The sequence below is a fragment of the Neorhizobium sp. USDA 3394 genome, from assembly GCF_056280385.1.
In genome coordinates this window covers 4139488-4250485 of record NZ_JBWCDU010000001.1, presented here as the reverse complement: position 1 = coordinate 4250485, position 110998 = coordinate 4139488, and the positions used below count along the sequence as shown (strand labels likewise).

At 62.4% G+C, this 110998-nt stretch carries 114 protein-coding genes and 2 pseudogenes (2 of these 116 running past the window's edge); 39 read left to right on the top strand and 77 right to left on the bottom strand.

All coding sequences use genetic code 11. The features are described from left to right. From ACZ9EJ_RS20820 to ACZ9EJ_RS20770, 11 genes are all read right to left on the bottom strand, one after another. Positions 1-94, bottom strand: partial view of a LysR family transcriptional regulator gene (locus ACZ9EJ_RS20820; RefSeq protein WP_046640110.1) — the 5' end (the start) only. The gene continues 800 nt to the left of window position 1, outside the view; 94 of the gene's 894 nt are visible here — the first part of the coding sequence; its start codon is at positions 92-94; its stop codon lies beyond the left edge, outside the window. Between the two features lie 153 nt (positions 95-247). After that, positions 248-655, bottom strand: coding sequence for a F0F1 ATP synthase subunit epsilon (locus tag ACZ9EJ_RS20815; RefSeq protein WP_046633730.1), 408 nt, complete (start codon positions 653-655; stop codon positions 248-250). A gap of 75 nt (positions 656-730) precedes the next feature. Continuing rightward, on the bottom strand, positions 731-2161 hold the full coding sequence (atpD, locus tag ACZ9EJ_RS20810; protein WP_046633728.1) for a F0F1 ATP synthase subunit beta: 1431 nt from the start codon (positions 2159-2161) through the stop codon (positions 731-733). Positions 2162-2184: 23 nt separating this feature from the next. Continuing rightward, positions 2185-3063: a F0F1 ATP synthase subunit gamma gene (locus ACZ9EJ_RS20805; RefSeq protein ID WP_046640111.1), complete on the bottom strand. Its 879-nt coding sequence runs from the start codon at positions 3061-3063 to the stop codon at positions 2185-2187. A 30-nt stretch (positions 3064-3093) separates the two neighbouring features. Further along, a complete protein-coding gene (gene atpA, locus ACZ9EJ_RS20800) occupies positions 3094-4623 on the bottom strand; it encodes a F0F1 ATP synthase subunit alpha (protein ID WP_046633725.1) in 1530 nt (509 codons plus the stop codon). Beyond that, the gene (locus ACZ9EJ_RS20795; RefSeq protein ID WP_080955719.1) at positions 4623-5189 is read right to left on the bottom strand and encodes a F0F1 ATP synthase subunit delta; all 567 of its coding nucleotides are present in this window, start codon (positions 5187-5189) and stop codon (positions 4623-4625) included. The genes atpA and ACZ9EJ_RS20795 overlap by 1 nt, the downstream gene beginning before the upstream one ends. A gap of 261 nt (positions 5190-5450) precedes the next feature. After that, the gene (locus ACZ9EJ_RS20790) at positions 5451-5834 is read right to left on the bottom strand and encodes an AGROH133_08824 family phage infection protein (protein WP_046640113.1); all 384 of its coding nucleotides are present in this window, start codon (positions 5832-5834) and stop codon (positions 5451-5453) included. A gap of 67 nt (positions 5835-5901) precedes the next feature. After that, on the bottom strand, positions 5902-8124 hold the full coding sequence (locus ACZ9EJ_RS20785) for a primosomal protein N' (protein WP_046640114.1): 2223 nt from the start codon (positions 8122-8124) through the stop codon (positions 5902-5904). A 49-nt stretch (positions 8125-8173) separates the two neighbouring features. Further along, a complete protein-coding gene (locus ACZ9EJ_RS20780; protein ID WP_046640115.1) occupies positions 8174-9316 on the bottom strand; it encodes an AAA family ATPase in 1143 nt (380 codons plus the stop codon). A 41-nt stretch (positions 9317-9357) separates the two neighbouring features. After that, on the bottom strand, positions 9358-9795 hold the full coding sequence (locus tag ACZ9EJ_RS20775) for a GNAT family N-acetyltransferase (protein WP_046640116.1): 438 nt from the start codon (positions 9793-9795) through the stop codon (positions 9358-9360). A gap of 4 nt (positions 9796-9799) precedes the next feature. Then, entirely contained in the window at positions 9800-10729 is a 930-nt protein-coding gene (locus ACZ9EJ_RS20770; RefSeq protein WP_046640117.1) for a GNAT family N-acetyltransferase, read from the bottom strand. Between the two features lie 152 nt (positions 10730-10881). Here ACZ9EJ_RS20770 and ACZ9EJ_RS20765 point away from each other — a divergent pair, with 152 nt between their 5' ends. Together ACZ9EJ_RS20765 and ACZ9EJ_RS20760 are read left to right on the top strand one after the other, a co-directional pair. Continuing rightward, positions 10882-11817, top strand: a complete 936-nt coding sequence (locus ACZ9EJ_RS20765) for a tyrosine recombinase XerC (protein ID WP_046640118.1) — start codon at positions 10882-10884, stop codon at positions 11815-11817. A gap of 82 nt (positions 11818-11899) precedes the next feature. Continuing rightward, positions 11900-12979: a TraB/GumN family protein gene (locus ACZ9EJ_RS20760; protein ID WP_046640205.1), complete on the top strand. Its 1080-nt coding sequence runs from the start codon at positions 11900-11902 to the stop codon at positions 12977-12979. Positions 12980-12992: 13 nt separating this feature from the next. Here the strand turns inward: ACZ9EJ_RS20760 and ACZ9EJ_RS20755 are convergent, their stop codons facing one another. From ACZ9EJ_RS20755 to sdhC, 18 genes and pseudogenes are all read right to left on the bottom strand, one after another. Next, positions 12993-13484, bottom strand: a complete 492-nt coding sequence (locus ACZ9EJ_RS20755) for a cytochrome b (protein ID WP_046633711.1) — start codon at positions 13482-13484, stop codon at positions 12993-12995. A 132-nt stretch (positions 13485-13616) separates the two neighbouring features. Next, positions 13617-14110: pseudogene (locus ACZ9EJ_RS20750) on the bottom strand (DUF2867 domain-containing protein). A gap of 184 nt (positions 14111-14294) precedes the next feature. Then, positions 14295-15701 carry a dihydrolipoyl dehydrogenase gene (gene lpdA / locus ACZ9EJ_RS20745; protein WP_046633706.1) on the bottom strand — a complete coding sequence of 469 codons (1407 nt, stop codon included), beginning with the start codon at positions 15699-15701 and terminating at the stop codon, positions 14295-14297. Positions 15702-15740: 39 nt separating this feature from the next. After that, positions 15741-16232, bottom strand: a complete 492-nt coding sequence (locus tag ACZ9EJ_RS20740; RefSeq protein WP_255743271.1) for a hypothetical protein — start codon at positions 16230-16232, stop codon at positions 15741-15743. Between the two features lie 16 nt (positions 16233-16248). Then, positions 16249-16665 (bottom strand): MAPEG family protein, encoded by a 417-nt coding sequence (locus tag ACZ9EJ_RS20735; protein WP_037081610.1) that lies wholly within the window; start codon positions 16663-16665, stop codon positions 16249-16251. Between the two features lie 15 nt (positions 16666-16680). Then, positions 16681-17919 (bottom strand): 2-oxoglutarate dehydrogenase complex dihydrolipoyllysine-residue succinyltransferase, encoded by a 1239-nt coding sequence (odhB, locus tag ACZ9EJ_RS20730; RefSeq protein ID WP_046640120.1) that lies wholly within the window; start codon positions 17917-17919, stop codon positions 16681-16683. A 29-nt stretch (positions 17920-17948) separates the two neighbouring features. Then, the gene (locus tag ACZ9EJ_RS20725) at positions 17949-18275 is read right to left on the bottom strand and encodes a YciI family protein (protein ID WP_046640121.1); all 327 of its coding nucleotides are present in this window, start codon (positions 18273-18275) and stop codon (positions 17949-17951) included. Positions 18276-18287: 12 nt separating this feature from the next. After that, the gene (locus tag ACZ9EJ_RS20720; protein ID WP_046631921.1) at positions 18288-21284 is read right to left on the bottom strand and encodes a 2-oxoglutarate dehydrogenase E1 component; all 2997 of its coding nucleotides are present in this window, start codon (positions 21282-21284) and stop codon (positions 18288-18290) included. A gap of 233 nt (positions 21285-21517) precedes the next feature. Further along, positions 21518-22423, bottom strand: a complete 906-nt coding sequence (sucD, locus tag ACZ9EJ_RS20715) for a succinate--CoA ligase subunit alpha (RefSeq protein WP_046640122.1) — start codon at positions 22421-22423, stop codon at positions 21518-21520. Between the two features lie 19 nt (positions 22424-22442). Further along, positions 22443-23636: an ADP-forming succinate--CoA ligase subunit beta gene (gene sucC / locus ACZ9EJ_RS20710; RefSeq protein ID WP_024163886.1), complete on the bottom strand. Its 1194-nt coding sequence runs from the start codon at positions 23634-23636 to the stop codon at positions 22443-22445. 36 nt (positions 23637-23672) lie between these two features. Then, positions 23673-24635 (bottom strand): malate dehydrogenase, encoded by a 963-nt coding sequence (mdh, locus tag ACZ9EJ_RS20705; RefSeq protein WP_007757753.1) that lies wholly within the window; start codon positions 24633-24635, stop codon positions 23673-23675. 176 nt (positions 24636-24811) lie between these two features. Then, on the bottom strand, positions 24812-25975 hold the full coding sequence (gene zapE / locus ACZ9EJ_RS20700) for a cell division protein ZapE (protein ID WP_046640123.1): 1164 nt from the start codon (positions 25973-25975) through the stop codon (positions 24812-24814). Between the two features lie 31 nt (positions 25976-26006). Beyond that, positions 26007-26549 carry a protease inhibitor Inh/omp19 family protein gene (locus tag ACZ9EJ_RS20695; RefSeq protein WP_046605394.1) on the bottom strand — a complete coding sequence of 181 codons (543 nt, stop codon included), beginning with the start codon at positions 26547-26549 and terminating at the stop codon, positions 26007-26009. A gap of 188 nt (positions 26550-26737) precedes the next feature. Beyond that, the gene (locus ACZ9EJ_RS20690; RefSeq protein ID WP_037081594.1) at positions 26738-27517 is read right to left on the bottom strand and encodes a succinate dehydrogenase iron-sulfur subunit; all 780 of its coding nucleotides are present in this window, start codon (positions 27515-27517) and stop codon (positions 26738-26740) included. An 11-nt stretch (positions 27518-27528) separates the two neighbouring features. Then, on the bottom strand, positions 27529-28065 hold the full coding sequence (locus ACZ9EJ_RS20685) for a hypothetical protein (RefSeq protein WP_251089811.1): 537 nt from the start codon (positions 28063-28065) through the stop codon (positions 27529-27531). Positions 28066-28073: 8 nt separating this feature from the next. Continuing rightward, on the bottom strand, positions 28074-29918 hold the full coding sequence (gene sdhA / locus ACZ9EJ_RS20680) for a succinate dehydrogenase flavoprotein subunit (protein WP_046640124.1): 1845 nt from the start codon (positions 29916-29918) through the stop codon (positions 28074-28076). Between the two features lie 6 nt (positions 29919-29924). Then, positions 29925-30305: a succinate dehydrogenase, hydrophobic membrane anchor protein gene (gene sdhD / locus ACZ9EJ_RS20675; protein ID WP_046631914.1), complete on the bottom strand. Its 381-nt coding sequence runs from the start codon at positions 30303-30305 to the stop codon at positions 29925-29927. 11 nt (positions 30306-30316) lie between these two features. Beyond that, on the bottom strand, positions 30317-30709 hold the full coding sequence (sdhC, locus tag ACZ9EJ_RS20670; protein WP_038590827.1) for a succinate dehydrogenase, cytochrome b556 subunit: 393 nt from the start codon (positions 30707-30709) through the stop codon (positions 30317-30319). Between the two features lie 285 nt (positions 30710-30994). On the opposite strand from sdhC, the gene ACZ9EJ_RS20665 reads away from it, so the two are divergent. Then, entirely contained in the window at positions 30995-31420 is a 426-nt protein-coding gene (locus ACZ9EJ_RS20665) for a hypothetical protein (protein ID WP_046631910.1), read from the top strand. Between the two features lie 39 nt (positions 31421-31459). Here ACZ9EJ_RS20665 and ACZ9EJ_RS20660 read toward each other — a convergent pair whose 3' ends face one another. Further along, entirely contained in the window at positions 31460-32452 is a 993-nt protein-coding gene (locus tag ACZ9EJ_RS20660; protein WP_046640207.1) for an AraC family transcriptional regulator, read from the bottom strand. 68 nt (positions 32453-32520) lie between these two features. Here ACZ9EJ_RS20660 and ACZ9EJ_RS20655 point away from each other — a divergent pair, with 68 nt between their 5' ends. Next, a complete protein-coding gene (locus ACZ9EJ_RS20655) occupies positions 32521-32889 on the top strand; it encodes a DsrE family protein (RefSeq protein ID WP_046631908.1) in 369 nt (122 codons plus the stop codon). 86 nt (positions 32890-32975) lie between these two features. Here ACZ9EJ_RS20655 and ACZ9EJ_RS20650 read toward each other — a convergent pair whose 3' ends face one another. Genes ACZ9EJ_RS20650 through tsaD form a run of 5 tightly spaced genes read right to left on the bottom strand, consistent with a single transcriptional unit; the run spans position 32976 to position 36506 of the window. Continuing rightward, a complete protein-coding gene (locus ACZ9EJ_RS20650; RefSeq protein ID WP_046640125.1) occupies positions 32976-33623 on the bottom strand; it encodes a class I SAM-dependent methyltransferase in 648 nt (215 codons plus the stop codon). Between the two features lie 7 nt (positions 33624-33630). Then, a complete protein-coding gene (locus ACZ9EJ_RS20645) occupies positions 33631-34071 on the bottom strand; it encodes an EVE domain-containing protein (RefSeq protein WP_046640126.1) in 441 nt (146 codons plus the stop codon). 8 nt (positions 34072-34079) lie between these two features. Further along, a complete protein-coding gene (locus tag ACZ9EJ_RS20640) occupies positions 34080-34370 on the bottom strand; it encodes a YciI-like protein (protein ID WP_007757780.1) in 291 nt (96 codons plus the stop codon). A 37-nt stretch (positions 34371-34407) separates the two neighbouring features. Further along, positions 34408-35412, bottom strand: a complete 1005-nt coding sequence (locus tag ACZ9EJ_RS20635; protein WP_046640127.1) for an NAD(P)H-dependent glycerol-3-phosphate dehydrogenase — start codon at positions 35410-35412, stop codon at positions 34408-34410. Next, positions 35409-36506, bottom strand: coding sequence for a tRNA (adenosine(37)-N6)-threonylcarbamoyltransferase complex transferase subunit TsaD (gene tsaD / locus ACZ9EJ_RS20630; RefSeq protein WP_046640128.1), 1098 nt, complete (start codon positions 36504-36506; stop codon positions 35409-35411). Before tsaD ends, ACZ9EJ_RS20635 begins: the two co-directional genes overlap by 4 nt. Before the next feature lie 71 nt (positions 36507-36577). Here tsaD and hemC point away from each other — a divergent pair, with 71 nt between their 5' ends. The 6 genes from hemC (at position 36578) to ACZ9EJ_RS20600 (ending at position 42496) form a co-directional block, all read left to right on the top strand. Continuing rightward, positions 36578-37507, top strand: coding sequence for a hydroxymethylbilane synthase (gene hemC / locus ACZ9EJ_RS20625; RefSeq protein ID WP_046640208.1), 930 nt, complete (start codon positions 36578-36580; stop codon positions 37505-37507). Positions 37508-37511: 4 nt separating this feature from the next. Beyond that, positions 37512-38222 carry a uroporphyrinogen-III synthase gene (locus ACZ9EJ_RS20620; RefSeq protein ID WP_046640129.1) on the top strand — a complete coding sequence of 237 codons (711 nt, stop codon included), beginning with the start codon at positions 37512-37514 and terminating at the stop codon, positions 38220-38222. 90 nt (positions 38223-38312) lie between these two features. Continuing rightward, positions 38313-39563, top strand: coding sequence for a COG4223 family protein (locus ACZ9EJ_RS20615; RefSeq protein WP_046640130.1), 1251 nt, complete (start codon positions 38313-38315; stop codon positions 39561-39563). A 15-nt stretch (positions 39564-39578) separates the two neighbouring features. Further along, a complete protein-coding gene (locus tag ACZ9EJ_RS20610; protein ID WP_046640131.1) occupies positions 39579-41198 on the top strand; it encodes a heme biosynthesis protein HemY in 1620 nt (539 codons plus the stop codon). Positions 41199-41219: 21 nt separating this feature from the next. Continuing rightward, positions 41220-41699, top strand: a complete 480-nt coding sequence (locus tag ACZ9EJ_RS20605; RefSeq protein WP_046631894.1) for a tellurite resistance TerB family protein — start codon at positions 41220-41222, stop codon at positions 41697-41699. A 14-nt stretch (positions 41700-41713) separates the two neighbouring features. Continuing rightward, the gene (locus tag ACZ9EJ_RS20600; protein WP_046640132.1) at positions 41714-42496 is read left to right on the top strand and encodes a glutamine amidotransferase; all 783 of its coding nucleotides are present in this window, start codon (positions 41714-41716) and stop codon (positions 42494-42496) included. On the opposite strand, the gene ACZ9EJ_RS20595 is transcribed toward ACZ9EJ_RS20600, so the two are convergent. Beyond that, positions 42484-43743: an MFS transporter gene (locus ACZ9EJ_RS20595; protein WP_046640133.1), complete on the bottom strand. Its 1260-nt coding sequence runs from the start codon at positions 43741-43743 to the stop codon at positions 42484-42486. The genes ACZ9EJ_RS20600 and ACZ9EJ_RS20595 overlap by 13 nt on opposite strands. Before the next feature lie 141 nt (positions 43744-43884). Between ACZ9EJ_RS20595 and ACZ9EJ_RS20590 the strand changes: the two genes are divergently transcribed. Further along, positions 43885-44175: a YggT family protein gene (locus ACZ9EJ_RS20590; RefSeq protein ID WP_037081547.1), complete on the top strand. Its 291-nt coding sequence runs from the start codon at positions 43885-43887 to the stop codon at positions 44173-44175. Further along, on the top strand, positions 44172-44486 hold the full coding sequence (locus tag ACZ9EJ_RS20585; protein WP_046640134.1) for a DUF167 domain-containing protein: 315 nt from the start codon (positions 44172-44174) through the stop codon (positions 44484-44486). Before ACZ9EJ_RS20590 ends, ACZ9EJ_RS20585 begins: the two co-directional genes overlap by 4 nt. 4 nt (positions 44487-44490) lie before the next feature. Here the strand turns inward: ACZ9EJ_RS20585 and ppa are convergent, their stop codons facing one another. The 4 genes from ppa to ACZ9EJ_RS20565 form a co-directional block, all read right to left on the bottom strand. Next, positions 44491-45024, bottom strand: coding sequence for an inorganic diphosphatase (gene ppa, locus ACZ9EJ_RS20580; RefSeq protein ID WP_046605240.1), 534 nt, complete (start codon positions 45022-45024; stop codon positions 44491-44493). Between the two features lie 147 nt (positions 45025-45171). Then, entirely contained in the window at positions 45172-45678 is a 507-nt protein-coding gene (locus ACZ9EJ_RS20575; protein WP_037081530.1) for a GNAT family N-acetyltransferase, read from the bottom strand. Between the two features lie 203 nt (positions 45679-45881). Next, on the bottom strand, positions 45882-47705 hold the full coding sequence (gene typA, locus ACZ9EJ_RS20570; protein ID WP_046631976.1) for a translational GTPase TypA: 1824 nt from the start codon (positions 47703-47705) through the stop codon (positions 45882-45884). 351 nt (positions 47706-48056) lie between these two features. Beyond that, complete coding sequence (locus tag ACZ9EJ_RS20565) at positions 48057-50147, bottom strand: M3 family metallopeptidase (protein ID WP_046640209.1); 2091 nt, start codon at positions 50145-50147, stop codon at positions 48057-48059. A gap of 191 nt (positions 50148-50338) precedes the next feature. Between ACZ9EJ_RS20565 and ACZ9EJ_RS20560 the strand changes: the two genes are divergently transcribed. Then, positions 50339-50761, top strand: coding sequence for a hypothetical protein (locus tag ACZ9EJ_RS20560; RefSeq protein WP_046640135.1), 423 nt, complete (start codon positions 50339-50341; stop codon positions 50759-50761). A gap of 27 nt (positions 50762-50788) precedes the next feature. Here ACZ9EJ_RS20560 and ACZ9EJ_RS20555 read toward each other — a convergent pair whose 3' ends face one another. Beyond that, on the bottom strand, positions 50789-51430 hold the full coding sequence (locus ACZ9EJ_RS20555; RefSeq protein WP_046640136.1) for a LysE family translocator: 642 nt from the start codon (positions 51428-51430) through the stop codon (positions 50789-50791). Between the two features lie 154 nt (positions 51431-51584). On the opposite strand from ACZ9EJ_RS20555, the gene ACZ9EJ_RS20550 reads away from it, so the two are divergent. Together ACZ9EJ_RS20550 and ACZ9EJ_RS20545 are read left to right on the top strand one after the other, a co-directional pair. Continuing rightward, on the top strand, positions 51585-52049 hold the full coding sequence (locus ACZ9EJ_RS20550; protein ID WP_046631974.1) for a MarR family winged helix-turn-helix transcriptional regulator: 465 nt from the start codon (positions 51585-51587) through the stop codon (positions 52047-52049). A 22-nt stretch (positions 52050-52071) separates the two neighbouring features. Then, entirely contained in the window at positions 52072-53247 is a 1176-nt protein-coding gene (locus ACZ9EJ_RS20545) for a multidrug effflux MFS transporter (RefSeq protein WP_046640137.1), read from the top strand. Positions 53248-53305: 58 nt separating this feature from the next. Here the strand turns inward: ACZ9EJ_RS20545 and ACZ9EJ_RS20540 are convergent, their stop codons facing one another. From ACZ9EJ_RS20540 to ACZ9EJ_RS20530, 3 genes are all read right to left on the bottom strand, one after another. Further along, positions 53306-54529, bottom strand: coding sequence for an argininosuccinate synthase (locus ACZ9EJ_RS20540; RefSeq protein ID WP_046640138.1), 1224 nt, complete (start codon positions 54527-54529; stop codon positions 53306-53308). Between the two features lie 112 nt (positions 54530-54641). Next, positions 54642-54932 (bottom strand): type II toxin-antitoxin system RelE/ParE family toxin, encoded by a 291-nt coding sequence (locus ACZ9EJ_RS20535; RefSeq protein WP_046640139.1) that lies wholly within the window; start codon positions 54930-54932, stop codon positions 54642-54644. Continuing rightward, positions 54929-55177: a type II toxin-antitoxin system ParD family antitoxin gene (locus tag ACZ9EJ_RS20530; protein WP_046640140.1), complete on the bottom strand. Its 249-nt coding sequence runs from the start codon at positions 55175-55177 to the stop codon at positions 54929-54931. Before ACZ9EJ_RS20530 ends, ACZ9EJ_RS20535 begins: the two co-directional genes overlap by 4 nt. A gap of 101 nt (positions 55178-55278) precedes the next feature. On the opposite strand from ACZ9EJ_RS20530, the gene ACZ9EJ_RS20525 reads away from it, so the two are divergent. Together ACZ9EJ_RS20525 and ACZ9EJ_RS20520 are read left to right on the top strand one after the other, a co-directional pair. Then, positions 55279-56136, top strand: a complete 858-nt coding sequence (locus tag ACZ9EJ_RS20525) for an SDR family NAD(P)-dependent oxidoreductase (protein WP_046640141.1) — start codon at positions 55279-55281, stop codon at positions 56134-56136. Between the two features lie 72 nt (positions 56137-56208). After that, on the top strand, positions 56209-56850 hold the full coding sequence (locus tag ACZ9EJ_RS20520) for a LysE family translocator (protein ID WP_007765809.1): 642 nt from the start codon (positions 56209-56211) through the stop codon (positions 56848-56850). A gap of 31 nt (positions 56851-56881) precedes the next feature. Here ACZ9EJ_RS20520 and rlmN read toward each other — a convergent pair whose 3' ends face one another. Together rlmN and ACZ9EJ_RS20510 are read right to left on the bottom strand one after the other, a co-directional pair. Beyond that, positions 56882-58120 (bottom strand): dual-specificity RNA methyltransferase RlmN, encoded by a 1239-nt coding sequence (gene rlmN / locus ACZ9EJ_RS20515; protein WP_037081505.1) that lies wholly within the window; start codon positions 58118-58120, stop codon positions 56882-56884. A gap of 222 nt (positions 58121-58342) precedes the next feature. Continuing rightward, complete coding sequence (locus tag ACZ9EJ_RS20510; RefSeq protein ID WP_037081837.1) at positions 58343-58909, bottom strand: invasion associated locus B family protein; 567 nt, start codon at positions 58907-58909, stop codon at positions 58343-58345. 329 nt (positions 58910-59238) lie between these two features. Here ACZ9EJ_RS20510 and ACZ9EJ_RS20505 point away from each other — a divergent pair, with 329 nt between their 5' ends. Continuing rightward, entirely contained in the window at positions 59239-59802 is a 564-nt protein-coding gene (locus ACZ9EJ_RS20505) for a sigma-70 family RNA polymerase sigma factor (protein ID WP_046631868.1), read from the top strand. Between the two features lie 12 nt (positions 59803-59814). On the opposite strand, the gene ACZ9EJ_RS20500 is transcribed toward ACZ9EJ_RS20505, so the two are convergent. The 4 genes from ACZ9EJ_RS20500 to ACZ9EJ_RS20485 form a co-directional block, all read right to left on the bottom strand. After that, positions 59815-60213, bottom strand: a complete 399-nt coding sequence (locus ACZ9EJ_RS20500) for a YkvA family protein (RefSeq protein ID WP_046631866.1) — start codon at positions 60211-60213, stop codon at positions 59815-59817. Positions 60214-60269: 56 nt separating this feature from the next. Beyond that, positions 60270-60572: a 4a-hydroxytetrahydrobiopterin dehydratase gene (locus ACZ9EJ_RS20495; protein WP_046631864.1), complete on the bottom strand. Its 303-nt coding sequence runs from the start codon at positions 60570-60572 to the stop codon at positions 60270-60272. A gap of 37 nt (positions 60573-60609) precedes the next feature. Next, the gene (gene thpR / locus ACZ9EJ_RS20490; protein WP_046631862.1) at positions 60610-61200 is read right to left on the bottom strand and encodes an RNA 2',3'-cyclic phosphodiesterase; all 591 of its coding nucleotides are present in this window, start codon (positions 61198-61200) and stop codon (positions 60610-60612) included. A 66-nt stretch (positions 61201-61266) separates the two neighbouring features. Continuing rightward, positions 61267-61917, bottom strand: coding sequence for an arylesterase (locus ACZ9EJ_RS20485; protein ID WP_046640142.1), 651 nt, complete (start codon positions 61915-61917; stop codon positions 61267-61269). Between the two features lie 76 nt (positions 61918-61993). Between ACZ9EJ_RS20485 and ACZ9EJ_RS20480 the strand changes: the two genes are divergently transcribed. From ACZ9EJ_RS20480 to ACZ9EJ_RS20465, 4 genes are all read left to right on the top strand, one after another. Beyond that, the gene (locus ACZ9EJ_RS20480; protein ID WP_046631858.1) at positions 61994-62707 is read left to right on the top strand and encodes an ABC transporter ATP-binding protein; all 714 of its coding nucleotides are present in this window, start codon (positions 61994-61996) and stop codon (positions 62705-62707) included. Next, positions 62704-65247, top strand: coding sequence for an ABC transporter permease (locus tag ACZ9EJ_RS20475; protein ID WP_046640143.1), 2544 nt, complete (start codon positions 62704-62706; stop codon positions 65245-65247). The genes ACZ9EJ_RS20480 and ACZ9EJ_RS20475 overlap by 4 nt, the downstream gene beginning before the upstream one ends. 233 nt (positions 65248-65480) lie before the next feature. Beyond that, positions 65481-66263 (top strand): Bax inhibitor-1/YccA family protein, encoded by a 783-nt coding sequence (locus ACZ9EJ_RS20470; RefSeq protein WP_046631854.1) that lies wholly within the window; start codon positions 65481-65483, stop codon positions 66261-66263. 109 nt (positions 66264-66372) lie between these two features. Beyond that, positions 66373-66930: a GNAT family N-acetyltransferase gene (locus ACZ9EJ_RS20465; RefSeq protein ID WP_046640144.1), complete on the top strand. Its 558-nt coding sequence runs from the start codon at positions 66373-66375 to the stop codon at positions 66928-66930. A 9-nt stretch (positions 66931-66939) separates the two neighbouring features. Here ACZ9EJ_RS20465 and ACZ9EJ_RS20460 read toward each other — a convergent pair whose 3' ends face one another. The 4 genes and pseudogenes from ACZ9EJ_RS20460 to acnA all read right to left on the bottom strand — a co-directional run bounded on the left by ACZ9EJ_RS20460 (position 66940) and on the right by acnA (position 72264). Next, a complete protein-coding gene (locus ACZ9EJ_RS20460) occupies positions 66940-67329 on the bottom strand; it encodes a DUF2794 domain-containing protein (RefSeq protein WP_046631850.1) in 390 nt (129 codons plus the stop codon). Between the two features lie 292 nt (positions 67330-67621). Beyond that, on the bottom strand, positions 67622-68371 hold the full coding sequence (locus ACZ9EJ_RS20455) for a DUF1223 domain-containing protein (RefSeq protein WP_046631848.1): 750 nt from the start codon (positions 68369-68371) through the stop codon (positions 67622-67624). A 195-nt stretch (positions 68372-68566) separates the two neighbouring features. Then, a complete protein-coding gene (locus tag ACZ9EJ_RS20450) occupies positions 68567-69304 on the bottom strand; it encodes a sulfite exporter TauE/SafE family protein (protein ID WP_251089817.1) in 738 nt (245 codons plus the stop codon). A 265-nt stretch (positions 69305-69569) separates the two neighbouring features. Then, positions 69570-72264 (bottom strand): annotated as a pseudogene (gene acnA / locus ACZ9EJ_RS20445) (aconitate hydratase AcnA). 270 nt (positions 72265-72534) lie between these two features. On the opposite strand from acnA, the gene ccmA reads away from it, so the two are divergent. The 5 genes from ccmA to ACZ9EJ_RS20420 all read left to right on the top strand — a co-directional run bounded on the left by ccmA (position 72535) and on the right by ACZ9EJ_RS20420 (position 75725). Beyond that, complete coding sequence (gene ccmA / locus ACZ9EJ_RS20440; RefSeq protein ID WP_046640210.1) at positions 72535-73179, top strand: heme ABC exporter ATP-binding protein CcmA; 645 nt, start codon at positions 72535-72537, stop codon at positions 73177-73179. Between the two features lie 265 nt (positions 73180-73444). Continuing rightward, entirely contained in the window at positions 73445-74104 is a 660-nt protein-coding gene (ccmB, locus tag ACZ9EJ_RS20435; protein WP_046631843.1) for a heme exporter protein CcmB, read from the top strand. Positions 74105-74192: 88 nt separating this feature from the next. Continuing rightward, positions 74193-74951 (top strand): heme ABC transporter permease, encoded by a 759-nt coding sequence (locus tag ACZ9EJ_RS20430; protein ID WP_046640145.1) that lies wholly within the window; start codon positions 74193-74195, stop codon positions 74949-74951. Positions 74952-74955: 4 nt separating this feature from the next. Beyond that, entirely contained in the window at positions 74956-75126 is a 171-nt protein-coding gene (gene ccmD / locus ACZ9EJ_RS20425) for a heme exporter protein CcmD (protein WP_046640146.1), read from the top strand. Further along, positions 75123-75725: a DsbE family thiol:disulfide interchange protein gene (locus ACZ9EJ_RS20420; RefSeq protein WP_046640147.1), complete on the top strand. Its 603-nt coding sequence runs from the start codon at positions 75123-75125 to the stop codon at positions 75723-75725. The genes ccmD and ACZ9EJ_RS20420 overlap by 4 nt, the downstream gene beginning before the upstream one ends. A 612-nt stretch (positions 75726-76337) precedes the next feature. On the opposite strand, the gene ACZ9EJ_RS20415 is transcribed toward ACZ9EJ_RS20420, so the two are convergent. The 12 genes from ACZ9EJ_RS20415 to ACZ9EJ_RS20360 form a co-directional block, all read right to left on the bottom strand. Further along, the gene (locus tag ACZ9EJ_RS20415; protein WP_046640148.1) at positions 76338-76925 is read right to left on the bottom strand and encodes a DUF2585 domain-containing protein; all 588 of its coding nucleotides are present in this window, start codon (positions 76923-76925) and stop codon (positions 76338-76340) included. Next, on the bottom strand, positions 76922-77605 hold the full coding sequence (locus ACZ9EJ_RS20410) for a septation protein A (RefSeq protein ID WP_046640149.1): 684 nt from the start codon (positions 77603-77605) through the stop codon (positions 76922-76924). Before ACZ9EJ_RS20410 ends, ACZ9EJ_RS20415 begins: the two co-directional genes overlap by 4 nt. 64 nt (positions 77606-77669) lie before the next feature. Further along, positions 77670-79301 carry a signal recognition particle-docking protein FtsY gene (gene ftsY / locus ACZ9EJ_RS20405; RefSeq protein ID WP_046640150.1) on the bottom strand — a complete coding sequence of 544 codons (1632 nt, stop codon included), beginning with the start codon at positions 79299-79301 and terminating at the stop codon, positions 77670-77672. A gap of 15 nt (positions 79302-79316) precedes the next feature. Further along, positions 79317-80603: a tRNA (N(6)-L-threonylcarbamoyladenosine(37)-C(2))-methylthiotransferase MtaB gene (mtaB, locus tag ACZ9EJ_RS20400; RefSeq protein ID WP_046640151.1), complete on the bottom strand. Its 1287-nt coding sequence runs from the start codon at positions 80601-80603 to the stop codon at positions 79317-79319. Beyond that, a complete protein-coding gene (gene dapF / locus ACZ9EJ_RS20395; RefSeq protein ID WP_046640152.1) occupies positions 80600-81517 on the bottom strand; it encodes a diaminopimelate epimerase in 918 nt (305 codons plus the stop codon). Before dapF ends, mtaB begins: the two co-directional genes overlap by 4 nt. A 468-nt stretch (positions 81518-81985) precedes the next feature. Beyond that, on the bottom strand, positions 81986-82576 hold the full coding sequence (locus tag ACZ9EJ_RS20390; protein WP_046640153.1) for a biliverdin-producing heme oxygenase: 591 nt from the start codon (positions 82574-82576) through the stop codon (positions 81986-81988). Positions 82577-82598: 22 nt separating this feature from the next. Beyond that, positions 82599-85175, bottom strand: coding sequence for a TonB-dependent receptor (locus ACZ9EJ_RS20385; protein ID WP_080955720.1), 2577 nt, complete (start codon positions 85173-85175; stop codon positions 82599-82601). Positions 85176-85311: 136 nt separating this feature from the next. Further along, positions 85312-86241 carry a FecR family protein gene (locus ACZ9EJ_RS20380; RefSeq protein WP_046640155.1) on the bottom strand — a complete coding sequence of 310 codons (930 nt, stop codon included), beginning with the start codon at positions 86239-86241 and terminating at the stop codon, positions 85312-85314. Further along, a complete protein-coding gene (locus tag ACZ9EJ_RS20375) occupies positions 86234-86764 on the bottom strand; it encodes an RNA polymerase sigma factor (RefSeq protein WP_046640156.1) in 531 nt (176 codons plus the stop codon). Before ACZ9EJ_RS20375 ends, ACZ9EJ_RS20380 begins: the two co-directional genes overlap by 8 nt. Positions 86765-87004: 240 nt before the next feature. Then, complete coding sequence (locus ACZ9EJ_RS20370) at positions 87005-88087, bottom strand: MBL fold metallo-hydrolase (protein ID WP_046640157.1); 1083 nt, start codon at positions 88085-88087, stop codon at positions 87005-87007. Between the two features lie 63 nt (positions 88088-88150). After that, complete coding sequence (locus ACZ9EJ_RS20365; protein WP_046640158.1) at positions 88151-88588, bottom strand: type II toxin-antitoxin system VapC family toxin; 438 nt, start codon at positions 88586-88588, stop codon at positions 88151-88153. After that, positions 88588-88833 (bottom strand): type II toxin-antitoxin system VapB family antitoxin, encoded by a 246-nt coding sequence (locus ACZ9EJ_RS20360; protein WP_046640159.1) that lies wholly within the window; start codon positions 88831-88833, stop codon positions 88588-88590. The genes ACZ9EJ_RS20365 and ACZ9EJ_RS20360 overlap by 1 nt, the downstream gene beginning before the upstream one ends. Before the next feature lie 298 nt (positions 88834-89131). Between ACZ9EJ_RS20360 and ffh the strand changes: the two genes are divergently transcribed. The 5 genes from ffh to trmD all read left to right on the top strand — a co-directional run bounded on the left by ffh (position 89132) and on the right by trmD (position 92851). Next, on the top strand, positions 89132-90712 hold the full coding sequence (gene ffh / locus ACZ9EJ_RS20355) for a signal recognition particle protein (protein ID WP_046631812.1): 1581 nt from the start codon (positions 89132-89134) through the stop codon (positions 90710-90712). Positions 90713-90726: 14 nt separating this feature from the next. Then, a complete protein-coding gene (locus ACZ9EJ_RS20350; protein WP_038546681.1) occupies positions 90727-91041 on the top strand; it encodes a chorismate mutase in 315 nt (104 codons plus the stop codon). Positions 91042-91119: 78 nt separating this feature from the next. Beyond that, positions 91120-91485, top strand: a complete 366-nt coding sequence (gene rpsP, locus ACZ9EJ_RS20345) for a 30S ribosomal protein S16 (protein ID WP_046631809.1) — start codon at positions 91120-91122, stop codon at positions 91483-91485. Positions 91486-91604: 119 nt separating this feature from the next. Further along, positions 91605-92171, top strand: a complete 567-nt coding sequence (gene rimM, locus ACZ9EJ_RS20340; protein WP_046631968.1) for a ribosome maturation factor RimM — start codon at positions 91605-91607, stop codon at positions 92169-92171. A 5-nt stretch (positions 92172-92176) separates the two neighbouring features. After that, the gene (trmD, locus tag ACZ9EJ_RS20335; RefSeq protein ID WP_046640160.1) at positions 92177-92851 is read left to right on the top strand and encodes a tRNA (guanosine(37)-N1)-methyltransferase TrmD; all 675 of its coding nucleotides are present in this window, start codon (positions 92177-92179) and stop codon (positions 92849-92851) included. A gap of 142 nt (positions 92852-92993) precedes the next feature. Here the strand turns inward: trmD and ACZ9EJ_RS20330 are convergent, their stop codons facing one another. Further along, positions 92994-93740, bottom strand: a complete 747-nt coding sequence (locus ACZ9EJ_RS20330) for a sulfite exporter TauE/SafE family protein (RefSeq protein WP_046640161.1) — start codon at positions 93738-93740, stop codon at positions 92994-92996. Positions 93741-94004: 264 nt separating this feature from the next. Here ACZ9EJ_RS20330 and rplS point away from each other — a divergent pair, with 264 nt between their 5' ends. Beyond that, positions 94005-94559: a 50S ribosomal protein L19 gene (gene rplS, locus ACZ9EJ_RS20325; protein WP_046631802.1), complete on the top strand. Its 555-nt coding sequence runs from the start codon at positions 94005-94007 to the stop codon at positions 94557-94559. Positions 94560-94622: 63 nt separating this feature from the next. Here the strand turns inward: rplS and ACZ9EJ_RS20320 are convergent, their stop codons facing one another. Together ACZ9EJ_RS20320 and ACZ9EJ_RS20315 are read right to left on the bottom strand one after the other, a co-directional pair. Then, complete coding sequence (locus ACZ9EJ_RS20320; RefSeq protein ID WP_046640211.1) at positions 94623-95081, bottom strand: nuclear transport factor 2 family protein; 459 nt, start codon at positions 95079-95081, stop codon at positions 94623-94625. Between the two features lie 176 nt (positions 95082-95257). Next, a complete protein-coding gene (locus tag ACZ9EJ_RS20315; RefSeq protein WP_046640162.1) occupies positions 95258-96538 on the bottom strand; it encodes an MFS transporter in 1281 nt (426 codons plus the stop codon). A gap of 167 nt (positions 96539-96705) precedes the next feature. Here ACZ9EJ_RS20315 and ACZ9EJ_RS20310 point away from each other — a divergent pair, with 167 nt between their 5' ends. Next, a complete protein-coding gene (locus ACZ9EJ_RS20310) occupies positions 96706-97500 on the top strand; it encodes a transporter substrate-binding domain-containing protein (RefSeq protein ID WP_046640163.1) in 795 nt (264 codons plus the stop codon). Between the two features lie 4 nt (positions 97501-97504). Next, complete coding sequence (locus ACZ9EJ_RS20305) at positions 97505-98323, top strand: amino acid ABC transporter permease (protein ID WP_046640164.1); 819 nt, start codon at positions 97505-97507, stop codon at positions 98321-98323. 79 nt (positions 98324-98402) lie between these two features. Here the strand turns inward: ACZ9EJ_RS20305 and ppk2 are convergent, their stop codons facing one another. Continuing rightward, the gene (gene ppk2, locus ACZ9EJ_RS20300; RefSeq protein WP_046640165.1) at positions 98403-99317 is read right to left on the bottom strand and encodes a polyphosphate kinase 2; all 915 of its coding nucleotides are present in this window, start codon (positions 99315-99317) and stop codon (positions 98403-98405) included. Between the two features lie 320 nt (positions 99318-99637). Here ppk2 and leuC point away from each other — a divergent pair, with 320 nt between their 5' ends. Beyond that, positions 99638-101047: a 3-isopropylmalate dehydratase large subunit gene (gene leuC, locus ACZ9EJ_RS20295; protein ID WP_046640166.1), complete on the top strand. Its 1410-nt coding sequence runs from the start codon at positions 99638-99640 to the stop codon at positions 101045-101047. Between the two features lie 63 nt (positions 101048-101110). On the opposite strand, the gene ACZ9EJ_RS20290 is transcribed toward leuC, so the two are convergent. Then, the gene (locus tag ACZ9EJ_RS20290) at positions 101111-101662 is read right to left on the bottom strand and encodes a L,D-transpeptidase family protein (RefSeq protein ID WP_046640167.1); all 552 of its coding nucleotides are present in this window, start codon (positions 101660-101662) and stop codon (positions 101111-101113) included. Between the two features lie 141 nt (positions 101663-101803). On the opposite strand from ACZ9EJ_RS20290, the gene ACZ9EJ_RS20285 reads away from it, so the two are divergent. Both ACZ9EJ_RS20285 and ACZ9EJ_RS20280 read left to right on the top strand, forming a co-directional pair. After that, the gene (locus tag ACZ9EJ_RS20285) at positions 101804-102487 is read left to right on the top strand and encodes a response regulator transcription factor (protein WP_007754919.1); all 684 of its coding nucleotides are present in this window, start codon (positions 101804-101806) and stop codon (positions 102485-102487) included. Between the two features lie 9 nt (positions 102488-102496). Then, positions 102497-102952 (top strand): cyclic nucleotide-binding domain-containing protein, encoded by a 456-nt coding sequence (locus ACZ9EJ_RS20280; RefSeq protein ID WP_046640168.1) that lies wholly within the window; start codon positions 102497-102499, stop codon positions 102950-102952. Positions 102953-103148: 196 nt separating this feature from the next. Here the strand turns inward: ACZ9EJ_RS20280 and ACZ9EJ_RS20275 are convergent, their stop codons facing one another. The 6 genes from ACZ9EJ_RS20275 to tesB form a co-directional block, all read right to left on the bottom strand. Further along, positions 103149-103952, bottom strand: coding sequence for an exodeoxyribonuclease III (locus ACZ9EJ_RS20275; RefSeq protein WP_046640169.1), 804 nt, complete (start codon positions 103950-103952; stop codon positions 103149-103151). Between the two features lie 110 nt (positions 103953-104062). Beyond that, complete coding sequence (locus tag ACZ9EJ_RS20270) at positions 104063-104719, bottom strand: outer membrane lipoprotein carrier protein LolA (RefSeq protein WP_046640170.1); 657 nt, start codon at positions 104717-104719, stop codon at positions 104063-104065. A gap of 74 nt (positions 104720-104793) precedes the next feature. After that, the gene (locus ACZ9EJ_RS20265) at positions 104794-107493 is read right to left on the bottom strand and encodes an FtsK/SpoIIIE family DNA translocase (RefSeq protein ID WP_046640171.1); all 2700 of its coding nucleotides are present in this window, start codon (positions 107491-107493) and stop codon (positions 104794-104796) included. 242 nt (positions 107494-107735) lie between these two features. After that, complete coding sequence (locus ACZ9EJ_RS20260; protein WP_046631780.1) at positions 107736-109163, bottom strand: ammonium transporter; 1428 nt, start codon at positions 109161-109163, stop codon at positions 107736-107738. A gap of 29 nt (positions 109164-109192) precedes the next feature. After that, positions 109193-109531: a P-II family nitrogen regulator gene (locus ACZ9EJ_RS20255; protein WP_007773854.1), complete on the bottom strand. Its 339-nt coding sequence runs from the start codon at positions 109529-109531 to the stop codon at positions 109193-109195. Between the two features lie 224 nt (positions 109532-109755). After that, positions 109756-110640, bottom strand: a complete 885-nt coding sequence (gene tesB, locus ACZ9EJ_RS20250; protein WP_046631776.1) for an acyl-CoA thioesterase II — start codon at positions 110638-110640, stop codon at positions 109756-109758. A gap of 87 nt (positions 110641-110727) precedes the next feature. On the opposite strand from tesB, the gene ACZ9EJ_RS20245 reads away from it, so the two are divergent. After that, positions 110728-110998, top strand: partial view of a ubiquinone biosynthesis hydroxylase gene (locus ACZ9EJ_RS20245; RefSeq protein WP_046640172.1) — the 5' end (the start) only. 944 nt of this gene lie beyond the right edge of the window; 271 of the gene's 1215 nt are visible here — the first part of the coding sequence; its start codon is at positions 110728-110730; its stop codon lies off the right edge, out of view.

Here is a 110998-nt window from a genome sequence, read left to right as displayed (position 1 = left end):
AAAGCGAAGGCTGCGAGATGCCGCATTCCTCTGCCGCCCGGCCGAAATGGCTCTCGCGCGCCAGGGCAATGAAAAATTCCAGCTTGTCGATCATCGCGTTCCTCCGCCGACAAGGGCTAACAAGATGGCGCGGCACATACAAGCCGCATCCGATCCCCCCGACAGCTGCCAAGAGGCGGCGACCACCGCCCAAAGAAAAAGGCGGCCTTTCGGACCGCCTCGATCTTTCGCAGAGAATTTTGAAATATCAGGCCGGATTGACGACGCCGTTGAGGTGGGTCAGTTCCGCCAGAAACTGCTCGAGCTTCGTCTTATGCTCGTCGTTCTGCGCGTGGTTGATTTCGGCCTGCGTCGTCTCGATCCGCTTCTGCAGCGTTGCGTGGGTCAGCTCGCTGACGGGAACAGCAGATTCGGCAAGCAGCGTGCAGCCGGTCGGCAGGATGTCGGCAAAGCCACCGAAAACCACGTATTTGTTGACCTGGCCGGAGGCAAGCTTCACCGAAACCACACCCGGCTTGATGGTCGTCATCGTCGGCGCATGATTGGCAAGCACCGTCATTTCGCCAAGCGTCGCCGGGATCACCACTTCGGTGACCTTTTCCGAGACGAGCAGCCGCTCGGGCGAAACCAGTTCAAAGTTGAAAGCCTCGGCCATGAAGGTCTACTTCCTCAGCGTGTTTTATGCGGGAAAGGCGCGCCGGAGATAGTCCCGCGCGCCATCTCGTTAATATTAAGCGGCTTCAGCCAGCTTCTTGGCCTTTTCCACGGCTTCTTCGATCGAGCCGACCATGTAGAAGGCGGCTTCCGGAAGATGGTCGTAATCGCCGTTGACGAGGCCCTTGAAGCCCTTGATCGTGTCTTCGAGCGCGACGAGCTTGCCCGGCGAACCGGTGAAGACTTCGGCGACGAAGAACGGCTGGGACAGGAAGCGCTCGATCTTGCGGGCGCGCTGGACGGTCATCTTGTCGTCTTCGGACAGTTCGTCCATGCCGAGGATGGCGATGATGTCCTGGAGAGCCTTGTAGCGCTGCAGGGTCGACTGGACCTTACGAGCGATTTCATAGTGCTCTTCGCCGACGACCAGCGGGTCGAGCATGCGCGAGGTGGAGTCGAGCGGATCGACGGCCGGGTAGATGCCCTTTTCGGCGATCGAACGCGACAGAACCGTCGTTGCGTCCAGGTGGGCGAACGAGGTTGCCGGCGCCGGGTCGGTCAAGTCGTCGGCGGGAACGTAGATGGCCTGAACCGAGGTGATCGAGCCCTTGGTCGTGGTGGTGATGCGTTCCTGCATCTGGCCCATGTCGGTGGCGAGCGTCGGCTGATAACCCACGGCCGAAGGAATACGGCCGAGCAGAGCGGACACTTCCGAACCTGCCTGGGTGAAGCGGAAGATGTTGTCGACGAAGAACAGAACGTCCTGGCCCTTGTCGCGGAAGTCTTCAGCGATGGTCAGACCCGTCAGGGCGACGCGAGCGCGGGCGCCCGGCGGTTCGTTCATCTGGCCGTAGACGAGGGCCGCCTTGGAGCCTTCGCCGCCGCCATGCTTGTTGACGCCCGATTCGATCATTTCGTGGTAGAGGTCGTTGCCTTCGCGGGTACGCTCACCGACGCCTGCGAACACGGAGTAACCGCCGTGGGCCTTCGCGACGTTGTTGATGAGTTCCATGATCAGAACCGTCTTGCCAACGCCTGCACCGCCGAAGAGGCCGATCTTGCCGCCCTTTGCGTAAGGCGCGAGAAGGTCGACGACCTTGATGCCGGTAACCAGGATCTGGCCTTCGGTCGACTGCTCGACATAGGAAGGCGCTTCCTGGTGGATGGCGCGCTTGCCGGAGGTGACGAGCGGACCGGCTTCGTCGACCGGTTCGCCGATGACGTTCATGATGCGGCCGAGCGTTTCCGGACCGACCGGAACGGTGATCGGAGCGCCGGTATCCGTGACGTGCTGGCCACGAACCAGACCTTCGGTCGAGTCCATCGCGATCGTGCGGACGGCGCGTTCGCCGAGGTGCTGCGCGACTTCGAGAACGAGGCGGTTGCCGTTGTTGTCGGTTTCAAGCGCGTTCAAAATCGCCGGCAGTTCGCCGTCGAAAGCGACGTCGACGACAGCGCCGATAACCTGGGTCACCTTGCCGAGGGACGTGCCCGTTGCGGTAGCCATGATTCTTACCCTCTTTCTTTACCTCAGAGCGCTTCCGCGCCCGAAATGATTTCGATGAGTTCCTTGGTGATCTGTGCCTGGCGCTGACGGTTGTAGGAGAGCGTCAGCTTGTTGATCATGTCACCGGCATTGCGCGTCGCGTTGTCCATTGCGGACATCTGCGCGCCATAGAAGGAAGCGTTGTTTTCGAGCAGGGCCCGGAAGATCTGGATCGCGACGTTCTTCGGCAGCAGGTCTTCGAGGATTTCCTCCTCGCTCGGCTCGTATTCGTAGAGCGCCGAGGAGGCGGTTGCCGGCTCGGTGGTCTCGAACTTGGCCGGGATGATCTGCGAAGCGGTCGCAACCTGCGAAATCACCGACTGGAAGCGCGCGTAGAACAGCGTCGCGATGTCGAATTCGCCGGCGTTGTAGAGCGCGAGCACCTTGTGGGCCACTTCGTCGGCCTGGGCGAAACCGAGCTGCTTGACTTCGCGGAACGTCACGTAATCGACGATGTTTTCGCGGAACGTGCGGCGCAGGATGTCGTTGCCCTTGCGGCCGACGGTGAGGATCTTCACCGTCTTGCCCTGGGCAAGCAGCTTCAGCGCGTGATCGCGGGCGAGACGGATGATCGAGGAATTGAAGCCCCCGGCCAGACCGCGTTCGCCGGTCGCGACGATCAGGAGATGAACCTGATCCTTGCCCGTGCCCGAAAGCAGGAGCGGCGCTTCGGCGTTCCCGGCATTGGCGGCCGAAAGGCCGGCCAGCACCTTGGTCATACGTTCCGCGTAAGGACGGGCAGCCTCGGCCGCCTCCTGAGCACGGCGCAGCTTCGCCGCGGCGACCATTTTCATCGCCTTGGTGATCTTCTGCGTCGCCTTGACGGAGGCGATCCGGTTTTTCAGATCCTTAAGTGAAGGCATCCGTTATCGGTCCTCGAGATTGATCCGTTCTCAGGCGAAAGACTTGGCGTAGCTGTCGAGAGCGGCCTTGAGCTTCGCGCGGGTGTCGTCGGAAAGCTGCTTCTCGGTACGGATCGTATCGAGGAGAGCTTTGCCTTCGGAGCGGAGGTAGGAGAGGAAGCCCTGCTCGAACTTGCCGACCTGGGCAACCGCGATCTTGTCGAGGTAGCCGTTGACGCCGGCGAAGATCACCGCAACCTGCTCTTCCGTCTTCAGCGGCGAGAACTGCGGCTGCTTCAGGAGTTCGGTCAGGCGTGCACCGCGGTTCAGCAGGCGCTGCGTCGAGGCGTCGAGGTCGGAGCCGAACTGGGCGAAGGCGGCCATTTCGCGATACTGGGCGAGTTCGCCCTTGATCGAGCCGGCAACCTGCTTCATCGCCTTGATCTGCGCGGCCGAGCCGACGCGGGAAACCGACAGACCGACGTTAACGGCCGGACGGATGCCCTGGTAGAACAGGTCGGTTTCAAGGAAGATCTGGCCGTCGGTGATCGAGATCACGTTGGTCGGAATGAAGGCCGAAACGTCGTTACCCTGGGTTTCGATGACCGGCAGAGCCGTCAGCGAACCATTGCCGCGCTCGTCGGAGAGCTTTGCAGCGCGCTCCAGGAGGCGAGAATGCAGGTAGAAGACGTCGCCCGGATAAGCTTCACGGCCCGGCGGGCGGCGCAGCAGCAGCGACATCTGACGATAGGCGACAGCCTGCTTGGAAAGGTCGTCGTAACCGATCAGGGCGTGCTGGCCGTTGTCACGGAAGTATTCGCCCATCGCGCAGCCGGCGAACGGCGCCAGATACTGCATCGGAGCTGGATCGGAAGCGGTCGCAGCAACGATGATCGAGTACTGCAGAGCGCCACGCTCTTCGAGAACCTTCACGAACTGGGCAACCGTCGAGCGCTTCTGGCCGATAGCGACGTAGACGCAGAACAGCTTTTCCGAGTCCGGGCCGTTGTCGTGAATGGCCTTCTGGTTGAGGATCGTGTCGAGAATGATCGCGGTCTTGCCGGTCTGGCGGTCGCCGATGACCAGCTCGCGCTGGCCGCGGCCAACCGGGATGAGGGCGTCGATGGCCTTGAGGCCGGTCGACATCGGCTCATGAACCGATTTGCGCGGGATGATGCCCGGAGCCTTGACGTCGACGCGCGAACGGCGGGTCGCGTTGATCGGGCCCTTGCCGTCGATCGGGTTGCCGAGCGCATCGACGACGCGGCCGAGCAGTTCCGGACCGACCGGAACGTCAACGATGGCGCCGGTCCGCTTGACGGTGTCGCCTTCCTTGATGGCACGGTCGGAACCGAAGATGACGACGCCGACATTGTCGGCTTCGAGGTTCAGCGCCATACCACGGATGCCGCCCGGGAATTCGACCATTTCGCCGGCCTGGACGTTGTCCAGACCGTAGACGCGGGCAATGCCGTCGCCGACGGACAGAACCTGTCCGACTTCGGAAACCTCAGCCTCCTGGCCGAAGTTCTTGATCTGGTCTTTCAGAATTGCGGAAATTTCCGCGGCGCGGATATCCATCAGCCAACCTCTTTCAGTGCAAGCTTAAGGGTGGAAAGTTTGGTGCGAAGGGAAGTGTCGATCTGACGAGAACCGACCTTGACGATCAGGCCGCCGAGGATCGACGGGTCGATGGTCACGGCGATTGTCACGTCCTTGCCGGTTACGCCCTTCAGCGCCGACTTGAGTTCGTTTTCCTGCGCCTGGGAAAGCGCATGCGCCGAGGTGACCTCGGCAGTGATTTCACCGCGATGCTCTGCGGCGATCTGGCGGAAGGCGCGGATCATGCCGGGTATCGCAAAAAGACGACGATTGCCGGCGACAACCTTTAGGAAATTGGCAACGAGACCGGAAATGCCAGCCTTCTCGGCAACGGCGATCACCGCGTTCTGCTGATCTTCGGCGGAAAATACCGGGCTTGCGACCAGGCGTCGCAGGTCTTCACTCTCATCCAGCAGCGCCTGAAAACGATCAAGATCGGCACCGACCTTGTCGATCGAACCAGCCTCGAGGGACAGTTCGAAAAGCGAGGAAGCATAACGCTCCGCTACACCGGAAATAAGCTGGGACGTGTCAGCCACGGGCACAGTTTCCCTGTATTGCCATCCAAGCGCCAGACCCTACGGGAGAGGTGAAGCAAGAGCTTGAAATCGTTTGATTTTTCCTCAGAACCTGCAGAGCTTGCGCCCTACCCTTTCCGACTTTCGCGGTCCGTCTAGCATAGGCTGTAAGGACTCGCAACACGCCTGATAACGGAAAAAGCCGGACACGCAAGGTCTGAGAGTGATTTTATCCCGGAAGCGGAAGGATTTTCGGCAGGCTGCGGCCTGCAATCTCCCGATCAAGCGTCAGATATAGCCGAAGACATAGGCGAGCGGCCCGCCGGCGAGCACAACCTGAAGTAGGGAAAATGCTATATTTCTGGGGGTGAAGCCGCGATCAAGCACGCAGGACATCAACCGTCCGAGAGCGGCAAATCCAAGCGCGATGCCGAGCGTCATATAGATCCAGTCCTGGGCGAGCATGATCGCCGCAAGACCGAAGCCGAGATGATGGGCGCCGGTCGATCGGACGGCCGCATAACCTTCCGGCCGCACCTCGCCGATCTGGAACGCGGTCAGGCGCAGAACGACGGCGGGAAACAGGAAGACGAGAAACCCGAGCGCAGCCGTTGCCGCCGCACAGATGAAAGCCACCTGCTCGCCGAGTTCAGTGGGAAAATAGAGTTCCATGTCGCCTCGCATCGTTCGAATCGCAAGATTCTAACGCAAGCGGTAAACAAGTCGCAAAGAACGGCGATCAAAGAAAACTCTGCGGGTCGATATCGAGCTGGATCTGCACCGAGCCACGCTGTTTCGGGCCATTTTCCAGCATCGCCCGCAGAAACGCCTGCATGTCGGAATTGCGCCGTCCATGCACCAGCAGCCGGAAGCGATGCCGGCCGCGCACCAGCGCCAGCGGCGCTTCCGCCGGCCCCAGCACCGAAATGCCGGTGACTTTTGGCGCGGCGGCCCTGAGGCCTCGAGCATGGGTTTCCGCATCCGCGCGGGTCTCGGCGGAGACGATCAGCGAGGCCAGCCGTCCGAAGGGTGGCAGGATCGCCTTTTCCCGTTCGGCGATCTCCCGCTCGTAGAAGGCCCCGGCATCGCCCGAGACGATCGCCTGCATCACCGGATGCTGCGGCTGGAAGGTCTGCAGCAGGCCATGGCTCTTGAGGCCGGTTCGCCCGGCCCGGCCCGTCACCTGGCTCAGAAGCTGGAAGGTGCGCTCCGCCGCGCGCGGATCGCCGTTGGACAGGCCGAGATCGGCATCGACGATACCGACCAGCGTCATCAGCGGGAAATTGTGGCCCTTGGCGACGAGCTGCGTGCCGATGACGATATCCGCCTCGCCCTTGGCGATCGCCTCCAGCTCGATGCGCATGCGCTTGACACCGCCGAGCAGGTCCGACGACATCACGATCGTCCGCGCGTCCGGAAAATGCTTTTCGACTTCCTCGGCAATGCGCTCGACGCCCGGCCCGCAGGCAACCAGATGGTCCAGCGTGCCGCATTCCGGGCAGGCTTCCGGGGTTCGCTCCGAGTAACCGCACTGATGGCACTGGATCTGGCTCTTGAACCGGTGCTCCACCAGCCAGCTCGAACATTGCGGGCATTGGAACCGGTGGCCGCAGACGCGGCAGAGCGTCAGCGGCGCATAACCGCGCCGGTTGAGGAACAGCAGCGACTGCTCGCCCCGTTCAAGGGTCTTCTTCATGGCCCGCAAGAGCACCGGCGACAGGAAGCCGCCGCGCTCGGGCGGATGTCGCCGCATGTCGACGAGATGCAGGTCCGGCATCGCCGCATCGCCGAACCGGGTCGGCAGGTGCACGGTGTTGTAGCGGCCGGCAAGACCGTTGACCTGGCTTTCCACCGAAGGCGTCGCCGAGACCAGCACGATCGGAAAATCGCCGATCCGGGCGCGCACCACCGCCATGTCGCGCGCGTTGTAGAAGACCCGATCCTCCTGCTTGTAGGCGGGGTCGTGCTCCTCGTCGACGATGATCAGGCCGAGATCCTCGAAGGGAAGGAACAGCGCCGAACGGGCGCCTGCCACCACCTTCACCTCGCCGGTCACCACGCCGCGCCAGACCTTTTCGCGCATGCGCGGGGCAAGATCCGAATGCCATTCGCCGGGCTTGGCGCCGAACCGCTCCTGAAAGCGTTCGAGGAAGCTGGAGGTCAGCGCGATCTCCGGCAGCAGGATCAGCACCTGTTTGCCGCGTCTCAATGTTTCGGCAATCGCCTCGAAATAGACTTCCGTCTTGCCCGAGCCGGTCACGCCGTCGATCAGCGAGGTGGAGAACCCGCCGGCCCGGATCGATTCCAGGATCTCCATGGACGCCTGTTTCTGCGGGCCCTCGATGCGCGGGCTGATATAATCGGGATCGGGCCTCGCCACGACCGGCGGCGGGGGCAGGAACACCGTCTCGAATATGCCTTGCGCGGTCAGTCCATCGACGACGCTCATCGAGACGCCGGCGGCATGCGCCAGCCCGCTGCGGGTCCACGGGATTTCTTCCTCACCGGCAAGATCGAGAACCCGGGCGCGCGCCGGCGTCAACCGCTCCGGCTGGCCGCCAAGATAGCGCAGGCCTTCGACCATCGGCTCTGGATCGAGCGCGGCCGGCGCCCGGATCGCCATGCGCGCCACGAGCCCCGGCGGCGACAGGGTATAGCTCGCCACCCAGTCGACGAAATCGCGCATCTCCTTGGAAAGCGGCGGGCAATCGAAGACGAGGGTCAGCGGCCTCAGCTTCTTCGGATCGAGCTTGTCGTCACTGTCGCCGTCCCAGACGACGCCGATCAACTGCCGCGGGCCGACCGGCACCTGAACCACCGAACCGGGCTCCACATGCACACCTTCCGGCACGGCATAGCTATAGGCGACCGGCACCGGCAGCGGCACCAGCACCGGCACCACCCTCACCAATGACGGCGCTTCAAACAGCGAACCGAAGAGATCGGACGAATCTATGCCCATGGGCGGCGACCATGCCCAAACCCGGAACAAAAGGGAACCCTAAACAGGATTACTCATCGCCGTCCTCGTCGTCGATGACGCCCGTCAGCCGCATGCCCTGGATCCAGGTGGCGCCCTCCTTGCGGATCACCCGCCGCGGCCGCGTGCCGCAACGCTCCTCGACGGCGGAGGCGAGCAGTTCCGAATGGGTAACGATCCAGACCTGGCTGTGGCGGGCGGCCTGCGCGATCATGTCGGCCAGCGGCGGCAGCATGTCCGGATGCAGGCTCGCCTCCGGCTCGTTGAGCGCGATCAGCGGCGGCTGGCGATAGGACATCAACGCCGCCGCAAGCCCGAGGAAACGGATCTGCCCGTCGGAAAGCTCGCGCGGCTGAAAAATCCGTTTGGGGAAATCTGGGAAGACCAGGCCGAATTCGGCATATTCATTCGGCTCAGGCACATACAGTTTCGCCCCGCCGAGAGCTGCGGCAACGGCCTGGTCGAGCTCCACCGTGTCCCCGCGGGTATGCACGAGCGTCGCGAACACCGCCGCCATGTTACCACCGTCCTGATCGAGCAGCGGCGAGGTAACGGCAAGGCAGGGCTGCCGCAGGGTGGAATCCCGATCGGTTCGAAAACCATGGAAGAACCGCCAGCCGTCGATCAATCGCCGAAAGGCGCCGGCTTCCGGATAGTGGCCGGCATCGCCAAGCAGCGCGATTGCCGTTTCTGAGGTCATCGCCTTTTCGGGATACTCCTCCATCCGACCGCTAGTCCCGCGCACCATGATCCCCGGCCCGGTGCGTTTCATCATCGTCACCGGCCGCGAACCGGTTTCAACGACAAGCTCCTCCTCCTTCACCTGCGGCTCGAAGGCAAAGCCCGCCGCATCGATAGGCGGACGAAGCCCCGCCTCGACCCGGTAGCGGAACGTCACAGCCCGCTCTTCGTCAAGAACCTCGACCTCAAGCTTGATGCGGAAATTCTTCTCCTGACGGCGCTGACCAGACCAGAGCGCCGACGCCATGCCGCCTTCGGCAGCGATCTCATAAGCCAGATTTCCGCGCACCGCCGCCTGCACCAGCTGCAGGGCACGGTAGAGATTGGATTTGCCAACGCCGTTCTCGCCGATGAACAGATTGACGCCGGCCAGATCCATCCGGATCGAGCGTAGCGAGCGGTAGTTGGCGGCAAACATCGAGCGAAGCAGCATGCGCTATTCCTAGCCGAAGCGCGGGATGAAAAGATTGACGCTCAAGTGAGGCGCAGCGTATGCGTATAGCTCTCACCGGTCAGCGGCTGAAATCCCATGGCCTGCCAGAAATGGCGGGCATCGTCGCTGCCGGCATGGACCGTCACGACCGTGGTGAAGGAGCGGGCATGTCCGAGCAGCCGCTCGGCCAGACGCCTGCCGACTCCTTTGCCCCGGTATGGCTGCGACACATAAAAGCGGCGCATCCGCAGCCAGTCAGTCCGCGACGGTTCGAGCGTCATCCCTCCGACAGCGATCAACAGGTTCTGATCATGGGCACCGAGCAGGCTTTCGCCGCGTCGCTCGAACCGATTGGTCCCCGAAGACCATTCCTCGGCAATCCGCAGGATATGGTTATAGCCTTCCTGCCTGGCGGCCTCGGCCAGCTGAACGATGTCACCGGTAAGCGGATCGCCGAGCGGCGCAATCACGACACCCATGTCCTCACGCCGCCGACGCCGTCTGCGCCTTCTCGGCGGGCTTGAAGGTCGCATCGCCATCCGCGGCAAGCTCGAACACCGTGTGCTGTTCCAGCGCCTTGGTGACTTCCGTCATATCGCCATCCAGCGCGCTCGGCGGGATCATCCGGCCGACGGTGAAATCGAAATGGTCGCCCTTCTTGTTCAGCAGCTCGTAGAACACCGTCATGTCGCGCAGCTCCGTCGACCACTTGGCGAACCAGTAGAACAGGCCGGAATTGCGCGCCCGCATATGGATCGGCAGGATAGGCAGGTTGTATTTGCGGGCGAGGCTGACGGCGGATGTCTTCCACGGCCGCTCGTTCAGCCGGCCATCCGCCCAATAGGCGATGCGCCCCGAGGGAAACAGCACCATGACCTTGCCGTCCTCGATGGTTTTGTTGGTCAGAACCAGCGTCTCGCGGGCCTTGAGCTTGGTCTTGTGTTCCTCCCGCCATTCGACCGGGATGATCATCTCGGAAAAACGGGGATTGACGCGCACCGCGTCACGATTGGCAAACACCATCATGTCCGGCCGGCGCGACTTCAGCAGGTCGAAGACGGCAACCCCGTCGGCGATCCCGGTCGGATGGTTGCTGACGAGAATGAAGCCTCCCTTTTCGGGAATGCGCTCCGCATTGGCGACCGTCACATCCAGCTTCAGGAGATCGCTCATGTATTCGAAGCACTGGAAGCCGCTGAGCGTCGAGATGTCGTTGGCGAACCTGATCGCTCGTCCATAACGCAGCAGCGTGTAAAGAAAAGGCCGCATCACCGGCCAGAGCGGATTCTGGACGATCCGCTGGCCGCGTTCGGCAATCAGCGTATCGACGATGTGACCGGGTCTGCCTTGTGAAACGAGGGCGATTGTTTCCGCGAACTGTCCAAAAGTGGTCGTAGAATCACGGCGCGCCATAGAAACTCCCGCAGGCAGGACCTGCTTGGTATGGCAGCCCCGTATGATCGAACGATGACATCGTTACCCACGACTAAGGCAGTCTTAGGGATTTTGTAACGCCGTCCAGAGCAATCTGGGGCGCAACCAATCCAAATTCAACGGGGCCGACAGTGAATGAGCTGCTGATTATCGCCGCACCCGATCTGACCGAGAAACGCCGCGAATGGCTGGAGAGCCTGGCAAACGAACGCCGGTTTTCGGAGAACACGCTCGATGCCTATGAGCGCGATACGCGGCAGTTTCTGACGTTTCTGACCCGACATCTGGCAGGCCCGGCAAAAATCTCCGATATCCACACCCTGCGTCCGGCCGACCTGCGCGCCTTCCTGGCATCGCGCCGCCGCGATGGTTCCGGGGCCCGATCGCTCGGCCGGCATCTCGCCGGGCTTCGTTCATTTCTTCGTTATCTCGAGCGCAAGGGCCTGGTGAACGCCGCAGCCGCCGGCGCCATCCGGGCTCCGAAGCAGCCTAAATCCCTGCCGAAGCCGCTGACCGACCGCCAGGCGCTCAACCTCGTCACCACAGGTGCCCAGCTGCAGGAAGAGCCGTGGATCGCCGCCCGCGATGCCGCCGTGCTGACCCTGCTCTATGGCTGCGGCCTGCGTATCTCCGAGGCGCTCGGCCTCCGGCCCAGCGACCTGACGCCGGGCGCGACAACTCTGCGGATCACCGGCAAGGGCGGCAAGACGCGCCTCGTGCCGCTGCTGCAGGTCGTGTTCGACGCGGTCGAGACCTACAAGAAACTCTGCCCCTACCATCTTGAAACCGAGAAGCCACTTTTCAGGGGAGCCCGCGGCGGCCCGCTGCAGCCGGCGATCATCCAGCGGGAAATGCAGAAGCTCCGGAGCGCCTTCGGCCTGCCGGAAACCGCGACGCCGCATGCGCTGCGGCATTCCTTCGCCACTCACCTGCTTGCCGGCGGCGGCGACCTGCGCACCATCCAGGAACTGCTCGGCCATGCCAGCCTTTCGACGACCCAGGTCTATACCGGCGTCGATTCGTCGAGACTGCTGGAAGTCTACGACCGCGCCCATCCCCGCGCCTGAACGAAGTCTTAACCAAATGCGTTAAGCGCTTGTGCAGCCGGCATCGCTAATATCCCGGCAACCTCTCCGGACGGATGACATGATGACTCCCGCCTTTGCCTCTTTCACCGGCGCTTTCATGAAGCGCGCCCAAGGTTTCGTGCTTTGGCTGATCGCCGCGGCCCACGTCGTGGCGCTTGCCTCTCTCCTTCTCGTCCTCGGGTCACTGTCCCCTGCGCGCGCGGAAACGCCCGCATGCGACGGCCGGAACCTCCTCGAAGAGATGAAGGCAGAAAAGTCACCGCTCTACGACCAGATCGTCGCAGAAGCCGCCAAGGTGCCGAACGGCAAGGGCATCTTCTGGAAGATCGAGAAGGACGGGCTGGCGCCATCCTACCTGCTCGGCACCATGCACGTCTCCGATCCGCGGGTTCTGAAAATGCCGCTCGGCGCCGCCGAAGCCCATTCCAAGGCGAAAACGATCATCATCGAATCCGACGAGGTCATCGACGAAAAGAAGGCCATGGCCGCGATGCTGGCGAAGCCCGAACTGATGATGCTGACGGACGGCAGCACGATCGACTCGCTGTTGCCGAAGGACGACGTCGCGCTGCTGGAAGCCGGACTTAAAGCCCGCGGGGTGCCGCTTTCGGCGGTCTCGCGCATGCGGCCGTGGATGCTGATGGCGCTCGTCTCGGTGCCGGCGTGCGAGCTCGCCCGCAAGGCGCAGAACGTCGCCTTCCTCGACAAGAAGGTCGCCGAGCAGGCCACCGCCGAAGGCAAGCCGGTCAAGGGGCTGGAAACGCTCGAAGAGCAGGCGGCGGCGCTGAACGCCATCCCGATAGAACTGCATCTCAAGTCGCTGATCGAGACCATCAAGCTCGGCAAGCGCGTCGACGATGTCTTCGAGACGCTGACCGAAGTCTATCTCTCCGGCGACATCGGCCTTGCCATGCCGATGCTGAAGGCCGTGGCACCCGATGGCACCGAGGACGAAGCCGGTTACGGCGACTTCGAGAACCTCGTCGTCAGCAAGCGCAACCATGTGATGGCCGATCGGGCAGCACCCATCCTCGGCCAAGGCGGCGCCTTCATGGCCGTCGGCGCCCTGCACCTGCCGGGCGAGGAAGGCCTCGTCGAGCTCATCCGGAAACAGGGCTTCAAGGTGATGGCTGTCAATTGACGCCGCCCATCCTTCATCGACCACTCGTCATCCGCTTCAGCACATCGGTCTTCCAGTAGAAATGGTGCACCAGCGCGCCTGCGATATGGGCGACGATCAGTGCCCACATCAGCAGCTTCATCGGCCCTGCATGCGCGAAGGCAGCGGTCTTGTTTCCGAAATAATAGGCGCCGATCCCCGCAAACGGCATCACGAAGAATAGCGCGTAGAATGCCCAATGGCTGATCTTCGCCACCACCCGCAGGAACGGCGGCTCTTGCTCCGGCTCCGGCGGCACGCCCTGGAAGAACCGCAGACAGAGCCGGACGACAGCGAGCACCAGCACGGCGATCCCCACATAGGCGTGGATATTGGCAGCGCCGACCTGTTCCGGCGTCGGCGTCTGGCCGCCGAAGAAAACCCGCCCATAGGTCTCCATCGCCTCGGAGAAGATCAGGTTGAAGAGGATCAGAAGTGCCATCAACCAATGCAGGACACGTTGCGGCACGGAAAAGGATGAAACCATTTTCTTGACCTTTTTCAGAAGGTTAGGACGATGGAAGTCAGTCTAGGGCCATTCGTATGATGCTCAAGCGAAAGTGGCGGTCCTGTCCAAGATTTAATCCTGGAATTGATGATTGGCAAAAACACGCCGTAGTTACCGGGCTTCAGAGCCTGCAAGCCGTTTCCCCACGTTCGAAAGCATCGCCGAAACGATCAAGTTGTGAAACGGTGTGATGACGGCAATGTAAATCCTGCCGAACAGGATCTTGCGCCGCACCAGTGTGGTGACGCCGACCGTTTTGCCTTTCGGACTGTCATCGACATCGACGACGATGCGGAAATCGAGATGATGGTCATCGAACCCGAGCACCGCCTGGTGTGCCGACTGGGAAAGGACCGGAAACAGGCCGATCATCTCCACCGTGTTCGGCGAATGGTACCCGACGACTTGAGGCCGAAAGGCGCGACCGCCGCGTTTCTGATCGCCATCAGGACCCGCGCCCAACGCGGGAAATGTCCGAGCGCAAGCCTGGCAGCCTCGATTGCCGTCAGTTCCCTTGCCGGCACGACGATTTCATAGCGATCCGCCCAATCTGCCAGGGGCAGTGCCGGGTCCGGCAGGCGGGGCGCTGTTTTGGTAGGCGTCATAGACATTTGCATCATGAGTGCCATCGCGATCCTGGATCGTGCCTCACATTAATATGCAACTGCCGCCATCGGTAAACTCGATAAGCGCTGCGGCAATATGGCCGGCGGCTGAATGCGCCTTTCCATAAACGGCAAAGGCCGCCGGATCACAGGATCCGACGGCCTTTGGGTCTGAAGTTCATTCTTACATATGGATCGGCTTGAAGAAGGTCGCGAGTGCGGCTTCCTTGACGGCTTCCGACATGGTCGGGTGGGCGTGGCAGGTGCGGCCGAGGTCTTCCGAGGAACCGCCGAATTCCATCAGCACGGCGATCTCGTGGATCATCTCGCCGGCGCCGAAGCCGACGATATGGCCGCCGAGAACCCGGTCGGTATCCTTGTCGGCCAGGAACTTCACGAAACCGTCGGTCGCCAGCATGGCGCGGGCGCGGCCGTTCGCCGTGAACGGGAACTTGCCGACCTTGTAGGCGATGCCCGCAGCCTTCAGCTCTTCCTCGGTCTTGCCGACGGAAGCGACTTCCGGCTGGGTATAGACGACGCTCGGGATGACGTCGTAGTTCACATGGCCGTGCTGGCCGGCGAGGATTTCCGCCATCGCCACACCTTCGTCTTCCGCCTTGTGGGCAAGCATCGGCCCCTTGACCACGTCGCCGATCGCATAGATGCCCTCGACATTGGTCTTGAAGTGGCCATCGATCTCGACGCGGCCGCGGTTGTCCAGCTTGACGCCCGCTTCTTCCAGGCCGAGGCCCGCCGTGTAGGGCTTGCGGCCGGTAGAGATGAGCACGACATCGGCTTCCAGCGTCTGGGCGTCGCCGCCCTTGACCGGCTCGTAGGTGACCTTGGCGCCAGTGGCGGTCTTTTCGACACCGGTGACCTTGGCATCCGTGCGGATGTCCATGCCCTGCTTGGCCATCATCCGCTGGAACTGCTTGGAGACTTCGCCGTCCATGCCGCCGAGCAGCTTGTCGAGATATTCGATGACGGTGACCTTGGCGCCGAGGCGCGACCAGACTGAGCCGAGCTCCATGCCGATGACGCCGCCGCCGACCACGATCAGATGCTGCGGCACCTTTTCAAGCGCGATACCGCCGGTGGACGAGATGATCACCTTCTCGTCGATCTCGACATTGACGCCCGGAATGCCCGCAACGTCGGAGCCGGTGGCGATGACGATGTTCTTGGTTTCGAGTTCCTGGACCTTGCCGTCGTCGCCGGTCACCGAGACCTTGCCGGCCGAGACGATCTTGCCGGTGCCGATGAAACCGTCGATCTTGTTCTTCTTGAACAGGAAGGAGACGCCGTCGACGTTCGACTTAACGGTCGCGTCCTTGTGGGCCATCATCTTTTCGAGGTTGAGCTTCGGAGCCGAGACCTCGACGCCGAGCGCGTCCATGCCGTGGGCGGCGTGGGCGAACATTTCGGAGGCGTGCAGCAGCGCCTTGGAGGGGATGCAGCCGATGTTGAGGCAGGTCCCGCCATAGGTGGCGCGCTTTTCCACGACCGCGACCTTGAGGCCGAGCTGGGCGGCCTTTACCGCGCAGACGTAACCGCCGGGGCCGCTTCCGATTACGACGAGATCATATGCCATCACAAATCCTTCTCTTGATAACCCGCGGAGGAGCCTCGCTCACGCCGCCTTGCATTCCTTGAATTCGTAGAGATCCCAGGGCACTTGCCTGAGACCGCTCTTGCCCCACAGCGCCGAATGGCGGATCGCCGGGCCGAAACCCGGCATCAGGATCGCGTCCGGTGCCGGGGTATTCGCCGCGCCCAATATGTCGATATGGCCGGTCGCCACATCAAGGGCGTAGGGAACCCCGGTCCAGACGGTGCAGGCCCTGAGCTCCGCGCCCGTCGCATCGCCCTGCGGGCAGTTGTTCGTCACCATGCCGCCCGGGCGCCTGGATTCCTCGTCGTACATCACGTTGCCGTCGAGCTTCAGCTTGGCCCCAGTGATCGTGAAGAGGTGGCTGACCACAGCCGCATCCGAACCGACCGGCTTGAAGGCGAGCACCGTTCCGGCTTCCGCCTCGACGAAGACCGCCTTCTCGATCGCGCACCGCTCCGCCGCCACGGCCATGCTCGGCACCAGGCAGAAAATCGGAAGCCATGTTTTCAAGGACGCGATCATGGGGTCACCGGAACAGCGCGATGGTCATGGCGAGAAGCCCGATCAGGCTCACCGTCCAGACGAGGGACCGGATATAGGGCACGCCACCCATATAGAGCGGAATATAGACGACCCGCGAAACAAGCCAGATCCAGCCGCCGATCAGCCCCCACCCGGATGCGTCGTCGCCGGCAAAGGCGACGCCCAGCAGAAGCCCGACGAAGGCCGGGTAGGTTTCCTGAAAATTCTTCGATGCCCGCTCCGCGCGGCCGGCGAACCTGCCCTTCGGTGCCAGCCCCGCGTCCCGCGGCCCGGCATTCCACTCCGAGCCGAGTTCGCGGGTGGAGAGCGTACCCTGCAGCAGGACATGGAAGACCAGAAGGACAACGCTCAAGGCCAGCAGCGTCATGTACGGCGTTGCGGTGACCCCGAGCGTTTCCATAGGTTCGTTCCCGTCTTAGAGATCGAGAACCAGGCGTTCCGGATCTTCGAGGCTTTCCTTGACGCGCACGAGGAAGGTCACCGCTTCCTTGCCGTCCACCATGCGGTGGTCGTAGGAGAGCGCCAGATACATCATCGGACGGATGACGATCTGGCCGCCGATGACCACCGGACGGTCCTGGATCTTGTGCATGCCGAGAATGCCGGACTGCGGCGCGTTGAGGATCGGCGAGGACATCAGCGAGCCGTAGACGCCGCCGTTCGAGATGGTGAACGTACCGCCCTGCATGTCGGCCATGGAAAGCGCGCCGTCACGGGCGAGCTTGCCGAGGCGGCCGATATCCTTCTCGATTTCGGCAATCGACATCTGGTCGGCATTGCGCACGACCGGAACCACGAGGCCCTTGTCGGTGCCGACGGCGACGCCGACATGGCAGTAGTTCTTGTAGATGATGTCGGTGCCGTCGATCTCGGCGTTGACGGCCGGCAGTTCCTTCAGCGCGTGGGTGACGGCCTTGGTGAAGAAGCCCATGAAGCCGAGCTTCACACCATGCTTCTTCTCGAACACGTCCTTGTAGCGGTTGCGCAGGTCCATGACCGCCTTCATGTCCACCTCGTTGTAGGTGGTCAGCATGGCGGCGGTGTTCTGCGCGTCCTTGAGGCGGCGGGCGATCGTCTGGCGCAGGCGCGTCATCTTCACGCGCTCTTCGCGGGATGCGTCGTCAGCCGAGGAAACCGGGCGCGGTGCCGCCGGAGCAGCAGGCGCGGCGGCCGGAGCGGAAATGCCCTTGGCGACGGCGGCGATCACATCACCCTTCAGGACCTGGCCACGCTTGCCCGAACCATCGATATCGGCGGTCGAGATGTTGCTGTCCGCAGCGATCTTGGCGGCAGCCGGAGCCGGCGGCATCGAGGTGGCGGCAGCGGCGGCCGGTGCCGGAGCAGCCGGTTCGGCAGCCTTGGCCGGTGCGGCTTCCGCGGGCTTTGCAGCCGGGGCGGCGGTCGCGGCACCAGCAGCACCTGCGGCGATCTGGCCGAGCAGGGCGCCGAGGCCGACGGTCTCGCCGTTGGCGGCGACGATCTCGGTCAGGACGCCGGCAGCCGGCGACGGAACCTCGACCGTCACCTTATCCGTTTCGAGCTCGAGGAGCGGCTCGTCGGCCTTGACCGTGTCGCCGACCTTCTTGAACCAGGTGCCGACGGTCGCCTCGCTGACGGATTCTCCGAGGGTTGGGACGCGGATTTCAGTGGCCATTGTGTAAGTTCCTGAATGGTTGTTTTCGTTTAGACGGCGGCCGCGGCACCCGCCGCAGACGTCCGAAGAATGATGGATGGCATGGGAGACGTTTCGAAGCGGAAGCCTAAAGCCGCCTTGATCACCGGATCGTTGTCACCGAGCGCCTGGGCGGCGGCCGCATCCGCAGCCTCCACCACCGCGATGCCAAAAGCCCCGCCTTCCGAGAAGACGGGACCGACAGCGATCGCGGCGCCGGTTTCCGCATGGCCATGCCAATAGGCGGCGTGGGCCTGCATCGCCGTCATTTCCTCCGGCGTTGCGTCATGCGGAAAACTCGGCCGAGGCGGAACGAGCTTCAGGTGAAAATAGGCCATCCGCCTTACCCCTCAGCCGCCCAGCGCGTCTTCGAGGAAGGCTTCGAGCTGTGCGAGATGCTTCGACATCTGGCCCGTTGCAGGCGAGGCCGCTGCCGGCCGGCCCGTGTAGCGGACGCGCTGATACTTGGCATCGATATGCGCCAGAACCCATTCCAGGTACGGGTCGATGAACGACCATGCACCCATGTTCTTCGGCTCTTCCTGGCACCAGACCATTTCCGCGTTGCGGAAGCGGGAAAGCTCATTGATCAGGGCCTTGGCCGGGAACGGATAAAGCTGTTCGATGCGCAGCAGGTAGATGTCGTCGATGCCGCGCTTTTCGCGCTCTTCGAGCAGGTCGTAATAGACCTTGCCGGTGCAGAGCACGACACGACGGATCTTGGCGTCCTTCTGCAGCTTGATCGGACCATCCTTGATGACTTCCGCATCGTCCCAGAGCAGACGATGGAAGGAAGACTCGCCGGCCATTTCGGCAAGCGTCGAGGTGGCCCGCTTGTGGCGCAGCAGGGACTTCGGCGTCATCAGGATGAGCGGCTTGCGGAAGTCGCGCTTCGTCTGACGGCGCAGGATGTGGAAGTAGTTCGCCGGCGTCGTGACGTTTGCGACCTGCATGTTGTCTTCGGCGCACATCTGCAGCCAGCGCTCAAGGCGAGCCGAGGAGTGTTCCGGACCCTGGCCTTCATAGCCATGCGGCAGAAGGCAGACGAGGCCGGACATGCGCAGCCACTTGCGTTCGCCCGACGAGATGAACTGGTCGAACACGACCTGCGCACCGTTGGCGAAGTCGCCGAACTGGGCTTCCCAGAGGGTCAGCGCATTCGGACGGGCGAGCGAATAGCCATATTCGAAGCCGAGGACCGCCTCTTCCGAAAGCATCGAGTTGATGACTTCGTAACGGGCCTGGGTCGGCGACAGGTTGGCGAGCGGGATATAACGCTCTTCCGTGTCCTGATCGTAGAGAACCGAGTGGCGTTGGCTGAACGTGCCGCGTTCGCAATCCTGGCCGGAAAGGCGGATCTTGGTGCCTTCGACGGCAAGCGAGCCGAATGCCAGGGCTTCCGCCATGGCCCAGTCGATGCCTTCGCCGGTCTCGACCATCTGGGCGCGGTTTTCCATGAAACGCTTGATGGTGCGGTGGGCGTTGAAGCCTTCCGGAATGGTCGCAAGCTTGCGGCCGATCTCACGCAATTCCTTCATCGGCATGGCGGTCTTGCCACGGCGCTGTTCGTCGGCATTGTCGGCCGAGCGCAGGCCCGACCACTGGCCGTCCAGCCAGTCGGCCTTGTTCGGCTTGTAGCTCTGGCCGGCTTCGAATTCGGTTTCCAGATGTGCGCGCCAGTCGGCCTTCATCTTCTCGAATTCGCCGTCGGTGACAAGGCCTTCGGCGATCAGGCGGTCCGCATAGATCTGCGCGACCGTCTTGTGGGCGCGGATGACCTTGTACATCTTCGGCTGCGTGAACGCCGGCTCGTCGCCTTCGTTATGGCCGAAGCGGCGGTAGCAGAACATGTCGATGACCACCGGCTTGTGGAACTTCATCCGGTATTCGGTGGCGACCTTGGCGGCATAGACGACCGCTTCCGGATCGTCGCCGTTGACGTGGAAGATCGGCGCCTCGATCATCTTGGCGACGTCGGACGGATAGGGCGACGAACGCGAGAAGGCCGGATTGGTGGTGAAGCCGATCTGGTTGTTGACGATGACGTGCATCGTGCCGGCGACGCGGTGGCCGCGCAGGCCCGAAAGGCCGAGGATTTCGGCGACGACACCCTGGCCCGCAAACGCGGCATCGCCGTGCAGCAGCAGCGGCAGAACCTTGGAGCGTTCCTTCAGCGGAATGATGTCGCCGTCCCAGGCCTTGGCAAGCATGTCCTGCTTGGCGCGGGCCTTGCCCATGACGACCGGGTTGACGATTTCCAGATGCGACGGGTTGGCCGTCAGCGACATGTGAACCTTGTTGCCGTCGAATTCACGGTCCGACGAAGCGCCGAGATGGTACTTCACGTCGCCCGAACCTTCGACTTCGTCGGGCTTGAACGAACCGCCCTTGAACTCGTGGAAGACGGCGCGGTGCGGCTTGTGCATGACGTTGGTCAGCACGTTCAGGCGGCCGCGATGCGGCATGCCGAGAACGACTTCTTCAAGGCCTTCCTGGCCGCCGCGCTTGATGATCTGTTCGAGCGCCGGGATCAGCGATTCACCGCCGTCGAGGCCGAAGCGCTTGGTGCCCTTGAACCGGACGTCGAGGAACTGTTCGTAACCTTCGGCTTCGACCAGCTTGGAAAGGATCGCCTTCTTGCCTTCCGGGGTGAACTCGACACCCTTGCCAGGGCCTTCGATGCGCTCCTGGATCCAGGACTTCTCTTCCGGATTGGAGATATGCATGAATTCGACGCCGAGCGTCGAGCAATAGGTCCGCTCAAGGATCTCGATCATTTCGCGGAGCGTCGCGTGTTCGAGGCCGAGCACGTTGTCGATGAAGATCTTGCGGTCGTAGTCGGCTTCGGTGAAGCCGTAGGCCGTCGGAGAAAGCTCGTTATAGTCGTCGACCGCGCTGGCAATGCCGAGCGGGTCCAGCTTGGCGTGCAGGTGGCCGCGCATGCGGTAGGCGCGGATCATCATGATGGCGCGGACGCTATCGCGCGTCGCCTGCAGCACATCGGTTTCGCTGACCGGCTTGCCGGTCGCGGCAGCAGTTGCTTCCGCCTTCGCCTTGACCTTGGTTTCGATTGCCTTTTCGACGAGCGGCCAGTTGCCGTCGAGCGCCGAAACCAGCTCGCCATTGGCCGTGATCGGCCAGTTCTTGCGCTGCCAGGATGCCCCCTTCGCCGCCGCCTTCACATCGTCCGGGTTGTCGGCGAGTGCCTTGAAGAAGGCCTGCCATTCCGGCGCGACGGATGTCGGGTCGTCTTCATACCGGGCATGAAGCTGCTCGATATAGGCCGCGTTCTGTCCGTCGAGGAAAGAGGTGATGAGGAACTGCTCGTTGGCTTCTTGCCGTGCCATGGTTATCTGCGGGCGCCGCGCCCGCCTCCTGACGTAATCGGAACCGAAGATGTCTCCGGCCTCCGCATTTTCTTGGTCTTCGTCTTGGTACCGAACCGCGCTTGGCGGTCACGCGCCCACAAAATTGAGAGACGCAAAACATGGACAGGCGAAGCATATGGCGCTTCGCCTGTCCGAAGCTTGTCGGATCAATCGCCACCTATCTATCGGCGGCGAGTGTCCTTTATGTGGCGTCAGCCCTTGAGGACTTCAACCAAGGTCTTGCCGAGACGGGCCGGAGAAGGCGACACCTTGATGCCTGCCGATTCCATCGCCGAGATCTTCGATTCCGCATCGCCCTTGCCGCCGGAAACCACTGCGCCGGCATGGCCCATGGTGCGGCCCTTCGGTGCGGTACGGCCTGCAATAAAGCCGGCCATCGGCTTGCTGCGGCCCTTCTTGGCTTCGTCTTTCAGGAACTGCGCCGCGTCTTCTTCAGCCGAACCGCCGATTTCGCCGATCATGATGATCGAGGTCGTGGCCGGGTCGGCCAGGAACATTTCCAGGACGTCGATGAACTCGGTGCCCTTGACCGGGTCGCCGCCGATGCCGACAGCCGTCGTCTGGCCGAGGCCTTCGTTCGAGGTCTGGAACACGGCTTCGTAGGTGAGCGTGCCCGAACGGGAAACGATGCCGACCGAACCCTTGCGGAAGATCGAGCCCGGCATGATGCCGATCTTGCATTCTTCCGGCGTCAGGATGCCCGGGCAGTTGGGGCCGAGCAGGCGCGACTTGGAGCGGTCGAGGCGAGCCTTGACGCGGACCATGTCCATGACCGGAATGCCTTCGGTGATGCAGGTGATGAACGGGACTTCGGCCTCGATGGCTTCGATGATCGCGTCTGCTGCACCTGCCGGCGGAACGTAGATCACGGTCGCGTCGGCGCCGGTCCGTTCCTTGGCTTCGGCAACCGAGGTGAAAATCGGCAGCGACGTACCGTCGACGCCGGACGACCACGATTCGCCGCCCTTCTTGGGATGAACGCCACCCACCATCTTGGTGCCGTAGTAGGCGAGCGCCTGCTCCGTATGAAAGGTGCCGGTCTTCCCGGTCAGGCCCTGGACGATGACCTTGGTGTCTTTGTTGACGAGAATAGACATTGGTTCCGGTCCTTCCAGGTTAGGCTTCGATCGCCGCGACGATCTTCTTCGCCGCGTCGTCAAGGTCGTCAGCCGCCGTGATGGCGAGACCGGACTCGTTGAGGATCTTCTTGCCGAGCTCGACATTGGTGCCTTCGAGGCGCACGACGAGCGGAACCTTCAAGCCGACTTCCTGCACTGCCGCGACAACGCCTTCGGCGATGACGTCGCAGCGCATGATGCCGCCGAAGATGTTGACGAGGATGCCCTCGACCTTCGGGTCCGCCGTGATGATCTTGAAGGCCGCAGCGACCTTCTCCTTGCCGGCGCCGCCGCCGACGTCGCAGAAGTTAGCCGGCTCCTTGCCGTAGAGCTTGATGATGTCCATCGTCGCCATGGCGAGACCGGCACCGTTGACCATGCAGCCGATATTGCCGTCGAGGGCCACGTAAGCGAGATCCCACTTGGAGGCCTCGATTTCCTTGGCGTCTTCTTCGGTCTCGTCGCGCAGCGCCTTGACGTCGTCGTGGCGGAACAGCGCGTTGCCGTCGAACGACATCTTGGCGTCGAGAACGCGCAGGTGACCATTCTTCATGACGATCAGCGGATTGATCTCGAGAAGAGCCATGTCCTTCTCGTTGAAGGCCTTGTAGAGCAGCGGGAAGAGCGACTTGGCGTCTTCGGCTGCAGCCCCGTCGAGTTCCAGAGCCTTGGAGATCGCAGCGATGTCAGCAGCAGTTACGCCGGCTTCCGGATCGATGGCGATCGTGTGGATCTTTTCAGGGGTATCGTGGGCAACAGCTTCGATGTCCATGCCGCCTTCGGTCGAAACGACGAATGCGACGCGGCCGACCGAGCGGTCAACCAGCAGCGAGCAATAGAGTTCGCGGGCGATGTCGGCGCCGTCTTCGATGTAGAGGCGGTTGACCTGCTTGCCGGCTTCACCGGTCTGGGCGGTCACCAGCGTGTTGCCGAGCATTTCCTTGGCATGCGCCTTGGCTTCCTCGATCGAGAAGGCCAGGCGAACGCCGCCCTTGGCGTCGGGGCCGAGTTCCTTGAACTTGCCCTTGCCGCGACCGCCGGCATGGATCTGGCTCTTGACGACGTAGAGGGGGCCGGGAAGCGACTTCGCAGCAGCCTCGGCCTCTTCAGCCTTTAGGATCGCGACACCTTCCGCAACCGGCGCACCATAGCCCTTCAGCAGAGCCTTGGCCTGATATTCATGAATGTTCATGGGTTTATCCCTGTTTCGATGACTTCAGCGCGTCGATTACTTGAGAGCGGGCGCGATGTTGATGCAGGCTTCGCAGAGGCCGGCAACAGCGCCGACGGACTTCTGGAAGGCGGCTTCTTCGTCCTTGTTGAACTCGACTTCGATGATGCGCTCGACGCCGCCGGCACCGATGATCGTCGGAACGCCGACATACATGTCCTTCACGCCGTACTGGCCGGAGAGATAGGCGGCAGCCGGGAGAACGCGCTTCTTGTCCTTGAGGAAGGATTCAGCCATTTCGATCGCCGAGGCGGCCGGGGCGTAATAGGCAGAACCGGTCTTCAGCAGGCCGACGATCTCGGCGCCGCCGTCACGGGTGCGCTGGATGATTTCTTCGAGGCGCTCCTTGGTGACCCAGCCCATCTTGACGAGGTCGGTGAGCGGAACGCCGCCGACGGTCGAGTAACGGGCGAGCGGCACCATCGTGTCGCCATGGCCGCCGAGAACGAAGGCGGTGACGTCCTGGACGGAGACGTTGAATTCTTCGGAGAGGAAGAGACGGAAGCGAGCCGAGTCGAGCACGCCGGCCATGCCGACGACCATGTTCTTCGGCAGGCCCGAGAACTTCTGGAGAGCCCAGACCATCGCGTCGAGCGGGTTGGTGATGCAGATCACGAAGGCGTTCGGGGCATATTTCTTGATGCCGGCGCCGACCTGTTCCATGACCTTCAAGTTGATGCCGAGCAGGTCGTCGCGGCTCATGCCCGGCTTGCGGGCGACGCCGGCGGTGACGATACAGACATCTGCGCCTTCAATGGCCGCGTAATCGCTGGCGCCGGAAAGCTTGGCATTGAAGCCCTCGACCGGGCCGGACTGGGCGATATCGAGGCCCTTGCCCTGCGGAATGCCGTCGGCGATGTCGAAGAGGACGATGTCGCCCAGTTCCTTCAGGCTGGCGAGATGTGCCAGCGTGCCACCAATCATGCCAGAACCAATAAGTGCGATCTTCTTGCGCGCCATCGAAAAGCTTCCTTTCGAGATCCGAATCCATGGCAGACTACGGCTCGCCTACCAATGTGCCAGACCGCATACCGCCATCCGCCCAAAATGGCAATCGATTATTTTCCGCTCAAGTTTTTCAATCGGTTAGATGTTAAAATTCTTACGTAAACGTAAGAATTTCTGTCACCAAACCGTTAAACTCGGCGGCGGTTTTCCTGGTGCAGTGCAAGATAATCGGGGCTGCGCATCTCGAAAAGACGCGAGACGGTGCGGTCGAACTCGAAGCCTTCTGTGCCTTTTCGCTCCAGGAGGATATGCTCCGGCGCCGTTGCCGCAGAGACGTAGAGCCGTACCGTGTGGTCGTAGAGCGCATCGACAAGATTGATGAGCCGCTTGGTTTCGTTACGCTTCTCCGGCCCGAGCTGCGGAACGTGCTCGACGAAGATGGCGTCGAAGCGATCGGCGAGCGCCAGATAGTCCGACGCCCCGAGCGGCTTGCCGCAGATGTCCTTGAAATCGAAACGCGCCGCCCGACCCGCCGCCGACGGCACATGGATGCTGCGGCCCTTCATCGGGATTTCGGCGGGTGCCGCCTTCTCGCCGTCGGTCACCTGATGCCAGGCGGATTCCATTGCTGCATCGGCGCGCGCATCGAGCGGCGTCACATAGACCGGCAGGCTTGCGAGCTTCTGCATGCGGTAGTCGTTGGGAGAATCGAGGGTGACCACGTCCACATAGCGGTTGAGCAGCGCGATGAACGGCATAAACAGCCCGCGGTTCAGCCCATCCCTGTAGAGATCGTCCGGCGCCACGTTCGAGGTCGCGACCAGCACACAGCCGAGCCCGAACAGCTCGGTGAACAACCGCGCCAGGATCATCGCATCGGTGATGTCGGTGACCGAGAATTCGTCGAAACAGAGAAGCTCCGCCTCCGCAAACAGTGCGGCGGCGACCGGCGGCACGGGATCCGCCTGCTTGGTCTCGCCGCGCTTCAGCTTCTGCCGGTGTTCGTGGATGCGGTTGTGCACATCCGCCATGAATTCGTGGAAATGCGCCCGGCGTTTCTTGGTCGTCGGGGCCTTCTTGAAGAACATGTCCATCAGCATGGTCTTGCCGCGCCCGACGCTGCCATGCACGTAAAGACCGCGGATTTCGCGCGGCCGGCCGCCGCCCTTGGCAAAAAGCCAGCCGAGCGAGCTCTTTTTCTTGGCCGGTTTCGTCTCGCGAAGGCAGGTCAAGAGATGGTCGAGCTTGGCGGCAACCGCGAGCTGGGCCCTGTCGGCGGTCAACACGCCCGAGACGGTCAGGGCCTTCAGCTCCTCACCGACGCTCGTTGTGTATTCGGGAATGGGTTCCAACCGGACGCCCTCGGATACTGCGGGGAACCGCCTAGCGGCTGAGGCTGACCGGCTGGCCTGAGTTCATCGTACCGTCGAAGCGGTTCTCGGCGCTCTTGTAGACCCGTCCGATCACGTCGCCGGCCCGGTTCTTGAACTGCACCATCTTGCCCGACACATCCCAGGAGCCCATGGCCGTCAATTCGCCAGCGCAGCCGCGGGTACCGCCGCGCGAACCGCCACCGAGATTGGTGAGCGTCAGGAACATGTCGCAGGACGAACCGGAATTGGACACACGCCAGTTACCGACCATCGCTTCCTTCTTGATGTCGAGCGCAGTCGCAGGTGGTGCGGCCGCATTGGCCGACGCCATGGCAGGATTTGCGCCAGGCGCGCTCGGAAACTGGGAGGAACCTGCGGTGCCGGGAGGCGGCGGCAGCTGTCCGCCCTGAACGGACGGTACGGGCTGCGCCTGAAGCGGCGCCGGCTGAGAAGGCTGGGCGGGCAGATCACTATAGGGGCTATAGGAAGTGCGCTGGCAACCGGCCAGTGCCAAGGCAAGAACAAGTCCCGTCGCCACGTATCTGAACTGCATCATCTAACTCCTGCTTTCAGCTTGACCCGCCACCGATGCCACTGAATTGAGACCGAATTATCGTAAACCACCTTGGTTAATCAAGTCGTACTGGAACAATTCGGCATGCTCGATCAAGAAGAATGCTGCAATGCATCCGGTCCCGCCGACGCGGGGACCGAATAAGGCATCAAATTGTCGAGAACGCCTCAGACGCGACGCTCGACCATCATCTTCTTGATTTCGGCGATCGCCTTTGCCGGGTTCAGGCCCTTGGGGCAGGTCTGGGCACAGTTCATGATCGTATGGCAGCGATAGAGCCGGAACGGATCCTCGAGATTGTCGAGGCGCTCGCCCTTGGCTTCGTCGCGGCTGTCGATCAGCCAGCGATAGGCCTGCAGCAGGGTGGCCGGGCCGAGATAACGGTCGCCGTTCCACCAATAGCTCGGACAGGAGGTCGAGCAGCAGGCGCAGAGGATGCACTCGTAGAGGCCGTCGAGCTTCTGGCGGTCTTCGTGGCTCTGCTTCCATTCCTTGGCCGGCGGCGGTGAAACCGTCTTCAGCCACGGCTCGATCGAGCGGTGCTGGGCGTAGAAGTTGGTGAGGTCCGGAACCAGGTCCTTGACGACCGGCATATGCGGCAGCGGATAGACCTTCACGGTGCCCTTCACGTCGTCCATGCCCTTGGTGCAGGCGAGCGTGTTGGTGCCGTCGATGTTCATGGCGCAGGAGCCGCAGATGCCCTCGCGACAGGAGCGGCGCAGCGTCAGCGTCGGGTCGATATTGTTCTTGATGTAGAGCAGACCGTCGAGAACCATCGGGCCGCAATCGTCGACATCGATGTAATAGGTATCGATGCGCGGGTTCTGGCCGTCATCCGGGCTCCAGCGGTAGATGCGGAATTCCCGGACGTTCTTGGCGCCGGCCGGCTTCGGCCAGGTCTTGCCTTCGGTCATCTGAGAGTTCTTGGGGAGAGCGAGTTCAACCATGTTTGTTTTCCTTACATGTGACCGGCAGGCCGAATTGCTTTACTGGCGATATGTTCGGCCTCGACCTTATTGTAGGTCCGCATATCCCTAAGTTCGTTTCCATAGGTCCATTTAAGACCCCATCGGCATTCATCGCTATCGCATCTTGCATTCTTCGGTTCGATCAGCGCTAGCCGAAAGGCTTCGCCGCCAATCTCGCCCGTAATTGAACCCGTTCGTCCATGTGGTGCCGAAATCAGCTCAAAGCTTCCAGCTCGGCCATCAAGACAATAGAGGCGACCCTTGTAAGTCGCATTTTTGACCTGCAGCCCGAGCACGGAAATACCGGAGCGCAGTTCCGTATATCGTCCTTGGCACTCTTGCTTATCGGGAGAACCGAGAGCCAGCGTCCCACCCGGCTCGTTGCGCGCGCTCACCTTACCAATAAGTGGCTTTCCAGTTGCGGTGTACGCGCCTTCAACGCCGTTCACGAAAATGAACGAACATCCGGCGAGCATCAAAACGCTTACCCCCAACGCCGCCAAGGATACGATATCAATGCGCGCCACAATTTACCTCAATAAACACGTGCCTTCGGCTCGATCTTGTAAGGATCGATGCCTTCGGCGATGAGCTCGGTGTGAACCGGGCGGTAGTCGAGCTTGACGTCGCCGCTGTCGCTGACCCAGGCAAGCGTGTGCTTGCGCCAGTTCTCGTCGTCGCGGCCGCCGAACGGGCCGGATGTGTAGTCCTCGCGGGCGTGGGAGCCGCGGCTTTCCTTGCGAGCTTCCGCGCCGACCACCGTGGCAATCGCGTTCGCCATCAGGTTTTCGAGTTCCAGCGTCTCGACCAGGTCTGAATTCCAGATCATCGAACGGTCGGTGACCTTGATGTCCTTCAGCTCGCCCCAGATCGCCGACATGCGCTTGCAGCCCGATTCCAGCGATTCCTGGGTGCGGAACACGGCAGCATCGTCCTGCATGGTGCGCTGCATCTTGTCGCGCAGAACCGCAGTCGGCGTACCGCCATTGGCGTTCCGCAGGCGGTCGAAGCGGTCCATGATCTTGTCGCAGGCAGCGATGTTGAGCGCCGGGATCGGCTCGGCCTTGTTGATCACCTCGCCGGCGCGGATCGCGGCGGCGCGGCCGAAGACCACGAGGTCGATCAGCGAGTTGGAGCCGAGGCGGTTGGCGCCGTGAACCGAGGCACAGCCCGCTTCGCCGACGGCCATCAGGCCCGGCAGAAGCCGTTCCGGATTGTTGCTGTCGGCGTTCAAGACTTCACCCCAGAAATTGGTCGGGATGCCGCCCATGTTGTAGTGGACGGTCGGGAGAACCGGGATCGGCTCGCGGGTCACATCCACGCCCGCAAAGATCTTGGCGCTCTCGGAAATGCCCGGCAGGCGTTCGTGCAGAACGGCCGGATCGAGATGGTCGAGATGCAGGAAGATGTGGTCCTTGTTCTTGCCGACGCCGCGGCCTTCGCGGATTTCCAGCGTCATGCAGCGAGAAACCACGTCGCGCGAGGCAAGGTCCTTGGCCGAAGGTGCGTAGCGCTCCATGAAGCGTTCGCCCTCGGAATTCACGAGGTAACCGCCTTCGCCGCGCGCGCCTTCGGTGATCAGACAGCCCGAACCGTAGATGCCGGTCGGGTGGAACTGCACGAATTCCATGTCCTGCAGGGGCAGGCCGGCACGCGCCACCATGCCGCCGCCGTCGCCGGTGCAGGTATGGGCAGACGTTGCCGAGAAATAGGCGCGGCCGTAACCGCCGGTCGCCAGCACCACCATCTTGGCGGCGAAGCGGTGGATCGTGCCGTCGTCGAGGTTCCACGCAACGACGCCGGTGCAGCGGCTGCCGTCATCCGACATGATCAGATCGAGCGCGAAATATTCGATGAAGAATTCCGCGTTGTTCTTCAGCGACTGGCCGTAGAGCGTGTGCAGGATGGCGTGGCCGGTACGGTCCGCCGCAGCGCAGGTGCGCTGCACCGGCGGGCCGGCGCCGAAATTCTGCATATGGCCGCCGAACGGCCGCTGGTAGATCTTGCCCTCTTCATTGCGCGAAAAGGGCACGCCGTAATGCTCGAGTTCGTAGACGGCCTTCGGCGCTTCCATGACCATGTACTGCATGGCATCGACGTCGCCGAGCCAGTCGGAGCCCTTGACGGTGTCATAGAGGTGCCACTGCCAGCTGTCCGGCGTCATGTTCTGCAGCGACGCTGCAATACCACCCTGTGCCGCGACGGTGTGCGACCGGGTGGGGAAAACCTTGGTGATGCAGGCGGTCTTGAAACCCTGTTCGGCCATGCCGAGCGTGGCGCGAAGGCCAGCACCACCGGCGCCGACGACGATCACGTCATAGGAATGGTCGACATAGGTATAGGCTTTGCCGTTCTGGGCGATGGGGGTGACTGATGCCATGACGGGTTATCCTGCGAATGCGATTTTCAGAACGGCGAACAGACAGAGCCCGGCGATCAAAATCGAGAAGAAGGTGTTGAGCATGATCAGCGCGACCTTGGCGAATTCGCCGTGCACATAGTCCTCGATGATCACCTGCATGCCGAGCTTCATGTGAATGACGCCGGAGATGACGATGAGGCCCATGACGACGGCGACGAACGGGTTCGACAGCGCGGCGATCACTTCCGGATAGGGCTTTCCGGCATAGATGATCATGAAGATGGCGAAGAAGATCATCAGCGGCACGTTGGCGACGGCCGTCAGGCGCTGGCGCCAGAAATGATCGGTGCCGTCCTTGGCGGAGCCCAGTCCGCGGACTTTTCCGAGCGGGGTACGCATATCCATGGATGAGAACCTTACCGAACGAGGAAGCCGATCACCCAGACCAGCACGGTCAGACAGAGCGATGCGATGATATTGGCGATGGCGAGCTTGGTGGAGAATTCCTTCTCGAAACCGTGGCCGAGGTCCCACATGAAATGGCGGAAGCCGCCGAGCATGTGGTGGATCAGCGCCCAGGTATAACCGAGCAGCACGAGCTTGCCGAGAAGGCTGCCGAGCGCCCAGTTGGCCCAGTCGTAATAGGCCGGGCCGCTGGCGGCGGCGATCAGCCACCACGCCACCAGAATGGTGCCGACATAGAGCGCACCGCCTGTAATGCGGTGCACAATCGACATGATCATGGTGGGGATTGGCTTGTAGATTTGAAGATGCGGCGACAGGGGCCGGTTATTTGTCACATTCGCCATCAGAACCTCGCGGCGTCGTATGCGGTATCAAGGGCGGGCGCCCAACAATGCACGGTGCCGAAGAAATGTGCATTGCATCATTGGCGTGGTTTAATCGCACGGATGTCGGACGACAAGAACAATTCAAACGGATTTCCAATTTAATCGATTGTGGCTTTCTCAGGGCTGGCGCGGTTCATATCCGGCGGTCACATTAACTACGATTTGGAAAGATTTCGTTGCCGCCGGGACGGGAGGAGCCGTTTTATGATAACGTTTCGTTAATCATATCTTCCGGAGTTCGCCATGATCGCGAATCGCATCAAGCCTGTCCTGGCCGCCGCGGCGCTTTTCGCCTCCCTCGCATCCGCCGCCAACGCCCGCGACGGCTGGAGCGACGCTGGCAGCGGCGTCTACCGCCTTGGAAGCAATCGCTGGGTCGAGCGGGCAGACAACATGTCGGATGTCGAAGGCTTCCGCGTCTTCTATACCGGCACCGCATCGTTCGTTCGCAAGCTCGGCATTTTCAGCGGCGCGCTGCAGGCCCGCCCGATCCCCGATTTCGGCGTCTATTTTTCGCGCTATTTCTCGGAAGACTACTGGCGAGGACAGGAAGGCCGCGTGGTGCTTGCGCCCAAGGCCAAGATCATTGATGTCGGCACAGGCCTGCGCGGCTTCGCGGACGCCTGCTCCTACGAATTCGGCGTCTGCGTCATCCGCGGTGGGAACTGAACCGCGACGCGGCAACCCCGTCTTTAAGTCTCGCCACTTTCAGCCCATCGCACGCCATGCCGCCGGCGGGGTGCCGTACGTTCGCGAAAAGGCACGGCTGAAAGCCGCTTCGGTCGCATATCCGGCATCGTAGGCGATCGCGGCAATCGCCTGCCCTGTCGTTGCCAGAGCGACGCTCGCCAGATAGAGGCGCCACTCGCGCACATATCGGACAGGTGAAGTCCCGAGGATCGTCTGGAAACGTTCCGCCAGCACGCTGCGCGACATCCCCGACGCGGTCGACAGTTCCCCCAGCGACCAGTCGCGCATTGGATCGTCATGAATGAGTGACAGGCAGCGCGACAGCGCCGCGTCGGCCAGCGCCGCCAGCCAGCCGGCGGCCTGCGGTTCGGCCATGGTGATCTGGTGGCGCAGGATCTCGATAAACAGTATTTCGGTCAGTCTCGGCAGCATGGAGATCCCGCCCGCCCGTGGCATATCGACCTCGTCCACCATCTGCCGGATGGTCGAGCGCAGCCAGTCTCCGTCATTCGCACCGCGCGTCCTGACATGGATCAGTTTCGGCAGCGCGCGCCTCAGCGGCGCAAAGCTCAGCGCGTCGCACTGGAGATAGCCGCAGAGCAGCCTGACCCCTTGCGTGTCGTCACCGTGGCGAATGACCGGAATTTGGCGCCACGGCTTCGGCGGCAGTTGCCGCGTCGGGTTGACGATCGCGCCGTCACCCCCCGAGCCCAGCTGGTGCCCGGTGCCGAAGGGAAAGACAAGCACGTCGCCCGGCTCGAGCGCCGCCTCCTGGCCTTCCATCTTCAGCCAGCAATGGCCGGCGGCGACGATGTGAAACGGAACCGTGCCGATTGCCTTCCCCGAGAGGTTCGCCATGGAGGGTGTGGCATCCGTCTGCCAGTTGCCGGAAGGCATGAAGCAGAACTGCAATGACCCTGAAAGGCGGATTGTGGACAACAGAGCCGACAGCACGTCGTCCCGCGCCACGCCACGCGTCAGGTCAGGATTTTCGGACAAGCCTTCACGCATCTCGGCCAAAGACAGGTTTCGCCCGCCTTCCTACAGTGAGCACGTCAACTCAACCGTGGGAGGATACAATGCAAACCCCAACTGATAAACTGGTGGTGCTCGTCACCAAGGGAATCGATTCCGAACTTTCATCCGTCGCCTTCACGATTGCCAATGGCGGCATCACTGCAGGGCTCAAGGTCTCGGTATTTCTGACCAGCGCCGCGATCGATCTCGTCCGCAAGGGCGGGCAACGGATGACCCATGTGGCGCCGCTCGATCCGCTGGCACAATCGATCGACGATTTCCAGAAACGTGGCGGCACGATCTGGGCATGCCCGCCCTGCGTTAAATCGCGCGGTTACGACGAGGGCGACCTGCTCGAGGGCGTCGTTATCGTGGGGGCAAGCGCAATGCATGCCGAGATCAAGGACGGAGCCGCCACGCTCTCGTTTTGACCACCACGAACATCCGTTGGGATCGAGCGGAGAGGCTTTTCACATCCTCTCGGTCCCATCGCTGCTTCAGCGGCGAGCCCACAAGCCTATCGGGCAAACCGCCAGACCGTCGTCTTCTTCACCTCGCTGTCCTCCAGCGCCCGGGTGACCGACACCTGATAGACGGCAAGCTGCTCAAGTCGGTCCTTCGGGAAATAGCTGCGGCCGGGATCGCCGACCAGAACCAGCTTCCCCTCGCCCGCGAGCCGCGCGAACCACGGGATCAGGGCCGCCGCAAACTCCCGGTCGTAGAAGACATCTCCGGCAAGGATCACATCCGCCTCGGCCGCCCTGCCGATCTGGTCTTCGGCGGTGGAGCGGATCACGACACCGTTGGCCACGGCATTCAGCCCTATGGCGCTGGCAGCCCAGGGATCGATATCCGCCGCCAGCACGTCGGCCGCACCGGCGAGCTTCGCGGCAATCGCCACCAGTCCGGAGCCGCTCGCAAAATCCATGACCCGCCTGCCCGCCACCGTTTGCGGATGGTCGAGAACATAGCGGGCAAGCCCCTGCCCGCCCGCCCAGGCAAAAGCCCAGTAAGGCGGCGGCAGGCCGATCTCCTGCAGATCCTCCTCCGTCTTCAGCCAGAGATCATGTGCCTCGCTCGCCAGATGCAGCCTGATTTCCGGCACATGCGGCGGGCTGACGAGGTCGGTATTGTCGAGGACGAAGGACCTGGGATCAGTTTTCAAAATCCGCTCAATCCGGGGATCGCGGCGGATTGTCGAGACCGCCGAGTTTGCAGATCTCGAAATATTCCTCGTCGGTCACCGGCTGCACCGAAAGCCGCATCGACGTCACCAGCGACATCTTCTCGAACTTCGGGTTCGCCTTGATGTCCTTCAGCGTCACCGGCTTCGGCATGTCGGTCACGGCGCGGATATCGACGCAATCCCACTTCGGATCGCCTTGTGCCGTCGAATCGGGATGCGACAGCGCGCAGACCTCGACGATGCCGACGATCTCCAGCCCGTCATTCGAATGGTAGAAGAACCCCTTGTCGCCGATCTTCATGGCCCGCATGTTGTTGCGCGCCAGATAGTTGCGCACGCCGGTCCATTCGGTGCCTTTTTCGCCCGCCGCCTTCTGCTGCTCCCAGGACCAGGAGGACGGTTCGGATTTGTAAAGCCAGTACGCCATCTGTCGCCTCACTCCGGCTTGTTGAAGACCCAGTTCCAGGCTTTCACTTCTACCTTCTCGAACAGGCCGGCCATATAATAGGGATCGGCTTCGGCGATCGTGCGGGCAGCGGCCATGTCGGCGGCTTCGACGACCACGAGGCTGCCGTTCGGCTTGCCGTCATCGTCAAGGAACGGACCTGCGAACTTCAGAACCCCCTCGGCATTGAGCTTGTTCAGGTGCTCCACATGGGTCGGGCGGGTTTCCATCCGGACGTTCAGATGGCCGGGCTTGTCGGTGCACAGAAACGCAAACAGCATCAGTCTCTCCTTGCATGGGCTTTTTGGGGGAATGATCTTATTCGGTGGTGATCGGCCGGGTCATCAACTGTTCCATGGCCGTCATGATATCGAGCTTGCCGTCGATGATATCGGCCACCGCGTTGGTGACCGGCAGCTCGACGGAGAATTTTTCGCCGAGACGCGCCGCGACGGAGGCCGCAAAGGCACCCTCGACCAGCGGCCCGCCCACCGTTTCCGCGGGGTCGCCCCAATTCCCGCCAGTTTGGCCGAGCGCGATGCCGAAACGCAGGTTTCGCGATTGATGGCTGGTGCCGGTCAGCACCAGATCGCCGAGGCCCGACAGGCCCCGCACCGTATCCGCCTTGCCGCCCATCGCCTCGATCAGCCGCGACATTTCCGCCAAGCCCCGCGAGATCAGCGCCGCACGCGCCGAATCGCCGAGGCCTGCGCCTTCGATGATGCCGCAGGCAATCGCCAGCACGTTCTTCAGCGCCCCGCCGAGCTGCACCCCGATCCGGTCGGTCGAGGCGTAGAGGCGGAACGTACGACTGGAAAGCGCGGTGGCGAGCCGTTCCGCCAGCACACGATCGGCCGCGGCAATCGCCATCGCCGTCGGCAGGCCGCGGGCGATATCGGCCGCAAAGCCCGGCCCGGACAGCACGGCAACCGGATGATGCGGCAGTTCCGCCTCCAGAACCTCGGTCAGCAAACGGCCGGAAGACCTGTCGATGCCCTTGGCGCAGGTCACGACCACCGCGCCCTCCGCCAGATAGGGACCGTAATGCCGCGCCGCATCCGCCTGCGCCTGCGAGGGCATGGCGAAGAGCACCAGGCTCGCCTCGCCGATCGCATCCGGTTCGGCCGAAAACTCCAACGCATCCGGCAGAGGCACGCCGGGAAGGACTGCATCATGCACCCGGTCGTCGCGCAGATCGCTCATCAGCGAAGGGTCGCGGCCGATCAGGGTCACCGGATGCCGGCCTTCCAGCGAAATCACGGCGGCAAGTGCCGTTCCGAAAGCGCCGGCGCCGATGACGACGATCCGTTCCCGAGTGCTCATGCCTTGGCTCCTCGCTTGCCAGACCCGAGCAGGGTCTTGGCATCCTTGTCGAGCGGCCAGCGCGAGCGCGGCGCCACATCGAACCCATCCGTCGGCATGTCCTCCGCCATCCGCTCGAGCCCCGCCCAGGCGATCATCGCCGCATTGTCGGTGCAGAGTCGCAGCGGCGGCGCGATGAAGCGGAAACCGTTTTCGATGCAGAGTGCCTGCAGCGTACGGCGGATTTCCTGGTTGGCGGCAACGCCACCCGCGACGACCAGCGCCCGATCGACATCGAGATGCGCGAATTCCTGCTTGAATCGCGCCAAGCCTCGGCCGATGCGGTCGCGCAGCGTCCGGGAAATCGCCTTCTGGAACGAGGCACAGATATCGGCGACATCCTGGTCGCTCAAGGGCGCGATCTCGGTCGCCGCCTGCCGCACCGCCGTCTTCAGCCCTGAAAAGGAGAAATCGAGCCGCGCTTCGCCGACCAGCGGCCGCGGCAGCGAGAACCGGTCCGGATTGCCCTTCAGCGCCGCCTTTTCGACCGCCGGCCCGCCGGGATAGGGAAGACCCAGCAGCTTTGCCGTCTTGTCGAAGGCTTCGCCGAGCGCATCGTCGATCGTCGTGCCCCAGCGCTCGTATTCGCCGACGCCACGCACCAGAACCAGCTGGGTATGACCGCCGGAAACGAGCAGCATCAGGTAGGGAAAGAAAAGTCCGTCGGTCAGCCGCGCCGTCAACGCATGGCCTTCGAGGTGATTGATCGCCATCAGCGGCTTGCCTGCCGCCCGCGCGATCGCCTTGGCGGTCATGAGCCCGACGATCAGCCCGCCGATGAGGCCCGGTCCGGAGGTTGCCGCCACCGCATCGATCTCGTCGAGCGAGACATTGGCGCGGGTAAGCGCTTCCTCGATCAGCCCGTCCAGCGCCTCGACATGCGCGCGCGCCGCGATCTCCGGCACAACGCCGCCATAGGCACTGTGTTCGTCGAGCTGCGACAGCACGACGTCCGAGAGGATTTCGCCGCGGCCGTCCTCATGGCGCGCGACGACGGAAGCCGCCGTCTCGTCGCAGCTAGTTTCAATGCCGAGGATGCGAAGAAAGGTCGCCATGGGCCTATCGATAATTGCGATGCCGGATAAACCGGTCTACGAAAGCCTCCGGTAACAACGGAATGACGCGGATGCAAACAAAACCTTTCCGGATCGGCACGCGCGGCAGCCCGCTGGCTCTCGCCCAGGCTTTCGAAACCCGCACGCGGCTGATGGCGGCGCATGGCCTGCCGGAAGAGATGTTCGAGATCGTCGTGCTGTCGACCACCGGCGACCGGATCACCGACCGGTCGCTTTCGGAGCTCGGCGGCAAGGGCCTGTTCACCCAGGAACTGGAGGAAGGCCTGATCTCCGGCGACCTCGATTTCGCCGTGCATTCCTCGAAAGACATGCCGACCAAGCTCCCCGACGGCCTGCGCCTTGCGGCCTACCTGCCGCGTGAGGACTTTCGCGATGCCTTCATCGGCCGCACGGCCCATACGCTGGCCGCCCTTCCGGATCATGCCACCGTCGGCTCCTCGTCGCTGCGCCGCCAGGCGCTGATCCGCCGCATCCGGCCGGATATCAACGTCATCACCTTCCGCGGCTTGGTCGAAACCCGGCTGCGCAAGCTGAACGAAGGCCAGGTGGACGCCACCCTGCTCGCCTATGCCGGCCTGAAGCGCCTCGGCAAGCAGGACGTGGTCACCGAACTGCTCGACCCGGCCGACTTCCCCCCGGCACCGGCGCAGGGCGCGATCTGCGTCGAAAGCCGTGTCAGTGATGCCCGCATCGATGCGCTTCTCGACCCGATCAACGACCGGCCGACCTATGACGCCGTCTCCTGCGAACGCGCCTTCCTGGCCGCACTCGACGGGTCCTGTCGCACCCCGATCGGCGGCTACGCCATCTGCGAGGGCGACCATCTGAAGTTCTCAGGCCTCATCCTGACGCCGGATGGCCGCAAGGAACATTCGATCGAGACCGAAGGCAAACGGGCAAACGCGGAAAAGCTCGGCCGCCAGGCGGGCGAAGCCGTCCGCGCGGCGGCCGGCGCCGATTTCTTCGAAGGCTGGTCGTAAAGCCATGCGGGTCGTCGTCACCCGCCCCGAAAATTCGGCCCGCCGGACCGCCGAACGGCTGCGGAACCTCGGCCATCAGCCGGTCCTGCTGCCGCTGACCAAAGCGATCCATCATCCGGAAATCGCCGAGGCAGCGCTCTCCGGCCCGCATGCCGCGCTCGCCGTCACCAGCGCCGAAGCCGTCCGAGTGCTGTCCCTACTAGGCGAGCGCTTGAACCCATATCTCGGCCAAACCCTCTTCGCCGTCGGAGAAACGACGGCGAAGGCGGCCGAAGAGGCCGGCTTCCGGAATATTCGCTCCGGCGCCGGAACGGGGGCCGAGCTTGCCGAACTCATTGCAGGCTATGCATCCACTTTCGATGCGCCCCTGCTCTATCTCGCCGGCAAGCCGCGCTCACCGAAATTCGAGGAAGGGCTGCGGACGAATGATGTCCCATTCGTGACGTCCGAAGTCTACGACATGACACCCATAGCCTACGATGAGGTTTTCATCCGTAGCATCCTGCTCGATCCGCCCGTGGATGCGGTGCTTCTTTATTCCCGGGAAAACGCCCGGCTATTCTGCGATTTCGCTGCACCGCACCTGAAGGAACTTGCATCCGTGCAGTTCGTTTGCCTCAGCGACAACGTCGCCGAAATCATTCCCCGGGAATTCCATAGAAATATCAAGATCGCCAGCCACCCTGACGAGGATGGGGTATTGGCACTCCTTTAGTCGATGTGTGGCGCCAAAATCCCGCCCGCCCCTTTCTTTCCGATGACCCACCCACTAGTTTCCTGTGAGCGCATGCAAAAAGAGGTCGAGATGGTACCGGAACAACCACCCCGCCGATCCAAGACAGACAAGGAGCCGGTCACGATCGACCTCACGGCCGAGCAATCGGATGTGGTCGCCGAGCCCGTCCGCAGCAACGACACCGATGAAGCGGTGAGCGCGACCGAGCCTGCCGAAGACGTTTCCGCAAGCACCGAAGAACCGGCAAAGGCCGAGCCCACGGACGAACCGGCATCCAGCCCTTCGGCCGCAGATGAGCCGCGTTATGACGACCCCTGGTCTGCCGCCGCCCAGAGCGACCCGCATCCGGCGACCGTGGCCCCAGAACCGGAACCGACCCCGGCTGCGCCTCAGCGCCCGAGCCCCGCCACGTCGACGCTGATCGCCGCCGGCATTTTCGGCGGTATCGTCGCGCTGCTGCTGGCCGGCAGCATGCAATATGCCGGTTACCTGCCCGGCGCCACGCCCGCCCCGGCCGCCTCCAGCACGGCCGGCCTCTCCTCCGAGGTCGCCGCACTGCGCCAGGAAATCGCAGCACTCAAAAACCGGCCTGCAGCAGCAGCGGCGCCCGATGCCGCGCTCGCCAGCCGCGTTGCGGCGCTTGAAACAGCGCCCCGGGCATCGGGCGGCGCCAGCGAGCAGGCGCTTGCCGCTCTGAAGGCCGATCTCGACCGGCTCCGCGCCACGGTCCAGTCGGCCGCAAGCGCCGATTCCGGGCTCGCCCAGCGCCTGGACCAGGCCGAGGCCAAGCTGAACGATCGCGGCCCGGAACAACAGGTCGCCCGCGCCGTCGCGGCTGCCGCCCTCAAGGCCGGCATTGATCGCGGCGGCCCGTTCGAGACCGAACTGCAGACCTTCAAGACAGTCGCCGGCGACGATCCGGCGGTCGCCGACCTCCAAAAGTTCGCTTCCGCCGGTGTGCCCGCTCGTGCCGAACTGCAGCGTGACTTCCCCCGTGTCGCCGATGCGATGCTGGAAGCAACCGCCCAGCGGGACCCGAACGAGGGCATTGCCGGCCGGCTGCTCTCGTCCGCCATGTCGGTCGTCAAGGTCCGCCGGGTCGGCGATGTCCAGGGCGAAACGCCGGATGCGATCGTCGCCCGCATGGAGAATGCGCTGCGCAACGGCGATCTCCAGGCCTCCGCCCGCGAATGGGACGCGCTGCCGGAACCGGCAAAGGCCGTTTCGCGCGATTTCAAGCAGAAGCTCGATGCCCGCATTCAGGTGGAAAATCTCGTGGGCGGAACGCTGTCGCGCGCCGTCGCCGGCACCCAAGGCTGAGGACGGAAGAACCGGATGGTCAGACTTTTCATTTTTCTCGTTGTGGTGCTGGCTCTCGGCTGGGGTTTCTCCTGGCTTGCGGATCGCCCCGGCCTGATTTCCATCACCTGGCAGGACCACCTGATCGAAACCAGCCTGATGGTGGCCGCCACCGCCATGGTCGCGCTGGTCGGCGCAGCGATGCTGCTCTGGTGGATCGTCGGCGTGATCTGGACCTCGCCCTATTCCGTCCGCCGCTATTTTCGCGCCCGCAAGCGTGACCGGGGCTACCAGGCGCTGTCGACCGGCCTGATCGCCGCCGGTGCCGGCAATGCGCTGCTTGCCCGCAAGATGAGCCTTCGCACCCGCGGCCTGATCAGCGCCGACCAGGAGCCGCTGATCCATCTCCTCGAAGCCCAGGCGGCGCTCATCGAAGGCAAGCACGACGAAGCGCGCAAGAAATTCGAGCAAATGGCCGAGGATCCGGAAACCCGCGAACTCGGCCTGCGCGGCCTCTACATGGAAGCCCGCCGGCTCGGTGCCAACGAGGCCGCCCGCCAATATGCCGAAAAGGCCGTCGAACACGCACCCTACCTGCCCTGGGCCGCCCAGGCGACGCTCGAATCCCGCAGCCAGTCCGGCCGCTGGGACGATGCGATCCGCCTGCTCAACCAGCAGCGCATGGCCAATATCCTCGAAAAGCCGCAGGCCGAACGCTGGAAGGCCGTGCTCCTGACCGCCAAGGCAAACGACCGCCTGGAAGGCGATCCGAAGGGCGCCCGCGACGATGCCATGGCGGCCCTGAAACTCGCCAAGGACCTGGTGCCCGCCGCCGTCATCGCCGCCAAGGCCTGGCTCCGCGAGGACAATGTCCGCAAGGCCGCATCCACCCTCGAAGGCGTCTGGAAGCTCGGGCCGCATCCGGAAATCGCCGGCGCCTATATCCGCGCCCGCAGCGGCGACAGCACCGTCGACCGCCTGAAGCGCGCTGAAAAGCTCGAGGCTATGCGCCCCAACAACATCGAATCGCTGCTGGCCGTCGCCCAGGCCGCACTCGATGCCCAGCAGTTCAAGAAGGCACGTGCCAAGGCGGAAGCCGCCGCCCGCATGCAGCCGCGCGAGGCCGTCTACCTGCTGCTCGCCGATATCGAGGAAGCCGAGACCGGCGACCAGGGCCGCGTCCGCCACTGGATGGCGCAGGCGTTGCGCGCACCGCGCGATCCCGCCTGGGTGGCCGATGGTTTCGTCTCGGAAAAATGGCTGCCGCTTTCCCCGGTCACCGGCCGCCTCGATGCCTTCGAGTGGAAGGCGCCGTTCGACCAGCTCGAAGGGCCTGTCGAGGAAGGTTCACTCGCTGCCGATACAGCAATCGCCAGCCTGCCGCCTGTCCGCGAGATAAAACCCGAACCTCGCGCCGAGGAGGCGCCCAAGCCGATCCTCGTCGAGGTCAAGCCGGCGCCGCAGGAGGCAAAGCCCCTTGAGAAGGAGTTAGCTGTTGCAGCAAAAACACCAGCCCCGGCGAATGTGACCTCGAAGGGCGGAAAAACCCCTGAAAATGGGGAGGAGCCCGTTCCCTTTTTCGGCCGTCCGCCGGATGATCCGGGTGTGAAAGATCCCGATGCCGCGCAGCCCGCAACCAGGCTCCGGCTATTCTAGAAGGCGAGGGCCTGGAGATAGATGTTAGATCGCATTCAGGCCTTCCTCCAAACTCTGACCGGATCCCACCACACGGAAGAATTTGCGCCCGACGATCCTCGGGTGGCCTTTGTCGCACTCTGTTTCCAGGTCATGGAGGCGGACGGCAACATCTCCGATCAGGAACAGCAGAAGTTTCGCGACCTGCTGCGCGAACGTTACGACCTGAGCGAGGATCGCCTCAAGGCGCTGATCGAGGTCGGGCACCAGGCCGGCAGCGAGGCGGTTGACTATTACCGCTTCACTTCCGATCTTAGAAAACATCTCGTTGACGAAGAAGACCGCGTCGAGCTTCTCGGCATCCTCTGGGATATCGTCTATGCCGACGGTCAGCGCAGCGAGATCGAAGATCACGTGATCTGGAGGATCGCCGATCTTCTGGGCGTTTCGGCTCGCGACAGGGTTCTGGAGCGCCAGCAGGCCGCCGCACGTGCAACCGGAGGAGATGAGGGAGGAAACTAAAGGACATTGTTGAAATGCTGATGTTCCCTTCCCGTCAAACCCGAAAACTTCCGGTACTCATCGTGCTGCACCAGGAGCGCTCGTCGCCCGGGCGTGTCGGTCAGATGCTGTCCGACAAGGGCTTCCCGCTCGATATCCGCCGACCGGTGCTCGGTGATCCCCTGCCGGACACCATGGCCAATCATTCCGGCGCGGTGATCTTCGGCGGGCCGATGAGCGCCAACGATCCGGATCAGTTCGTCAAGACGGAGATCGACTGGATCGGCGTTCCGCTCAGGGAGAACAAGCCCTATCTCGGCATCTGCCTCGGCGCGCAGATGATGGTGCGCCATCTCGGCGGCACGGTCGCGGCGGAGAAGAACGGCCTCACCGAAATCGGCTGGTATCCGCTACGCGCCACCGAACATGGCCGGCTGCTGATGAAATGGCCGAAAATGGTCTATCACTTCCACCGCGAAGGCTTCGATACGCCGCGCGGCGTGCAACTGCTTGCCGAAGGCGATGCTTATCCGAACCAGGCGATCCGCTATGGCGACAATGCCTGGGGCCTGCAGTTCCACGCGGAACTGACACGCGCCATGATGCAGCGCTGGGTCGTGCATGGCGCCGAGCGTTTCACCATGCCGAATGCACAGGCCGGCCGCGACCATCTGGAGGGCCGGATGATCTTCGACGCGCCGCTCAAGGAATGGCTCTGGAATTTCCTCGATCTCGTCTTCGAGCCGCGGGCCGACGGCGCGCAGGCGGATGGCGAAAAGATCAGAAATATTCGGCAGCCGGCGCTTCAGGCCGGCTGAACCGATCTTTCTTCCCGGTCCGGCGCCTCGAGGCTGTCGATCCTGCGCAGCTTCGGGAAGCCCATGGCCCAGATGATCGCGACGCCCAGCGTGCCGACACCGCCGATCACCACGGCCGGCACGGCGCCGAAGATCGAGGCCATCGTACCGGCGCGGAACTCCCCGAGCTCGTTGGATGCACCGACAAACACCATGTTGACCGCATTGACCCGGCCGCGTACCTCGTCCGGCGTCCACAGCGCGATCAGCGTCTCGCGCACATAGACCGAGATCATGTCGGACGCTCCCATCAGCATCAGCGCCGAGATCGACAGCCAGGGCGTCGCCGAAAGGCCGAAGATCAGCGTGCCGAAGCCGAACAGCCCGACGCCGATGAACATCGCCACACCCGCATGATGACGGATCGGATAGAAGGCGAGGTAGATCGCGACGATGATCGCCCCGACGCCCGGTGCTGCCCGCAGCATGCCGAGGCCCCACGGGCCGAGTTCGAGAATATCGCGTGCGAAGATTGGCATCAGCGCCACCGCGCCGCCCAGCAACACGGCGAACAGATCGAGCGAGATCGCCCCGAGCACGATCTTCTCGCCGGAGATGAATTTGAAACCGGCAAGGATCTGGCCCCAGCTGACCTTGTCCACGGCTTTGCGCTGTGCGGGCTTCGGGATCGTGAACACCAGCACGGCCGCCAGGATGAGAAAGGCGAAAGCGATCGAATAGGCGGCAACTGCGCTGACGCCGTAGAGCAGGCCGCCGGCCACCGGGCCGACGATCGCCGCCGTCTGCCAGGACGAGGAATTCCAGGCGACCGCATTTGGCAGGTCGTGTTCCGGCACCAGGTTCGGCCCGAGCGACTGGACCGCCGGCCCCATGAAGGCGCGCTCGATCCCGAACACGATCAGGATGCCGAAGACCGGCCAGGGCGAAAAGGAATGGGTGACGGTGAGCGCCAGAAGGGCGCCGGCGCAGAGTGCCCCGACCACCATGCAGATCGCCACGATCGCGCGTCGGTTATAGCGGTCGGCGACCGAACCGGTGACGAGGATCAGGAGCAGCGACGGCAGGAACTGGAAAAGGCCGATCAGGCCGAGATAGAGCGGATTGCTGGTCTCGTCGTACATCTGCCAGCCAACCGCGACGCTGATGATCTGGATCGCAAAAGCCGCGAAAAGTCGGGAAAAGAAGAAGCGAGTATAAGATGCGTGCCGGAAGGCGGCGAAACGATCGCCCGAGGCAGAAATGGACATGAGGCAATACTTTCAGCGGAGCCGGAAGCCGGCAGCGCGCCTGTCGCCCGTTAAACATGAATCGGATGAGGCGCGGGCACGGCACTTGCCCGTTAGTTCGCCAATGTCTACATGTCTGTCAACAAAGAAATGGAGACGTTAATGCTCGCCCTGTTTCAGACCATCGATTTGGCCTTGAACCTCTATACCTGGGTGCTGATTGCCAGCGCCATCTTCTCGTGGCTCTATGCCTTCAACGTCATCAATTCGCGAAACCAGTTCGTCGACGCGATCGGCCGTTTCCTGTTCGCCGTCACCGAACCGGCGCTGCGTCCCATCCGTCGCATCATGCCGGACCTCGGCGGCATCGATATCTCGCCCGTCATCCTGCTCCTGATCATCTTCTTCATTCGCTCGCTGATGTGGACGTCGATCTATCCGCTGGTTGCGTGAGCGGCGCCTACAGCAAGCATTCCGACCATCTGCGGCTCGCAATCCGGCTGACCCCGAATTCGGGCCGCAATGCTGTCGAGGGCATTGAGACCGCCGCCGATGGCGAGGTGTTCCTGAAGGCACGCGTCACCGCCGTACCGGAGGACGGCAAGGCCAACAAGGCGCTGATCCTGCTGCTGGCCGATACGTTCCGTCTCCCCAAATCCTCCATTTCGATCCTGTCGGGCGAAACCGCGCGTAAAAAAATCCTCCGGATCGAGGGCGACCCGGAGGATTTGGAACAGAAATTCAAAAAGGCCCTGAAAGCCTGACGGCTTACTTGCTCGCCTTGTAGCGCTCGATGGCTTCGACGATCAGCGTCTTTGCCACGTCGACATTCTGCCAGCCGCCGATCTTCACCCATTTGCCGGGCTCCAGATCCTTGTAGTGCTCGAAGAAGTGCTCGATCTGCTTCAGCGTGATCTCGGGCATGTCGGTGTAGTTCTTGATCTTGTCGTAGCGCTGGGTCAGCTTCGGAACCGGCACGGCGATGATCTTCTCGTCCTTGCCGCCGTCGTCTTCCATGATCATCACGCCGATCGGGCGCACGTTGATGACGCAGCCCGGAACGAGCGGACGGGTGTTGCAGATGAGGACGTCGATCGGGTCGCCGTCTTCCGAAAGCGTGTGCGGTACGAAGCCGTAATTGCCCGGATAGGTCATCGGCGTGTAGAGGAAGCGGTCGACGACGAGAGCGCCGGCTTCCTTGTCCATTTCGTACTTGATCGGCTGGCCGCCGACCGGCACTTCAACGATGACGTTGACGTCTTCAGGCGGATTCTTGCCAACGGAAATTGCATCGATACGCATTCTGGTCCCCGATGAGGTTCGACAAAGTTAAGCGTCGATAGCGGGAATCATGCTGCAAGGCAACAAGCCTTTAAGACCAATGTTGAACCGCACTGCGTGCCGCAACATTAGAAACCGTTCAGATTCAGGGCGTTGAAGGTTGACCGTTCAGGACCAGACGAAACCGATCTTGCGAAGCTGCGTGCCGCCGAAATCCTCCATGCCTTCGGCAAGGTCCACGCCACCGTGCCGGCGGAAGAAACGCGCCGCATGCTCGCTGTCCTCCAGGCACCAGACGACGAGACCTTCGCAGCCGAGCGACTTCAGGAGCCGGCGGCTTTCCCCGAACAGGCGGCGGCCAAGGCCGATGCCCTGAAATTCAGGACGCAGATAGATCTCGTAGACCTCGCCGTCATAAGGCAGGGCACGGGCGCGATTGAGACCTATCGTGGCGTAACCGGCGACCTGGTCGGCGACATCGAGCACCAGCAGCGTAGCCGGGCCACGGGTCGCCTTGCGCCACCAGGCCTCGCCCCGGCGCTCCAGCATCTGGGTCAGCGGCTTGTGGGGAATGAGGCCTGCATAGGCCTGGGTCCATGCCTGGCGGTGCGCCTCGGAAATGGCGCGAGCGTCTTGCGGTTCGGCCCGCCGGACATCGATCGATAACGTTTTCATAACGTTTACTCTAGGCCCTGATGCGGACAATCCGCCATTCCACCAATGTGGGTACAGCGGATTGCCCACAGACTTCTCATGTGGACGACGAGGCAACGTTAACGTGTTTTTAACCTTTGCGACAAGACCGGGCGGGTCTCAGGCACAGAAAAAAACCCGGCATTTCTGCCGGGTTTTGAAAGGCTCGGAGCATGCTGCCGAAATCAGGCGATTTTCGCCTTGCCGAAGCGCTTGCGGTCGTTGGCATCGAGATACATCTTGCGCAGCCGGATGTTCTTCGGCGTCACTTCCATCAGCTCGTCGTCCTGGATCCAGGACAGCGCGCGGTCGAGCGTCATGCGGATCGGCGGGGTCAGCCTGACGGCTTCGTCCTTGCCGGCAGAACGGATGTTGGTCAGCTGCTTGCCCTTGAGGACATTGACCTCAAGGTCGTTGTCTCGGCTGTGAATGCCGATGATCATGCCCATATAGACCTTTTCGCCCGGCTCGATGATCATCGGGCCGCGGTCTTCCAGGTTGAACATCGCATAGGCAACGGCTTCGCCGGCCTGGTTGGACAGAAGCACGCCGTTGGTGCGGCCGCCGATTTCACCCTTGTAGGGCTGATAGTCGTGGAACAGGCGGTTCATGATCGCCGTGCCGCGGGTATCGGTCAGAAGTTCAGACTGGTAGCCGATCAGGCCGCGGGTCGGCGCGAAGAATACCAGACGGACGCGGCTGCCGCCGGACGGACGCAGCTCGGCCATTTCGGCCTTGCGCTCGGACATCTTCTGCACGACGACGCCCGAATGTTCTTCGTCGACGTCGATGACGACTTCCTCGATCGGCTCCATCAGCGTGCCGTCCTCGGACTTGTGCATGACGACGCGCGGACGCGACACGGCAAGCTCGAAGCCCTCGCGGCGCATGGTTTCGATGAGAACCGCGAGCTGCAATTCGCCGCGGCCGGACACGTAGAACGAATCCTTGCCGTCCGATTCCTCGATCTTCAGCGCGACATTGCCTTCGGCTTCCTTGAACAGGCGGTCGCGGATGACGCGGCTCGTGACCTTGTCGCCTTCGGTGCCGGCCAGGGGCGAGTCGTTGACGAGGAAGGACATGGTGACCGTCGGCGGGTCGATCGGCTGCGCATGCAGCGCTTCGGTGACGGACGGGTCGCAGAACGTGTCGGCGACGGTGCCCTTGGAGAGGCCGGCGATCGCCACGATATCGCCCGCATGCGCTTCGTCGATCGGCGTACGCTCGATGCCGCGGAAGGCGAGGATCTTGGAGATACGGCCGGTTTCGACGGTCTTGCCGTCCTGGGAGAGAACCTTGACGGCCTGGTTCGGCTTGATCGAGCCGGAATGGATACGGCCGGTGATGATGCGGCCGAGGAAGGGGTTGGCTTCCAGCAGCGTGCCGATCATGCGGAACGCGCCGTCTTCGTCACCGACGCTCGGCTCGGGAACGTGCTGCAGCACCAGGTCGAGAAGCGGGGCGAGACCCTGATCCTTCGGACCTTCCGGATTGACGTTCATCCAGCCATCGCGACCGGAACCGTAAAGGATCGGGAAATCGAGCTGTTCGTCGGTGGCGTCGAGATTGGCGAACAGGTCGAAGACTTCGTTGATGACTTCTTCGTGGCGGCCGTCCGGGCGGTCGATCTTGTTGATCGCGACGATCGGGCGGAGGCCGACCTTCAGCGCCTTGCCGACCACGAACTTGGTCTGCGGCATCGGGCCTTCGGAAGCGTCAACGAGAACGATCGCGCCGTCCACCATCGACAGGATACGCTCGACTTCACCGCCGAAGTCGGCGTGGCCGGGCGTATCGACGATGTTGATGCGAACACCCTTCCACTCGATCGACGTCGCCTTGGCAAGAATGGTGATGCCACGCTCTTTTTCGAGATCGTTGCTGTCCATCATGCGCTCGACGGTGCGCTGGTTCTCACGGAACGAGCCGGACTGCTTCAGGAGTTCGTCGACAAGAGTGGTCTTCCCATGGTCGACGTGTGCGATGATCGCGATATTTCGCATTTTCATGTTTTGAATCTCTGAGCTCTTGGCGCGGCAACGGGAGGCGGCACCCAATTCGTTTTGCGGCCTCATACCCTGTTTTTCGCATTTGCGAAAGGGGTGAGCGCGATGATGGTTGACAGCAGTTTCGCCACCAGCCCGCTGCGCCTCAAAAGGGGGCCAAGAGGAGCGGCAGGAGGGTGGTCGCCACGATTGCAATGACGGCCATGGCCACGCCGAGCCAGATCGACCCCTGCGAGACTGCCGCCAGATCGATGTTGCGATCTGGCGCTACGGTTTTACGACCGCCGCATGACAGGCCGATGATTGGCAAATCTGCGGCCCTGCCTATCCCGGAAGGTCGGGATCGCGACGCGCTCAGGCGTCGCTGCCGGAAAGCTCCTCGACCATCGCGAGGCCCTTTTTCTTCAACATTGCCTTCGGGTCGGGCAGCTTTCCGCGGAAGGCCTTGTAGGCCTCTTCCGGATCGATCGAGCCCCCGACGGAATAGATGTTGTTCTTGAGCTTGCGGGCCGTGACCGGATCGAAGGCGTTGCCGGTTTCCTCGAAGGCGGAGAAGGCGTCTGCATCGAGCACTTCCGACCACATGTAGGAATAGTAGCCCGCCGAATAGCCGTCACCCGAAAACACGTGCTGGAAATGCGGAGTCGCGTGGCGCATGACGATCGAGGCCGGCATGCCGATCTCGTCGAGCACTTCCCTCTGCACCGCCATCGGATCTTCGACCGCTCCCCGGGTGTGGAACGCCATGTCCACCAGGGCCGAGGAGGTGAATTCCACCGTTGCGAAACCGGCGTTGAAGGTGCGGGCCGCCAGCACCTTGTCGAGCAGCGCCTTCGGCATCGGCTTGCCGGTTTCGAAATGCACGGCATATTTTTCGAGGATTTCCGGCACCGTCAGCCAATGTTCGTAAAGCTGCGACGGCAGCTCGACGAAATCGCGCGAGACGCCGGTGCCGGAGACCGACGGATAGGTGACATCCGACAGCATGCCGTGCAGCGCGTGGCCGAATTCGTGGAACAGGGTGCGGGCATCGTCGATCGACAGCAAGGCCGGCTTGCCTTCGGCGGGCTTGGCGAAATTGCAGACGTTGTAGATGATCGGCAGCTCGCCTGTCGCGCCGTTCTTCAGCGGCAGCTTGTGCTGCGACTGGAGCGAGTTCATCCAGGCGCCGGAGCGCTTCGAGGACCGGGCGAAATAGTCGCCGAGGAACAGCGCCTTCAGAGAACCGTCCCTGTCGCGGATCTCGAAGACCCGTACATCCGGATGGTAGGCCGAAACACCCTTCACCTCGACCGCCTTGATGCCGAACAGGCGTTCGGCGACATCGAAGCAGGCCTCGATGATCTTCTCCAGCTGCAGATAGGGCTTCAGCTCGGTTTCGGAGAAATCGAAGGTCCGCTGCCGCAGCTTCTCGGCATAATAACGCCAGTCCCACGGCATGACTTCGTGGTTCTTGCCCTCCTCGGCGATCAGGCCGCCAAGGCTCGCCTCTTCCTCCAGCGCCTTGGAGCGCGCCTTGTCCCAGACCTGACGGAGCAGCGTATTCACCGCATCGGACGTCTTCGCCATCGTGTTGTCGAGCTTGTAGGCCGCGAAATTTTCGTATCCGAGCAGTTTTGCCTTTTCCGCCCGCAGCGCCAGCGTCTCGCGCACGATGCCGAGATTGTCGGTCTCGCCGCCGTTCTGTCCGCGCGCCGCCCAGGCCCTGAACGCCTGTTCGCGCAGGTCCCGGCGGGTCGAGAAGGTGAGGAACGGCTCGATGATCGAGCGCGACAGGGTCACCATATAGCCATCCGCCTCGCCGCGTTCGCGGGCCGCGGATGCCATGGCATCACGCAGGAACGCCGGCAGGCCACCGAGTTCGGCCTCGTCGGACAATTTCAGCGACCAGCTCTTCTCGTCGCCCAGCACGTTCTGGCCGAACCTGGCACCAAGCCCGGCAAGCTTCTCGTTGATATCGGCAAGCCGCTCCTGCTCTGCCTTGGCAAGCTTTGCGCCGGCCTTGACGAAACCCTTCCAGTGACGTTCCAGCACCCGCTCTTCCTCGAGCGTCAGGCCCAGTTCCTTGCGGTTGTCCCAGAGCGTGTCGATGCGGGCAAACAGAGCCGCATTCATGCCGATCTTCGAATAATGGCGGGACATTTTTGGCGCGATCTCGCGCTCAAGTGCCTGGATATTCTCGTTGGTATGGGCGCCGGCCTTGCCCCAGAACAGCGCCGAAACGCGCGATAGGGCATCGCCTGCGATCTCCAGGGCAACGACCGTGTTGGTAAAGGTCGGCTCTTCCGGGTTGTTGGCGATCGCATCGATCTCCGTTTCATGGTCGGCAAGCGCCGCGTCGAAGCCGGGAGCGAAGTCCTCGTCCTTCACCTGATCGAAGCGCGGCAGGCCGTGATGACCGTTCCAGTCCACCAGGGCAGAATTCACCAGAAGATTAGAAGACATGAATATATATTCCTTCGTAACGATGCTTCGCCAATCATATAGGAGAAGGCGGCGGGAATGGGTATGCGCCCATCCATTTTCGCTTTTCAGCAAGAAATCATACACAATAATTAACGGTTATTAACCATTTGACGCAGTGCAGTAATCAAAGGTACTTTTGGCCCAGTATCCGATGAAAACAGGATATAGCCATGGAAATCAGTTCCTTGCGCTGGTCTGCCAACTTACTGCAAAGGGACCATTCTCGAAACAACAAGGTCGAGAAATCCTCTGAGCATGGAAGTCGGCAGAGCCAGATCACCTTTCAGGTGCCCGACGCGGATGAATCGCCGATTGATTTTTCGGCGATAACCCCGCGCGATCTGCGCGCGCTCGCGCTTGAAAACTATCAGGCCGGCAGGATCGACCAGGACACATACATAACGCTGTCCGAAGAACTTCCAACACACGCCATCGATGCACAGGGACAGTTGATGGACCTGTCGCAAGTCACCGACGAAACCGGCTTCAATTTCCACGACTATTACCGCAACCAGCTTGAAATCGCCATGTCGCTCGGCGATACGCCCCGCGCCAACGTCCTTCGCGCGGTCATGGCTTTCATCGAAGTCTGATCGGCCAGGGTTAGCCGTATCCTGCCTTCAGGCCCGCCGGTAGCCAAACAGGCCCGGTGCCGAGTGCCACAGCGCCTGCACCGCAAAACCGATGAACAGCAGGCCGGAAAGCCGGACGATCACCCTCTCGTGTTTCCGATAGAAACGCCGCACCACGCCGGCGCCGATAATTCCGATCAGCACCAGGTCGGCCGTCAGGAACCCGATCAGCGACACGGCGAGAAGAAGCGGCAGTTCGCCGAAATCCAGTGCATCGGCTGAACTTGCGAGCAGCGCGGTGAACGTCGCCAGCGCCACCGGATATCCCTTGGGGTTCGTCAGGCCGAAGATCAACCCGCGCCGGAGCGGTTTTTCGACCGTCACCAGCGCGCCGCCATCCTCCTTCGGCTTCGCCCGCAATGCGCTCCAGCCGATCCAGCCGAGATACAGGCCGCAGAAAATCCCGAGTATGTCGAAGAGGGTGGTGCCGACCGTCTTTGCGCCGATGATCGCCACCAGCGCCAGCCCGGACCACAGGATATCCCCCGCCAGATGCCCGCCCATGAAGAAGGCCCCGGCCTGCCTTCCCTGTCCGGCACCGATGCCGAGCAGCGCCAGGAATGCCGGCCCGGGAATGAGCGTATAGGCAAGCGCCGCGAAAAAGGTGCCGGCAAGCAGCGATGATGACATGATGGTCTCCGTCGGAAGGCTGCGACAATCTCGCCTTCGGTTTTACCCGTGTCAATGCAACCAGAGTCCCCCTTTTTCCGTTTGCCTCGCACCCGAAAGATAGTAAGGGTGCCTTACGAAATTCGAGGATGAGGCGAAGGGTGCTGAAAAGCATATGGACATTCTGGGTTTCCTGATCGTCGACAGCGCCCGGCTGCTGCGCGCCGCCTTCGAGCGCCGCATCGCCCAGGCAGGCCTGGGATTGACGCCCGGGGAAGCCCGCGCCCTGATCAACATCGCGGCTCTCGACGGCAGCCGCCAGCTCGACATCGCCGCCCGCATGGGCGTCGAGCCGATGACGCTCTGCGCCTATCTCGACAAGCTGGAGGCACTCGGACTTGTCGAAAGGCAGCAATGCTCCGCTGACCGGCGCGCCAAGCGGGTCAACCTCACGGCGACTTCCAGCGAGATGATCGGTTCGATCCGCAACGAATTGAACGCCATCCTCGGTCAGGCGACCGAGGGCCTCAGCGAGGAAAACAACCGGATCCTGCGCGAGGCGCTGGCGCTGTTCAACGCCAATCTGCAGGCCGCTGTCCCTTCCGCCGCACTGCAGACTGTAGCTGATGAAAGCAGATAACATGCCGCCTGTCCCCGCTCGGATGAGCGAGCGCCGAACCACGGTCATCGGTGCCCTCCTGACGGCGATCGGCCCCATTTCCATGGCGATCTACACGCCGGCGATGCCGGAACTGGTGCGTGCATTCGACACCACGGAAGCGGCGATCAAGATGTCGCTGTCGCTCTATTTCGCGGGCTTTGCGCTGGCGCAGCTGGTCGCCGGTCCCGTCTCCGATGCCTTCGGCCGCAAGACCGCCTCGCTGAGCTTCCTGATCATCTATCTCGCCGGCTCGCTGATCTCGGTCGTCGCCCCGACGGTCGAGTGGATCCTAGTCGGCCGCCTGATCCAGGGCATCGGCGCCTCGGTCGGAATCACCGTGTCGCGCGCCATCGTCCGCGACCAGTTCACCGGCGCCAAAGCCGCCGGCATCATGAACACGATGGGCATCATCCTGGCGATCGGCCCGGCCGCCGGCCCGACCATCGGCGGCCTGGCGCTCGCCGCCTTCGGCTGGACATCGATCTTCTTCCTGATGGTCGGTTTCGGGGCGATCCTCGTTTTCCTGTCCATCGTCTTCCTCAAGGAAACCACGGTGCCGGACAGGAGCCGGCTGCAGCCGGCGCGCCTCCTCCAGGCCTATGCGGAAATCGTCGTCCTGCCGCGTTTTCTATGCACCTCGCTCATCCTCGGCGGCAGCGTCGGCGCCCTTTACGCGCAGGCGGCGGTGCTGCCCTTCATCCTGATCGACGAGGTCGGCCTGACCCCGACCGAATACGGAATGGGCATGCTGATGCAGTCCGGTTTTTTCCTGATCGGCTCTGTCAGCCTGCGGCTGATATCGAAATGGCTGCCCGGGGCGAAAGCCCCCGCTGTCGGCCTCGTCTTCAGCGGCGGCGGCGGCATCATCATGGCGCTTTCGATCTATTTGCTGCCACCCTCCTTCCTGTCGATCATGGGGCCGGTGGCGATCTGCACCTTCGGCACCGCCTTCGTGACGCCCTACATCATCACCGCCGGCCTTGCCCCCTTCCCGCATATCGCCGGCTCGGCCTCCGCCCTGATGGGCTTTATCCAGATGGGTGCGGGTTTCGTCGGCGGCGTCGCGGCGGCCTCGATCGGCCTGCCGCTGCACGCCTTCGGCACCGTCATTCCGACCATGCATATCCTTGCCGTCCTGGGCTTCTTCGGCTTCCTCGCCACCAGCCGTAGGGCATGAAAAAAGCCCGCCTCCCTTGTCGGGCAGGCGGGCTTCGATAATCAGTTAGTCCTCGGAATTACTTGCCGAGATTGCGCTTGGCGAGCGTGCGCAGGCGCAGCGCATTGAGCTTGATGAAGCCCGCCGCATCCTTCTGGTCATAGGCGCCCTGGTCGTCCTCGAAGGTGACCAGCTTGTCGGAATAGAGCGACTTTTCACTCTCGCGGCCGATGACCATGACATTGCCCTTGTAGAGCTTCAGCGTCACTTCGCCTTCCACATGCTCCTGGCTCTTGTCGATCAGTGCCTGCAGCATTTCGCGTTCCGGCGAGAACCAGAAGCCGTAATAGATGAGCTCCGCGTAGCGCGGCATGATGTCATCCTTGAGATGCGCAGCACCGCGGTCGAGCGTGATGCTCTCGATCGCGCGGTGGGCGGCCAGCAGGATCGTACCGCCGGGGGTCTCGTAGACGCCGCGCGACTTCATGCCGACATAACGGTTCTCGACAAGGTCGAGACGGCCGATGCCGTTGTCGCGGCCGTAATTGTTGAGTGCCACAAGCAGGGTTGCCGGAGACATGGCGACGCCGTTGATGGAAACCGCATCACCCTTCTTGAAGCCAACCTTGATGATCGTCGCCTTGTCGGGCGCCGCTTCCGGCGAGATCGTGCGCATGTGCACGTATTCGGGAGCCTCGATGGCCGGGTCTTCGAGAACCTTGCCCTCGGAAGAGGAGTGCAGAAGGTTGGCGTCGACCGAGAACGGCGCCTCACCCATCTTGTCCTTGGCGACCGGGATCTGGTTTTCCTCGGCGAACTTCAAAAGATCGGTGCGGCTCTTGAAGGCCCAGTCGCGCCACGGCGCGATGACCTTGATATCCGGGTTCAGCGCATAGGCCGAAAGCTCGAAGCGAACCTGGTCGTTGCCCTTGCCGGTGGCGCCATGGGCGATCGCATCGGCGCCGGTCTTTTTGGCGATGTCGATCAGGTGCTTGGAGATCAGCGGGCGGGCGATCGAGGTGCCGAGCAGGTAGACGCCTTCGTAGACGGCGTTGGCGCGGAACATCGGGAAGACAAAATCGCGCACGAATTCCTCGCGCACGTCCTCGATATAGATCTCCTTGATGCCGAGCATCTCGGCCTTCTTGCGGGCCGGCTCCAGTTCCTCGCCCTGGCCGAGATCGGCGGTGAAGGTCACCACCTCGGCACCGAGTTCGGTCTGCAGCCATTTCAGGATGATCGAGGTGTCGAGACCGCCGGAATAGGCGAGAACGACCTTCTTTACGTCTTTCGGGAGTGCCATGTCGATTTACGTCCGTCTGCGGGTGGTGGCGACCTTGATAGGCCGTCGTGTCGGGAATGCGGCACTTTTAGCGAGTTTCCGAAGGCACGCAAGAAAAACCGGGTGAAGCCGGTCAGAGATGGCGAGCGATATTCATCCGCTGATGAAGAACGCGGACGATGGAAATTGTCTTGGACGTTTCCCGATAGACGATGAAGTGAGATTCGTATGCAAGCGCCAGATATCCGCGCTTGATCCCATCGATCTTCCGTCCGCTTCTCTCGCCCAGCGAGAGCCCTTTGCAAAAATCCCTTATCCCAAACGTATATTCTTCGGCCTGACTGTAGCCCCAGGTCTCGTCAGTATAGTCGTAGATATGGTCGATATCCGCAGCAGCCCTCGGCGCGAAGATCAGAGTTTTCATCGTTCGGCGCGTGCGGCTCGTTTCTTTTCGATGAATTCGTCGAAATCGAAAGGCTGCGGCTCACCGGAAGCCTCGCCTTCTTCGATCGCCGAGCGGATCGCTTCGATACCGTCTTCGCTGTCCCGCAGCAAGCGCAGGGCCGCCTCCACGACCTCGCTTGCCGAACTGTAATTGCCGCCGTTCACCTGTCTGTCGATGAAAGCCGTCAGTTCCTCATCCACCGTAATCGACGTCATCTTGCCCATCAGGCTCTCCGGTGTGACCTGTCTGTCATGTTGACACTATCTGATGAGGGTACCATATCCCGCCCGACCTTTGAACAGCAGCGTCATAGAGGAATCTTGCCATGACCATCACTCATCCCGCTCTGAAGAAGGATAATGTCGCCGTGATTACCGGTGCCGCATCCGGCATCGGTCTCGCCGCCGCAAAGGAATTTGCCCGGATGGGCCTTTCCGTCGTCCTCGCCGACCTGGAGGGCGACCGGCTTGCCGAAGCAGCCCGCGAGGTCGTGGCCCTTGCAGAGGATGGTGAAGCCGATGTCGCCGCGATTGGCACGGACGTGTCGAAGCCGGACGAGATCGAGGCGCTGGAACGCGCCGTCATCCAGCGCTTCGGCCGGGTGCATGTGCTGATGAACAATGCCGGCATCAGCCCCGGCAGCTCGATATTCGGTCCGCAGGTCAACTGGGACAGCGTTTTCGCCGTCAATCTTCTGGGTGTCATCAACGGCACGCGGACGTTCGGGCCGGCGATGATCGCCCATGGCGAACCGTCGCTGATCATCAATACCGGCTCCAAGCAGGGCATCACCACCCCGCCCGGCAATCCCGCCTACAATGTCGCCAAGGCTGGCGTGAAGGCGTTCACCGAAGCGCTGCAGCACGAGCTGCGCAACACGCCGAACTGCCAGGTCTCCGCCCATCTCCTCATCCCCGGCTTCGTCTTCACGGGCCTGACCAAGGGTGACCGCATCGAAAAGCCCGCAGGCGCCTGGACCTCGGAACAGACGGTCGAATTCATGCTGACCAGCCTGGAGCGTGGCGATTTCTATATCCTGTGCCCCGACAACGACGTGGACCGGGCAACCGACGAGCGCCGCATGCTGTGGGCGATCAGCGACATCATCGAGAACCGTCCGCCGCTGTCGCGCTGGCACCCGGATTTCGCCGATGCATCAAAGGAATTCATCAACGGCCGTTGATAGATTGATTTGTGACGGCTTCGAAAGCCGGGTAAACGGAGAAATCCATTATCCGGCTATTCGAGTGCGCCCATGGAATTCCTGCCGAGCCTTGCCACCCTGCTTGCCTTCACCGCCGCCGGCCTGCTTCTGGCCCTGACGCCGGGGCCCGACATGACGCTGTCGATCAGCCGCGCGCTCGGCCAAGGCCGACGCCCGGCGCTGTTCGTGGTGCTCGGCACCAGCCTCGGCGTCGTCTGCCACACGCTGCTCGTCGCCTTCGGCATCTCGGCTCTGATCACCGCTTCGCCGACCGCCTTCTTCATCCTGAAGACCGGCGGCGCCGCCTATCTCCTGTGGCTGGCGATCCAGGCGATCCGCTTCGGTTCGAATTTTTCGGTGGAGCAGGTGGAAAAGACCGCCAGCAGCCCGCTCGCCAACATCTCGACGGGCTTCTGGGTCAACATCCTCAATCCGAAGGTCATCATCTTCTTCATGACCTTCCTGCCGCAGTTCGTGACCGCCGGCGATCCGCACGTCACCGGCAAGCTGATCTTTTTCGGCTTCTATTTCATCGTCATCGGCATGCCGGTGAACCTGATCGTCGTTCTTGCCGCCGACTGGCTTTCGGGGTGGCTGCAGGCCAACCCGAAGGTCCTGCGCGGCATCGACTACACTTTCGCCGGCGTCTTCTCGATCTTCGCCGCCAAGATCTTCTTCACCCAGGCGCGCTGACAGAAAGGCCGGCAAAGCCGGCCTGGTCTCATCAATCGTCCTCGCCGTGCCCGGCGATCATCATCGCCTCGAAGGCGAGGCGATCGGTCTTGCGCATCCGTTCCGATTCTGACTTCAGCTGCCCGCAGGCGGCGAGGATGTCGCGGCCGCGGGGGGTGCGGATCGGCGAGGCGTAGCCCGCCTGGTTGATGAAATCGGCGAATTTCTCGATCTGCGCCCATTCCGAACACTGGTAGTTGGTGCCCGGCCACGGGTTGAACGGGATCAGGTTGATCTTCGCCGGAACGCCCTTCAGGAGCTGGATCAGCGCCTTGGCGTCTTCCAGGCTGTCGTTGACGTCCTTCAGCATCACATATTCGAAGGTGATGCGCCGCGCGTTCGAAAGCCCCGGATAGTTGCGGCAGGCCTCGATCAGCTCCTTCAGCGGATATTTCTTGTTGATCGGCACCAGCATGTCGCGCAGGTCGTCGCGCACCGCATGCAGCGAGATCGCCAGCATCACGCCGATTTCGTCACCGGTCCGGTAGATTTCCGGCACGACGCCGGAGGTCGAGAGCGTGACGCGGCGCTTCGACAGCGACAGCCCGTCGCCGTCGGTGGCGATCAGCAGCGCCGTCTTGACGCTCTCGAAATTGTAGAGCGGCTCGCCCATGCCCATCATGACGATATTGGTGACCTTGCGGTCGCCGGTCGGCACGAAGGCGCCGGGCGGCGTATCGGTACCCGGAAAATCGCCGAGCCGGTCGCGCGCCAAGAGCAGCTGGGCGAGAATTTCTTCCGCCGTCAGGTTGCGCACCAGCCGCTGCGTTCCCGTATGACAGAACGAACAGGTGAGCGAACAGCCGACCTGGCTCGATATGCAGAGCGTGCCGCGGCCTTCTTCCGGAATGTAGACGGTCTCGACCTCGACGGGACGGCCGGCGCCGCGCGGCGGGAAGCGCAGGAGCCATTTGCGGGTGCCGTCGTTGGAAACCTGTTCCTCGACGATCTCCGGCCGCGCGATGGTGAAATGCGCCTTCAGCATCTCGCGCATGTCCTTGGCGACATTGGTCATCGCGTCGAAATCGGAGACACCGCGGATATAGAGCCAGTGCCAGAGCTGGCTGACGCGCATGCGCACCTGCTTTTCCGATACGCCCTTTTCCTTCAGCGCTGCCGCCATGTCCTCGCGCGTCAGCCCGATCAGCGACGGCTTGGTGCCGAAGAGATCCGGATTGGCGACGAGCGGCTTCTTGATGGCGACCGGCGCCAGAGCCTCTGAGACTGACATTTCTTCTATCCCGTTCGAACACATGCAGCTTTCCCACGTTCGACCAGCGGGAAAGTCAGGGCATGTTGAATGCGTGAAACCTGTATCGGCCCATCGGGCACATGTGCCGGACCTTCGTTGAGGCGGGCTTTATCATCAAATAGCCGCCGCGTCACTATTCTTCAGGAAATGCAAAAGGCCGGTCACGGGACCGGCCTTCCAACTCTTGCTGCGCGAGGACGCTTACTTGCAGGTTTCGATCTGCTTCAGCGCTGCTGCAATGCCCTGCAGCGAATAGGCATAGGAGGTCTTGGTGCCACGGCCGGAAACGGCGCTGACGCTCATATTCTGGCCCGTCTTCATCGCAGCGACCAGCGCCGGCTCTTCGGCCGCGTTCTCGACCCAGGCCGCCTTGTCCTTGGTGAACATCGTGAAGTTCTTCTTGTCGATCGTCACCGTCACCTTGGAATTCGGCTGCAGCACGTATCCCACCATCGCCTGCGGCTCGTAGGAAATGTTCTGGCCGGGCCGCTGCGAGACGATGAAGAAGATATCGCCGTGATCGACGCTCGCCGGTTCCTTGGTAGTCGGCACCGAAAGCACGTAGCAGACGTTGCTGGCGCCCGACTTGTAGGAATAGGCGCCCCATGCCTTGAACTGCTGGATGCGCGTGGGACCTGCGGCCGCTGCTGCTGGTGCCTGGGCCTGTTGCGGCTTGGCCGGGGCAGTGGCCTTCGGCGCCTGAGCCGATGCGAGGCCGGCGCTTGCGGCCAAGATTGCCAATGCGGTTGCGATTGTTCTTACAGACATGGTCTCCTGCCGGTTTTGTTCGTTCAACGGCCCGAGCGGGCAAGCCTTGCCAGGCATGATCCTGATTCGGCGCATTTTGACTTGATCCTGGTTACCAAACCGTCAACCAGACCATTAGAATTTGCTGAATCTCCTGCCCTTGCCCATCGATGGCTAGGAATAGCACTCGCCGCTATGCCTCCAAAGACCCAACCAGCAGAATTTCCATGCGTTTAATCAATCAGTGACACAAGGATTGGGGCAAGAGTTTGTCCTTTTCCTAACTCTCACAATGACATTAGAATGGTCGAATATGATGCGAATCTCATCGGAAACTGTGCGCAGCGTAAATGGATTTAGACGAAAGAGACCACTTCGCCGGCTTGGTAAGGGCAGTGGCCGATGAGCGCGATCAGGCAGCCTTTGCCGTGCTGTTCGATTATTATGGGCCGCGTTTGAAATCCTGGCTGGTAAAACGGTCGATGCGACCCGACGATGCAGAGGAACTCGTCCAGGAGGTGATGGCCGTTCTCTGGCACCGCGCCGGCCTCTACGATCCAGCCCGATCCTCCTTGTCCACCTGGCTTTTCCGGATCGCCCGCAACCGCCGCATCGACGCGGAACGCCGGGAGAGGCACAAGCAGATGGACATCTACGAACCCCTGTTCTTCGTCACCGAGACGCCGGGCGCAGATACGATCTTCGAAGGCGAGGAACGCGATGCCCAGGTGCGCGCTGCCCTTGCCGATATCCCCGGCGAACAGATGGAACTGGTGCGGGCGGCCTTCTTCCTCGGCCAGTCCCATTCGGAAATCGCCTCCGCGACAGGTCTTCCGCTCGGCACGGTGAAGTCGCGAATCCGGCTCGCATTCGAGCGCTTGCGACGAGTTCTCGACGATCCTTCGGAGGGATAGCGCCCCTTGAGACTATTTGCCGCGGACGCCGTCGGCGATGTCCGGATTGTCCGAAAGCGCCAGATCGGCTGCCTCGTAGTGCCGGTCGGCGATATGGCCCTGGATCATCCGGAAGGCGGCGGCGAGCACCGCGACATCGTCGGTGAAGCCGACGAGGACGAACATGTCCGGCAGGAAATCGATCGGCATGATGAAATAGGCGAGCGCCGCCAGCAGCACGCCCCGCACCCGCGTCGGAGTCCGCCGGTCGATCGCGCAATAATAGGCGGCGATCAGGTCGCGGCTGAACGGTACCTGCCGCACGGCCCGCTTCAGGGTCGGCCAGAATTTGGCGCGAACCTGCCGCTCGCGGCGGTCTTGCGTATCCTCGTCACCCGGCAGCAGAATTTCGCCGATCTTCACGTCGTCCATGGTCGCTCCGTTCGCTCAACGTGTGCCCGTCCAATATGGGCTCTGGACCATGAAGTTCAATTGCGGCGCGAGGATGCCTTATCCATTGCCCGGGCAAGCTTGAAGTCGATGTCGGTCAGCCCCTTGGTCGCGTGGGTGGTCAGCAGCACGTCGACCCGCGAATAGACGTTCGACCATTCCGGGTGGTGGTTGAGCTTCTCGGCGGACAGCGCGCATTCGGCCATGAAACCGAAGGCCTCGATGAAGGTCTTGAACTTGAAGCTCTTGAAGATCGCATCGCCTTCCGGCTTCAGATCCCATCCGTCAAGCGTCGCGAACTCGCGCTCGACGCCCGCGGTATCCAGCTTTTCGTAGTTCATCGTCCCACCTTCCTTCGGGCTAAAGGGCGGCTTCGGCTTAGAGGAGACTTTTCGCCGGCTCCATGTCGCCGGCATAGGCAGCGCCGTAGCTCGTTTCCTGCAGCGGGAAGATTTCCTCCGTCAGATAAGGCCCGCCGCCGACCGATTCCTTCGACGACAGCAGCACGAAACGCGGCACCGTGAAGGGCGCCGTATAGAAGTTGCCGCGGCCGGAAAGGTAGTGGACCACGTCGTCCAGCCGGCAATTCTTGAGACGCGCCAGCGTCACATGCGGCGTGAACTTGCGGGGATCCGGCGGCAGGCCGATGCGCTGGCAGATCCGCTCGATCTCCGCCTGCAGCGCGTAGATTTCCGGCGAGGGTGAAACGCCGGCCCAGATGGAATGCGGTTTCTTCGATCCGAAGGAGCCGATCCCGGTCAGCGTCGCCTGGAATTCCGGCCGGTCGATGCGGTCGAGACGGTCGACGATCTCGTCCGCCGTGCGGCCGTCCACGTCGCCGATGAAGCGTAGCGTGATGTGATAGTTCTCCACGTCGATCCACCGGGCACCGGGGATCCCTCCGCGCAGGAGAGACAGGCTCATCGCTACATTGCGCGGAATTTCGAGGGCGGTGAAAAGTCTCGGCATAGGGACCTCCTCGAATCTTTGGCAGATGCTAACAGCGAATCATGCAACGAGGTTCCGCGCAAGCTGTTATTTTCCCGTATCCTTAATAGCCCCCAGGAAGCTTTTGACAGGTTCGATGGTCTTTTCGACCATCACGGCGACCCCCTTGGCGTTCGGATGCATGCCGTCCGAGAGCTGCAGGTTGGAGAACGTCGTGACCCCATCCAGAAAAAACGGATAGAGCGGCACCGCGTATTTGTCGGCCAGCCGCTTGTAGATCGGGTTGAACTTTTCGGCGTAATTCCCGCCCATGTTCGGGGGTGCCAGGATGCCGATCAGGAAGACCGGGATCTTCCGTTCCTTCAGCCGCGCCAGGATCGCATCGAGATTTTTTTCCGACTGGTCGGGAGAGATGCCGCGCAGCGCGTCGTTGGCACCGAGTTCGAGGATCACGCCGTCCGTGCCGTCGGGCACCGACCAGTCGATGCGGGACAGGCCCCCGGCTGTCGTATCCCCGGAAACGCCGGCATTGGCGACCACGACATTCTGCCCCGCGGCTTTCAACGCCGCCTCGAGCTGTGCAGTATAGGACTCGGAAGGAGCAAGCTGGTAGCCCGCCATCAGGCTGTCGCCGAAACCGACGAGCTGGATTGCCTTGTCCTGCGCGGCAGCCGGCAACGCAGCCAGTGCCAATGCGGACATGACAATGAAGTGAAGCAGGCTTGCTTTAAAACTCACGATCCGTCTCCTAGATTGTGCGCTACCGCAACGCGGTGTTCGGGTTACGCTTCACGCCTATATAGGACGGTTCGATTTGACTAAAACCATCATCACGCTGAAGAAGGCCGATCTGACCCTGGGCAGCGCGGCAGCCTCGGTGCATGTGCTGAAGCAGATCGACCTCGAAATCCGCGCAGGCGAGGCCGTCGGCATCGTCGGGCCTTCGGGCTCCGGCAAGTCGACGCTTCTGATGGTCCTGGCCGGGCTGGAACGCCTCGACAGCGGCGAGATCGTCATCAACGGCGCCCCCCTTCACGCGCTTTCCGAAGACCGGCTCGCCGATTTCCGCGGCCGTAATATCGGTATCGTCTTCCAGTCCTTCCACCTGATCGCCAACATGACGGCGCTCGAAAACGTCGCCGTTCCGCTCGAACTCGCCAACGTCAGGGACGCTTTCGAGATCGCCAAACGAGAACTCACCGCCGTCGGACTCGGCGAGCGCCTCAGCCACTATCCCGGCCAGCTTTCCGGCGGCGAGCAGCAGCGCGTCGCGATCGCCCGCGCCCTTGCCCCTTCGCCCTCCGTGCTGATCGCCGACGAACCGACCGGCAATCTCGACACCGAGACAGGCCGGCAGATCGCCGACCTCTTGTTTTCGAAACAGGCCGAGCGCGGCATGACCATGCTGCTCGTCACCCATGACAACGCGCTTGCCGCCCGCTGCTCGCGCCAGATCCGCGTCCGCTCCGGCGAGATCGTCGGCGACAGCGCCACCGCCCATCATCCGGTCCAGGCGGTCTCCGCATGAGGCAGGCCTTTCCGCGCCTCTCGATTTCCTTCCGCCTGGCGCTGCGCGAAATGCGCGGCGGGCTTGCCGGCTTCTACATCTTCCTCGCCTGCATCGCGCTCGGCACCGGGGCGATTGCGGCCGTCAACTCGGTATCGCGCGCCATCACCGGCGCCATCGCTTCGCAGGGCCAGGAAATCCTTGCCGGCGACATCCGTTTCGAACTGAACAACCGCGAAGCCACCGACCAGGAACGCGCGTTCCTCACCAGCCTCGGCAAGGTCTCCTTGTCCACCAGCCTGCGCTCCATGGCCCGCAAGCCTGACGGTACCGAGCAGGCGCTGGTCGAGGTCAAGGCGGTGGACGACGCCTATCCGCTCTACGGCAGTTTAGGCGCCGAACCTTCCGCGCCGCTGCCCGACCTTATTGGCAGGCAGGGAGAGACATTTGGCGCGCTGGCGGCACCGCTTCTGCTGGAACGCCTCGGCCTCAAGGACGGCGACCAGCTTCTGCTCGGCAATGCCCGACTGACTTTGCGTGGCACGATCACCGCCGAGCCCGACGCGCTTTCCGACGGTTTCGGTTTTGCGCCGCGCCTGATCGTCAGCCGCGAGGCACTCGCGGCCTCCGGCCTGATCACCACCGGCAGTCTCGTCGAACATGCCTACAAGGTGCGGCTCGATGATCCCTCGACCCGCTCGACGCTCGCCGCCCGCGCCAATCGCGAATTTCCGAGCGCCGGCTGGTCTGTGCGCACCAGCGACCGCGCGGCCCCTTCGCTCACCGAAAACGTCGATCGGTTCTCGCAATTCCTGACGCTGGTCGGCCTGACGGCATTGATCGTCGGCGGCGTCGGCGTCGCCAATGCCGTGCGCGCCTTCCTCGACGCCAAGCGCACCACGATCGCCACCTTCAAATGCCTCGGCGCGCCGGCCTCGGTGGTGACGATGATCTATCTCATCCAGATCATGCTGCTTGCGGTGATCGGCATCCTGATCGGCCTCGTCATCGGCGCCGTCTCGCCCTTCGTCGCGCTGCAATTCCTCGAAGGCGTGCTGCCGGTTCCGAAGGAAGTCACCTTCTACCCCTCGGCGCTCGCGCTCGCCGCATTGTTCGGCATCCTGATCACCTTCGCTTTCGCGGTCCTGCCGCTCGGCCATGCCCGCGAAGTGCCGGCGACCGCGCTTTTCCGCGAACAGAGCTTCGACAACACCCGCCTTCCCTCCTGGCCCTATCTTCTCGCGGCCGGTCTGGCGCTCGCCACCTTGGCGGCACTCGCGATCGTCTCTGCGGAAGAACGCTTCATCGCCTCCGTTTTCCTCGCCGCCGTCGCCGGAGCCTTTGTGCTTCTGCGCCTCGTGGCAGCGCTGATTGCCGCGCTTGCCAGAAGAAGTCCGCGGGTCAACTCGCCGGCGCTGCGGCTGGCGATCGGCAATATCCACCGGCCCGGCGCGCTGACGCCGTCGGTCGTGCTGTCGCTCGGCCTCGGCCTTGCCCTTCTCGTGACGCTCGCGCTGATCGACGGCAACATGCGTCGCCAGCTGACCGGCAGCATCGCCCAGCAGGCGCCGAACTTCTTCTTCGTCGACATCCAGGGATCGGAGCGCGACGGTTTCGTCAACATCCTGAAACAGCAGGCGCCGGAGGGTGCGATCACCCAGGTGCCGATGCTGCGCGGAAGAATCCTCGCCTTCAACGGCCAGGACGTGACCCAGATGAACGTGCCTCCCGCCGGCCGCTGGGTGCTGCGCGGCGACCGCGGCATCACCTACGAGGACAAGCTGCCATCCAATTCCGCGCTGACGGCGGGCGAATGGTGGAGCGCCGACTATACCGGCGAGCCGCTGGTCTCCTTCTCGGCGGAAGAGGCCGGCGAACTCGGCCTGAAGATCGGCGATACCGTCACCGTCAACGTGCTCGGCCGCAATATCACCGCCCGCATCGCCAATTTCCGAAAGGTCGAGTGGGAATCGCTCTCGATCAATTTCGTGATGGTCTTTTCGCCCAACACCTTCCGGGGCGCACCGCATGCCTGGCTCGCCACGCTCAGCGATCCTTCGGCCACCGCCCAGCAGGAAGCCTCGATCCTGCGCGCCGTCACCAACGCCTATCCGACTATAACCAGCGTTCGGGTCAAGGACGCGATCGATATCGTCGATCAGCTCGTCGGCCAGCTTGCGACCGCGATCCGGGCCGCAGCGGCCGTTGCATTGATCGCCTCCGTGCTGGTGCTTGCCGGCGCGCTCGCGGCGGGCAACCGCGCACGCACCCATGACGCCGTCATCCTGAAGACACTCGGCGGCACGCGCAGCATGCTGATGCGCGCGTTCAGCTACGAATACATGATCCTTGGAACGGCGACGGCGCTCTTCGCGCTTCTCGCCGGCGGCCTCTCCGCATGGTTCGTCGTCAGCCGCATCATGCGCCTCCAGTCGGTCTTCCTGCCCGACGTTGCGGTGCTGACGCTCGCCGTTTCTCTGGTTTTGACCGTTGGAATAGGCCTCGCCGGCACATGGCGCATATTAGGGCAGAAGGCCGCGCCGGTGCTGCGCGAGCTCTAATTCTCCCAGAGGTAGTATTTCTCGTTAACTCTCTGATCAAAATCCCGTCAGAACGTCCCATAGGTTGCTAAAGGGGCCCGACAGCTTGCGTTTTTCGCTTGTCGCACCTCTTGTATGTGAAGCGATCTCGCATCATATTTATGCGCAGGCTTGCTGGAGCTCCGCAGCGGCGCCTGGGTCCGTAAAAAGGGGGCCCGACACCGTGAATAATTCCGGAGCTTAAAGAGGAAACAATGGCTGACTTTAACAACTACCAGACCCGGGTGGCGCAGGGTCGCGCCCAGTCCGGCGCGATGATCGATGAAGGCCTGCGCGCCTACATGCTGAAGGTCTACAACCTGATGGCTGTCGGCTTGGCTATCACCGGTATCGCCGCCTATGGTATCTCGGCCCTCGCAACGACGACCGATGCAGCCGCAGCTGTCGCCCGGCTTCCGAACGGCATCCTGCTGACCAGCCTTGGCGCTGCGATCTACGGTTCGCCGCTTCGCTGGGTCGTGATGCTCGCGCCGCTCGCAGTGGTGTTCTTCCTGAGCTTCCGCGTTCATAAGATGAGCGTCGGCGCGGCACAGGCCACTTTCTGGGGCTACGCGGCCCTGATGGGCCTCTCGCTCTCGTCGATCTTCCTGATCTACACCTCGCAGAGCATCGTGCAGACGTTCTTCATCACGGCCGCCTCCTTCGGCGCCCTGTCGCTGTACGGCTACACGACGAAGAGAAGCCTGTCGGGCATGGGCTCGTTCCTGATCATGGGCCTGTTCGGCCTGATCATCGCCTCGATCGTCAACATCTTCCTGGCGTCTTCGGCCCTCGGCTTCGCGATCTCCGCGATCGGCGTGCTGATCTTCGCAGGCCTCACCGCCTACGATACGCAGAAGATCAAGGAAATGTACTTTGACGGCGACGACGTCGCGGTTGCTGGCCGCAAGGCCATCATGGGCGCTCTGACCCTCTACCTCGACTTCATCAATCTCTTCACGTTCCTCCTCCAGTTCCTGGGCAACCGGAACAACTAATTCGAGGAATGCGAACACGAAAAAGGCGGCCTCCGGGCCGCCTTTTTTATTGCCCGGCTTCGCGCCGCAGCATAGTCTTCGGCCATTCCTTTCAACGGCCTGAATCTCAATGACATTCCATCTCCGCGACGCCTCCCCCGCCGATCTTCCGACCATCACCGATATCTATCGCGACAGCGTGCTGAACGGCACCGCAAGCTATGAGCTCACCCCGCCGGACCAGGCGGAGATGACGGCTCGTTTCGAGGCGATCCGCGCCAAGGGTTACCCCTATATCGCAGCGGAACAGGAAGACGGCACGCTCCTCGGTTATGCCTATGCATCCGCCTTCCGGACCCGCCCGGCCTATCGCTGGCTGGTCGAGGATTCGATCTACCTGGCACCGGAAGCGCGCGGCAAGGGCGTCGGAAAGGCGCTGCTCAAGGAACTGGTGGTGCGCTGCGAAGCGCTGGGCTTCCGCCAGATGGTCGCCGTCATCGGCGGTGCAAGCCCCGCCTCCGTTGGCCTTCATCGTGGCCTCGGCTTCGAACTGACGGGCACCCTGAAGGGCACCGGCTTCAAGCACGGGAAGTGGCAAGATACGGTGCTGATGCAGGTCTCGCTCGGCGAGGGCAATGAAACCGATCCGGATCCTGGCGTCTATCCCGGCTCGCTGTTCACCGAATAGAACGCCGCCTCAGTCGATCAGTTTCAGCACCTTGTCGAACACCTTGAGCACCTGCGGCAGTTCATGGCCGCGTTTCATGATCATGCCATGGGTGTTCATCACGGAGTAGGCGCCCTGCTTGCCAGCGAGCTTCGGGTTCTTTTCGATTCGGAAGAGCGGGCTTTCGCCGGAGCGTTTGAAGACGGAGAACACGGCCCGGTCCTTGAGATGGTCGATCGCGTAGTCCTTCCACTCCCCCTCGCCGACCATTCGGCCGTAAATCCTTAAAATCGCATCGAGTTCGCGCCGGTGGAAGGTGACCGGTGCGGGATCGCGGTTCTGCCGATATTCACTGAGATCGACGACGACGGCTGCGTCCCGGGGTCTCTGGCTCCCGGGTAAATCCGGCTGATCTGTCATCAAGACTCCCAAATCGTCAAATGTCAGAGATGTGACAGTGTGCCCGAGAGGCCGTAAAAATCAACCCGGCAATTCGCCCGGAACGAACCGTCACGATTTTATTCTTGCCCCATTTCGAACAAAAGAGTGCCCGATTTCGAAGCGAGATTGGCATCGTTGGTTGGCGCCGTTTTCAGCGCCATATGGCCCGGTCTGGTGCATTGACCCTTACCCCCAGCCCCCCAATGTTATTGGATCGGGCCGCCAACAAGAGTTCACGCACAATCAGGCAAGCTAGGAACCGCACCCGCGGTCAGTATTTTTTGCGGCCTGCCATCAGCACGGTCGCGCCGAGAATTGCCGCAGGCTCGCCGCCCGGGCCGGATGTCTGCAGCAGGATCGCGCAGCCATCCTTCTTCGACTTGCCCATCAGCTTGCCCGGCAGGGTCAGCTTCATGCTCTGGCCGTTCCAGGTGCCGACCGACTGCACGTCGTAGACGGCGTGCCAATATTCCATCGTCTTGCCGCTGTTTTCACCCTTGGTGACATCCACCAGCTGGCGCTTTGTGAAATACGCGACGACGACGTCAGCCTGCCCCTTGCCGTCGCCGATCTCGATTTCGATTTCGTCGCCGCGCATCGCCGCGGTGACCGGGACGTCGAGCCCCTTGCCGGTTTGGCCGAGTGCCTTCACCTTGTCGTTGATGATCGTGAGGTCGGTGCCCTTGACATGATCTCGGCCGTTGATGACGGCCTGGGGAGTATAGACCCCGCTCCGGCCCAGCGTCTTGGCATAACCATATTGACGCTCGGTATTTTCCTTGGAACTCAGTGTGTCGGTCCAGCCGAGATAGTTCCAGTAATCGACATGGTAGGAAAGCACGACCATGTCTCCCTGCGCCACCAACTCACCCAGAGCGGCGTCGGCCGGCGGGCAGGAGGAGCAGCCCTGGGAGGTAAAGAGTTCGATCACGCCCTTCGGCGCCCTGACCTCTCCTGCAAATGCAGCGCCCGCATAGAACAGGCCCGCAACAAGGAGTACGGAGCGAAAACGAGAGGGCATGGGTGGCAGACCTTTTTATCAGGGCAACTGTTATCCACGATTGCTCGCGGCGATCAAGGGCCTAACGCACGGGATGGCGGAAAGTAACCACCAGCCCCCCTCAAGAGAAAGTCACGAAGGGGTGAAGACCGGATATTTGATCGGTTTCCGAATGCGTTTCCCTGGACATCAAACTTCGCGAAAAACGCGCCGAGGTCAAATCAGTTTGAGCAGGCCTTGAGTAAAATAAACGGCACCTACGCCGGTGACGATCCAACGCGTCCAGGCGCGGAAATTCTGGTCGGTCATCTTCTGCAGTATGTCGTTGCCGGCCCGCGCCCCGAGGATCGCGATCGGCGCCGCGACCAGCACCGCAATCCACTCGGCAGCCGGCAGGTCAGAGGCCGCATTCCAGTAGAACACCACCTTCGTTGCATGCGAGGCGACCTGTACCGCAGCCTTGGTGGCGATCACCTTGCGCCGGTCCATCGTCGTGCGGATGAAGAAAATGTCGATCGTCGGCCCCGACACGCCGACGCCGACCGTCAGCGCTCCGGCGATCAGCCCGCAGGCCAGTGCATGCAGCGGTTTCGAGGCATCGAGCCGCAGTTTCGAGACCGGCATCCAGACGAGGATCGGCATCAGCCCGATGGCGATCGACACGACGATGAGATCCGGCTGATAGTCGACGATCAGCAGGATGATGCTCGAGATGACGAGCCCGAGGCCCAGGATGCCGAGAATGCGGTAGTCGATATAGGCGCGCGAGAACCAGGCGCGCGACCCGTTCGAGACCGTCTGGATGACGCCGTGGATGGCGATCGCGGTACCGACGGGAAAGAGGAAAAGCAGCACCCAGAGCAGGATAAGCCCGCCCGCCATGCCGAAAATTCCCGAGAGCAGCGATGTCAGGAAAACGGTGACGGCCATTCCGATGAGGATGACGACGGTCAAGGGCAAGGGACCTTGGGTGTTTGGATAGTTGCCTGGCAAAATGAGCCGGCGTCGCGATTTGGTTGGGACAGAAGACACCACCCACCCTCATTCCTGTGCTTGTCACAGGAATCCAGTGACCCGATGTCTATCGGGTCGGAAGACTCTTTTCAGCCCAAAGACTTGGGCTGGCTGGATTCCTGTGACGAGCACAGGAATGAGGGAGAAAAAGCATGAGCATAAGGGGAAACTCCCCCTGGCTAGACCAGGGGGAGAACTTGCCAAATCAGGCAGCGAGGTCGCGCAGAACGGTCTGCAGGATGCCGCCATTGTTCATGTAGATGACCTCGTCGAGCGTATCGATGCGGCAGAGGATGTTGATTTCCTTCACCGTGCCGTCGCCGTAGGTGATCTTGGCGGTCTTCCATTCGCGCGGCTTGATGTCGCCTTCGAGACCGAGAATCTCGACTGTCTCGTCGCCCTTGAGGCCGAGGCTGGCCCAGGTCGTGCCCTCTTCGAAGACGAAGGGAAACGACGCCCATGCCGACCAGGTTCGAGCGGTGGATACGCTCGAAGGACTGGGCGATGACCGCCTTGACGCCGAGAAGATTGGTGCCCTTCGCGGCCCAGTCGCGCGACGAACCGTTGCCGTATTCGACGCCGGCGAAGATGACCAGCGGAACGCCCTCTTCCCTGTACTTCATGGCCGCGTCGTAGATCGACATCTCTTCCTTGGACGGATAGTGGAAGGTGTAGCCGCCTTCCTTGCCGTTCGGGCCGAGCATGTAGTTGCGGATGCGGATGTTGGCGAACGTGCCGCGCATCATCACTTCATGGTTGCCGCGACGCGTGCCGTACTGGTTGAAGTCGGCAACGCCGACGCCATGGCCCGTCAGGTACGCACCGGCCGGCGAAGCAGCCTTGATCGAACCGGCCGGCGAGATGTGGTCGGTGGTGATCTTGTCGCCGAAGAGACCGAGGACGCGGGCGCCCTTGATGTTCTTGAGGCCGGAACCGGTCTTGCCCATGCCGACGAAGTAGGGCGGGTTCTGCACATAGGTCGAATTGTCGTCCCAGGCATAGGTCTGGCCCGGGGGAACCTTGACCGCCTGCCAGTTCGCATCGCCCTTGAAGACGTCCGCATACTTGGTTTCGTAAAGTTCGCGGGTGACGTATTTCAGGATGAATTCCTGGACTTCCTTCGAGGTCGGCCAGATGTCCTTGAGGAAGACCGGGTTGCCGTTCTGGTCTTCGCCGAGCGGTTCCGTGGTCAGATCCTTCTGGACCGAACCGGCCAGCGCATAGGCGACGACGAGCGGAGGCGAGGCGAGGTAGTTCGCCTGGACGTCCGGAGAAATACGGCCTTCGAAGTTACGGTTGCCCGAGAGCACGCCGGCGGCGATCAGGCCCTTGTCGTTGATCGTCTTCGAGATCGGCGCCGGCAGCGGGCCGGAATTGCCGATGCAGGTGGTGCAGCCGAAGCCGACCAGATTGAAGCCGAGCTTGTCGAGATCGGCCTGCAGGCCGGACTTGGCAAGGTATTCGCCGACGACCTGGGATCCCGGTGCAAGCGAGGTCTTGACCCACGGCTTCGACTTCAGGCCCTTGGCAACCGCGTTGCGGGCGAGAAGGCCGGCAGCGATCAGCACCGACGGGTTGGAGGTGTTGGTGCAGGACGTGATCGCGGCAATCGCCACGTCGCCATGGCCGAGATCGAAATCCGTGCCCTCGACCGGGTAACGATTGTCGAGCTGGCCGGGCTTCTTGTACTCGGTATCGAGCGAACCGGCGAAACCGGAAGCGATCTTGTCGAGCGAGATGCGGCCTTCCGGACGCTTCGGGCCGGCCATGGAAGGCACGACGTCGTTGAGGTCGAGTTCGAGCGTATCGGTGAAGACGAGGTCGGAACCGTCGCCTTCGCGCCACATGCCTTGGACCTTGGAATAGGCCTCGACCAGCGCGATCCGCTCAAGCGTGCGGCCGGACATGGTCAGGTAGTTGATGGTTTCGCCGTCTACGGGGAAGAAGCCGCAGGTCGCGCCGTATTCCGGACCCATGTTGCCGATCGTCGCACGGTCGGCGAGCGGCATGTTGTCCATGCCCGGACCGAAGAATTCGACGAACTTGGAAACCACGCCCTTCTTGCGCAGCATCTGCACGACGGTCAGCACGAGGTCGGTCGCGGTGACGCCTTCCTTCAGCTTGCCGGTGAGCTTGAAGCCGATGACCTCAGGCAGCAGCATCGAGACCGGCTGGCCGAGCATGGAGGCTTCCGCTTCGATACCGCCCACCCCCCAGCCGAGAACGCCGAGGCCGTTGATCATCGTGGTGTGCGAATCGGTGCCGACGCAGGTGTCTGGATAAGCGATCGTTTCGCCGTCCTCTTCCTTGGTCCAGACCGTCTGGCCGAGATATTCGAGGTTGACCTGGTGACAGATGCCGGTACCCGGAGGAACGACGCGGAAATTCTTGAACGCCTGCTGGCCCCACTTCAGGAAGCGGTAGCGCTCGCCGTTGCGCTCGTATTCGAGCTCGACGTTCTTCGCAAACGCGGTCGGGGTGCCGAATTCGTCGACGATGACCGAGTGGTCGATGACGAGATCGACGGGAACGAGCGGGTTGATCTTTTCCGGATCGCCGCCGAGCGAAACCATCGCGTCGCGCATCGCGGCAAGGTCGACGACGGCGGGAACGCCGGTGAAGTCCTGCATCAGCACGCGGGCCGGACGGTAGGCGATTTCTGCTTCCGTGAGACCCTTGTTGTTCAGCCATTCGGCAACGGTAAGGATCTGTTCCTTGGTGACGGACTGGCCGTCTTCGAAGCGGAGCAGGTTTTCGAGCAGCACCTTCATGGAGAAGGGCAGCTTCGAGACGCCGGCAAGACCGTTTTGCTCAGCCTTGGGAAGGCTGTAGTAAACGTAATCCTTACCGCCTACGGTAAGGATGGAGCGACAATTGAAACTGTCGAGAGACTTAGCCACGGAATAAACCCCGCTGATTAAAGAGCCAACACGCGCGTGCGGACGCCTATGCACTTCATGCACATCAGGATGCGGGTACGACCATTTCCGCTGTCCGCACGAGAAGATTTTTTGGGATCTTCAGGTTCGGCGGAAGATTGAAATCACGCCGGCCGCTGGCGTGGTTGCAGTGCTTATAGATAATTTCTAAGAAGGGTTCCAGACGCTTGACGCGCATTCCGAATAAATTTTCGGATCGCGATGATTAAAATCTTAATGAAGGTCTCCCGCATGCGGCTTGTCGCCGAAAATTTGAGCGCGAGGCGCGGCGAAGACCTGATTTTCACGGATATCTCCTTTGACCTCGGAGCCGGTGAAAGCCTGGTCCTGACCGGCCGCAACGGATCGGGAAAATCGACCCTGCTGCGGGTCGTGGCCGGATTGCTGCGCCCGGAGACCGGTCGCGTCACCGGGATTTCGGACAGTGCCGATTCGGGCATGCGCGCCGCCGAGGCCTGCCATTATCTCGGCCACCGCAATGCGATGAAGGCTGAGTTGACGGTCTTTGAGAATCTCGCTTTCTGGAAGGACTTCCTCGGCGACACGCAGGACGGCAAGGGTATCCCGCCGGGCGAGGCCGCCGACGCCGTGGGCCTCGGGGGTATCGTCCATCTTCCCTTCGGTTATCTCTCCGCCGGCCAGCAGCGCCGCATGGCGTTTGCCAAGCTGCTCGTCGCGTATCGGCCGGTCTGGATATTGGACGAGCCGACTGCGGCGCTCGATGTGAGTGCGGAGGGTGTGTTCACGGAGCTGATCAAGGCGCATCTTGCGGCTGGCGGTATTTTACTGGCGGCGACCCATCAGCCGCTGGGGCTGGAGAATGCCAAGGAACTGCGGATGACGGGGTTTGCGGGTGTTGGGGAGGGAAGATGGTGATCGTCCTGCCTGTGGCTACCCCCCTCTGCCCTGCCGGGCATCTCCCCCTCAAGGGGGGAGATCGGATGGAGTTGCCGTCCTGCCCCCAAGTTAGGTCTCGACGTACCATCACCAGCATAAATATCGTCATCAATATGAAATCTGCGCTCTCCGCTGCCCAAGCGGTCAACGTTTGGCGAAGGTCTTGCGCCTTGCCGATCTCCCCCCTTGAGGGGGAGATGCCCGGCAGGGCAGAGGGGGGTAAACCCCGGCGAGAGGCCAGATCATGACAGCCCTCCTCCTCCGCGACCTCAAACTCTCCGTCCGCGCCGGCGGCGGCGCCCTGATCGGTGTCCTCTTCTTCATGACCGTCGTCGCCGTCATCCCCTTCGCCGTCGGCCCGGATCTCAACCTTCTCTCCCGCATCGGCCCGGCGATCGTCTGGATCGGCGCGCTGCTGTCGGCCCTGCTCGGCCTCGACCGCCTGTTTCAGACCGAGCGCGAGGACGGGTCGCTCGACCTTCTTCTGATGCAGGAACATCCGCTCGTCCTGACCGTGCTGGTCAAATGCCTCGCCCACTGGCTCGGCAACGGCCTGCCGCTGGTGATCGCCTCGCCGCTGCTCGGCCTGTTCATGAACATGGACGAGGTGGCGATCGGCGCCACCATGCTGACGCTGCTGGTCGGCACGCCGGCGCTGACCTTCATCGGCGCGGTCGGCGCGGCGGTCGCGGTCGCCCTGCCGCGTGGCGGGCTGCTCGTCTCGATCCTTGTCCTGCCGCTCGCGATCCCCGTGCTGATCTTCGGGGTCAGCGCTTCCTATGCGGCTGTCGAGGACCCTGCCCCGTTTATGCCGCCTTTCTTGATATTGGTGGCAATCACGATGTTTTTTGCCGTGCTCGGCCCGCTCGGTGCGGCACTGGCGTTGCGCAATGCCGGCGATTGACTAGAATCGGATTGATCAGGATCAGGTTGAATCGGATCGGGTTGACCGGGATCAAGCTGCTTTTCCGCGCGCAGATTAGAAAGTGCCCATGACCGACAGCCTCGCCATCAGCAAGTTCAGCGACCTGGCCAACCCGACGCGGTTTCTGGCTTTGGCGGCCCGCATCCTCCCCTTTATGGCGGCGGCCACCGCGATCCTGTTCGCGATCGGGCTCTATCTCAGCTTCACCACCGAGGGCGATTACCAGCAGGGCCTTACGGTGCGCATCATGTATGTGCATGTGCCCTCCGCCTGGCTGTCGATGATGTGCTACACGGTCATGGCCGTTTCGGCGATCGGCACGCTGGTCTGGCGCCATCCCCTCGCCGACGTGTCGCACAAGGCGGCAGCCCCGCTCGGCGCCGCCTTCACGCTGATCGCGCTCGCCACCGGCTCCCTCTGGGGCAGGCCGATGTGGGGGACCTGGTGGGTCTGGGACGCGCGCCTCACCTCCGTCTTCGTGCTCTTCCTCATGTATCTCGGCCTGATCGCGCTCAACCGCGCCATGGACGACCCGTCGAGGGCGGCGCGCGTCTCGGCCGTGCTGATCCTCGTCGGCTTCGTCAACATCCCGATCATCAAGTTCTCGGTCGACTGGTGGAATACGCTGCACCAGCCGGCAAGCGTCATCCGCATGGGCGGCCCGACCATCGACCGGGAATTCCTCTGGCCGCTGCTGATCATGGCGATCGCCTTCACCCTGCTGTTCTTCACCCTGCATGTGATGGCGATGCGCAACGAGATCTGGCGCCGCCGCGTCGCCGCCCAGCGCCGCATGGCCGCGCGTTTGGCCGGGCGGGAGGCGTAAAACCATGACCCATACCTTCTACATCGCCATGTCCTATGCCGTTACGGCGATCGTCATCCTCTGTCTGATCGCCTGGACCTGGCTGGACGGTCGCACCCGCAGGCAGGAACTGGCCGAGCTCGAAGCCTCCGGCATCCGCCGCCGTTCCGCCCAGCCGACAGGTGACGCGGGATGAGCATCGAGACCGAAAACCAGCCCGCCGCGCGCAAAAGCCTGGCGCGTTATGCACTGCCGCTGATCCCGCTGGTGATCTTCCTGGGTTTTGCCGCCGTCGCCGGCAAGATGCTCTACGACCAGGACGTCAACGGCCGTGACGTCTCGGCCATTCCCTCCGCCCTGATCGGCAAGAAGGCGCCGTCGCTGGCCCTTCCACCGCTGGAGGGCTCGAACACCGCAGCACTGACGTCTGCCGCGATCACCGGCAAGCTGACGCTGGTCAACGTCTTCGCCTCCTGGTGCGTGCCCTGCCGGCAGGAACATCCGATCCTGAAGGAGCTGGCGAACGATAGCCGGCTCACCATCGTCGGCATCAACTACAAGGACCGCAACGACAACGCGCTGCGTTTCCTCGGCGAACTCGGCAACCCTTACAAGGCGATCGGCGTCGATCCGAACGGCAAGGCGGCGATCGACTGGGGTGTCTACGGCATTCCGGAAAGCTATCTGGTCGCGCCTGACGGCACGATCCTCTACAAGAAGGTCGGTCCCTTCGACGCTCGCAGCCTGACGCAGGATCTCCTGCCGGCGATCGAGAAGGCTTCGGCGAAGGGCTGATTAAGCGCCAGCAGTTTTGGCCGCGCCGGACGTCTTCTCCGGCGCGGTTTTGCTTTGGGAATGGGGCAGGCGGTATCGGGTATGTGGGAGGTAGGTGGTTTGTGCCTGCCCCGGCTGCTTTCGGCGGTCGAATGAGGATTGCCGAGCCCTCGTCTATCGCCTTCGCAACCATCACCGGAAACCGGGGTCCGAAAACCCTTGGACGAGGATGCCGGTTCGCGAACCCGGTCTCCCATCCGATGACGGGGTGATTATGGGGTGGTTTCGGATAGCCGGGGACGAGCGGGGAAGTGAATGTCCGCAAAGCATTGACGCTGTTGGGGGCATTTTTCATGGGTGGGTTAAATCGTCTCCGGTTAAAGACCCCTCCCGCCCTGCCGGGCACCCTCCCCACAAGGGGGAGGGATATATACCGCCTGCTCGCAGTTCCCCGTCGTGAACAGGGATGTCTTCAATAATGAGAGTAGTCATATCTTCGATCAAGCGGCGATCTTGAGCCAACAATCGAGGTCTATGGTTTGACACGAGCATCGCGGCTTGGTCTCTCTCCCCCTTGTGGGGAGGGTGGCCGGCAGGCCGGGAGGGGTTTTTTTCCTCGCCCGCAGCCGAAACCTACAGCCCGCCCTGCCACACCCGCACCGCATCCACCGGCCAGACGAGCATCAGCACGTTGAGCGTCAGGTTGTCGCGGATGATGTAGCCGGTCGCAAGCTCGAAGAAGATCGCGATCGCGATCGTCAGCCAGACCGGCAGGCGCGAGGCGGCGAAGAAGCCGAGCGCCATGAAGACCGTGTCCATCGCCGAATTGAGGATGCTGTCGCCGGTATAACCGAGCGCCATGGTCGCGGTGCGGTAGCGGTCGATGATCAGAGGCGAATTCTCGGCGATCTCCCAGGCTGCCTCGATCAGCACCGCCAGCGACAGCCGGGCCGTCAGCGGCGCACGGCGCAGGATCAGCCAGCCGAGACCGTAGAAGAGGAAACCGTGGATGATGTGCGAGGGCGTGTACCAGTCGGAGAGATGCTGCGAATTGCCGCTGGTATTCACCCCGCCTTCCCAGAGCTTCACATATCCGCATTCGCAGATCGGAATGCGTCCCATCACGTAGAGAATGGCGATCTGGAGCAGAAACAGGACGAGCGCGGCGAGAAGCCAGCGCCGGGAGGACGAACTCGATGGGGAGAAATCCGCTGCCGTCACTTTTCGACCTCGGCTTCGCCTGCCGGGTCCTGGACCGTGTGGCGCATGATCAGCGGCATCTGCGTCATGGTGAAGATCAGCGTGATCGGCATCGTACCCCAGACCTTGAAGGCGACCCAGAAGTTATCCGCCGCCTTGACGTCGGGCAGGTAATAGGCGTTCGCGCCGCGCCAGACGATTTCGTTGAGGACTGCAAGGAACAGGAAGAACACACCCCAGCGGATGGTGAGCTTGCGCCAGCCGGCATCATCGAGCTGGAAGGCCGCATTGAACACATAGCCGAGGAGCGATTTGCCGAACAGCAGGCCGCCGAGCAGCACGACGCCGAACAGCGTGTTGATGATGGTCGGCTTCATCTTGAAGAACAGCTCGTCCTGCAGCCAGATGCCGAGCCCGCCGAAGACAAGCACGACGATGCCGGAAATGAAGGGCATCATGGGCAGGTGCCCGAGAACGATCTTCGAGACGACAAGCGAAATGACGGTCGCGAGCATGAACAGGCCGCTGGCGATGAAAAGCGGGCCGCCGAGCACCGAAAGCCACGGAAAAGTCGCGGCAAGCCATTCTCCGCGCAGATTGGCGAAGAAGAAGACGAGCAGCGGCCCGAGCTCAAGCGCGAGCTTCAGCATCGGATGGTGCCGGTCGGCGGCGGTGGGCGTCGTGTCGCTTTCGAATTTCATATAATGGTCAAACCTGCTTAATCCTGCCTTGGCCCTGCGCGGATGCCAAGGCAGATTTGTGGCATCAATGGGCAATCCCGGCAATGGCGCGCGCAAAATCCTGCGCCTCGAAGGGTTCGAGATCGTCTACACCCTCGCCGACCCCGATGAAATAGACCGGCAGCTTGTGCTTGGCGGCGATCGCCACGAGAATGCCGCCACGCGCCGTGCCGTCGAGCTTGGTCATGATCAGGCCGCTGACGCCAGCAACATTGCGGAAAATCTCGACTTGGTTCATGGCGTTCTGGCCAGTCGTGGCGTCCAGCGTCTGCAGCACCGTATGCGGCGCGTCGGGATCGAGCTTGCCGAGCACGCGGACGATCTTTTCGAGCTCGGCCATCAGCTCGGTGCGGTTCTGCAGCCGGCCGGCGGTATCGATGATCAGGACGTCCGATTTGTTGGCACGCGCCTGCTCGTAGGCATCATAGGCAAGCCCAGCCGCATCGGCGCCGAGCTTGGTGCCGATGAAGCCCGAGCCGGTGCGGTCCGCCCAGATCTTCAGCTGCTCGATCGCGGCCGCGCGAAACGTGTCGCCGGCGGCGAGCATGACCTTGAGGCCGGAGCCTGACAGTTTTGCCGCCAGCTTGCCGATCGTCGTGGTCTTGCCGGTGCCGTTGACGCCGACGACGAGGATGACATGCGGCTTGTGATTGAGGTCGAGCGCCAGCGGCTTTGCGACTGGCGCCAGAACCCTGGTGATTTCGGCCGCCATGATCCGCGACACATCCTCGCCGGTGACGTCCTTGCCGTAACGCTCGGAAGACAGCGCGCCGGTGACCCGCATCGCGGTCTCGACGCCGAGATCGGCCTGGATCAGCAGGTCTTCGAGCTGTTCCAGCGTGTCGTCGTCGAGCTTGCGCTTGGTGAAGAGCGCACTGATCTGGCCGGTGAGCTGCGACGACGTGCGCGCAAGGCCGGCGCGCAGGCGCTGGAACCAGGTGAGTTTCGGCTGGGGGGCGACGGGTTCGGGCGTGGGTTCCGGGCGGGCGGTGGAGAAACCTCTGGGGAGGGTGGGCTCGGGCGGCGGCTCCAGCCCTTCGCTTTGGCTCAGGGCGTTCGTTGCTGCAATCGATTCACTGGATCGATTGCTCTGCTCTGCAGACCGCGCCTCACCCCCCTCTGTCCTGCCGGACATCTCCCCCTCAAGGGGGGAGATCGAATCGTGGGTAGCTCCTTGCCCTAAAACAGACTTCGAGTCCGCAGCAGCAACACTGTCGGTAGAATGGGAAAGAGGCGGCTCATCCGTGATCTCCCCCCTTGAGGGGGAGATGTCCGACAGGACAGAGGGGGGTGCTTCCGCCGATCCAACGGCGTCTTCCTCGGCCTCCGCTTCCGCCTGCAATAGCGACAGTGGCACCATGCCGATATCGGATGCGGCTTCGACACCGGAAAGCAGCGCCGTCTCGTCGTCGTCGGCAGTCTCCACCTCAGACAGATCGACATTTTCTGCCGCCACATCCGAAACCGGCCCACCAGCCGTCTCGATCTCAGCCGGTGCGACAGGATCAACGGGCGAAACCGGCAGGTCTTCGTCGCGCGACTTCGGCTCCAGTTCCGCCTGGATGGCGGCAACGTCCTCCGGCCTTCCGGCATCGGGAACCGGTTCCTCGGCGGGCTTGCCGAAGGTGAAGACGCGTTTGATGAAGCCCAATGCCATGAGAACCTGTTCCGGTTACGCCGCCCGAGATGGGACAAGGGCGGACGTGACCTGCATTTCCAGATGTTTGCCGTTATGGCCGGTAATCATAACGCGCTTGAACTCGCGGGGAACGAGGCGAGGCACGGCCACCAGCGAAAAGTTTTCCGTATGCGCCATGCCGTTGTTCTCGACGATGATCGCCTGCTCGGTGCCGACCATGCGGTCGAGATGGACGCGATGCAGCACCTCGCCGCGCGCGCGCAGCCGCGCCGCCCGGTCCTTGACGACAGCCCGATCGACCTGCGGCATGCGGGCAGCCGGCGTGCCCGAGCGCGGGCTATAGGGGAAGACGTGCAGGAAGGAGATGCCGGCCTCTTCCGAAAGCGTCGCGGCATTCTCGAACATCTCTTCGGTCTCGGTCGGGAAACCGGCGATCATATCCGCCCCGAAGGCGATCTCGGGCCGCAAGCGCCGCGCCTGTTCGGTGAAGGCGAGCGCCTCGGCGCGCGAATGGCGGCGCTTCATCCGCTTGAGGATCATGTCGTCGCCATGCTGCAGCGACAGATGCAGATGCGGCATGAACCGCGGCTCGTCGGCGATCAGGTCCCAGAGGTGTCTGTCCGCCTCGATACTGTCGATCGAGGACAGGCGAAGGCGCAGGATCTCCGGCACCTGTTTGAGCAGCGTCTTGGCGAGAAGCCCGAGCGACGGCTGGCCGGGGAGATCGGCGCCATAGCTGGTGGCATCGACGCCGGTCAGCACGATCTCGCGATAACCGCTTTCGGTGAGCCGCCGGGCCTGGTCGACCACGGCGCCCATCGGCACCGAGCGGGAATTGCCGCGGCCATAGGGGATGATGCAGAAGGTGCAGCGGTGATCGCAGCCGTTCTGCACCTGGATGAAGGCGCGCACATGGCCGTCGATATGCTTCACCATCTGCGGCGCGGTGGCGCGCACGCTCATGATGTCGTTGACACGGAGTTTCTCTTCCGCCGAGACGCCGAAATCCGGCAAAGCCTGATAGGACGAGCTCTTCAGCTTCTCCTCGTTGCCAAGCACGGCATCGACTTCGGCCATCTCGGCAAAGGTGTCTTTTTCTGTCTGGGCGGCGCAGCCGGTGACGATGATGCGGGCATGCGGGTTTTCGCGCCGCGCCCGGCGGATCGCCTGGCGGGCCTGGCGCACGGCCTCGCCGGTCACGGCGCAGGTATTGACCAGGATGGCGTTGTTGAGCCCGGCCTTTTCGGCCTCTGCCCGCATCACTTCCGATTCATAGGTGTTGAGCCGACAGCCGAAGGTGATGACCTCGACGCCGCTCAATTGACCCGAGCCTCCGGGCCGTCGGCATCCTGCACTGTGTCACGGGTAAAGGTTCCGATAGTCGGATCGACCTTGCCGGACCATTCCCACTCGGCCGGACCGGTCATGACGACGTGATCGTCACCGCGCCACTCGATGACCAGCGGCTGGCGGACCGGGCTGGAGGCGACGTCGATCGTCACCGTGCGGCCGGTGCGCCCGGTACGGGCGGCGGAGACGGCGGCGGCACAGGCCGCCGAACCGCAGGCAAGCGTCAGGCCGGCGCCACGTTCCCAGGTGCGGGTGCGCAGCGACGACTTCGAGGTGACCTGCGCCAGCGTGATATTGGCCTTTTCCGGAAACATCGGATGGTTTTCCAGCAGCGGCCCGAACCGTTCGAGGTCGAAGCTCATCGGATCGCTTGTCACCCAGAAGATGGCATGCGGGTTGCCCATCGACATGGCGGATGGCGAATGCAGGATCGGCGCGTCGATCGGGCCGATCTGCAGCTCGATCCGGCTGGTGTCGAAAAATTCCTCGGCAAGCGGAATGCGGTCCCATTCGAAGACCGGCTTGCCCATGTCGACCGAAATCGTGCCGTCCTCATGCTCGACGGCATTGAGGATGCCGGCGACGGTCTGGAAGGTAAAGGTCTTGCGGCCGGTCTCGGCGCTGAGCGCCTGCACGACGCAGCGCATGCCATTGCCGCAGGCCTGCGCCTTCGAACCGTCGGAATTGAGGATGTCGACCCAGGCATCGGTGCCTTGAGCCTTCGGATCGTGGATAGCCATGATCTGGTCGAACTGGGTGGCGGGATCGGCATTCAGCGCAATCGCGGCTTGCGGCGTCACCATGTCGGTGCGTCCGCGCATGTCGACGACCAGGATCTTGTTGCCAAGCCCGTTCATCCGCGCGAATTCCACCAGTTCCGTCATGACATTAATCCATTCCGGGCCATCTGCCCGCTTATCGGGCTGTATATGGCGGAAAAGGCAGGGAATTACCAGTGGGGGTGAGGCAATGCCCTTGGCGTGGCACCGGCCTTAGCCGCCGCGAGCGTCTCGCGAAACATTCCGGCGGAGCATTGTGGGTCACGCCCCCTCTCTTGGAATTCCAACACTCAACTGCGTAGGATGTGGATTCCATTCTCCCCCGCCTTGGCAGGACGTTCGCATATGAGGGGATGGGGCGGTGCGTGGAGCCCCTCCCCCTTGTGGGGGTCCGCAGGACGGGTTGAGACGAGTGGCTCAACCCAGGCAGGGTTGGAGGGAACTTGGTTCCGCATCAACACCCCTCCCGCCCTGCCGGGCACCCTCCCCACAAGGGGGAGACTTAGGGATGCCGCACCGCCTCGCGACCCACGTGCAATCGCCCTAACGCCATGGCGGGGAAACCGGCGCCCATCACACGAAAAACTCATCCACCAGCACATGCACCCGCCGGAACGCCGCCTTGGCGCCTTCGGCCATGTCCGCTTCCTCCGCCTCGGACATGTCGAACCCGTTGAAGGCGGCGACGAAGGTGCGCCAGTGCAGGCCGCGGCCGGCGGGGTGGCCGGCGAGGTGGCGGGCGCCGAATTCTTCGGACAGGCCGAGCCTTGCCGCCTGCTTCAGGAGGAAGGCGGCGCCGAGGTTCGAGCCCTCGGCGACGTAGAGCCAGCCGAGTGCGGCCGGGATAGTGAGCCCACCGGTTCCGGCGGTGAGAACGGGCGGCTCGCGTCCGGTCACGTCGGCGATATCCTGCCGCAGCGCTTCAAGCCGGACGCGGCTCGGAAGATCGGGGACGAGGCGGTTCAACCGCGGATCGGTAAACAGCGGATCGACATCGGCGTGAAAATGGTGCTGCACGGAAAGGAACAGCGCGTAACGCTCGCGGCTGGCGAAGGGATCGGCCGCCATGATGCGCGTGTCGAGGCGCTCATGGGTGGCGTCGGTCAGGGCTTTGAGGCGCTGGATGCGGGTCGGCGCGGCGGGGGTTTCGAGTTCGATCTGCATATGTCTTCCGTTTCGAATATTTTTAGAATTTGGCGGTCAACGAGGCCCGGATCGTCCGTCCCGGCGCAGGGTTCCAGCCATCAAGGGCATCAATGTAGAAACGATCGGTCAAGTTTTCGGCCTGGAGGTCGAATGTCAAGTTTTCCGTGATCTTATAGGTCGCGAAGGCATCGACGGTCGTATAGGGCACCCACATGCCGGTATATTGGCGGGCACCCTGGGTGACCGGCGAGAGGCGCTTACCCGCTTGGGTAACGCGAAAGCCAGCGGTCAGCTTGTCCTCGAAAAGCCGCGTGCCGACGGTTAGGATTTTCATCAGTTCGGGCGGCATGTGGTTGGCTGCATAATCGTTGCTCACCGTTTCGCCGGAGCAAGGAGAACCTCTCCGGCAGAACTCGTAGTCGGTGTAGTAGGTCATCTGACCTTGGACGAAGAACATGCCGAAATCGTAGGAGGCCGAAAGCTCGATACCCGAGAAACTTGCCTTTTCCAGGTTTTCGAACGTGAAGGCTTCGGTTCCAGGCGGAATCGGAGGCGGTACAATGTTAGGGACGCGAGAAATGTAATCGGTATAGCTGTTGTTGAAGTAGGAGAGCTTCAATCGGGCGGAGTCCGTGTCGGTGATTAACCCGTCCCTGCTGAGATTGATACCGACTTCCCAGTTCTGCGACACTTCCGGCTTGAGGTATGGATTTTGTTTGACGTTGCCGTCATTCCCCATGGTTTCGCGCATGGTGGGCGGTCGCACGCCTTCTGCATAGAGCGCATAAAATTGCAGGCCGTCGAGAGGCTCGATGGTTGCGCTGATGGAGGGGTTGAGGCGACCGCCATCCTTCTCACGGATGCCGGTCTTGGTCGTAATACCGTCGTCTTTCAGCCAATAATGATCATAGCGCAGACCAGCATTGAACTTTAGCCAGTCCGTCGCCTCCCATTCGCCAGAGGTGAAGACGCTGCCGATACTGCGTGAACCAATGCTGGGCTTCATCGGGATACCGCAAGCATCGGTGGCATAGGCGCGGCTGCAATAGGGTTTCGAGTCAATGTCTTCCAGCAGATAAGACACGCCGTAGTTCAAACTGGCTGCGCCGAAATCGGTATCGAACTTGCTCGTGTTCGATACGTCGCCGCCATAGGTATGGGTCGTTGCATATCGCGGATCGTCGGCCGGCGGGCGCGTCCCCGGGGTGATCCATGGCGGCAGATAGAAGGCGTAGCTGGTCGCGATGTTCGTCTGGTCAACGATGCTCATCCAGGCGTTGATCTTAAGATCGATCGCGTCGCTCGGGTTATAGCGGTAGCGAGCGGTGAATGTGTCCGTCGTCACATCCGAGAGATTGGCCTGGCGGTAAACATCGATCTGGTTGAAAAGTATCGACGGCATCGCCTCGCCGAACGTGCTTTCGTAGTGGACATAACCGAGCTCGAGGCTCTGGTCCTCATCGAGGTGGATCGTGCCTTTGGCCAAGAAGGAGGTGGATTCACTCGATGTATTGAATACCTCGTGACCGGGTTTCGTGAACGAAAGATCATCAGTGAAGCCGTTGGTGTTATAGATCGTTGGTCCATCATTGCCGGCGAAATAGTTGCCGCGATAGCGGCGTGCTCCGGCGGTCACGAAATCGAAATTGTCCTGCACCGTTCCGAGCACGAACGAACCGGTACCGTTCTCGAAATCGAAGAAGTCGGCGGATTCGGCCTGCTGGGTCATGGCATTGATGGTGAAATCGGACGTCGTATTGTCCTGCGCGCCGATCTTGATGCGGCCGCCATACTCCTTGCCGTCCTCGACGATATCCTTCGCATTGAGCGTTCGGATGCCGACGACGCCGCCGTTGACGCCGGCGCCGGCAGCGCCGCCCGACGGGCCCTTGGAAATGCTGACGCCGCCGATCAGGTCCGGGTCGATATAGGTGCGGTCGTCGACGCCGGCGTAACCGCGCCAGGTCGTGGTGGTCTGCTGCGTGCCATCGATCGCAACGCGGACGCGGTTCTGGCCCTGCAGGCCGCGGATATTGACGTTGACGGCGCCACCGTTGTGGTTGTTGGCGGAGATGACGCCGGGCGTGTTCTTGAAGATATCGCCGGCCGTCGAGCCGCGGAACCGCTCGATCTGCTCGGCGGTGATGTAGCTGGTGGAACCCGCAGTCTCGTAAGGCGTATCCACGCCCTCGCTATCCCCGTCGCGAAGCACGATCGGCGCGAGCGTCGTATCATCCGACGCATCCGGCGGGCTCGCCGTCGAACCCGCAGCTGCAGCCTCCAGCGTCACCGTATTGCCGCCGCTTGACCGGAAGGAAACGCCAGTGCCGGAGAGCAGCCGCGACAGGGCGGCAGGCGGCGTCAGCGAACCGGTCACGCCGGCCGTCGTCTTCCCGGCAGTGATTTCGCTGCGATAGACGAGACGCAGGTCGGTCTGGCGGCCGAGTGCGAGAAGTGCGTTTTCAAGCGGCCCGGCGGGAATGGAAACGGCGACCTGCTGCGATTGAACGCCTTGCGCCGGCTGCTGTGCGACGGCCGGAGCCATGCCGCCCAGCCAGGATGCGCAGCCAAGCGCGATCCGGACATGCCGCGAAAAAAGCGGCCCCCTCAAACTCATTTCAACCCCCTGCACTCAAACATCGTGACCGCTTGTCGCGGCCCCTGGTGGTTATGAGTGAAACGGGGCTCCAACTCCTGACGTCGGTTTTCGAAAAAAGATGATTTCTTGAGTCAATTTTACGATGGGCATGTCTTCAGCGCGAACGGACCAGCGTGATCCAGTCGGAAACCCGGATGATGCGGATCGGCAGGCTCTCCTGCAGCGCCGTGAAAGCCTGATCGACATCGGTGACGGCGAAGACGCCGCTGACCCGCAGCTGCGAGGCCTGGTCGTCGAGCACCATGATGCGGCCCCGCTGGTAACGGCCGATCTGGCCGAGCACCTCACCGAGCGGCCGGCCGGAGAAGACCAGCTTGCCGCCGCGCCAACTCGTCAGATCGGCGACATCGCCGGAGCCGGTCGTCAGGCGGCCATCCGCGCCGAGATGGGCGGTGCCTCCGGTTTCGAGCACCGCACGCTGGGAGCCGGCGGTCACCGCCACATGCCCCTCCTCGACCATCACCTCGTCGCGCTCGCCGACCCGCACCGCATAGCGGGTGCCGAGCGCGATCGCCTGGGTTTCGTCGCCGCTGACGACGAAAGGCCGTGCCGGGTTCGGGGTCACCTCGAAAAAGGCTTCGCCGCGCAGGACCACGATCCGGCGCTCGGTCCGGCCATATCGCACCTTGATTGCGCTATCGGTGTTGAGCGTCACCACCGACCCGTCATTGAGGTCGATGCGCCGGATGACGCCGACCGGCGTGTAGAAATCCGAACGATACCGGGCGATGAGGCCGGTCTCGTTGGCGATGATGCCAAGACAGCCCATCAGAAGCAGGGCGGCAATGCCACCGCCGACCACCCGGCGCCGGCGCGGCGCGACCGTTTGCGGTACCGCTGCGAGATCGCCCCAGAGAGAGCTCATCTCTTCAAAGGCGGCCGCATGAGCCGGATCCTGCATTTTCCAGAGTTCGAAGCGGCGGCGATCGGCATCGGTCGCGTCGCGGGATCCGAGACGCGCGACCCAGCCTGCCGCCTCCTCCGCAATTGCATCCTCACGCGCCTGGTCTGAAACCTTAGTCATGCGCAATCCCCCCGGCGGGAGGCAATGCCGCAAGGCGGGCCTGACGGCAAGCCATGAGTGCACGGATGATGTGTTTTTCAACCATGTTCCGGGAGATTCCGAGCTTCTCCGCAATCTCTCCGTTGGAAAGTCCTTCGAGACGGCTGAGCACGAACACGACCCGGCATTTCGGCGGCAGGGAGGAAATCGTCTCGATCAGAAGCCCGAGCTGCTGGCGGGCGGCGACCACGCGCTCCGGGCTCGGCGCGTCGTCGGCAACCTGCGTCTGGTCCAACTCATCGCCGAAAAGCGAGCTGTCGCGCATCAGCCGGGCGGTGATGCCATGGGCGACGGAGCGGGCGACCTGGAAAAGATAGGCATGCGGATTGCGCAGATCCTCCTTCGGCGATGCCGTCAGCAGCCGCAGAAAGGTCTCCTGTGTCGCGTCCGCCGCATCCTCCCTGTTGCGCAGGCGCCGAAGAAAGAACCGCTGCAGCTTCCCCTCCTCGGTCTGCTGCAACTGCTCGATAAGGCTTATATCCAAGTCCGTAACCCCAGGGTCGGGACCTGCCCGACCAATCGGGCCGCGTTTAGCGCCACCTAAAAAATGATTCAACATCAATGATTTGGAATGAATCCAAGGAAGATTGACAAAACATGACTATAAAAATCATGTTTTTATGCAAAATCAGCACGTTGGACAACCGCGCGCTTGCAGCGGCAGAGACTGAAATTTTCGCTGATCCGGGCCATTTGTCGCGTTTCAGCAACAGTTCCGGTGTCCTCAGACGGAAATCGCCGGTACCTCGAAGACTTCGCCGGGCCGCATCGGCCGGAAACGGCTGCGCGAAATGCGGCGTGCGTCGAGAGCGGCATGAAGCGCCGCCAACGGCTCCTCAATCCCCTCGTCGGTGAGGTCAAACGTGCCCCAATGATGACCGGCGACGAAAGCCGCGTCACAGAGAAGCATGCCCTCGACCGCCTCGTCCGGGTTCTGGTGCTGCGCCTGCATGAACCAGCGCGGTTCGTAGGCGCCGAACGGCAGGTTGGCGAGCCGGAAAGCTCCGTGTTTTTCCCGCGCGGCGCGGTAATTGATGCCCTGGTGGAAGCCCGTATCGCCGATATGGTAGATCTTGCCAGCCGGGGTTTCGAAAACGAAGGCGGCCCAGAGCGCCATGCGCCGGTCGCCTACGCCGCGCGCCGACCAGTGATGGCAGGGCTCGCAATGCAGGACGATGCTAGGACCGATATCCTCGCGGCCGCCCCAATCCATCACCGTGATCTTCGCATCCTCGATACGCGAACGGATCAGCGCGTCGTTGCCGAGCGGCGTGACGAAATGCGGCTTGTCGCGGCCCTGCAGAACCCAGAGGGTTTCAAGATCCATGTGATCGTAATGGTTATGGGTGACCAGCACGACATCGATCGGCGGCAGGTCGCCGATGCGGATGCCGGGCGGATTGACCCGCTTCGGACCGGCGAAACGCACCGGGCTGGCGCGATCGTCCCAGACCGGATCGGTCAGGATGTTGAGGCCGGCAACCTGGATCAGCATCGCCGCATGGCCGACCATGGTAACGGTCAGCCGATCGCCCGAGACGCGTGTTTCCGGCACCGCCTGCGGAAACGGGCTCGGAAAGCTGTCCGGCCAGGCGATATTGTTGCCGCCGAGTTTCCAGCGCAGCAGGTCGAGGCCGCCCCGCGGCTCCTCGCCACCCGGATTGAAGAAATACGTTCCGTCGAAATGATCGGAGACCGGACCGGAATAATACTTGTTGGCAGCCATGGCTCCCCTTGCCGCGAACCCGCCCACGAGGGTGGCGATCGCACCGATGCCGGACCATTTCAGGAATTTTCGTCGATTCATGATGGCTATCTAGCAGCGCCCTCTCGCACGTGGGAAGAGACGTTGCGGAGGGAGGGGACACATTTACGCGACCTCGATATCCGTCCTGGAAAAATCGTTGCCGACGAAAAGGAGCGGCAGTTTCAGCACTCGTGCAGCGGCATAGGAAAAGCAGTCACCGAAATTGAGCTTGGCCGGATGGCCGACGAACCGGCCATAGGTTCGCGCCACTTCGAGGGCCGCAACATGCAAGCCATGTGGAAAGGCGACTTCAATGGCACCGATACTCAGCATGAACTCTTCCACGTCCTGCTGCGCTTGCGCGATCAGTTCAGGCGGAGTGGGGCGCTGGTCTCCGTAAAGGCTGATTGCGGTCTTTCGGGAAATTCCGATCACCGCCTCGAACATCGTTACCGATGAATAGTGGATGAGCTGGCTGGAGCCGGTTATCTTGGCAAGCAAGGCCTCGGCTTCTTTTTCGCGAGTCAGTACGGCGACCACGGCCGATGCGTCGAGAAACATCAGCTTTCCCACATCTCGTCCATATAGGCCTTTTCATCGAAATCGACGGCATGCGGCCCCATGCGAGCGGCGACGCGGTCCTGCAGCCGTTTCACGCGCTCCTCCAAAGACAGCTCCTCGCCGACCCGTTTCAGCTCGTTCTCCAGCGCCACGCGCACGGCCTCCGTCTTGGTCTTGGTGCCAAGCCGCCGCATGACCTCGTTTGCCAGCGCATCGACCTTGTCGTCACGGATATAAAGAGACACGGCTATCCACTCCGATGGAGCGCTGCAGGGATATTCAGTATAGTCGAAATGAATATCCCTGCAAGCGGGCGGCAAGGTCGACGTGCCAGCCTTGACTTTCCCACCCGCTTGCTGTTTAAGCCCGCCCATCTGCTGACAAGTTACGACTTGGAGCCGCCGACCGGGGCCGATAGACTGAGCCCGGAGGTCAACACCCGACAGCGCGTTGCGCCCTCGGGTGCTTTTTGGCTTTGTCTCTTGTTTTTGGCGGATGAGAACCCGACGTTTCGGTCATCCGAAACGCGAGAAGGAAGAAACGATGTTCGAAAGCCTCCAGGACCGTCTTGGCTCCATCTTGAGTGGACTGACCGGCCGTGGCGCATTGAGCGAAGCGGATGTGTCCGCCGCTCTGCGCGAGGTTCGCCGTGCCCTGCTCGAAGCGGACGTGGCGCTGGAAGTCGTGCGCTCCTTTACCGATAAGGTGCGCGAAAAGGCCGTTGGCGCCGAAGTCCTGAAGTCGATCAAGCCCGGCCAGATGGTCGTCAAGATCGTCCATGACGAGCTGATCGAGATGCTCGGCTCCGAAGGGGTCGGCATCGACCTGCATGCGGTCGCCCCGGTCGTGATCATGATGGTCGGCCTGCAGGGCTCCGGCAAGACGACGACGACGGGCAAGATCGCCAAGCGGCTGACCGATCGCGAGCGCAAGAAGGTGCTGATGGCATCGCTCGACACGCGCCGCCCGGCCGCCCAGGAACAGCTCCGCCAGCTCGGCGTCCAGACCGGCGTCGATACGCTGCCGATCATTGCCGGCCAGTCGCCGACCGAGATCGCCGCCCGCGCCGTGCAGGCCGCAAAGCTCGGCGGCCATGATGTCGTCATCCTCGACACCGCCGGCCGCACCCATATCGACGAGCCGCTGATGGCGGAGATGGCGGAGATCAAGCGCCGCTCCAACCCGCATGAAATCCTGCTGGTCGCCGACTCGCTCACCGGCCAGGACGCCGTCAACCTCGCCCGCAATTTCGACGAGCGCGTCGGCATTACCGGCCTCGTGCTGACCCGCATGGACGGCGACGGCCGCGGCGGCGCGGCGCTCTCGATGCGCGCTGTCACCGGCAAGCCGATCAAGCTGATTGGTACCGGCGAAAAGATGACGGAGATGGAGGAATTCCATCCCCGCCGCATCGCCGACCGCATTCTCGGCATGGGCGACATCGTCTCGCTGGTCGAGAAGGCTGCGGAAAATATCGACGCCGACAAGGCGCGCGCCATGGCCGAGAAGATGGCCAAGGGCAAGTTCGACCTGAACGACCTGGCCGAACAGCTGAAGCAGATGCAGTCGCTCGGCGGCATGGGCGGCATCATGGGGCTTATGCCCGGCATGAGCGGCATGAAGGACAAACTCTCGGCCGCCGGAATGAGCGACAAGACGTTCGCACGCCATATCGCCATCATCCAGTCGATGACCAGGGCCGAGCGCGCCAATCCCGACATGCTGAAGCACAGCCGCAAGAAGCGCATCGCCGCCGGCTCCGGCACGGATGCCGCCGAAATCAACAAGCTTCTGAAAATGCACCGCCAGATGGCCGACATGATGAAAATGATGGGCGGCAAGGGCAAGGGCGGCATGATGAAGCAGATGATGGGTGGCCTTGCCTCGAAGATGGGTCTTGGCGGCATGGGCGGCGGAATGGGTGGAATGGGCGGCATGCCCGACCTTTCCAAGCTCGATCCGAAACAGCTCGAAGCGCTGCAGAAGCAGGCGGAGGCCGCAGGCTTCAAGCCGGGCTCGATGCCGGGCATGCCGGGCGGTGGCATGCCGGGACTTGGTACGCCCAAGCTGCCCGGCCTCGGCGGCGGTTTCCCCGGTCTTCCGGGCCTGCCCAAGAAGAAGTGAGGGAGGACATGCCGATGGTTGACCCCGAGGTCAAAGCGAAACTTGCAAGCTATCGCCAGTCGATCGACAACATCGACGCGGCGCTTGTGCACATGCTGGCGGAACGGTTCCGCTGCACCAAGGAAGTGGGCGTCCTCAAAGCCCAGTACGATTTGCCGCCGGCCGACCCGGCGCGCGAAGAATTCCAGATCGAGCGACTTCGCCGCCTAGCGAAGGAAGCGCATCTGGACCCGGATTTCGCCGAGAAGTTCCTGAACTTTGTCATCAAGGAAGTCATCCGGCACCATGAAGCCATTGCCGCCGAACACGTCGGCACGAAGACAGCATGAATCAGCCCGCCTGACGGCGGGTGCAACAAGAACCCCGGCCCGCTGACGGCGGTCCAGAATAACCTAGGAGTAATTGCAATGTCCCTGAAAATTCGTCTCGCCCGCGGCGGTTCCAAGAAGCGTCCGTACTACACCGTCGTCGTTGCTGACGCCCGTTCGCCCCGCGATGGCCGCTTCCTCGAGAAGCTCGGTTCCTGGAACCCGATGCTCGCCAAGGACGATGCCAAGCGCGTCGAACTGAACGCCGACCGCATCAAGCATTGGCTCGACAACGGCGCCCAGCCAACCGACCGCGTTCTGCGCTTCCTCGCTGAGGCCGGCATTGCCCAGCGCGAAGCCAAGAACAACCCTGGCAAGGGCCAGCCGGGCAAGAAGGCCCAGGAACGCATCAAGGAACGCGCCCAGAAGGCCGAAGAAGCAGCAGCCGCTGCCGCCGAAGCATAAGCTTCGCGACCATTCTTTCCTGAACGACGGGCGGCGCGGCAACGCGCTGCCCGTTTTGCTGTTTGCTTTTGATCGCGCAACGCTTAAATGAGCGCACGACAACCGAGATCACGACCCTCATGACCAAGCTCGAAAATCCCGTTCTGATGGCGACCATCGGCGCCGCCCAGGGTCTCCGGGGCGAGGTGCGGGTGCGCACGTATACCGCCGATCCGACCGCGCTCGGCGACTACGGAAACCTGCATAGCGAGGACGGCCGGATCTTCGAAATCCTCGAAATCCGCGAGGCCAAGAACATCGCAATCGTCCGTTTCCGTGGCATCAACGACCGCAACGCGGCCGAAGCGCTGGCCGGCCTCGAACTTTTCATCGAGCGCGACAACCTGCCCGACGACGAACTCGAGGAAGACGAATTCTATTATGCCGACCTCGAGGGCCTCGAAGCGGTCGACGAAGAGGGCAAGAGCTACGGCACGGTGAGCGCCGTCTACGATTTCGGCGCCGGCGATCTGCTGGAGCTGAAAGGCCCCGGTCGCCGGCCTGCCCTCATCCCCTTTTCCGAGGCCGCGGTGCTGGAGATCGACCTCGAAGGCGGCAAGATCGTCATCGATCCGCAGGCCGCCGGCCTTGCCGAGAACCCGGAAGACGACGGCCCGGCACCGGGCCTGCCCAAAAAGGGCAAATAGCCACAATGACCTTCCGCGCCACCATCCTGACGCTTTACCCGGAAATGTTTCCGGGACATCTGGCCTTTTCACTGGCCGGCAAGGCTCTGGAGCGCGGGCAATGGTCGCTCGGCACGGTGCAGATCCGCGATTTTGCGCAGGACCGCCATCGCACGGTGGACGACACGCCGGCCGGCGGCGGCGCGGGAATGGTGCTGAAGCCGGATATCCTCGCCAAGGCGATCGACAGTGTCTCTGAAAATGACAGCCGCCCGCGTCTTCTGATGAGCCCGCGCGGAAAACCGCTGACCCAGGAGAAGGTGCGCGAGCTTGCGGCCGGCGACGGCGTGGTGATCGTCTGCGGCCGGTTCGAGGGCGTGGACCAGCGCGTGATCGATGGCCGCAATCTCGAAGAAGTGTCGATCGGCGACTATGTTCTGTCCGGCGGTGAGCCGGCGGCGCTGACGCTGCTCGACGCGGTCGTGCGCATCCTGCCGGGCGTCATGGGCAATGCGCTGTCCGGTACCCATGAAAGCTTCGAGAACGGCCTGCTCGAACATCCGCACTACACGAGGCCGCAGGTGTTCGAAGGCCGGGAAATCCCCGCCGTGCTGACCTCGGGCAATCATGCGGCGATCGAGAAATGGCGGTTGGAAGAGGCGAAGAAGCTGACAGCCGAGCGGCGGCCGGATTTGTTATAAGCCAAAGCAGCCCCCTCATCCGCCCTTCGGGCACCTTCTCCCCGAGGGGAGAAGATATTTGTGCCGCCACTCCGCTATTTCCTCCTCTCCCCTTGGGGAGAGGGTGGCCGAGCGTAGCGGAGGCCGGGTGAGGGGGCGCCGCTCAGCCCGTCACGAAATAATAGATCGTCAGCGCGAACCCAACGGCCACCACGCACCAGCGCAGCACAGCCTGTGGCACCCGCCGCGCCATCCAAACGCCGGCATAACCGCCAAGCGCGCCGGCCGGGATCATCACCAGCGCTTCCGGCCAGGCAATGACGCCACCGCCGACGAAGACGATGATGGCGACGGCCGCGATCAGGATCGCCAGCAGGTTTTTCAGCGCATTGAGGTGGTGGTAGCTGCCGCCGGTGGTGACGCCGAGCACGGCGAGCATCATGATGCCCATGCCTGCGCCGAAGAACCCGCCATAGATCGCGGTCAGGAACTGTCCGATGACGGAACCGGGAGAATTGGCCGGGCGCTCCGCCGATGCCTTGGGTTTCAGCCAGGGACCTGCGGCAAACACCGCCGTCGCTGCCGCCAAAAGCCAAGGCACGAGTGCGCGAAAGGACGGATTGTCGAGCGACAGCAGCAGGAAAGCGCCGGCGAAGGCACCGACGACCGAAACGAGCGCCAATACAAGCGCACTGCGCCAGCGGCTGGAAATCTCGTCCCAGTAGGCGATCGTCGAAGTGACGTAGCCCGGAAACTGTACGATCGAGGACGTCGCATTGGCGAGGATCGGCGGAATGCCGGCAAGCGTCATAGCCCCGAAGGTCAGAAAGGTCCCGCCGCCGGCGATCGCGTTGACCGCGCCGGACAGGAAGCCCGCCGCGGCAAGCAGGGCTATCATTGTGATTGTCATTGATGTTTCCTCATCCCTGGCCATCAGATAGCGGCTTCGGCGAAACACGGCAATAGCGGGCTTTTTCGTCACAAAATCGCAATCAACGGGATGACAAACCCATGTCTTTCGTGTATTGGCCCACCCGGAAATGGGAAATATCCCGTCGACCAGCAACAAAGAATGGCGAATTCGCTCTGCCGAAAAGGCAAATCCCCAAGGCTTTGACCAAAGGGATAGACCCGAGCGCTCTGGCTGTTTCAGAAGAACCAAAGGTTTGAGACGATGAATATCATCCAGGAATTGGAAGCCGAACAGGCCGCCAAGATTGCAGCCAAGCGCACGCTTCCGGAATTTTCCGCCGGCGACACGCTCCGCGTCAACGTCAAGGTTACCGAAGGTAACCGTACCCGCGTACAGGCTTATGAAGGCGTCTGCATCGCCCGTTCCGGCGGCGGCATCAACGAAAGCTTCACCGTTCGCAAGATCTCCTACGGCGAAGGCGTCGAGCGCGTATTCCCGGTCTACTCGCCGATGGTCGAAAGCGTCGAAGTCGTTCGCCGCGGTAAGGTCCGTCGCGCCAAGCTCTATTACCTGCGCGATCGTCGCGGCAAGTCGGCTCGTATCGTTGAAGACACCGGCGTTCGCGCCCGCAAGCTGAACGACGCCGAGCGTCAGGCCGTTGCCGAAGAGAAGGCACGTATCGAAGCCGAGAAGGTTGCAGCAGCCCAGGCTCTCGCCGCCGAAAAGGCAGCAGCGGAAGCCGCTGAAGCAAAGGCCGCAGCAGAAGCTGCTGAAGCCGCAGAAGCCGCCAAGGCTGCTGAAGCTTCTGCCGAATAAGCTTCTTATATCGAATACGGAAAAGGCGGCCTTCGAGCCGCCTTTTTTGTTGCGCGATACAGGTTAATTCCTGACGGCAGAATCCCAGTGTTCGTCCGCCTTGCCGTTGACGATACGCCATGTGTCGTACCAGGTGCTGGTATAGCTCTTCGAAGGATCGCGAGGATCTTTCATTTCGCGCACCGTCCCCACGGTCACCAGATCGCTTTCCGCTGTGACAAAGACGACCGGCGTTTTTATCTTGCCGGGAATGGGGCTCGGCTTCCGCTTCAGGACGTCGATGAAATAGCGGACCACGCCCTCACGCCCTGACGCGGCATTCGGGTTGTGCTGGATATAACGTTCAGTGAGATACTGATCGGCCTTATCCCACTGATTGGCTTCCAGCAGGTCGCGCACGATTCCGTAGGCAACCTGCTTGTTGGCATGCAGCTTGGGGTCCGTGCTGGTGAAAAGCGCGTCTTTGTCCGCGGCGGCCGTCACCGGCTCCTGTGCCAGCGACGGCGCGGTCAGCGTGCCCATCGCGGCTCCGAACAGGGCCAACCCAGAGCGGCATGTTTCAAGGCTCGTATCATCGATCTTCTCCAAGCGTTTCGATCTGGCTTGGCAAAAGACATAGGAGAAACCGCGATGAGGCGGAAGGAGGCAGTTTTGCGGCCATTGGTTCCCCGGAGGGAACCAATGGCAGTAACGTCCGGTCAGGCGGAGGCCGCCTGTCTCGCCGCCAGCATTCGGCCGACGATGATGACGAGGACGCCAGCGACGGCAAGGCAGACCGCCAGGAAGACCATCGGCAGGATATTGTTGCCGGTTGAATCCCGGATCCAGGGGACGACGTTCTGTGCGACGAAGCCGCCGAGATTGCCGACCGAATTGATCGCCGCAATGCCGGCCGCTGCGCCAGCACCCCTCAGGAAGCGTGAGGGAAGGCTCCAGAAGACCGGCTGACCAGCAAAAATGCCGGCCGCTGCGACGCAAAGGAAAGCGAACTGCAAGGTCGGCGAGGTGACGAGCGCCGAAAGCGCCAGGCATATCGCGCCGACGAAGGCGGGACCGACAATATAGGGAGTTTTGTTCTCGGCCCGGTCTGCGGCGGCCGGCACCACCCATAGCGCGAGCGCGACGATCACCCACGGAATGATGTTGATGAAGCCGTTCGTCGTGTTCGAGACGCCGAACCCCCTGACGATCGTCGGCAGCCAGTAGCTGAGACCGTAGGCAGCGAGCGGAAAGCCGATATAGCAGAGCGCCATCAGAAGCACTCGCGGATTGACGAGCGCCTTGAATCCGTTGTCTGCATGCTCCTCCATTCCGGAATTCTCACGCGCCAGCCGATCGTGCAGCCAGCGCTTTTCATCCTCCGTCAGGAATTTCGCCTTTTCCGGAGTGTCGTCGAGATAAAAGAAAGTGACGATCCCGGCGACTACCGCCGGAATGCCGGTTGCCAGGAAGACCCATTGCCATCCCGCATGGCCAAGCAGCCCGTTGAGATCAAGCAGCATGCCGCCAATCGGGGCGCCCACCGCATTGGCGAGTGCGCTGAAGATCATGAACAGGCCGACCATCCGGCCCCGATAATCCTTCGGGAACCAAAGCGTCAGCAGGTAGAGGACGCCCGGGAAGAAGCCTGCCTCCGCGACGCCGAGCAGGAAACGGAGGATGTAGAACATCGTCGGGCTCTGCGTATAGGCGAGCGCCACGGTCACGATGCCCCAGGTGATCATGATGCGGGCGAACCAGCGGCTGGCGCCGAACCGGTTGAGGAAGAGGTTGCTCGGGACCTCGAACAGAAAGTAGCCGACGAAAAAAAGCGAGGCGCCGAGACCATAGGCATATTCGCTCATGCCGAGCGCGCCGACCATTTCCAGCTTGGCATAGCTGACGTTCTGACGGTCGATATAGGCAATCAAATAAAGGACACCGAGGAACGGCATAAGCCGCCACACGATCTTTGAAATTAGCTCTTTTTCCTGAACCAACTTTTTTACTCCAAAGCATTTGCCGCAGAGAAAGCGGCGTATTTCGGTGAGGGGGATGTAGAGGACCCCCTCCTGCGCGGCAAGAAAAAGATGCCCGCTGGCGACCGCTTGCTATCGGCCGGCTTTTCATGAGAGGGATTCGCCAGCCATTTGTCAGGAGTGCCACAATGCTCTCACGCCGTATGCTGATCTCCGGCCTTGCCGCCCTTGCCATTGCACCCGCCGCCGGGGCCGCCGAACTGCCGGATCTCAAGGGCCGCACGGTTGTCGTGGTCACGGAAAACGCTTATCCGCCGCTGCAATTCGTCGATCCCAAAAGCGGCATGGCGATCGGCTGGGAATACGACGCGATGAATGCGATCGCGAAGCGCCTGAACGTCAAGGTCGAATATCAGAACACGAGCTGGGACGCGATGATCCAGGCGGTTTCGGACGGCCAGTACGACATCGGCATGACCGGCATCACCATCAAGGACGATCGCCGAGAGAAGGTCGACTTCTCCCACCCCTACATGCGTTCGCAGCAGCTCATGCTGGTGCGTGGCGACGAAAAGCGCTTCACCGACGCCAAGGGCTTTGCCGCGCTGGAGAAGGGGCTGATCGGCGCACAAGCCGGAACGAGCCCTTTTTATACCGCGGTCTACGAGATCCTCGACGGCAACGAGCAGAACCCGCGGATCAAGCTCTTCGAGACCTTCGGCGCGACGGTGCAGGCGCTGAAGGCGGGCGACGTCGACCTGGTTCTGACCGACAGCACCGCGGGCGAAGGTTATGTCAAGGCTTCCGGCGGCTCCTTGAAGCTGATCGGCCAGCCGCTCGGCACCGAGGATTTCGGCTTCATCTTCAAGAAGGGTTCGGATCTCGTTTCGCCGGTCAACGCGGCGATCACCGCGCTGAAGGTCGACGGCACGCTGGACGCGCTGAACAAGAAGTGGTTCCTCGACTACAAGATGGGTCAGTAAAGGCATGGCGCCTTCGCGTCGCAGCACGTCCCAGCCGCAGGATTTCCCCTGGTGGCTGGTCGCCTTCGCGATACTGTGCCTCGGCTTGGCGGCGGTCATCGCCCTCAACGACCTTTATTCCCAAGTCTTCAATGTCGTGGCCAAGGGCATCGGCATCACGGTCGGCGTGACGCTCGCCGCCTTTCTCCTGGCGACGCTGCTGGGGCTCGGCATCGCGCTGGCGGGGCTTTCCGGCAATGTCGTGCTGAGGCAGGCGGCGCGTTTCTATATCGAGCTCATCCGCGGCATCCCTATCCTCGTGCTGCTCTTCTACATTGCCTTCGTCGGCGCGCCGGCCTTCGTGACGCTCTACAATTGGGCGCTGGCGCCGCTGATCGAGAGCGGCTGGGCCGAGGCGCTTCTGGTGCGCGACGTCTCGCTGCTCTGGCGGGCGATCATCGCCCTGACGATAGGTTATGCCGCCTTCATCGCCGAAATCTTTCGTGCCGGGTTCCAGGCCGTCGATATCGGCCAGATCGAAGCAGCAAAGGCACTGGGCCTCACCCGCTGGCAGCGTTTCCGGCTGATCGTCTTCCCCCAGGCGATGCGGGTGATCCTGCCGCCGCTTTCCAACGACTTCGTCTCGATGGTGAAGGATAGTTCGCTCGTCTCGGTCCTCGGCGTCGCCGACATTACCCAGATGGCCAAGGTCTATGCCGCCGGCTCCTTCCGCTTCTTCGAGACCTATTCGATCGTCACCTATATCTACCTGCTGCTGACGATCGGCCTGTCGCTGGCCCTGCGCGGCATGGAAGGGCGTTTGCGGAGAAGAACGGAGCGGTGAGGCGGCCCAAAATCCGCCTCCCGTTTCAGTCTCTGTCTGCGCCCCGCGACGTCAACGACGGCAGGGCGCAGTGTGTGGTTCAATAGACTTCCGGAACGTACATGTCCGCCGGTACCGGATGACGGATGTAATCATCGTTCCGGACGCGGCCCGGGAGGTCGATGGGCTCCTTCGGCACGGTCTCGTAAGGCACCTGGGCGAGAAGATGGGCGATGCAGTTCAGCCGCGCCTTCTTCTTGTCGACGGCCTGCACCACCCACCACGGCGCTTCCGGAATGTGGGTGCGCTGGAGCATCTCTTCCTTCGCCTTGGTATATTCTTCCCAGTGGACGCGGCTTTCGAGGTCCATCGGCGACAGTTTCCACTGTTTCAACGGATCGTGAATGCGCATCTTGAACCGGAATTCCTGCTCCTCGTCGGTAATCGAGAACCAGTATTTGACGAGAATGATGCCGGAGCGGACCAGCATCCGTTCGAATTCCGGCACAGAGCGGAAGAACTCTTCCAGCTCGTCCTTGGTGCAGAAGCCCATGACGCGCTCGACGCCGGCGCGGTTGTACCAGGAGCGGTCGAACAGCACCATTTCGCCGGCGGTCGGCAGATGCGGCACGTAGCGCTGGAAATACCACTGGCTGCGTTCGCGCTCGGTCGGGGCCGGAAGGGCGACCGTGCGGCAGACGCGCGGGTTGAGGCGCTGGGTGACGCGCTTGATGGCGCCGCCCTTGCCGGCCGAGTCGCGGCCTTCGAACAGCACGACCATCTTCAGCTTCTTGTACTGCACCCAGTCCTGCAGGCGGACGAGCTCATGCTGGAGGCGGAAGAGTTCGCGGAAGTAGATCCGGCGGTCGATCGTCGCCTCGGCAGGCTCGGACATGCCCTCGACGACCAGCTCGTCGAGCCGGTCCTCTTCCATCTGCAGTTCCAGCTCTTCATCGAAGCTGTCGGCGATCTCTTCCTTGATGCGGCTGAGCTGGTCTTGCATGGGTGCGGACATGGCAGGCATTCCTCCGTTATGGAAACTCAGATCAACCACGTTTCCGCGAAAGCTTTATGACAGAGATGCGACGGATTTTCTGCGAAGCAATTCGATTGCCGATTTCTTCGGAAACTGCTATTGCAGCGGCCATGGGATCGAAATTCGGATGCCTCGCGAACCATATCGTCGTGCTGCAGGACCACAAACGTCTGCCGGCACGGTTTTTTGCGCGAGTATCCGGGGCGCTTTGCGACCGACTTAGCTGATTGTTCAGCTTGCGGCGGCTCGTGCTGCCGGACACCCATTTTCTGTTTCAGTCAGCTTTACGGACAGCAGCCATGAGCGCACCCCGCACCCTTTACGACAAGATCTGGGACGACCACGTCGTTTCCGAGGACGAGAACCACACCTGTCTTCTCTACATCGACCGTCACCTCGTTCACGAAGTGACGTCGCCGCAGGCGTTCGAAGGCCTGCGCATCGCCGGCCGCAAGGTCCGTGCTCCCGAAAAGACGCTTGCCGTCGTGGACCATAACGTCCCGACCACGGCCGACCGCCACGAAGGCATCAAGAACGAGGAAAGCCGCATCCAGGTGGAAGCGCTTGCCCAGAACGCCCATGACTTCGGCGTCGAATATTATTCGGAAAAGGATGTCCGCCAGGGCATCGTCCATATCGTCGGTCCGGAACAGGGCTTCACCCTGCCGGGCATGACCATCGTCTGCGGCGACAGCCACACGTCGACGCACGGCGCATTCGGCGCGCTGGCGCACGGCATCGGTACCTCCGAGGTCGAGCATGTGCTCGCCACCCAGACGCTGGTGCAGAAGAAGGCGAAGAACATGCTGGTGCGCGTCGACGGCCAGCTGCCGCCGGGCGTCACCGCCAAGGACATCATCCTTGCCATCATCGGCGAAATCGGCACCGCCGGCGGCACCGGCCACGTCATCGAATTCGCCGGCGAGGCGATCCGCGCGCTCTCCATGGAAGGCCGCATGACGGTCTGCAACATGACGATCGAAGGCGGCGCCCGCGCCGGCCTGATCGCGCCCGACGAAAAGACCTTCGAGTATATCAAGAACAAGCCGCGCGCCCCGAAGGGCAAGGCCTGGGATATGGCGCTCGACTACTGGAAGACGCTGCAGACGGACGAAGGCGCGCATTTCGACAAGGTGGTCGTACTCGACGCCGCCAACCTGCCGCCGATCGTCTCCTGGGGCTCCTCGCCGGAAGACGTCATCTCGGTTGAAGGTTCCGTTCCGAACCCGGACGATATCCAGGACGAAACCAAGCGCACCTCCAAATGGCGCGCCCTGGAGTATATGGGCTTGAAGCCCGGCACAAGGATCACCGATATAGCCATCGACCGCGTTTTCATCGGCTCCTGCACCAACGGCCGCATCGAAGACCTGCGCGCCGCAGCCAAGGTTGTCGAAGGCCGCACCGTCGCGCCGACCGTGTCCGCCATGGTTGTCCCGGGCTCCGGCATCGTTAAGGAACAGGCGGAAGCCGAGGGTCTCGACAAGATCTTCAAGGATGCAGGTTTCGAATGGCGCGAGCCGGGCTGCTCGATGTGCCTGGCGATGAACGACGACCGCCTGAAGCCGGGCGAGCGCTGCGCGTCGACCTCCAACCGCAATTTCGAGGGCCGCCAGGGCTACAAGGGCCGCACCCATCTCGTCTCGCCGGCCATGGCCGCCGCAGCTGCGGTCGCGGGTCACTTCGTCGATATCCGCGAGTGGAAATAAGCGTCTTTCAATTTTGACTTCGAGATGCCCGGCCCTCAGCGCCGGGCATTTTCGTTTCAGGCCCTAACCGAGCACCTTGACCACCGTCCCCTTGCGCATGAAGCGGAGCAAACGCTTCATATCCAGGAGGCTGACGGCGATGCAGCCGGCCGTCGGCTCGTAGCCGGGCTTGATAAGGTGGAAGAAGATCGCCGAGCCGCGGTTGCGTGCTCGCGAGGTGATGTTCCAGTCGAGCACGAGGCAGATGTCATACAGCCCGTCGGCCCGCATCATCTCTTCATGACTTGGCCGGAACGGTGCCTTCACCGGGCGATTGTACGACGGGTGCTCCGGCTGGTCGCACCACAACAAGTCTTTGCCGATGCGCGTGATAGGAAGTGATGTTGGAGGCAGCGTCACGCGGTCCCCGCGAACATAGCCCTTAAGCAGTCGCATCGCCGCGATCGGCGTTGCACCGTCCCCTTCCCGCTTGAAGGGCGCGGTGCCCGACCGCCCGAGTGCCGCCCGCACGGTGATGCCGCCGAAGGAGACGATCGCCCGGCGCCGGTCGCGCGGTGCGATCCGGACGGTGACGACAGCGGTCTTTTTGTGATTTCCCTCGCGAAAACGTTGCATTTCTCTCACAAGGTTTTGCTTTGAATATGATTTCGTTTGAATTCATAGCACGTTGGGATTTAGATCGAGGAGCCCTAAATGCGCTTCGATTGACTGGCAATGACAGTCAGAACGCAACGGCGAGACGAAAGGCAAGAACGCATGGCAGCGCGCACGATACTCCTGGTGGACGACGATGACGATCTGCGTGAAACGCTCGTCGAGCAGTTGTCGTTTTACGAAGAGTTCGCAATTCTCCAGGAAGCAAATGCGGCCAAGGCGTTGCAGACCGCCAAGAACGCCCAGATCGATCTGCTGATCATGGACGTCGGCCTGCCCGACATGGACGGCCGCGAGGCGGTGAAACTCCTACGCAAGAACGGCTTCAAGGCGCCGATCATCATGCTGACCGGCCACGACACCGATTCCGACACGATCCTTGGTCTGGAAGCCGGCGCCAACGACTATGTGACGAAGCCCTTCCGCTTCGCCGTGCTGCTCGCCCGCATCCGCGCCCAGCTTCGCCAGTACGAACAGAGCGAGGACGCCACCTTCACGGTCGGCCCCTATCTCTTCAAGCCGAGCCAGAAGCTGCTGACCACAGAGGACGGCAAGAAGATCCGCCTGACGGAAAAGGAAGCGGCGATCATCCGCTATCTCTACCGCGCCGGCCAGAAGGTCGTCACCCGCGACGTGCTGCTGGAAGAGGTCTGGGGGTATAATTCCGGCGTCACAACGCATACGCTGGAAACCCATGTCTACCGTCTTCGCCAGAAGATCGAGCGCGATCCGTCGAGCGCCGAGATCCTGGTCACCGAAAACGGCGGCTACAAGATCGTACCGTAAAGGGCCCTGATGTCGCTGACCGAAGATATCCGCCTGCTGTCGCAGGTCCCGCTGTTCCGGGACATGAACGAAGACCAGCTGCGCCTCGTCGCCTTCGGCGCCGAGCGGCGGCAGGTGACGACCGGCCAGCAGCTGTTTCGGGAAAAGTCCCCGGCCGAATCGGCCTTCATCGTCGCAAGAGGCCGTTTCGAGCTGCTGATGGCCGACCGCAACGGCGAGCTGAAGGTCGAAGCGACCGTCGGTCCCGGCACGCTGCTGTCAGAACTGGCGCTCGTGACCATGGTGGAACGCAAGTTCACCGCCATTGCGACCGAGGATTCCGAAGCCCTGAAGATCAGCCGCTCGCTGTTCCACCGCCTGCTTGAGGAATATCCGCAGGTCGGCCGGGTGATCGAAAGCCGCATCCGCGACAACATCGCCAGCCTCGCCAAGGCGGCGGCGGCGATGCAGGACCGGTTCGCCTGAGGCTTCTTCTTAATTTAGCCGAGCCCGCAACCCCCTCACCCGGCCTCCGCTAACGCTCGGCCACCCTCTCCCCAAGGGGAGAGGAGGACGGGAGCGGCACGGCACCTCTCCCCTTCTCCCCTCGGGGAGAAGGTGGCCCGAAGGGTCGGATGAGGGGGCCACCGCCCCGCAGCGTATCGCGATAGATCCACCAATCTCAGAACTTGAACACCGCCGTGACCGGCACGTGGTCCGAAGGCTGGTTCCAGCCGCGGGCTTCCTTGAGCACGTCGATGCGGTCGAGGAACGGGCCGAGGTCGGGCGAGGACCAGATATGGTCGAGCCGGCGACCCTTGTTCGCCGCTTCCCAGTCCTTGGCGCGGTAGCTCCACCACGTATAGATCTTCTCGGGCTCCGGCGTGTGCTGGCGCATCAGGTCGAGCCAGCCGCCACGGGCGATGATCTCCTTCATCCCCTCGGTCTCGACAGGCGTGTGGCTGACGATCTTCAGGAGCTGCTTGTGCGACCAGACGTCGTGCTCCAGCGGCGCGATGTTGAGGTCGCCGACGAGGATGGAGGAAATGCCGGGCATGGCGTCCGCCTTCAGCGCCTTCATCTCCTCGATGAAATCGAGCTTGTGGCCGAATTTCGGATTGATCGCCCGGTCCGGCTCGTCGCCCCCCGCGGGTACGTAGAAATTATGCAGCCGGATGCGCCGCGAGCCGCGCTCGAAGAGCGCCGAGATGTGCCGGGCATCGCCAACATTGCAATAGTTCTGGCGGTGGTCTTCGAGGAGCGGCACCTTCGAGGCGATGGCGACGCCGTGATAGCCCTTCTGGCCGTGGATGATGATGTGCTGGTAACCGAGGTCCTTCAGCGGCTGCAGCGGAAACTCCGGCTCCTGGCACTTGATTTCCTGCAGGCAGAGAATGTCCGGCTTGTGGCGGACGAGGAACTGCTGGACGATCGGCATGCGCAGCCGCACGGAGTTGATATTCCAGGTCGTGATCGAAAATGTCATGATTTCCCTCGGGCTCTGCCGCGAGCTTTAGGAAATTTTGGCGTCGCTGAGAAGCGAAAAGGGCCGCGCAATCAAGCGCAGCCCTTCATTGATTTCAGGCCCAGCAGAGATCAACCCTTGCGGACGTCCTCATAGGGGATGATGAAGACCTTATCGTCGAGATTGACCCCGTTCTGGACGTTGTAGATCATCACCGACGTGTCCTTGTTCTGGGCGTCGGTGATCGTCCACTGGCGCAGGTCGTAGGTCTTGGAATCGAACATCATGGTGATGGTCGAATCGCCGAACACGGTCTTGTTGCCGAGCACGATCGTGGTGAGGTCGGACTCCTGCTTGACGTCGCGGACCATCTGGTTGCCAAGGTCGATGCGGCTGGCGAGCAGCAGGCTGAGCGGCGTCTTTGAGAGCGGGTAGATATCCCAGGTCTTGAGCTTCATATTGCCGATGACGACGTTGTTGCCGTCGGCGATGACGCGGATCGGCGACGGATCCTCGAAATTGAAGCGCAGCTTGCCTGGGCGCTCGATGAAGAATTTTCCGCCGGTCTGCTCGCCGCGCGGGCCGAACTGCACGAATTCGCCCATCATGGTTTTGACCGAGGAGAAATGGTCGGCGATCTTCTGGGCCGCCGCACTGCTGGAGCTCTGGGCAAAGCCGAGATCCGGCGCAAACGCGGCCGCCGCCAGGCCCGCAAGCCCGAGCGAAAACTGCCGGCGGCCGAGCGCGCCAGCACTAGTGTTTGAAAGGATGGTCTTTTCGTTCTTCATTCTGGTCTCCTTTCGTTACTCCTCCGCACCAAAGGCGGCGGCTTGATGGCCGGCCCCTGGCGATCACGAAAGCCTTACCGTTCGAGAATGTCGCCCTCGGTCGGCACCAGGATTTCGCGTTTGCCGGCATGGTTGGCCGGCCCGATCAACCCCTCCTGCTCCATCCGCTCGATCAGCGAAGCGGCACGGTTATAGCCGATGCCGAGTCGGCGCTGGACGTAGGACGTGGACGCCTTGCCGTCCCGCAGCACGATCGCCACCGCCTGGTCATAAGGGTCGTCCGAGTCTGCGAGATTGGACATGCCGGCCGGCCCGGCACCGTCACCATCCTCGTCGTCATCGGCCGTGATCGCATCGAGATATTGGGGCTGGCCTTGAGTTTTCAAGTAGGCGACGATGTCTTCCACCTCGGTATCGGAGACGAAAGGCCCGTGGACGCGCTGGATGCGGCCGCCCCCGGCCATGTAGAGCATGTCGCCCATGCCGAGCAACTGTTCGGCACCCTGTTCCCCGAGGATCGTGCGGCTGTCGATCTTCGACGTCACCTGGAAGGAGATGCGGGTCGGGAAGTTGGCCTTGATCGTGCCGGTGATGACGTCGACCGACGGGCGCTGGGTCGCCATGATCACATGGATGCCGGCCGCACGAGCCATCTGCGCCAGGCGCTGCACGGCACCTTCGATATCCTTGCCGGCGACCATCATCAGGTCGGCCATTTCGTCGATGATGACGACGATATAGGGGATCGGCTGGAGATCGAATTCCTCGGTCTCGTACATGGCTTCGCCGGTATGGCGGTCGAAACCGGTCTGCACGGTGCGGGTCAGCACCTCGCCCTTCTCCAGCGCCTGCTCGACGCGGCTGTTGAAGCCGTCGATATTGCGCACGCCGATCTTCGACATCTTCTTGTAGCGCTCTTCCATCTCGCGGACGGTCCACTTGAGCGCCACGACGGCCTTTTTCGGGTCGGTGACCACAGGCGAAAGAAGGTGCGGAATGCCGTCATAGACGGAGAGTTCGAGCATTTTGGGGTCGATCATGATCAGGCGGCACTTCTCCGGCGTGTAGCGGTAGAGAAGCGAGAGGATCATGGTGTTGATGGCGACCGACTTGCCCGAACCGGTGGTGCCGGCGACAAGCAGATGCGGCATCTTGGCAAGGTCGGCCACGACAGGCTCGCCGCCGATCGTCTTGCCGAGCGCCATGGCGAGCTTCGCCTTGCTGCCCTCGAAATCCTTGCTGCCGATCATCTCGCGCAGATAGACCGTCTCGCGGGTGCGGTTCGGCAGTTCGATGCCGATCGCGTTGCGGCCGGGAACGACGGCGACGCGGGCGGCGATCGCACTCATCGAACGGGCAATGTCGTCCGCAAGGCCGATGACCCGCGACGACTTGATGCCAGGTGCGGGCTCGAGTTCGTAAAGCGTGACGACCGGGCCGGGGCGCACATGGATGATCTCGCCCTTGACGCCGAAATCCTCGAGGACGCCTTCGAGCAGCCGCGCATTCTGTTCCAGCGCATCGGCCGACAGCGAGGCGTCGCGGGCAACGGCCTTCGGCTCGTTCAGCAGATGTACGGAGGGAAGCTGGAAGCCATCGGGGGCGATGAACGAGCCCTGGGCTTCGCGGGCCACACGGGCACTTGGCTTCGGAGGTGCCGCCGACGGGGCGACACGCTGCTGGACGCGGACGCCGTTGACGGTCTGCGGTGCGCGCGAGGCGACGAACGGCGCATCATCGTCCTCGTCGTCATCGGCCAGGATGCCGGCCGGCCGCGGAGGCATGTCGTCGCGGTCGAAGGGCGGATCGTAGTCGTCGTCTTCGTCAAGGCTGGAAATCGGCGGCGCTGCCACCACCCGACGCGGCGAGGTCACCCGCTCGGCGGGACCATCGAGCGAGGGCTCCATGCGACGGCCGGGGACTACGGATGCCGATCGAGCGCGGACCGGTTCGTTCAGCGTGCCGAATTCGTCCTCGTTGAAATCGTAGGGCTGGTCGAAATCCATCCGGCTGCGCGGCTTGATGCCGGCAAGACGCCGCAATCTGGCCTGGGCGATATACCAGTAGTGAGCGATGGCGCCAAAGGCCAGGAAACCGGCAAACCGGTCCTCGTCGTCCTCCTCCTGGATCTCCTCGCGTTTGGAACGGGTTTTTGCCGCCGCAACCGGCTGGTCGTCGTCCTCGGCATCCTCCTCGAGGGCTTCGCCGACGAGGCCGGAGGCAAACAGCATCAGCCAGGCGCAGGGAATGATGAACAGGGAGCCGAGCACCATCGCCACGGTACCCGTCGGATAGGCGCCGACGAACAGCGCAGGGAACCGCAGGATCATGTCGCCGATGACGCCGCCGATGCCGTTCGGGATCGGCCAGGTGAGCGGGGCGGGAAAGCAGCCCAATGTCGCGGAGGCGAGCAGCGTGCCGCCGCCCCAGGCCGCAAGGCGGGCCGGAACGCGGTCGTATTTGCGGCCGGCGATCAACGCCAGGGCGAAGGCAAGCACCGGCAGCAGGGCGACCAGGCTGGCAAGCCCGAGAAACTGCATCATCAGGTCGGCAAAGGCCGCACCCGGAAAGCCGAGAATATTGGTCGGCGCATTGTCGGTCGCATAGGAGAAGCTCGGGTCGGCGACGTTCCAGGTCGCCAGTGCCGCAACCGCCAGCGCCAGGGCGAGGAAGATGCCGAAACCGACGAGTGCCAGCGCCTGGCGCCATACGAAGGCGGTGAGCACCAGGCGGGTGGACCGGTTTGCCATAGCCGCTGAACTGCTTCTGCCCATCGTGTCTGCCCGCCGTCCTTGAAACGCAACTACGAGCGCGAATCGGCAAGGTGAGAGCTGATTCACGCAATTCCAAAAGAGAATAGCGCGTTGATGGTTAATGTCCCTTTAACCACGACGGGCCGCAAGAAGGCTGAAAACATGCACAAAAAAGCCCGGGCTGAGGCCCGGGCGAATGCAGCTTCCAAAAGCTGCGGCATGATCTGCTGCGGCGACGGTTACCCGCCGCCGCAAGCCGTCGATCAGGAGTGGTAAGCGGCTTCGCCGTGGGTAGCGAGGTCGAGACCTTCGCGCTCGGCTTCGACCGTGACGCGCAGGCCGACGATCAGGTCGACGATCTTGTAGAGGATCGCGGAACCGATGCCGGACCACAGGAGAGTGACGATCACGCCCTTCAACTGAGCCCAGACCTGCGTTGCCGTGCCGGCATAGCTGGCAGCGAAGTCAGCCGTCGAATAGTCGACGATGCCCGCACCGCCGAGAGCCGGGTTGACGAACACGCCGGTGAGGATGGCACCGATGATGCCACCGACGCCGTGTACGCCGAAGACGTCAGCCGTATCGTCGTAACCGAACTTGTTCTTCACCGTCGAGACGAAGAAGTAGCAGACCGGCGAGACGATCAGGCCCATGATGATAGCGCCCATCGGGCCGACGAAGCCGGCAGCCGGGGTGATCACGACGAGGCCTGCAACGGCACCCGAAGCAGCACCCAGCATCGAAGCCTTGCCACGAGCGAAGGTTTCAACGAGAGCCCAGGCGACGATGGCGGCAGCAGTGGCAACGAAGGTGTTGATCATTGCAAGGGCTGCATAGGCATTGGCTTCGAGGTTCGAACCGGCGTTGAAGCCGAACCAACCGACCCACAGGAGCGCAGCGCCGACCATGGTGAGCGTCATCGAGTGCGGAGCCATCATGTCCTTGCCGAAGCCGGTACGCTTGCCGACCATGATGGCGCCGACGAGACCTGCGATACCAGCATTGATGTGGACGACGGTGCCGCCTGCGAAATCGATCGCGCCGAAGCCGAAGATCAGGCCGGTCGGGCCGGAATAGGCGCTCGGGCCGCCCCAGAACCAGACCATGTGGGCCATCGGGAAGTAGATGAAGGTGAGCCACAGGATGGTGAACAGGATGACTGCCGAGAACTTGATGCGTTCGGCAAATGCACCGATGATCAGCGCAGGGGTGATGGCTGCGAAGGTCATCTGGAAGCAAACGAAGGCGAGTTCCGGAATGGCAGCGCCCTTGGTGAAGCTTTCCGACATCGTCGTCGTGTCGACGCCTGCAAGGAACATCTTGGAGAAGCCGCCGACGAAGCTGTTGATCGAGCCACCGTCCGTGAAGGCGAGCGAATAGCCGTAGGTAACCCAGACAATCATCGCCACGGCGGCGATCATCATGACCTGCATGAGAACCGAAAGCATGTTCTTGGTGCGAACGAGACCGCCGTAGAAAAGTGCAAGGCCAGGCACGATCATCAGAAGGACGAGAATGGAGGAAATCAGCATCCAGGTCGTATCGCCCTTGTCGACCGTCATGGCCGGAGCTGCGGCTGCAGCTTCAGCCGCCGGTGCGGCAGCCGTCTGCGCAAAAGCGACGGCCGGAGCGAGGAGCGCCGCGCTAGCGGCACCCAGGCGTCCGAGAGTGGAAATCTTGTTAAATTGCATAGCTTAAAAACTCCCCTGTCAGCCGTGCTTTAAAGCGCTTCTGTGTTGGTTTCGCCGGTGCGGATACGCACGGCCTGCTCGATCGAGTAGACGAAGATCTTGCCATCGCCGATCTGGCCGGTCTTGGCGGCCGAAGCGATCGCATCCACGGCCTTTTCGACGAGGTCGGAGGGGACTGCGATTTCGATCTTCAGTTTTGGCAGAAAACTTACGGCGTATTCGGTACCGCGATAGATTTCGGTGTGTCCCTTTTGGCGCCCGTAACCTTTGACTTCGGTCACGGTCAGGCCCTGGATACCGACAGCCGTGAGGGCTTCGCGCACCTCATCCAGCTTGAACGGCTTGATAATGGCCATCACGATTTTCATCTGGCTTTCCCATCCTTTGTTTGTCCTCGGCCAAGGCCGACTCTCCTCATCGACGTCAAGATCATGACAGCGACTGACGAGATACATTCAAGGGGCGTGCCAGTTTCGATGGCGCCTATAAGTTATTGAAATGTAAAGACTTAGAACGCCGGCCTCAAAAAACGGGCATTTGGATGGCGCAAACACGTCTAAAACTTGTGCAAAATTGGAAATTTGCACAACTATTAATCATTTGCCTTTTTCCGAATCAGTCCTTCCTGGGCGACCGACGCGATCAGTGTGCCAGAACGGGTGTAAATGCTGCCGCGGGTCATTCCACGGGCACCGGAGGCGCTCGGGCTGTCCTGCGTGTAGAGGAGCCAATCGTCGAATGTGGCGGGCTTGTGAAACCACATGGCGTGGTCGAGGCTCGCCGCCTGAAGCGTCGGATCGAAGATCGACGTGCCATGCGGATAGAGCGACGCGTCGAGCAGCGTCATGTCGGAGAGATAGGCGAGCACGGCTGCCTGATAGCGGCGGTCGGACGGCACCTCGCCGACGGTCCGGACCCAGATGTCCTGCCGCGGTTCGAGCTTGTCCCTGGTGAGGTAGTGCACGAGCGAGGTGGGACGCACTTCGATCGGCCGCTCCCGGCTCCAGTAGCGGCGCACGTTCTCCGGCGCCTTCTTGAGGAAGAGTTCCTTGAACTCCTTCTCGCCCATCAGATCCTCCGGCTGCGTCACCGAAGGCATGTCGATCTGGTGTTCATAACCGCCCTCCTCCACCTGGAAGGAGGCGGACATGGCAAAGATCGCCTTGCCGTGCTGGACCGCCACTGCCCGGCGGGTGGTGAAGCTTGACCCGTCGCGGATGCGCTCCACCTGATAGAGGATCGGAACGGAAGGATCACCAGGGCGCATGAAATAGGCATGCAGCGAATGCACGAAACGATCGACTTCCACGGTCCGCTGGGCCGCCATCAGGGCCTGGGCGATCACCTGGCCGCCGAATACCCGCTGCCAGCCGACATCGGGACTGGTGCCGCGGTAGATGTTTTCCTCGAGCTTTTCGAGGTCGAGCGTCGCGATGAGCTGTTCCATGGCGGAGGGGGATTCGGTCTGGCGCGACATTATGACGAACTCCGGTGATAGGAAGCGGCGTCAGGATGATCTATATCCAGGACATGATATTCTCAAGTCTCACGGGAGTTTAGGCAAATGCTGGACATGCTGGTTGTAGGAGGCGGTTATGTAGGTCTCGCTGCCGCTGTCGCGGTCAAGCAGGCGGCGCCGCATCTTCAGGTCGAGGTGATCGAGGCGGCTCCTGCCGGCGTCTGGGAAAAGGACGAGCGGGCCTCCGCCATCATCGCCGCCGCGACGCGCATGCTCGACGTCATCGGCGTCTGGGACGAGATCGCCGTGGACGCCCAGCCGATCAACCGGATGATCGTTACCGACAGCCGCACGTCCGATCCGGTGCGGCCGGTCT

Bases quoted from the DNA above. Each gene is read 5' to 3' on its own strand.
- ACZ9EJ_RS20770 (WP_046640117.1), bottom strand. From the start codon at position 10,729: ATGGCGCGCCGTGATTCTACGACCACTTTTGGACAGTTCGCGGAAACA.
- mdh (WP_007757753.1), bottom strand. From the start codon at position 24,635: ATGGCGCGCAAGAAGATCGCACTTATTGGTTCTGGCATGATTGGTGGC.
- ACZ9EJ_RS20500 (WP_046631866.1), bottom strand. From the start codon at position 60,213: ATGGACGACGTGAAGATCGGCGAAATTCTGCTGCCGGGTGACGAGGAT.
- ACZ9EJ_RS20620 (WP_046640129.1), top strand. From the start codon at position 37,512: ATGCGGGTCGTCGTCACCCGCCCCGAAAATTCGGCCCGCCGGACCGCC.
- ACZ9EJ_RS20560 (WP_046640135.1), top strand. From the start codon at position 50,339: ATGGAAATCAGTTCCTTGCGCTGGTCTGCCAACTTACTGCAAAGGGAC.
- ACZ9EJ_RS20780 (WP_046640115.1), bottom strand. From the start codon at position 9,316: ATGCTGCTTCGCTCGATGTTTGCCGCCAACTACCGCTCGCTACGCTCG.
- ACZ9EJ_RS20635 (WP_046640127.1), bottom strand. From the start codon at position 35,412: ATGAGCACTCGGGAACGGATCGTCGTCATCGGCGCCGGCGCTTTCGGA.
- ACZ9EJ_RS20720 (WP_046631921.1), bottom strand. From the start codon at position 21,284: ATGGCACGGCAAGAAGCCAACGAGCAGTTCCTCATCACCTCTTTCCTC.
- ACZ9EJ_RS20760 (WP_046640205.1), top strand. From the start codon at position 11,900: ATGACTCCCGCCTTTGCCTCTTTCACCGGCGCTTTCATGAAGCGCGCC.
- thpR (WP_046631862.1), bottom strand. From the start codon at position 61,200: ATGCCGAGACTTTTCACCGCCCTCGAAATTCCGCGCAATGTAGCGATG.
- ACZ9EJ_RS20265 (WP_046640171.1), bottom strand. From the start codon at position 107,493: ATGGGCAGAAGCAGTTCAGCGGCTATGGCAAACCGGTCCACCCGCCTG.
- ACZ9EJ_RS20525 (WP_046640141.1), top strand. From the start codon at position 55,279: ATGACCATCACTCATCCCGCTCTGAAGAAGGATAATGTCGCCGTGATT.
- ACZ9EJ_RS20665 (WP_046631910.1), top strand. From the start codon at position 30,995: ATGATCGCGAATCGCATCAAGCCTGTCCTGGCCGCCGCGGCGCTTTTC.
- ACZ9EJ_RS20365 (WP_046640158.1), bottom strand. From the start codon at position 88,588: ATGTTTCTCGACGCATCGGCCGTGGTCGCCGTACTGACTCGCGAAAAA.
- ACZ9EJ_RS20390 (WP_046640153.1), bottom strand. From the start codon at position 82,576: ATGCAGATCGAACTCGAAACCCCCGCCGCGCCGACCCGCATCCAGCGC.
- ACZ9EJ_RS20285 (WP_007754919.1), top strand. From the start codon at position 101,804: ATGGCAGCGCGCACGATACTCCTGGTGGACGACGATGACGATCTGCGT.
- ACZ9EJ_RS20270 (WP_046640170.1), bottom strand. From the start codon at position 104,719: ATGAAGAACGAAAAGACCATCCTTTCAAACACTAGTGCTGGCGCGCTC.
- ACZ9EJ_RS20725 (WP_046640121.1), bottom strand. From the start codon at position 18,275: ATGGCCTATTTTCACCTGAAGCTCGTTCCGCCTCGGCCGAGTTTTCCG.
- hemC (WP_046640208.1), top strand. From the start codon at position 36,578: ATGCAAACAAAACCTTTCCGGATCGGCACGCGCGGCAGCCCGCTGGCT.
- sdhD (WP_046631914.1), bottom strand. From the start codon at position 30,305: ATGGATATGCGTACCCCGCTCGGAAAAGTCCGCGGACTGGGCTCCGCC.
- ACZ9EJ_RS20555 (WP_046640136.1), bottom strand. From the start codon at position 51,430: ATGTCATCATCGCTGCTTGCCGGCACCTTTTTCGCGGCGCTTGCCTAT.
- sdhA (WP_046640124.1), bottom strand. From the start codon at position 29,918: ATGGCATCAGTCACCCCCATCGCCCAGAACGGCAAAGCCTATACCTAT.
- ACZ9EJ_RS20255 (WP_007773854.1), bottom strand. From the start codon at position 109,531: ATGAAAATCGTGATGGCCATTATCAAGCCGTTCAAGCTGGATGAGGTG.
- ACZ9EJ_RS20290 (WP_046640167.1), bottom strand. From the start codon at position 101,662: ATGCAACGTTTTCGCGAGGGAAATCACAAAAAGACCGCTGTCGTCACC.
- ACZ9EJ_RS20420 (WP_046640147.1), top strand. From the start codon at position 75,123: ATGAGCATCGAGACCGAAAACCAGCCCGCCGCGCGCAAAAGCCTGGCG.
- ACZ9EJ_RS20815 (WP_046633730.1), bottom strand. From the start codon at position 655: ATGGCCGAGGCTTTCAACTTTGAACTGGTTTCGCCCGAGCGGCTGCTC.
- trmD (WP_046640160.1), top strand. From the start codon at position 92,177: ATGACCTTCCGCGCCACCATCCTGACGCTTTACCCGGAAATGTTTCCG.
- atpD (WP_046633728.1), bottom strand. From the start codon at position 2,161: ATGGCTACCGCAACGGGCACGTCCCTCGGCAAGGTGACCCAGGTTATC.
- ACZ9EJ_RS20595 (WP_046640133.1), bottom strand. From the start codon at position 43,743: ATGTCCATTTCTGCCTCGGGCGATCGTTTCGCCGCCTTCCGGCACGCA.
- ACZ9EJ_RS20550 (WP_046631974.1), top strand. From the start codon at position 51,585: ATGGACATTCTGGGTTTCCTGATCGTCGACAGCGCCCGGCTGCTGCGC.
- ccmD (WP_046640146.1), top strand. From the start codon at position 74,956: ATGACCCATACCTTCTACATCGCCATGTCCTATGCCGTTACGGCGATC.
- ACZ9EJ_RS20260 (WP_046631780.1), bottom strand. From the start codon at position 109,163: ATGCAATTTAACAAGATTTCCACTCTCGGACGCCTGGGTGCCGCTAGC.
- typA (WP_046631976.1), bottom strand. From the start codon at position 47,705: ATGAAAATGCGAAATATCGCGATCATCGCACACGTCGACCATGGGAAG.
- ppk2 (WP_046640165.1), bottom strand. From the start codon at position 99,317: ATGTCCGCACCCATGCAAGACCAGCTCAGCCGCATCAAGGAAGAGATC.
- rlmN (WP_037081505.1), bottom strand. From the start codon at position 58,120: ATGTCAGTCTCAGAGGCTCTGGCGCCGGTCGCCATCAAGAAGCCGCTC.
- ACZ9EJ_RS20520 (WP_007765809.1), top strand. From the start codon at position 56,209: ATGGAATTCCTGCCGAGCCTTGCCACCCTGCTTGCCTTCACCGCCGCC.
- rplS (WP_046631802.1), top strand. From the start codon at position 94,005: ATGAATATCATCCAGGAATTGGAAGCCGAACAGGCCGCCAAGATTGCA.
- ACZ9EJ_RS20320 (WP_046640211.1), bottom strand. From the start codon at position 95,081: ATGGGCACGCTGACCGCGCCGTCGCTGGCACAGGAGCCGGTGACGGCC.
- ACZ9EJ_RS20310 (WP_046640163.1), top strand. From the start codon at position 96,706: ATGCTCTCACGCCGTATGCTGATCTCCGGCCTTGCCGCCCTTGCCATT.
- ACZ9EJ_RS20545 (WP_046640137.1), top strand. From the start codon at position 52,072: ATGAGCGAGCGCCGAACCACGGTCATCGGTGCCCTCCTGACGGCGATC.
- ACZ9EJ_RS20495 (WP_046631864.1), bottom strand. From the start codon at position 60,572: ATGAACTACGAAAAGCTGGATACCGCGGGCGTCGAGCGCGAGTTCGCG.
- sucC (WP_024163886.1), bottom strand. From the start codon at position 23,636: ATGAACATTCATGAATATCAGGCCAAGGCTCTGCTGAAGGGCTATGGT.
- ACZ9EJ_RS20775 (WP_046640116.1), bottom strand. From the start codon at position 9,795: ATGGGTGTCGTGATTGCGCCGCTCGGCGATCCGCTTACCGGTGACATC.
- ACZ9EJ_RS20615 (WP_046640130.1), top strand. From the start codon at position 38,313: ATGGTACCGGAACAACCACCCCGCCGATCCAAGACAGACAAGGAGCCG.
- ACZ9EJ_RS20370 (WP_046640157.1), bottom strand. From the start codon at position 88,087: ATGAATCGACGAAAATTCCTGAAATGGTCCGGCATCGGTGCGATCGCC.
- atpA (WP_046633725.1), bottom strand. From the start codon at position 4,623: ATGGATATCCGCGCCGCGGAAATTTCCGCAATTCTGAAAGACCAGATC.
- ACZ9EJ_RS20505 (WP_046631868.1), top strand. From the start codon at position 59,239: ATGGATTTAGACGAAAGAGACCACTTCGCCGGCTTGGTAAGGGCAGTG.
- ccmA (WP_046640210.1), top strand. From the start codon at position 72,535: ATGCGGCTTGTCGCCGAAAATTTGAGCGCGAGGCGCGGCGAAGACCTG.
- tsaD (WP_046640128.1), bottom strand. From the start codon at position 36,506: ATGGCGACCTTTCTTCGCATCCTCGGCATTGAAACTAGCTGCGACGAG.
- ACZ9EJ_RS20540 (WP_046640138.1), bottom strand. From the start codon at position 54,529: ATGGCACTCCCGAAAGACGTAAAGAAGGTCGTTCTCGCCTATTCCGGC.
- ACZ9EJ_RS20535 (WP_046640139.1), bottom strand. From the start codon at position 54,932: ATGAAAACTCTGATCTTCGCGCCGAGGGCTGCTGCGGATATCGACCAT.
- ACZ9EJ_RS20600 (WP_046640132.1), top strand. From the start codon at position 41,714: ATGCTGATGTTCCCTTCCCGTCAAACCCGAAAACTTCCGGTACTCATC.
- ACZ9EJ_RS20785 (WP_046640114.1), bottom strand. From the start codon at position 8,124: ATGGGCATAGATTCGTCCGATCTCTTCGGTTCGCTGTTTGAAGCGCCG.
- ACZ9EJ_RS20695 (WP_046605394.1), bottom strand. From the start codon at position 26,549: ATGCAGTTCAGATACGTGGCGACGGGACTTGTTCTTGCCTTGGCACTG.
- ACZ9EJ_RS20460 (WP_046631850.1), bottom strand. From the start codon at position 67,329: ATGACAGATCAGCCGGATTTACCCGGGAGCCAGAGACCCCGGGACGCA.
- ACZ9EJ_RS20510 (WP_037081837.1), bottom strand. From the start codon at position 58,909: ATGTCTGTAAGAACAATCGCAACCGCATTGGCAATCTTGGCCGCAAGC.
- ccmB (WP_046631843.1), top strand. From the start codon at position 73,445: ATGACAGCCCTCCTCCTCCGCGACCTCAAACTCTCCGTCCGCGCCGGC.
- sucD (WP_046640122.1), bottom strand. From the start codon at position 22,423: ATGTCTATTCTCGTCAACAAAGACACCAAGGTCATCGTCCAGGGCCTG.
- dapF (WP_046640152.1), bottom strand. From the start codon at position 81,517: ATGACGGAACTGGTGGAATTCGCGCGGATGAACGGGCTTGGCAACAAG.
- leuC (WP_046640166.1), top strand. From the start codon at position 99,638: ATGAGCGCACCCCGCACCCTTTACGACAAGATCTGGGACGACCACGTC.
- ACZ9EJ_RS20530 (WP_046640140.1), bottom strand. From the start codon at position 55,177: ATGGGCAAGATGACGTCGATTACGGTGGATGAGGAACTGACGGCTTTC.
- ACZ9EJ_RS20655 (WP_046631908.1), top strand. From the start codon at position 32,521: ATGCAAACCCCAACTGATAAACTGGTGGTGCTCGTCACCAAGGGAATC.
- ACZ9EJ_RS20660 (WP_046640207.1), bottom strand. From the start codon at position 32,452: ATGCGTGAAGGCTTGTCCGAAAATCCTGACCTGACGCGTGGCGTGGCG.
- ACZ9EJ_RS20275 (WP_046640169.1), bottom strand. From the start codon at position 103,952: ATGACATTTTCGATCACGACCTGGAATATCAACTCCGTGCGGCTGCGC.
- ACZ9EJ_RS20605 (WP_046631894.1), top strand. From the start codon at position 41,220: ATGTTAGATCGCATTCAGGCCTTCCTCCAAACTCTGACCGGATCCCAC.
- ftsY (WP_046640150.1), bottom strand. From the start codon at position 79,301: ATGGCATTGGGCTTCATCAAACGCGTCTTCACCTTCGGCAAGCCCGCC.
- lpdA (WP_046633706.1), bottom strand. From the start codon at position 15,701: ATGGCATATGATCTCGTCGTAATCGGAAGCGGCCCCGGCGGTTACGTC.
- ACZ9EJ_RS20575 (WP_037081530.1), bottom strand. From the start codon at position 45,678: ATGAAAACGTTATCGATCGATGTCCGGCGGGCCGAACCGCAAGACGCT.
- rpsP (WP_046631809.1), top strand. From the start codon at position 91,120: ATGTCCCTGAAAATTCGTCTCGCCCGCGGCGGTTCCAAGAAGCGTCCG.
- ffh (WP_046631812.1), top strand. From the start codon at position 89,132: ATGTTCGAAAGCCTCCAGGACCGTCTTGGCTCCATCTTGAGTGGACTG.
- ACZ9EJ_RS20690 (WP_037081594.1), bottom strand. From the start codon at position 27,517: ATGGTTGAACTCGCTCTCCCCAAGAACTCTCAGATGACCGAAGGCAAG.
- ACZ9EJ_RS20565 (WP_046640209.1), bottom strand. From the start codon at position 50,147: ATGTCTTCTAATCTTCTGGTGAATTCTGCCCTGGTGGACTGGAACGGT.
- ACZ9EJ_RS20305 (WP_046640164.1), top strand. From the start codon at position 97,505: ATGGCGCCTTCGCGTCGCAGCACGTCCCAGCCGCAGGATTTCCCCTGG.
- ACZ9EJ_RS20380 (WP_046640155.1), bottom strand. From the start codon at position 86,241: ATGACTAAGGTTTCAGACCAGGCGCGTGAGGATGCAATTGCGGAGGAG.
- ACZ9EJ_RS20350 (WP_038546681.1), top strand. From the start codon at position 90,727: ATGGTTGACCCCGAGGTCAAAGCGAAACTTGCAAGCTATCGCCAGTCG.
- ACZ9EJ_RS20410 (WP_046640149.1), bottom strand. From the start codon at position 77,605: ATGAAATTCGAAAGCGACACGACGCCCACCGCCGCCGACCGGCACCAT.
- ACZ9EJ_RS20610 (WP_046640131.1), top strand. From the start codon at position 39,579: ATGGTCAGACTTTTCATTTTTCTCGTTGTGGTGCTGGCTCTCGGCTGG.
- ACZ9EJ_RS20465 (WP_046640144.1), top strand. From the start codon at position 66,373: ATGACATTCCATCTCCGCGACGCCTCCCCCGCCGATCTTCCGACCATC.
- sdhC (WP_038590827.1), bottom strand. From the start codon at position 30,709: ATGGCGAATGTGACAAATAACCGGCCCCTGTCGCCGCATCTTCAAATC.
- ACZ9EJ_RS20735 (WP_037081610.1), bottom strand. From the start codon at position 16,665: ATGGAAACGCTCGGGGTCACCGCAACGCCGTACATGACGCTGCTGGCC.
- ACZ9EJ_RS20430 (WP_046640145.1), top strand. From the start codon at position 74,193: ATGACCGACAGCCTCGCCATCAGCAAGTTCAGCGACCTGGCCAACCCG.
- ACZ9EJ_RS20755 (WP_046633711.1), bottom strand. From the start codon at position 13,484: ATGGTTTCATCCTTTTCCGTGCCGCAACGTGTCCTGCATTGGTTGATG.
- ACZ9EJ_RS20475 (WP_046640143.1), top strand. From the start codon at position 62,704: ATGAGGCAGGCCTTTCCGCGCCTCTCGATTTCCTTCCGCCTGGCGCTG.
- ppa (WP_046605240.1), bottom strand. From the start codon at position 45,024: ATGCGTATCGATGCAATTTCCGTTGGCAAGAATCCGCCTGAAGACGTC.
- ACZ9EJ_RS20455 (WP_046631848.1), bottom strand. From the start codon at position 68,371: ATGCCCTCTCGTTTTCGCTCCGTACTCCTTGTTGCGGGCCTGTTCTAT.
- ACZ9EJ_RS20790 (WP_046640113.1), bottom strand. From the start codon at position 5,834: ATGGAACTCTATTTTCCCACTGAACTCGGCGAGCAGGTGGCTTTCATC.
- rimM (WP_046631968.1), top strand. From the start codon at position 91,605: ATGACCAAGCTCGAAAATCCCGTTCTGATGGCGACCATCGGCGCCGCC.
- ACZ9EJ_RS20805 (WP_046640111.1), bottom strand. From the start codon at position 3,063: ATGCCTTCACTTAAGGATCTGAAAAACCGGATCGCCTCCGTCAAGGCG.
- ACZ9EJ_RS20470 (WP_046631854.1), top strand. From the start codon at position 65,481: ATGGCTGACTTTAACAACTACCAGACCCGGGTGGCGCAGGGTCGCGCC.
- tesB (WP_046631776.1), bottom strand. From the start codon at position 110,640: ATGTCGCGCCAGACCGAATCCCCCTCCGCCATGGAACAGCTCATCGCG.
- ACZ9EJ_RS20385 (WP_080955720.1), bottom strand. From the start codon at position 85,175: ATGAGTTTGAGGGGGCCGCTTTTTTCGCGGCATGTCCGGATCGCGCTT.
- ACZ9EJ_RS20640 (WP_007757780.1), bottom strand. From the start codon at position 34,370: ATGCTGTTTGCGTTTCTGTGCACCGACAAGCCCGGCCATCTGAACGTC.
- ACZ9EJ_RS20590 (WP_037081547.1), top strand. From the start codon at position 43,885: ATGCTCGCCCTGTTTCAGACCATCGATTTGGCCTTGAACCTCTATACC.
- odhB (WP_046640120.1), bottom strand. From the start codon at position 17,919: ATGGCCACTGAAATCCGCGTCCCAACCCTCGGAGAATCCGTCAGCGAG.
- ACZ9EJ_RS20330 (WP_046640161.1), bottom strand. From the start codon at position 93,740: ATGACAATCACAATGATAGCCCTGCTTGCCGCGGCGGGCTTCCTGTCC.
- ACZ9EJ_RS20280 (WP_046640168.1), top strand. From the start codon at position 102,497: ATGTCGCTGACCGAAGATATCCGCCTGCTGTCGCAGGTCCCGCTGTTC.
- ACZ9EJ_RS20645 (WP_046640126.1), bottom strand. From the start codon at position 34,071: ATGGCGTACTGGCTTTACAAATCCGAACCGTCCTCCTGGTCCTGGGAG.